This window comes from Butyribacter sp., from assembly GCF_056818865.1.
In genome coordinates, this window is record NZ_DBLYGC010000003.1 from 1 (window position 1) to 115,343 (window position 115,343).

General features: G+C 35.7%; 111 protein-coding genes, 1 tRNA gene and 2 pseudogenes (1 of these 114 running past the window's edge). 17 read left to right on the plus strand and 97 right to left on the minus strand.

Annotated elements, in window-relative coordinates; translation table 11 throughout:
• Positions 1-734: 734 nt before the first annotated feature.
• The 12 genes and pseudogenes from ACZLXV_RS01765 to ACZLXV_RS01820 form a co-directional block, all read right to left on the minus strand.
• On the minus strand, positions 735-1,085 hold the full coding sequence (locus tag ACZLXV_RS01765) for a hypothetical protein (RefSeq protein WP_022223879.1): 351 nt from the start codon (positions 1,083-1,085) through the stop codon (positions 735-737).
• Between the two features lie 297 nt (positions 1,086-1,382).
• Positions 1,383-2,021, minus strand: coding sequence for a putative bacteriocin export ABC transporter (locus ACZLXV_RS01770; protein ID WP_022223878.1), 639 nt, complete (start codon positions 2,019-2,021; stop codon positions 1,383-1,385).
• A 1-nt stretch (position 2,022) separates the two neighbouring features.
• Positions 2,023-4,038, minus strand: a complete 2,016-nt coding sequence (locus ACZLXV_RS01775; protein ID WP_482382307.1) for a hypothetical protein — start codon at positions 4,036-4,038, stop codon at positions 2,023-2,025.
• A 259-nt stretch (positions 4,039-4,297) separates the two neighbouring features.
• Entirely contained in the window at positions 4,298-5,269 is a 972-nt protein-coding gene (locus ACZLXV_RS01780; protein WP_482382308.1) for a sensor histidine kinase, read from the minus strand.
• A 311-nt stretch (positions 5,270-5,580) separates the two neighbouring features.
• Complete coding sequence (locus tag ACZLXV_RS01785; protein WP_482382309.1) at positions 5,581-6,300, minus strand: LytR/AlgR family response regulator transcription factor; 720 nt, start codon at positions 6,298-6,300, stop codon at positions 5,581-5,583.
• Positions 6,301-6,471: 171 nt separating this feature from the next.
• Positions 6,472-9,084, minus strand: a complete 2,613-nt coding sequence (locus tag ACZLXV_RS01790) for a CAP domain-containing protein (RefSeq protein ID WP_482382310.1) — start codon at positions 9,082-9,084, stop codon at positions 6,472-6,474.
• A 51-nt stretch (positions 9,085-9,135) separates the two neighbouring features.
• The gene (locus ACZLXV_RS01795; protein WP_482382311.1) at positions 9,136-9,726 is read right to left on the minus strand and encodes an HD domain-containing protein; all 591 of its coding nucleotides are present in this window, start codon (positions 9,724-9,726) and stop codon (positions 9,136-9,138) included.
• Positions 9,727-9,961: 235 nt separating this feature from the next.
• On the minus strand, positions 9,962-11,077 hold the full coding sequence (locus tag ACZLXV_RS01800) for a 5-methyltetrahydropteroyltriglutamate--homocysteine S-methyltransferase (protein ID WP_482382312.1): 1,116 nt from the start codon (positions 11,075-11,077) through the stop codon (positions 9,962-9,964).
• Between the two features lie 244 nt (positions 11,078-11,321).
• Entirely contained in the window at positions 11,322-12,497 is a 1,176-nt protein-coding gene (locus tag ACZLXV_RS01805) for an MFS transporter (RefSeq protein WP_482382313.1), read from the minus strand.
• 140 nt (positions 12,498-12,637) lie between these two features.
• Positions 12,638-12,805: pseudogene (locus ACZLXV_RS01810) on the minus strand (beta-galactosidase small subunit-related protein); the annotation flags it as partial.
• Positions 12,806-12,912: 107 nt separating this feature from the next.
• Positions 12,913-13,392 carry a CinA family protein gene (locus ACZLXV_RS01815; protein WP_482382314.1) on the minus strand — a complete coding sequence of 160 codons (480 nt, stop codon included), beginning with the start codon at positions 13,390-13,392 and terminating at the stop codon, positions 12,913-12,915.
• A 251-nt stretch (positions 13,393-13,643) separates the two neighbouring features.
• Positions 13,644-14,609 (minus strand): Gfo/Idh/MocA family protein, encoded by a 966-nt coding sequence (locus tag ACZLXV_RS01820; RefSeq protein WP_022223868.1) that lies wholly within the window; start codon positions 14,607-14,609, stop codon positions 13,644-13,646.
• A gap of 165 nt (positions 14,610-14,774) precedes the next feature.
• Here ACZLXV_RS01820 and ACZLXV_RS01825 point away from each other — a divergent pair, with 165 nt between their 5' ends.
• Positions 14,775-16,253 (plus strand): MATE family efflux transporter, encoded by a 1,479-nt coding sequence (locus tag ACZLXV_RS01825; protein WP_482382315.1) that lies wholly within the window; start codon positions 14,775-14,777, stop codon positions 16,251-16,253.
• A gap of 8 nt (positions 16,254-16,261) precedes the next feature.
• Here ACZLXV_RS01825 and ACZLXV_RS01830 read toward each other — a convergent pair whose 3' ends face one another.
• From ACZLXV_RS01830 to ACZLXV_RS01875, 10 genes are all read right to left on the minus strand, one after another.
• Positions 16,262-17,254 (minus strand): Fic family protein, encoded by a 993-nt coding sequence (locus ACZLXV_RS01830; protein ID WP_022223866.1) that lies wholly within the window; start codon positions 17,252-17,254, stop codon positions 16,262-16,264.
• Positions 17,255-17,439: 185 nt separating this feature from the next.
• Entirely contained in the window at positions 17,440-18,789 is a 1,350-nt protein-coding gene (locus tag ACZLXV_RS01835; protein ID WP_482382316.1) for an MATE family efflux transporter, read from the minus strand.
• Positions 18,779-19,231, minus strand: coding sequence for a MarR family winged helix-turn-helix transcriptional regulator (locus tag ACZLXV_RS01840; protein ID WP_482382317.1), 453 nt, complete (start codon positions 19,229-19,231; stop codon positions 18,779-18,781). Before ACZLXV_RS01840 ends, ACZLXV_RS01835 begins: the two co-directional genes overlap by 11 nt.
• A 94-nt stretch (positions 19,232-19,325) precedes the next feature.
• Positions 19,326-19,850 (minus strand): YcxB family protein, encoded by a 525-nt coding sequence (locus ACZLXV_RS01845; protein ID WP_482382318.1) that lies wholly within the window; start codon positions 19,848-19,850, stop codon positions 19,326-19,328.
• Positions 19,851-19,933: 83 nt separating this feature from the next.
• Entirely contained in the window at positions 19,934-21,238 is a 1,305-nt protein-coding gene (locus ACZLXV_RS01850) for a Na+/H+ antiporter NhaC family protein (RefSeq protein WP_482382319.1), read from the minus strand.
• Between the two features lie 273 nt (positions 21,239-21,511).
• On the minus strand, positions 21,512-22,192 hold the full coding sequence (locus ACZLXV_RS01855) for a TIGR00266 family protein (protein WP_482382320.1): 681 nt from the start codon (positions 22,190-22,192) through the stop codon (positions 21,512-21,514).
• A 172-nt stretch (positions 22,193-22,364) separates the two neighbouring features.
• Positions 22,365-23,243: a M23 family metallopeptidase gene (locus ACZLXV_RS01860; RefSeq protein WP_022223860.1), complete on the minus strand. Its 879-nt coding sequence runs from the start codon at positions 23,241-23,243 to the stop codon at positions 22,365-22,367.
• Between the two features lie 171 nt (positions 23,244-23,414).
• On the minus strand, positions 23,415-25,268 hold the full coding sequence (locus ACZLXV_RS01865) for an ABC transporter ATP-binding protein (protein ID WP_022223859.1): 1,854 nt from the start codon (positions 25,266-25,268) through the stop codon (positions 23,415-23,417).
• Positions 25,261-27,582: an ABC transporter ATP-binding protein gene (locus ACZLXV_RS01870; protein ID WP_482382321.1), complete on the minus strand. Its 2,322-nt coding sequence runs from the start codon at positions 27,580-27,582 to the stop codon at positions 25,261-25,263. The genes ACZLXV_RS01865 and ACZLXV_RS01870 overlap by 8 nt, the downstream gene beginning before the upstream one ends.
• Before the next feature lie 23 nt (positions 27,583-27,605).
• Entirely contained in the window at positions 27,606-28,061 is a 456-nt protein-coding gene (locus tag ACZLXV_RS01875) for a MarR family winged helix-turn-helix transcriptional regulator (protein WP_482382322.1), read from the minus strand.
• Positions 28,062-28,298: 237 nt separating this feature from the next.
• Here ACZLXV_RS01875 and ACZLXV_RS01880 point away from each other — a divergent pair, with 237 nt between their 5' ends.
• The gene (locus ACZLXV_RS01880; RefSeq protein WP_482382323.1) at positions 28,299-30,941 is read left to right on the plus strand and encodes a hybrid sensor histidine kinase/response regulator; all 2,643 of its coding nucleotides are present in this window, start codon (positions 28,299-28,301) and stop codon (positions 30,939-30,941) included.
• A gap of 132 nt (positions 30,942-31,073) precedes the next feature.
• Here the strand turns inward: ACZLXV_RS01880 and ACZLXV_RS01885 are convergent, their stop codons facing one another.
• From ACZLXV_RS01885 to ACZLXV_RS01895, 3 genes are all read right to left on the minus strand, one after another.
• On the minus strand, positions 31,074-31,820 hold the full coding sequence (locus ACZLXV_RS01885; RefSeq protein ID WP_482382324.1) for an RDD family protein: 747 nt from the start codon (positions 31,818-31,820) through the stop codon (positions 31,074-31,076).
• Positions 31,810-32,829 carry a signal peptide peptidase SppA gene (sppA, locus tag ACZLXV_RS01890; protein WP_022223854.1) on the minus strand — a complete coding sequence of 340 codons (1,020 nt, stop codon included), beginning with the start codon at positions 32,827-32,829 and terminating at the stop codon, positions 31,810-31,812. The genes ACZLXV_RS01885 and sppA overlap by 11 nt, the downstream gene beginning before the upstream one ends.
• Positions 32,830-32,963: 134 nt before the next feature.
• Complete coding sequence (locus ACZLXV_RS01895) at positions 32,964-35,426, minus strand: glycogen/starch/alpha-glucan phosphorylase (protein WP_022223853.1); 2,463 nt, start codon at positions 35,424-35,426, stop codon at positions 32,964-32,966.
• A gap of 247 nt (positions 35,427-35,673) precedes the next feature.
• Here ACZLXV_RS01895 and ACZLXV_RS01900 point away from each other — a divergent pair, with 247 nt between their 5' ends.
• Entirely contained in the window at positions 35,674-36,111 is a 438-nt protein-coding gene (locus ACZLXV_RS01900; RefSeq protein ID WP_482382325.1) for a protease complex subunit PrcB family protein, read from the plus strand.
• 96 nt (positions 36,112-36,207) lie between these two features.
• On the opposite strand, the gene ACZLXV_RS01905 is transcribed toward ACZLXV_RS01900, so the two are convergent.
• The 11 genes from ACZLXV_RS01905 to ACZLXV_RS01955 all read right to left on the minus strand — a co-directional run bounded on the left by ACZLXV_RS01905 (position 36,208) and on the right by ACZLXV_RS01955 (position 46,158).
• Positions 36,208-37,455 (minus strand): DUF6382 domain-containing protein, encoded by a 1,248-nt coding sequence (locus ACZLXV_RS01905; RefSeq protein ID WP_482382326.1) that lies wholly within the window; start codon positions 37,453-37,455, stop codon positions 36,208-36,210.
• Positions 37,456-37,489: 34 nt separating this feature from the next.
• Positions 37,490-38,032, minus strand: a complete 543-nt coding sequence (locus tag ACZLXV_RS01910) for a TadE family protein (RefSeq protein ID WP_482382327.1) — start codon at positions 38,030-38,032, stop codon at positions 37,490-37,492.
• Between the two features lie 38 nt (positions 38,033-38,070).
• Positions 38,071-38,496, minus strand: a complete 426-nt coding sequence (locus ACZLXV_RS01915) for a prepilin peptidase (RefSeq protein WP_482382328.1) — start codon at positions 38,494-38,496, stop codon at positions 38,071-38,073.
• A gap of 9 nt (positions 38,497-38,505) precedes the next feature.
• A complete protein-coding gene (locus tag ACZLXV_RS01920; protein ID WP_482382329.1) occupies positions 38,506-39,222 on the minus strand; it encodes a hypothetical protein in 717 nt (238 codons plus the stop codon).
• Positions 39,212-40,924: a DUF5702 domain-containing protein gene (locus ACZLXV_RS01925; protein WP_482382330.1), complete on the minus strand. Its 1,713-nt coding sequence runs from the start codon at positions 40,922-40,924 to the stop codon at positions 39,212-39,214. The genes ACZLXV_RS01920 and ACZLXV_RS01925 overlap by 11 nt, the downstream gene beginning before the upstream one ends.
• Entirely contained in the window at positions 40,911-41,117 is a 207-nt protein-coding gene (locus ACZLXV_RS01930) for a Flp1 family type IVb pilin (RefSeq protein WP_022223845.1), read from the minus strand. The genes ACZLXV_RS01925 and ACZLXV_RS01930 overlap by 14 nt, the downstream gene beginning before the upstream one ends.
• A 96-nt stretch (positions 41,118-41,213) precedes the next feature.
• A complete protein-coding gene (locus ACZLXV_RS01935) occupies positions 41,214-42,671 on the minus strand; it encodes an immunoglobulin-like domain-containing protein (protein WP_482382331.1) in 1,458 nt (485 codons plus the stop codon).
• Positions 42,672-42,705: 34 nt separating this feature from the next.
• A complete protein-coding gene (locus ACZLXV_RS01940) occupies positions 42,706-43,497 on the minus strand; it encodes a type II secretion system F family protein (protein ID WP_482382332.1) in 792 nt (263 codons plus the stop codon).
• Positions 43,434-44,660 (minus strand): TadA family conjugal transfer-associated ATPase, encoded by a 1,227-nt coding sequence (locus ACZLXV_RS01945; RefSeq protein WP_482382333.1) that lies wholly within the window; start codon positions 44,658-44,660, stop codon positions 43,434-43,436. Before ACZLXV_RS01945 ends, ACZLXV_RS01940 begins: the two co-directional genes overlap by 64 nt.
• A gap of 11 nt (positions 44,661-44,671) precedes the next feature.
• A complete protein-coding gene (locus ACZLXV_RS01950) occupies positions 44,672-45,640 on the minus strand; it encodes a hypothetical protein (RefSeq protein ID WP_482382334.1) in 969 nt (322 codons plus the stop codon).
• 11 nt (positions 45,641-45,651) lie between these two features.
• Complete coding sequence (locus tag ACZLXV_RS01955; RefSeq protein WP_022223840.1) at positions 45,652-46,158, minus strand: prepilin peptidase; 507 nt, start codon at positions 46,156-46,158, stop codon at positions 45,652-45,654.
• A 392-nt stretch (positions 46,159-46,550) separates the two neighbouring features.
• Between ACZLXV_RS01955 and ACZLXV_RS01960 the strand changes: the two genes are divergently transcribed.
• A complete protein-coding gene (locus tag ACZLXV_RS01960; RefSeq protein WP_022223989.1) occupies positions 46,551-46,772 on the plus strand; it encodes a DUF2508 family protein in 222 nt (73 codons plus the stop codon).
• Positions 46,773-46,791: 19 nt separating this feature from the next.
• On the opposite strand, the gene ACZLXV_RS01965 is transcribed toward ACZLXV_RS01960, so the two are convergent.
• The 5 genes from ACZLXV_RS01965 to ACZLXV_RS01985 form a co-directional block, all read right to left on the minus strand.
• Complete coding sequence (locus ACZLXV_RS01965) at positions 46,792-48,084, minus strand: S8 family peptidase (RefSeq protein WP_482382335.1); 1,293 nt, start codon at positions 48,082-48,084, stop codon at positions 46,792-46,794.
• 177 nt (positions 48,085-48,261) lie between these two features.
• A complete protein-coding gene (locus ACZLXV_RS01970; RefSeq protein WP_022223991.1) occupies positions 48,262-48,960 on the minus strand; it encodes an L-ribulose-5-phosphate 4-epimerase in 699 nt (232 codons plus the stop codon).
• A gap of 57 nt (positions 48,961-49,017) precedes the next feature.
• Positions 49,018-49,431, minus strand: a complete 414-nt coding sequence (locus ACZLXV_RS01975; protein ID WP_022223992.1) for a hypothetical protein — start codon at positions 49,429-49,431, stop codon at positions 49,018-49,020.
• 140 nt (positions 49,432-49,571) lie between these two features.
• Entirely contained in the window at positions 49,572-51,236 is a 1,665-nt protein-coding gene (locus ACZLXV_RS01980; protein ID WP_482382336.1) for a D-alanyl-D-alanine carboxypeptidase family protein, read from the minus strand.
• A 171-nt stretch (positions 51,237-51,407) separates the two neighbouring features.
• Positions 51,408-51,479: transfer RNA gene (locus ACZLXV_RS01985), tRNA-Arg, on the minus strand.
• Between the two features lie 56 nt (positions 51,480-51,535).
• On the opposite strand from ACZLXV_RS01985, the gene clpX reads away from it, so the two are divergent.
• Positions 51,536-53,008: an ATP-dependent Clp protease ATP-binding subunit ClpX gene (clpX, locus tag ACZLXV_RS01990; RefSeq protein ID WP_482382337.1), complete on the plus strand. Its 1,473-nt coding sequence runs from the start codon at positions 51,536-51,538 to the stop codon at positions 53,006-53,008.
• A 94-nt stretch (positions 53,009-53,102) separates the two neighbouring features.
• On the opposite strand, the gene ACZLXV_RS01995 is transcribed toward clpX, so the two are convergent.
• Complete coding sequence (locus ACZLXV_RS01995; protein WP_482382338.1) at positions 53,103-54,902, minus strand: DUF885 domain-containing protein; 1,800 nt, start codon at positions 54,900-54,902, stop codon at positions 53,103-53,105.
• A 337-nt stretch (positions 54,903-55,239) separates the two neighbouring features.
• On the opposite strand from ACZLXV_RS01995, the gene ACZLXV_RS02000 reads away from it, so the two are divergent.
• From ACZLXV_RS02000 to trmB, 7 genes are all read left to right on the plus strand, one after another.
• Complete coding sequence (locus ACZLXV_RS02000) at positions 55,240-55,476, plus strand: hypothetical protein (protein ID WP_482382339.1); 237 nt, start codon at positions 55,240-55,242, stop codon at positions 55,474-55,476.
• A gap of 245 nt (positions 55,477-55,721) precedes the next feature.
• Positions 55,722-56,228, plus strand: a complete 507-nt coding sequence (locus ACZLXV_RS02005; RefSeq protein WP_482382340.1) for a spore coat associated protein CotJA — start codon at positions 55,722-55,724, stop codon at positions 56,226-56,228.
• Positions 56,225-56,470 carry a spore coat protein CotJB gene (locus ACZLXV_RS02010; RefSeq protein ID WP_022223998.1) on the plus strand — a complete coding sequence of 82 codons (246 nt, stop codon included), beginning with the start codon at positions 56,225-56,227 and terminating at the stop codon, positions 56,468-56,470. Before ACZLXV_RS02005 ends, ACZLXV_RS02010 begins: the two co-directional genes overlap by 4 nt.
• Positions 56,471-56,547: 77 nt before the next feature.
• Entirely contained in the window at positions 56,548-57,159 is a 612-nt protein-coding gene (locus ACZLXV_RS02015; RefSeq protein ID WP_482382341.1) for a manganese catalase family protein, read from the plus strand.
• A 658-nt stretch (positions 57,160-57,817) separates the two neighbouring features.
• Entirely contained in the window at positions 57,818-58,069 is a 252-nt protein-coding gene (locus ACZLXV_RS02020; RefSeq protein ID WP_482382342.1) for a hypothetical protein, read from the plus strand.
• A 109-nt stretch (positions 58,070-58,178) separates the two neighbouring features.
• Positions 58,179-58,517 carry a hypothetical protein gene (locus tag ACZLXV_RS02025; RefSeq protein WP_418748483.1) on the plus strand — a complete coding sequence of 113 codons (339 nt, stop codon included), beginning with the start codon at positions 58,179-58,181 and terminating at the stop codon, positions 58,515-58,517.
• Positions 58,518-58,717: 200 nt separating this feature from the next.
• On the plus strand, positions 58,718-59,371 hold the full coding sequence (trmB, locus tag ACZLXV_RS02030) for a tRNA (guanosine(46)-N7)-methyltransferase TrmB (RefSeq protein WP_482382343.1): 654 nt from the start codon (positions 58,718-58,720) through the stop codon (positions 59,369-59,371).
• A 158-nt stretch (positions 59,372-59,529) separates the two neighbouring features.
• On the opposite strand, the gene ACZLXV_RS02035 is transcribed toward trmB, so the two are convergent.
• Positions 59,530-60,879, minus strand: coding sequence for an AI-2E family transporter (locus ACZLXV_RS02035; RefSeq protein ID WP_482382344.1), 1,350 nt, complete (start codon positions 60,877-60,879; stop codon positions 59,530-59,532).
• A gap of 180 nt (positions 60,880-61,059) precedes the next feature.
• Between ACZLXV_RS02035 and ACZLXV_RS02040 the strand changes: the two genes are divergently transcribed.
• Complete coding sequence (locus ACZLXV_RS02040) at positions 61,060-61,614, plus strand: DJ-1 family glyoxalase III (RefSeq protein WP_367334975.1); 555 nt, start codon at positions 61,060-61,062, stop codon at positions 61,612-61,614.
• Positions 61,615-61,716: 102 nt separating this feature from the next.
• On the opposite strand, the gene ACZLXV_RS02045 is transcribed toward ACZLXV_RS02040, so the two are convergent.
• Together ACZLXV_RS02045 and ACZLXV_RS02050 are read right to left on the minus strand one after the other, a co-directional pair.
• Positions 61,717-62,022 carry a DUF1292 domain-containing protein gene (locus ACZLXV_RS02045; RefSeq protein ID WP_022224518.1) on the minus strand — a complete coding sequence of 102 codons (306 nt, stop codon included), beginning with the start codon at positions 62,020-62,022 and terminating at the stop codon, positions 61,717-61,719.
• A 21-nt stretch (positions 62,023-62,043) separates the two neighbouring features.
• The gene (locus ACZLXV_RS02050; protein ID WP_482382345.1) at positions 62,044-64,407 is read right to left on the minus strand and encodes a X2-like carbohydrate binding domain-containing protein; all 2,364 of its coding nucleotides are present in this window, start codon (positions 64,405-64,407) and stop codon (positions 62,044-62,046) included.
• A gap of 284 nt (positions 64,408-64,691) precedes the next feature.
• Between ACZLXV_RS02050 and ACZLXV_RS02055 the strand changes: the two genes are divergently transcribed.
• Entirely contained in the window at positions 64,692-66,293 is a 1,602-nt protein-coding gene (locus ACZLXV_RS02055) for an aminotransferase class I/II-fold pyridoxal phosphate-dependent enzyme (RefSeq protein WP_482382346.1), read from the plus strand.
• A gap of 162 nt (positions 66,294-66,455) precedes the next feature.
• On the opposite strand, the gene ACZLXV_RS02060 is transcribed toward ACZLXV_RS02055, so the two are convergent.
• From ACZLXV_RS02060 to ACZLXV_RS02200, 29 genes and pseudogenes are all read right to left on the minus strand, one after another.
• A complete protein-coding gene (locus tag ACZLXV_RS02060; protein WP_482382347.1) occupies positions 66,456-68,201 on the minus strand; it encodes a methyl-accepting chemotaxis protein in 1,746 nt (581 codons plus the stop codon).
• Positions 68,202-68,283: 82 nt separating this feature from the next.
• Complete coding sequence (locus ACZLXV_RS02065) at positions 68,284-69,651, minus strand: methyl-accepting chemotaxis protein (protein WP_482382348.1); 1,368 nt, start codon at positions 69,649-69,651, stop codon at positions 68,284-68,286.
• Positions 69,652-69,892: 241 nt separating this feature from the next.
• Complete coding sequence (locus tag ACZLXV_RS02070; protein ID WP_482382349.1) at positions 69,893-70,570, minus strand: thiamine phosphate synthase; 678 nt, start codon at positions 70,568-70,570, stop codon at positions 69,893-69,895.
• Between the two features lie 7 nt (positions 70,571-70,577).
• Entirely contained in the window at positions 70,578-71,834 is a 1,257-nt protein-coding gene (gene thiH / locus ACZLXV_RS02075) for a 2-iminoacetate synthase ThiH (RefSeq protein WP_482382350.1), read from the minus strand.
• Positions 71,835-71,964: 130 nt separating this feature from the next.
• Positions 71,965-72,735 (minus strand): thiazole synthase, encoded by a 771-nt coding sequence (locus ACZLXV_RS02080; protein ID WP_482382406.1) that lies wholly within the window; start codon positions 72,733-72,735, stop codon positions 71,965-71,967.
• Between the two features lie 18 nt (positions 72,736-72,753).
• Positions 72,754-72,933 (minus strand): annotated as a pseudogene (gene thiS, locus ACZLXV_RS02085) (sulfur carrier protein ThiS); the annotation flags it as partial.
• Between the two features lie 136 nt (positions 72,934-73,069).
• Positions 73,070-75,856 (minus strand): response regulator, encoded by a 2,787-nt coding sequence (locus ACZLXV_RS02090; protein WP_482382351.1) that lies wholly within the window; start codon positions 75,854-75,856, stop codon positions 73,070-73,072.
• 111 nt (positions 75,857-75,967) lie between these two features.
• Positions 75,968-77,098 carry an SGNH/GDSL hydrolase family protein gene (locus ACZLXV_RS02095; RefSeq protein ID WP_482382352.1) on the minus strand — a complete coding sequence of 377 codons (1,131 nt, stop codon included), beginning with the start codon at positions 77,096-77,098 and terminating at the stop codon, positions 75,968-75,970.
• A gap of 21 nt (positions 77,099-77,119) precedes the next feature.
• Positions 77,120-78,427 (minus strand): DUF6273 domain-containing protein, encoded by a 1,308-nt coding sequence (locus tag ACZLXV_RS02100; RefSeq protein WP_482382353.1) that lies wholly within the window; start codon positions 78,425-78,427, stop codon positions 77,120-77,122.
• The gene (locus ACZLXV_RS02105) at positions 78,420-79,079 is read right to left on the minus strand and encodes a YczE/YyaS/YitT family protein (protein ID WP_022224507.1); all 660 of its coding nucleotides are present in this window, start codon (positions 79,077-79,079) and stop codon (positions 78,420-78,422) included. Before ACZLXV_RS02105 ends, ACZLXV_RS02100 begins: the two co-directional genes overlap by 8 nt.
• Positions 79,080-79,278: 199 nt before the next feature.
• Entirely contained in the window at positions 79,279-81,285 is a 2,007-nt protein-coding gene (locus ACZLXV_RS02110; protein WP_482382354.1) for an ATP-dependent helicase, read from the minus strand.
• A gap of 105 nt (positions 81,286-81,390) precedes the next feature.
• Complete coding sequence (locus tag ACZLXV_RS02115; RefSeq protein ID WP_482382355.1) at positions 81,391-82,128, minus strand: SIR2 family NAD-dependent protein deacylase; 738 nt, start codon at positions 82,126-82,128, stop codon at positions 81,391-81,393.
• A gap of 30 nt (positions 82,129-82,158) precedes the next feature.
• A complete protein-coding gene (locus ACZLXV_RS02120; RefSeq protein ID WP_022224504.1) occupies positions 82,159-82,767 on the minus strand; it encodes a cytidylate kinase-like family protein in 609 nt (202 codons plus the stop codon).
• A gap of 156 nt (positions 82,768-82,923) precedes the next feature.
• On the minus strand, positions 82,924-84,609 hold the full coding sequence (locus ACZLXV_RS02125) for a diguanylate cyclase domain-containing protein (protein ID WP_482382356.1): 1,686 nt from the start codon (positions 84,607-84,609) through the stop codon (positions 82,924-82,926).
• A 95-nt stretch (positions 84,610-84,704) separates the two neighbouring features.
• Positions 84,705-85,745, minus strand: a complete 1,041-nt coding sequence (locus tag ACZLXV_RS02130) for an HD-GYP domain-containing protein (protein WP_482382357.1) — start codon at positions 85,743-85,745, stop codon at positions 84,705-84,707.
• 86 nt (positions 85,746-85,831) lie between these two features.
• Positions 85,832-87,013, minus strand: a complete 1,182-nt coding sequence (gene fabV / locus ACZLXV_RS02135) for an enoyl-ACP reductase FabV (protein WP_482382358.1) — start codon at positions 87,011-87,013, stop codon at positions 85,832-85,834.
• A 292-nt stretch (positions 87,014-87,305) separates the two neighbouring features.
• On the minus strand, positions 87,306-88,115 hold the full coding sequence (locus ACZLXV_RS02140) for an energy-coupling factor transporter transmembrane component T family protein (protein WP_022224500.1): 810 nt from the start codon (positions 88,113-88,115) through the stop codon (positions 87,306-87,308).
• Positions 88,112-88,969 carry an energy-coupling factor transporter ATPase gene (locus ACZLXV_RS02145; protein ID WP_482382359.1) on the minus strand — a complete coding sequence of 286 codons (858 nt, stop codon included), beginning with the start codon at positions 88,967-88,969 and terminating at the stop codon, positions 88,112-88,114. Before ACZLXV_RS02145 ends, ACZLXV_RS02140 begins: the two co-directional genes overlap by 4 nt.
• 14 nt (positions 88,970-88,983) lie before the next feature.
• A complete protein-coding gene (locus ACZLXV_RS02150; protein WP_022224498.1) occupies positions 88,984-89,856 on the minus strand; it encodes an energy-coupling factor transporter ATPase in 873 nt (290 codons plus the stop codon).
• Between the two features lie 86 nt (positions 89,857-89,942).
• Entirely contained in the window at positions 89,943-90,479 is a 537-nt protein-coding gene (locus ACZLXV_RS02155; protein ID WP_022224497.1) for a bL17 family ribosomal protein, read from the minus strand.
• 17 nt (positions 90,480-90,496) lie between these two features.
• Positions 90,497-91,456, minus strand: coding sequence for a DNA-directed RNA polymerase subunit alpha (locus tag ACZLXV_RS02160; protein ID WP_022224496.1), 960 nt, complete (start codon positions 91,454-91,456; stop codon positions 90,497-90,499).
• A gap of 45 nt (positions 91,457-91,501) precedes the next feature.
• Positions 91,502-92,095 (minus strand): 30S ribosomal protein S4, encoded by a 594-nt coding sequence (rpsD, locus tag ACZLXV_RS02165; protein WP_022013713.1) that lies wholly within the window; start codon positions 92,093-92,095, stop codon positions 91,502-91,504.
• Positions 92,096-92,197: 102 nt separating this feature from the next.
• Positions 92,198-92,593, minus strand: a complete 396-nt coding sequence (gene rpsK, locus ACZLXV_RS02170; protein ID WP_022013715.1) for a 30S ribosomal protein S11 — start codon at positions 92,591-92,593, stop codon at positions 92,198-92,200.
• 38 nt (positions 92,594-92,631) lie between these two features.
• Positions 92,632-93,000: a 30S ribosomal protein S13 gene (gene rpsM, locus ACZLXV_RS02175; RefSeq protein WP_022013716.1), complete on the minus strand. Its 369-nt coding sequence runs from the start codon at positions 92,998-93,000 to the stop codon at positions 92,632-92,634.
• 395 nt (positions 93,001-93,395) lie between these two features.
• Positions 93,396-93,509, minus strand: coding sequence for a 50S ribosomal protein L36 (gene rpmJ, locus ACZLXV_RS02180; protein WP_082440772.1), 114 nt, complete (start codon positions 93,507-93,509; stop codon positions 93,396-93,398).
• A gap of 120 nt (positions 93,510-93,629) precedes the next feature.
• Positions 93,630-95,390 (minus strand): M14 family zinc carboxypeptidase, encoded by a 1,761-nt coding sequence (locus ACZLXV_RS02185; protein ID WP_482382360.1) that lies wholly within the window; start codon positions 95,388-95,390, stop codon positions 93,630-93,632.
• Between the two features lie 72 nt (positions 95,391-95,462).
• Positions 95,463-95,681 (minus strand): translation initiation factor IF-1, encoded by a 219-nt coding sequence (gene infA / locus ACZLXV_RS02190; protein ID WP_022013568.1) that lies wholly within the window; start codon positions 95,679-95,681, stop codon positions 95,463-95,465.
• A gap of 168 nt (positions 95,682-95,849) precedes the next feature.
• Positions 95,850-96,614: a type I methionyl aminopeptidase gene (gene map, locus ACZLXV_RS02195; protein WP_022224494.1), complete on the minus strand. Its 765-nt coding sequence runs from the start codon at positions 96,612-96,614 to the stop codon at positions 95,850-95,852.
• Positions 96,615-96,736: 122 nt separating this feature from the next.
• Positions 96,737-97,381 carry an adenylate kinase gene (locus tag ACZLXV_RS02200; RefSeq protein WP_022224493.1) on the minus strand — a complete coding sequence of 215 codons (645 nt, stop codon included), beginning with the start codon at positions 97,379-97,381 and terminating at the stop codon, positions 96,737-96,739.
• A gap of 390 nt (positions 97,382-97,771) precedes the next feature.
• On the opposite strand from ACZLXV_RS02200, the gene ACZLXV_RS02205 reads away from it, so the two are divergent.
• The 3 genes from ACZLXV_RS02205 to ACZLXV_RS02215 all read left to right on the plus strand — a co-directional run bounded on the left by ACZLXV_RS02205 (position 97,772) and on the right by ACZLXV_RS02215 (position 101,099).
• Complete coding sequence (locus ACZLXV_RS02205; protein ID WP_022224492.1) at positions 97,772-99,157, plus strand: condensation domain-containing protein; 1,386 nt, start codon at positions 97,772-97,774, stop codon at positions 99,155-99,157.
• Positions 99,158-99,224: 67 nt separating this feature from the next.
• Positions 99,225-99,455: an acyl carrier protein gene (locus ACZLXV_RS02210; RefSeq protein ID WP_022224491.1), complete on the plus strand. Its 231-nt coding sequence runs from the start codon at positions 99,225-99,227 to the stop codon at positions 99,453-99,455.
• 36 nt (positions 99,456-99,491) lie between these two features.
• Positions 99,492-101,099 carry an AMP-binding protein gene (locus ACZLXV_RS02215; protein WP_482382361.1) on the plus strand — a complete coding sequence of 536 codons (1,608 nt, stop codon included), beginning with the start codon at positions 99,492-99,494 and terminating at the stop codon, positions 101,097-101,099.
• 28 nt (positions 101,100-101,127) lie between these two features.
• Here ACZLXV_RS02215 and ACZLXV_RS02220 read toward each other — a convergent pair whose 3' ends face one another.
• From ACZLXV_RS02220 to rplD, 23 genes are all read right to left on the minus strand, one after another.
• Positions 101,128-101,703, minus strand: coding sequence for a TetR/AcrR family transcriptional regulator (locus ACZLXV_RS02220; RefSeq protein ID WP_022224489.1), 576 nt, complete (start codon positions 101,701-101,703; stop codon positions 101,128-101,130).
• Positions 101,704-101,755: 52 nt separating this feature from the next.
• Complete coding sequence (locus tag ACZLXV_RS02225) at positions 101,756-102,643, minus strand: TrmH family RNA methyltransferase (RefSeq protein WP_482382362.1); 888 nt, start codon at positions 102,641-102,643, stop codon at positions 101,756-101,758.
• Between the two features lie 214 nt (positions 102,644-102,857).
• Entirely contained in the window at positions 102,858-104,924 is a 2,067-nt protein-coding gene (locus ACZLXV_RS02230) for a leucine-rich repeat domain-containing protein (RefSeq protein ID WP_482382363.1), read from the minus strand.
• A 257-nt stretch (positions 104,925-105,181) separates the two neighbouring features.
• Positions 105,182-106,522 carry a preprotein translocase subunit SecY gene (gene secY, locus ACZLXV_RS02235; RefSeq protein ID WP_482382364.1) on the minus strand — a complete coding sequence of 447 codons (1,341 nt, stop codon included), beginning with the start codon at positions 106,520-106,522 and terminating at the stop codon, positions 105,182-105,184.
• 2 nt (positions 106,523-106,524) lie between these two features.
• Positions 106,525-106,965: a 50S ribosomal protein L15 gene (gene rplO, locus ACZLXV_RS02240; RefSeq protein ID WP_482382365.1), complete on the minus strand. Its 441-nt coding sequence runs from the start codon at positions 106,963-106,965 to the stop codon at positions 106,525-106,527.
• A gap of 307 nt (positions 106,966-107,272) precedes the next feature.
• On the minus strand, positions 107,273-107,455 hold the full coding sequence (rpmD, locus tag ACZLXV_RS02245) for a 50S ribosomal protein L30 (RefSeq protein WP_022224484.1): 183 nt from the start codon (positions 107,453-107,455) through the stop codon (positions 107,273-107,275).
• A 26-nt stretch (positions 107,456-107,481) separates the two neighbouring features.
• Complete coding sequence (rpsE, locus tag ACZLXV_RS02250) at positions 107,482-107,991, minus strand: 30S ribosomal protein S5 (protein WP_022014875.1); 510 nt, start codon at positions 107,989-107,991, stop codon at positions 107,482-107,484.
• Between the two features lie 40 nt (positions 107,992-108,031).
• The gene (gene rplR, locus ACZLXV_RS02255) at positions 108,032-108,400 is read right to left on the minus strand and encodes a 50S ribosomal protein L18 (RefSeq protein WP_022224483.1); all 369 of its coding nucleotides are present in this window, start codon (positions 108,398-108,400) and stop codon (positions 108,032-108,034) included.
• A gap of 19 nt (positions 108,401-108,419) precedes the next feature.
• The gene (gene rplF / locus ACZLXV_RS02260; protein WP_022224482.1) at positions 108,420-108,962 is read right to left on the minus strand and encodes a 50S ribosomal protein L6; all 543 of its coding nucleotides are present in this window, start codon (positions 108,960-108,962) and stop codon (positions 108,420-108,422) included.
• Positions 108,963-109,021: 59 nt separating this feature from the next.
• Entirely contained in the window at positions 109,022-109,423 is a 402-nt protein-coding gene (rpsH, locus tag ACZLXV_RS02265; protein ID WP_022224481.1) for a 30S ribosomal protein S8, read from the minus strand.
• A 14-nt stretch (positions 109,424-109,437) separates the two neighbouring features.
• The gene (locus ACZLXV_RS02270) at positions 109,438-109,623 is read right to left on the minus strand and encodes a type Z 30S ribosomal protein S14 (protein ID WP_022014871.1); all 186 of its coding nucleotides are present in this window, start codon (positions 109,621-109,623) and stop codon (positions 109,438-109,440) included.
• Positions 109,624-109,635: 12 nt separating this feature from the next.
• The gene (rplE, locus tag ACZLXV_RS02275) at positions 109,636-110,175 is read right to left on the minus strand and encodes a 50S ribosomal protein L5 (RefSeq protein WP_022224480.1); all 540 of its coding nucleotides are present in this window, start codon (positions 110,173-110,175) and stop codon (positions 109,636-109,638) included.
• A 23-nt stretch (positions 110,176-110,198) separates the two neighbouring features.
• Entirely contained in the window at positions 110,199-110,504 is a 306-nt protein-coding gene (rplX, locus tag ACZLXV_RS02280) for a 50S ribosomal protein L24 (RefSeq protein ID WP_022224479.1), read from the minus strand.
• A gap of 16 nt (positions 110,505-110,520) precedes the next feature.
• Complete coding sequence (rplN, locus tag ACZLXV_RS02285; protein ID WP_022014868.1) at positions 110,521-110,889, minus strand: 50S ribosomal protein L14; 369 nt, start codon at positions 110,887-110,889, stop codon at positions 110,521-110,523.
• A gap of 90 nt (positions 110,890-110,979) precedes the next feature.
• Positions 110,980-111,237: a 30S ribosomal protein S17 gene (rpsQ, locus tag ACZLXV_RS02290; protein WP_216564019.1), complete on the minus strand. Its 258-nt coding sequence runs from the start codon at positions 111,235-111,237 to the stop codon at positions 110,980-110,982.
• A 58-nt stretch (positions 111,238-111,295) separates the two neighbouring features.
• The gene (rpmC, locus tag ACZLXV_RS02295) at positions 111,296-111,493 is read right to left on the minus strand and encodes a 50S ribosomal protein L29 (protein WP_022224477.1); all 198 of its coding nucleotides are present in this window, start codon (positions 111,491-111,493) and stop codon (positions 111,296-111,298) included.
• Positions 111,483-111,920, minus strand: a complete 438-nt coding sequence (gene rplP / locus ACZLXV_RS02300) for a 50S ribosomal protein L16 (RefSeq protein WP_022014865.1) — start codon at positions 111,918-111,920, stop codon at positions 111,483-111,485. The genes rpmC and rplP overlap by 11 nt, the downstream gene beginning before the upstream one ends.
• Positions 111,920-112,588 carry a 30S ribosomal protein S3 gene (gene rpsC, locus ACZLXV_RS02305; RefSeq protein ID WP_022224476.1) on the minus strand — a complete coding sequence of 223 codons (669 nt, stop codon included), beginning with the start codon at positions 112,586-112,588 and terminating at the stop codon, positions 111,920-111,922. Before rpsC ends, rplP begins: the two co-directional genes overlap by 1 nt.
• A 32-nt stretch (positions 112,589-112,620) precedes the next feature.
• On the minus strand, positions 112,621-113,010 hold the full coding sequence (rplV, locus tag ACZLXV_RS02310; protein ID WP_022014863.1) for a 50S ribosomal protein L22: 390 nt from the start codon (positions 113,008-113,010) through the stop codon (positions 112,621-112,623).
• Positions 113,011-113,086: 76 nt separating this feature from the next.
• Entirely contained in the window at positions 113,087-113,359 is a 273-nt protein-coding gene (rpsS, locus tag ACZLXV_RS02315; protein ID WP_022224475.1) for a 30S ribosomal protein S19, read from the minus strand.
• Positions 113,360-113,480: 121 nt separating this feature from the next.
• On the minus strand, positions 113,481-114,326 hold the full coding sequence (rplB, locus tag ACZLXV_RS02320) for a 50S ribosomal protein L2 (protein WP_022014861.1): 846 nt from the start codon (positions 114,324-114,326) through the stop codon (positions 113,481-113,483).
• Positions 114,327-114,426: 100 nt separating this feature from the next.
• Positions 114,427-114,726, minus strand: coding sequence for a 50S ribosomal protein L23 (rplW, locus tag ACZLXV_RS02325; protein WP_022014860.1), 300 nt, complete (start codon positions 114,724-114,726; stop codon positions 114,427-114,429).
• On the minus strand, positions 114,726-115,343 hold the 3' portion of the coding sequence (rplD, locus tag ACZLXV_RS02330; protein WP_022224474.1) for a 50S ribosomal protein L4. 6 nt of this gene lie beyond the right edge of the window; the window shows 618 of its 624 coding nt (coding positions 7-624); its start codon lies beyond the right edge, outside the window — the gene reads right to left on this strand; the stop codon is at positions 114,726-114,728. Before rplD ends, rplW begins: the two co-directional genes overlap by 1 nt.

Consider the following 115,343-nt stretch of genomic DNA (forward strand, 5'->3'; position numbering starts at 1 on the left):
GTTGTCAACTTTTCAGCTTAGAATTTGTGCTTTTCACAAATTCATCCCTATTTTCAGTTAAGATTGCAAACAAGCTTAGCGAGTTTCGCAATTACCTATTTATTATACAGTATAACACATTAGTGACAAGCAAATCTATGTTCTGTTGAAATGAATTATTTTTGTTAAATCACATAAATTATTTTCACTAAATCGCCTAGCTTGACAATGCACTATCAATCTCTGCGTTAAAGTGGCCACAGCGAAAATAATTCAAATATAAATTATATTGACTTTTTTAACTTATAGTGTATAATAAAGCATGAAAAACATAAACTTTATATAGATGAAATCTGAGGACGGAACAGGCAGCCGTCACGCCCTTTGTGGTCTTAAAGAGATGTGGGATTGTCACCCCACCTATTTCATTTATTAGTTAAGGTAGATGCCAATATGACATCTACCTTTTTTCTTATTTTCTACAACCAATATAACTTAAAACTTAACTATTTATTTTTATGTTCTTGTACCAGCTTTTCAAGTACCCTGATGTATAATTTAATCAGATTTTGGATTCGATGGTCGATTGGGGAAATGCTTATAAACAAATGCAGTAAAAATATGATTTTATAAAAAATTCATACGAAAAACTCATACAAATTTATTAAAAAAGAATAAGTTATAAGTTTACATATTACTTTAACTTATAACTTATCCTTTTATCTTATCACTTTTATCTTTTCTTACTAATTATATTATAATAACGCACTCCACAATTCTTTCCATTCATTTCCGCTGCACGATACAAAATATCTCATCCAGTGTTTTGTGCTCTTATAATATGATTTATCGTCTATCTCATTTTTTAAAACAATGAGATTTTTATATGATATGTCCTTATCTGAAAATCTTTTAGTATAATATTTATATATCAATTCAAGCTGTTCTTTCCCACTCTCAAAGTCTATATTCTCATTGCAAAATTTATTCATATTAGTTATATGCTTTTTTATAATCTCTTCTTTATCTTTCTCCACAACTTCATTCCAAATTTCTATCATATCCTTAACATCATCCTGTGTGTATTCTCTGATTTCTATATTCATGATTTTACCCTCTTATTTTTATATAATTTTATCAACCAATTCAGTATAACACATTTTATTGTTTCATTATTTTTTTTATACTATCTAATATGAATTTTCTTTTTTAAGACATAACAAAACAACCCAAAAAAGACCTCCTATGATTTTAATATTTTATCATAGAAGACCTTGATATTGTTTATTTTACAGAATTTTTTTACAGCATCCAGAGGTGTCAATGAATCCTTCTTTATCTTATCTGAGTCTTTTATTTGAACGAACCCATCTGAACTGAGTTCTCCAATATTCTAAAAATTCTCATAACTGAATTGTTCGGTCACATTTTTCTGCAATATATGGATCATGTGTAACAATCAAAACAGCTTTACCTCGTTTTTTCATTTCTGCGAGCAAAGAAATGACCATGTCACGATTATCTCCATCTAATGAACCCGTGGGTTCATCTGCCAGAATAAGATCACTGCCTTGTAAAATAATTCTTGCCATTGCTACTCTCTGTTGCTCACCGCCACTTAATTTGTATACCGGATATTTTTCCGTATCACCAAGACCTATATATTGTAGAATTTCTGAAATTTGCTTCTTTTTTTGACTTTTTTTCATCTTTTTGTACTCCAGAGCAAGATTCAAATTCCAATAAACCGTTTCTTCCTCTACTAGACCGTAATTTTGAAATAAATAGCCAATTCTATTTCGTTTCAACAACATACCCTCATAAGAATTACGTTTCACATTTTTTTTATTAAAATGCCAAATATCTCCTTTGCTTTTATCCATAATAAGTCCTATTATATTTAGCAGGGTAGACTTCCCACGACCACTTTTTCCGGTAATCGCAACCATTTCGCCCAATTTTACTTCAAAATCAATATTTTCCAACACATTCTTTTCATGGAAATTCTTTCCAAGATTAGATACTTTTATCGCTGTTTCCATATCAACATCCCCCATTCAAAATTTTGTATAATTGTTGCAATATGTTTATTCGGTACAACACATATAATATGACCAAATCTATAATAACGAATGACAAATATCCATAAATATTTATATCTATCAATTTCAAAACTAAAGAAAAAACAAGCAAAACAAGTGTCACTGCTATATCAGATTTCAATATCCGAAAACTGTTATAACCCATTTGGCATTTCACACCATAATCCTTTGCATGAACATTCACATGAACATGATTCGATATATATATAATAAATAACAGTGTAAGAGTAAACAAAGCAATAAATAACTCGCTCTGCTGAAGTACAAACTGATAACCGCTAATTTCTTCCATAAATGGTGCCAGCATTGTTCTGGCAGAAAAAAGTCTTTCCAAACCATATTTTTCCAACATGGCAGAAAAATCACCTTTATTCGTTTCTTTATAGGCCAATTGACAATTTGATAACATATCCATATATATTACAGAAGAAAAGCCACCCGTATCAAGAACAATAATTGGATGTTTGATTTCAATGTTCATATTTGAATTATATTGGTAGTCACTTAGCAATTTTACTGAATAATCATTATCAACATAAACAATATTGATATCATTTTCTGATATACTTACTGATGACTGCTCTCCGTAATAACTATCCGCTAATATTTTATCTTCTAACACAAGTTTATAATACGTTTTTAATTCTTTCTCCTGATCCTGATACATCAAGGGAACAAGCAGGGTATAATCATTGCAATTTAAATCACCTGATATGATTTTACAGTCAATATATTCCTGTAGGTATTTTTCATTTGCAACAATATAATTATTTTTATATGATTCAAATAATTTTTCTTTACTCATTCCATAAAAGTCTTCTTCATCCATCCCTTCATCCAACGCAGTTAAAACACAATCTTGCATAACATATGCGTGATTCATATTTTCCTGATACATATGCTTAACTTGTTTTGCCTGCTGTAGATATAGAGCATTATTATTGCATAATTTATCGTATTCGTCTGAATTAAAACCATAAGAAGAATAAAAGTCATTTAATTCCTTGTAATTTTCCATATCTTTTTCTACTTCTGATATCTTAGCATGATAATGAACCGATTCAGACACAGCTACAGACACAAGCAGAAATAATACAATCTTTCCAATCTGTATAGAATAATCCAATCCATGGGAATATCGTTGATTTTTTATTGCAGTATCAATATGAATCCTTCTTAATCCAATGCAAGTCAAAAAGACCAAGCCGACATTCACACATGATATTAATAACATGAATCCAAGTAAAAATATCACATAAAATAAACTGAGTTTCCTAATTACACCATAGTGAATGATATTTCCTATAATAACCAGAAGTACAGAAACCAATTCGATTAAAAAAGTTTCTTTTATTCGACTCAATACAATTTTATGTTTAGAAAAACCTAACAGAGCTTTAACTGCATTTTCTTTATTTCTTGAAATAACATAAATCAGCATCACAATAAAAGATATGAACAGTAAAATCAATACATCCATTCCATTTGCATATAGAATTGTTTTAATGGATGTGTATGAATTTGATGCATAATCATCTATTTTTATTGAAAATACATCTGCCATTTTCTGAACTTCTTTCTCTCCCAAATTTGTATAAAACACACCAGTTCCATCTATAAAATCATCTTTTGATAACATAAAATAACTATACTGTGTATCCGAAAGTCCCTGAAAATGAAAAATGGACGAAACATTTGTGTGATAAATTTCATAGTTAATAACATCTGTCTCTTCCTGCGAAAGTGGCATTTTTATAATTTGTATATTTGCATCCTGTTTCATGAGGTAATCGTACACATTTCCCAACATTTCAGAAGATGCTTTATCTATTTTATACCCAGCAAGTTTTGTATCTCCAATATGGCTCAATCCATATACCTCATATAAAGACTGGCTAAATATTATTGAAAACAGGATAAGCTCCCCAAATAAAAAGAACGAATATAACTTTTTCATGTAACATTTTCCTCTTCTACTATTAATTTATATTGTAAAATTGCACAGAATATTGTAATAACCACTTCGACACTCCAAACAATTATAGTTTTTTCTATAGTGAATGCAGTTACGAAGATTATATTATCACATTTCAACACCTCATTTAGACTATATGTATAAATCTATATAAACTTTTGTCAAAATTTAAAGTTTTCCATCAAAAAAGGCAAGTTTCCTTGCCATAAATTCTTCATATATTACAATCGTTATTCCTTTCCTACAAATATAATAAAATATCTACAACAAACAAGTTTTCTTCCGTAGAAAATTCCATTAATCCATTATATTTCTGTACAATTGATTCTGTGCTTTGCAAACCAATTCCATGCATGGTTTTATCTTTTTTCCATGTCACAAATCTATTTTCTTGAACATATAGCTTGTTATCATAACTGTTCTTTATACAAATCCACAAACTACCCATTTCAAAGTCAATATCCATGTAAATATATTTTTTTACATCAGTTTCAATACGATTCACCGCTTCTATCGCATTATCCAAAAGATTCCCTAATATAACAATCATATCGTCTTCATCAAGAGATATGTCTTCTGGAATGACAACATTCGATTCAACCAAAATATTACTTTTTGCTGCCCTTGTTAATTTATAATTGATTACACTATCTAATGCTACATTCCCTGTATTACTGTATGCTAAAGTTTGACTTAATTTATCTGCAATCTCTCCGGTATACTCTAAAACTTTGTCATATTGGTTTTCTTTGATCATCTGTTGCATAACAACCATGCGGTTTTTCATATCATGACGATATTGACGTAGTTCCTCATATTTTTCTTTTAACAAGACAGACTGCTGATGGTAATACTCTTTTTCACTCAAAGTAACTGCTGCTTCTGTTCGTTCTCTAAACATTGCAGATAGCGAATCATATAAATAAATCAATATAAAAAGAGAAGCCGTCAAACAAACCAATGAAATTCTTGCCATCATATTGTTTAGAATTTTCTGCGAAAAAATAATGATTTCCAAACAAATTAGCGAAGATGGAATAACTACGATAGCTATTAGAAACGGTTTTGGAATTGGAAAATTCCCCCTTAAGTTTTTAAATTTATGAACAATCAAAGAAATCAACCAAAAAATAAACTCAATGATAAGATTCAAAAAAACAGAGCCCTGTTCAACCTTTCCAAAAGCATCAAAACTACTTAATCCAACTGCCATAGCTACAATTACCTCCGCAGTGAATGAAGACATATAAATTAAGACAGAAATAATAAGACGTTTTGGCAAGGAGCCTGAATAACATAATGAAATCAGAAAAATACTGCTTAAAGCTATTGCAGCACTAACTAATGAATATAGTTCTATATAACTGATATCAACTGAAAGAAAGAAACGTGCCGCATATGCGATATACATAAGCCTTGTGTCTATACATCGGTTTTCGAAAAAGATGGTCATATAGCGATAAATAATATATAATTCAAAAGCATTAATAAAAAAAGTTGTCAAATAATTCAAAAATAATTCCATTATCTTCTCTCTTTTCGTATTTTCATGCACATCTTTTTAATTGCTGAGCGTCTGGATTGGCTTATCGGAAGAGCTATTCCATCAACCATAATTATCTGTTCATAGGAAATTTTTTTGATTTGCCTATAATTTACAATAATTGATTTATGAATATATAAAAATTGGTGATTCTTAACAATTGAATATACATCTTCCATTGAACCATAAAATTCATCTTCCCCCTGAAGCATTGTAATGTGTATTTTTCTGTTCTTGCTTTCGAAGTACAAAATATCTGACATGGGTATTTTAAAAAAATCTGTTCTCTTTTTATATTCAAAAAATTGATTGTTCTGCATGGTAATTGTAAAAAACTTATCTATAACCTTAACCACTTTTGAATACTCTAACGGTTTTACCAAAAAATTAATTGGACGAAATTCAAAAAGATCCATAGCATATCCTGTTTTTGCAGATATGTATGCTATCTGAACACTTTCATCACCTAACTCATTCCGTATATAGTTGCTTACATCAAGCCCACTTTTCTTTTTTAATTCAATATCTAAAAAAATCAAATCAAAAATCTGTCGTTGTATTTCCACGCATAAATTCTCTCCTGAATAAAACGGTTCTATTTCGTAATACACACCTCTTGTTTCAAGAATATCAATCAGCATATTTTCTAACATTGCACAAATTTTAGGCTCATCATCACATATTGCTATTCGGATATCCATATTTCACCTCACTGATAAATGCACTATTCCATCAACCACCATATTGATTTTAAATATTTTAACATATAGTTACATACATTTCTATTATTTTTTGCATAGAATTATTTACTTATTGACAAATAAAAACACCAGAACCGGCATTTACCCGGAACTGGTGTTTCTTTAATCGACTTATTTCAAAACCCTTTTCTTTCTTATTTTTTTTACAATTACCCAGCACCATTTTGTTCTTTTTCCACTTTTTACAGTAATGCGTGCTCTGCCTGCTTTCTTCGCTTTAATAACACCATTTTTAGACACCGTTGCGACCTTTTTATCGGATGACGTAAACGTAATCTTGTCTACACTTCCGGCATTTACCGTTACTTTTAAGTGGTAAGTTTTGCCTTTCTTTAACGTCACTCTTATCTTGTTCAGCGTCATTTTTGTGGTGTGAACGGTTTCATCTTTGTTATCGTTTTGATTGTCACCGCTGTTAGAAAACTGACTATTTTCTTTAATTTTAAAGACTACTGTTCTTTGTCCGCTAAAATTGCCTTTTCCCTGAACCTTAACCACGCCATTTCCAGGCTCAATATTACTGCTGTATACAGCCACATAATCAACATTATCTGTTAATGTTTTTCCATTATAAGTCAGATTCAGTTTCGGTGTAAGTTCCTTCCCTGTATATTCCTGAGCATCAATTTTTTCAACACTGACCTCTTTGATCGGACGGGATACGATCCGAAATGTCTTACGGGCAGTTCCATCATAAGAACCAATTCCGGTAACAGTAACGGTTGCAGTTCCTACATTGATATTATTGGCATAAGAAACCTTGTAGTCCACATCCTTTGTTAACTTTTTCGTTCCCTCCTTCACGGAAACTTCCGGTGTAATCTCCACTCCCGTAAAGGTCTGGTTAGAAATCGCACTAACTTTAATCTTAGAAGTACCTTTTACAATTTTAAAACTTACCGCGGTTGTTCCCATAAAATTGCCGATTCCTGTAATAGTCGCTGTCGCAGTTCCTACATCGATATTGTTGTCATAGGAAACAGTATAATCCGTTCCTCTTTTCAAACTCTTATTCTTATAGGTAAGTTTGATATATGGTTCAATTTTCTTTCCACTGTATGTCTTATCTGCAATTTCTCTTATAGTAACCTGACTGATTGCACATGGAACAATCTTAAAAGTCGTTGTATAAGAGCCTTTATAATTTCCTCTTCCTGTTATTTTTGCAGTGGCAGTTCCTACATTTGTATTGTCTCTATAAGAAACATAATAATCCACACTTTTTTTAAGTACCTTTGTGCCGGCTTTTACAACAATCTCCGGCTTCAATGCAGAACCGGTGTACGTCTGGTCTGCGATTTCATCTACCGAAATATCTGACGGCTCTGTAATCTTAAATGTTATCTCTTTGTTTCCCTCAAAGTTTCCTTTTCCGGTAATGATAACGGTTGCCGTTCCGATATTGACATTATTCTTAAAAGATATTGTATAATCCGTTCCTTTTACCAATGTTTTATTTTTATAAGTAACTGTAAAGGATGGCTGAATTGCATTCCCGGTATAAGTCTGGTCTGCAATTCTGCTGCAGGCTGCCTGTCCTATCGCACACGAAACGATTTTAAAGTTCGTCGTATAAGAACCCTCATATGTTCCTTTTCCCGTAACTTTTACAGAAGCGATTCCAACATTTGTATTATTACTGTATAAAACAGTATAATCTACATCTTTTACGAGTACCTTTGAACCGGCTTTTACGACCACATCCGGCATCAACGCAGAACCGGTATATATCTGATCCGCTATCGGTTCCACAGAAATATCTGTTTTGCCCACATCCGGATTCGTTGTATTATCATCTTTTGATTCCGTTCCCTCTTCGACTGTGATCGTACGGTAAAAATCATCTCCGAATGGGTTGGATACCCAGATTTTAGTCGTACCACTCTTTAATCCGGTGATCACCCCGTCATCCGACAGACTTGCAATGGTTTCATCTTCAATTTTTGCAGTACAGGTATTTTCTATTACACAGTCCTTCTGATATCCCCATTGATTCTTCACATTTATTGCAAGTGAAAAATCTTCTGTCGTTACTTTCTCTCCGACTTTCAGGCTGACATCATCCAGATTTGTTTTTACTGCAGTGATATAAGACGATGAAACATCTACATCCTCAATCTGCGTACTGTCATTCGCTGCTGAAACCGTCCCATCCATGACCTTATCACCAAACTCCTGCACCCAGTAATGGCATCCCTGATATACGACATGCCCTATACCAACGGCCTTAAAATTAGAACTGAGCATATTTCTTCTGTGTCCCTGTCCGGCATAAGATTCATTTTCTTCCTTCCATCCGTTAAATACCTCTGCTGCACTCATATAACCGGCAGCAATATTTTCTCCCTCTGCCATATATCCGGACGGATATGCCGTAAAACATTTCGTGCCATTTGGTCTGGTATGATCATAGGAAAGCGCAATCTCTACTGCCCTTTTCATTGCAACACGCTCTAACGCATAATCATACTGTAACTCTGTGGTTCGATACGATTCCCTTACACTATCGGTCTTATCCCAGCACCACGCCTCTGTATCCGACGTTCGGAATTCATTGATATCGGCAAGCATCGTTCGTGCTTCTGTCTGCCCATATGTCACCTTGATCTTTACAGGCGGTGTCGCAGCTGAAACCTTCATCCCACCCCAATATAGTGAAGTAAAGATCATCGTCACAGCCATAAACATACTGCATATTTGTTTCCATTTGTTTCTTTTACTCATAACTGTACCTCCTTGCCTGATATTCATAACAACATTCATCCATCGTACTGCTTATTCAGCTTTTATATTTCCTTTATTGATGTTTTCCTGTATCAATTTATCCGTGACCTCATACAACCTCTCTGAGCCAAGCTTCGTCTTGCTCTGTCTGCCATAAACCTGCCTAGCTGTCACACCATGCTCTCTCCAGTCACCTCCGCCGTTACTGTTATTTAATATTAACGGTTGAAGATTATCCATTGCATGAGCAAATTTTGACTCCGCCGTTTCAAAAGCTTCAAACTCATCAAAAAGTTTTATGAGTTCTTCTTTTTGTTCCTCCGGCAATATAGAAAAAATTCTCTCTTTTGCAGCATCTTCCCTTGCCTTCTGTGTCTTAAGATTTTCTGCATCATATGCGTATGTATCACCTGCATCTATCTCTACTATATCATGTATCAGGCACATAAGCATAACCTTTCCTATATCTACAGGTTCATTTGAGTATTCCTTTAGCAGATATGCCATAATCGCCATATGCCATGCATGCTCCGCATCGTTTTCGTTTCTGCCATGACCAGACAAATGTGTTTGTCTGAATATATTTTTTTCCTTATCTATTTCCAGTGCAAAATCAAGCTGTTTTTTTAACCTTTCATCCATCTGTTTATCCCTCCTAAAACTCTCTTTATTATAACATTGCTTACGTGCATTTTCTACTCTGCATCTAAAGACAAAAAACAGAGGCTTAAAAGTTTCCGGTCACATCATAGTGTGAACTGTAGTCTTTTTAAGTCTCTGTCTTTTTATTATAAAAATATTAAATTATTTTTTATTAGCTTTCAACTTTAATATAAAAATATACCAAAATACAAATATGTGAATATTAAACTGTTTTTTATTTCCAAACTTCGTCAGCAATCTCTTTTACAAGTGCAAGTTTTGCCCACTGCTGTTCTTCTGTAATTTTATTACCAATCTCGCAAGAAGCAAATCCGCATTGTGGACTTAAACATAAACGATCGAGCGGAATATATTTTGCTGCCTGATTTATTCTTGCCTTTACTGTTTCCTTATCTTCAAGTTCAGGTTTCTTAGTTGTGATAAGTCCAAGTACAACTTTCTTATCAGGTGAAACTTTTGCAAGAGGTGCAAAGCCGCCTGACCTCTCATCATCATATTCCAAAAGAAGTGCATCCACATTTTCCTGTGCAAATACATAATCTGCCACTGAATCATATGGTCCGCTTGTAAAGAATGTTGAATGATAGTTTCCTCTGCAGATATGTGATGTAATTGTCATATCCTCCGGCTTTTTCTCAAGTGCAATATTATTTACTTTCAAAAGCTGTGCCTTTACATCCTCAATGTCAAGCCCGAGAGATTTATATCTCTGTTTTGCAGCATCCCCAACAATAGCACCCCATGTACAATCGTCAAACTGAAGATTGCGGCATCCCGCTTCATAAAACTGTCCGATAACTTCCTGATATGCTGTTCCTATATCCTGAATAAGTTCATCATCAGTCTCATAAAACTTTCTTGTTCTTTCTATATTCTGAGGAACTATCATCTGCTGATACATCTGTGCAGGTGCAGGAATGGTATATTTTGCTACAGTATTATCATCTTCAAACTGTTTGAGGAATTTAAAATACTCCACAAATGGATGTGCTTTTGCCTTAACCTTACCTACAAGATAAGTCGCTTCAAGGTCTGCCATTTCTCCATTAAACTGTACTCCGCCACCTTTTTTCTCATGTGCAACGCCATCAAATCCCCACATAAAATCAAGATGCCAGAATTTTCTACGGAATTCTCCATCTGTAATTGCATGAAATCCCGCTGCTTTCTGTTTTGCAACTATATCACGAACGCAATCATCGATTATTTTATCAAGTTCTTCCTGTGTTATCTTTCCTGCCGCAAAATCAGCTTTTGCATCCTTTAATTTCTGCGGTCTTAAAAAGCTTCCAACAAAATCATATCTAAATGGTGTTTTTAACGTACTCATTTGTATAACCTCCTGTTTATTTTTTCGTTTTCTCTGAGGTTATACTATCATCCAAATGCTTTATTTGTATAATATCTTTATATACAGGTTTGTCATAGTTTAAAACTATAGCCATGCATTCATATACTGTATATATGTAGGAGATGAAAGGCTGAACCGTTAAGTATATATCACTGATTTTTTCTTTTTTTAACTCATACCTAAAAAGTACATCAGTCTCCAAACCGATGTACTCTCTATATTTTCATCTTTTATTAGCCTTCAGCAAACATACTGATATTATAAGAACAATCGGAAATACACATCCCGCAAGCATACCTGCTCTAAGATTATTTCCTGCATTCTGTGTTACAAATCCGACTATTGCCGGCCCTATAGAACCACCCATGTCTCCTGCCATTGCAAGAAGTGCAAAAAGTGCTGTTCCTCCTGATGTTATCTTTGCTGACGTTATGCTTATTGTTCCGGGCCACATAATTCCTACTGAAAATCCACATACAACACATCCGACAAGTCCTAAAACCGGACTGCCGCTAAGTGCCGCAAGCAGATAACACACAAGACACAGTGCCCCTGAGCCTATCATAAATTTCATTAAATCTATTTTTTCTCCGTACTTTCCGTAAAAAAGCCTGCTTATTCCCATAGCAACAGCAAACAGACACGGTCCCATAATGTCTCCGACATTTTTTTGAAAACCAAGTGCTGACTCTACATAAGCAGATGCCCACTGCGCCATTGAAATTTCACTTGCACCTGCACAAATCATCAGAACTATTGCAATCCAGAATATTGGAAGCCTGCACAAATTTTTTATTCCAAGCCCCTCTCCTTCGTCTGTCAGTCTCTCTATCGGACAGCTTATAAAATTAAACACATTATAAAGAGGAACAAGTGCCCAGATACATGCAAGTATACGCCAATTTTCTATTCCGAATACTGCAAAAAATATTGTTGATAAAAGTATAACTCCAACTGACCCCCAGCAATAAAATGAATGAAGCAGACTCATAACACTGCTTTTATTTTCAAATGGACACGCTTCTACTATCGGACTTACAAGTACCTCTATAAGTCCGCTTCCCATCGCATAAACAACAACACTTATTATAATTCCTGCATACGCACTTGGCAGAATTTCCGGCAATACTGCAAGACCTATAAGCCCGGCTGCCGAAAATATCTCCGATGCAACAACACTTTTTCTATAACCGATTTTATCAACAAACTTTGCACAAAACAAATCTATCAAAAGCTGTGTAAAAAAGAATGTCGTTGATATAAATGCAATTTCACTTATAGGTATTCCATATGTTCTTTTAAAAGTCAAAAACAACAGTGGTGCAAAATTAGCTGCTATCGCCTGTGTAATAAATCCAAGATAACATGCAATTAGAGTTTTTCCATACTTGTCTTTCATCCCTGATACCTCCAATTTTCTCCTATGCTCATATTTCATTTTTTGTATTATATTACACTTTATCGGATAATAATTTAAATATGCAGTCGTTTTTTAACATTATTTTGTCATTTATATCATGTATTTGTTAACTCATTACATCAACCGATATAAATGGAATACTCAATATCTTTTCCCGCATCAATGCGGCAATCTTCCTGTACATCACTTCCCCAGCTGTCAATTCCTCCTACACCTCTTACAGCTCCGTATACACATAAAACAGTTCTTCTCGCCGGTGGAAGTTCTTCATGATGCGTTGCATTTTCAAAACAAATACGTATTCTCTTTCCAAGCATATCAAGCCATTTCATACTAATATCCATATTTTCCCCACTTTCTGTTTTTTAAACCAATAATAGTCTGCCACAAAATACTATATACTTTCTTCAAGTTTCTCAAATACTTTGTCCGCATACAACTGTTTAATATCATGTCTGCTCATGCCCTTAACATCAACATCAAATTCAAAAGAATTTATTTTCTGCCCCACAATAATACAAAAATAAACTTTCCCCTGAACACTGTCAGCATTATTAGGGTCAATGTTTCCTGTTGTCCCTGTAATCCCTATTGCTATATCAGTGTTCAACTTATTTTTAACTGTTTGTGCCATTGCTTTGGCACACTCGTTTGAATACACTCCGTATTTTTTTATTATATTCTCATCCACACCGACAAATATCTTTGTCTCATTAAGGTACGTCACATACCCTCCCGGAAATATTGCAGATGCACCTTCAGTGTCAGTTATCATTGATGCAATAAGTCCTGATGTGCAGCTTTCCATAGTTGAAATCGTAGTTCCGCTTTTTATCAATTTCTTTATTATACAGTCAGTCTGAACCCGCTTCATATTAACCCCCATTTCTGACACGATTATTTTTTAATTTGATTATATTGTTTTCTTGTTTTTTTTGTCAATAACTGATAACTTTTAATCTGTACAATATTAGAAGTTCAGCCTGCATATATTTGATATTGATATACAGTCTCGTTGACTCGGTTATCGTAGGACAACACTTCCATGACGCTAATAATATTAAAAATCACTCTCCAAACTCCTGCAATATCTTATGCAATACCGAAACAAAGTATTATGTTACTCTATTCTTCCTCCGGATATTTAAAATTCCTTGCATCTGTCATAGTCCCCATAACGTCCCATGTATAATCAAGATGCATACATTCCGGCTCACCGCCTATTGCCCTCTCCATATCTTCAAGTTCATATACAAGAGCATCTTCATTCTTTCCTGCAGTTATCTTCTCGGTCTTGTCAGACTCAACATAATATATATCAGCCTCCCATGCTCTCGGATATTCCATTATCTCAATGTAACCCTTCTCGCACGAAATCATTCCTCTTTTTGGCTGTTTTGAATGAAGTGACAACATTACAGATGCCATCTGCCCTTCGTCATTCTTAAGCAGCATTCCTACCTGCTCATCAACACCCGTCGGTGCATTTTTTGTCTGAGTCATCATTGTTTGAGGCATCGACTCCATAAACCAGCGTATAAATGAAAGTGCATACACACCAATATCAAGCAACGCTCCGCCTGCTAAATCTCTATTGAAAAAGCGATTGTTCATATCATACTCTTTATAACTTCCAAAGTTCATTGTGATAATGTTTACTTTTCCAAGTACTCCCGTATCCAGCATTTCTTTAAGCTTTTTATAGATAGGCATGTGATATATTGTCATGGCTTCTGCAACAACTACCCCTTTTTGCTCTGCCAAATCAATTATGCTTTCTAATTCGCTGCTATTTAATGTTATAGATTTTTCTGCAAGTACATGTTTTCCATTATTTACAGCCTTTTTCATAAATTCAAAATGCGTGTTGTGCGGAGTTGTAATATAAATTACATCCACATCAGGATCCGTAAAAACATCATCCATATTCTCATAAACCTTATCAATATTATATTTTTTTGCAAAATCAACCGCCTTTTGATAAGTTCTGTTCGCAACCGAATATATACGTCTGCCATTTTTCGCCAAGGTCTGTGCCATCTCATTTGCAATTACTCCTGTACCTAATACAGCCCATTTGATATTTTCCATAAATAATGACCTCCTTAATTGTATATTAAAGAAATTTTACGATGCAAGGTTCAAAATACTTTTGAACCCAACATCATTTTATTGTTACATTTAATTTAATTCATGCTATACTTAATTTCAATAAAAATATTAAATAATATTCTATTATGAAATCGAGGCCTAATTATGAAACGCATTAATTTTGAAAACGGAACTGTAACAGGAAATATTTTAAATGCAGCTCTCCCAATGCTTGTTGCACAAATTTTAAGTCTGCTCTACAACATTGTTGACCGTATCTATATTGGTCGTATTCCCAATATAGGAACTGCTGCACTTGGTGCTGTCGGTCTGTGTTTTCCTCTTATAATGATAATTACTGCATGCAGCAATCTTTTTGGAAGCGGCGGTGCCCCGCTTTTTTCCATCAATCGTGGGATGGATGATAACCATAAAGCCAATACTATTTTAAACACATCTTTTTCAATGGTTTGTGCAAGTTCAATACTCCTGATGTTAGTCGGTCTCATTTTTTCAAAACCGCTTCTTATTCTTTTTGGAGCATCAAAAAATGCACTTATTTATGCCAGACCTTATATGATGATATATCTGCTTGGCACTCTCCCTGCAATGATTTCAACGGGTATGAATCCATTTATCAATGCACAGGGTTATTCTACAACAGGTATGTTCTCCGTGGTCATCGGTGCAGTTGCAAATATTATACTTGACCCGCTCTTTATTTTTATGTTAGGGCTCGGAGTAAACGGTGCCGCTATTGCAACCGTAATATCTCAGATATTATCCGCAGCATTTGTTTTTTATTTTCTGAGACGAAAAGCAGAGCTGAAAGTCCGTCTGCTCAGAAAAAATGAGCTTCATTCCTGCCTCTCCATTGCCAAAAATATCATAACCCTTGGCACGTCAGGTTTTATCATGCAGCTTACAAACAGTCTCGTCTCAATTTGCTGCAATAATGTACTCTATGTCACCGGTGGCGACGTGTATGTCTCCGTTATGACTATCGTTTCAAGTGTCCGCCAAATGGTTGAAACTCCGATTTATGCCATAACCGAAGGTTCCTCACCTATTATCAGCTATAATTATGGTGCAAGACGCCCTGAACGTGTAAAAAAAGCCGGTATAGTCATGGCTGTTATGGCACTTATCTATACCGGAATTATGTGGAGTGTAATCATACTCGCCCCAAAATATTTAATTAAAATCTTTAGTTCAGATGCAACACTTATAAAAGATGTTGTACCTGCATTAAAACTTTATTTTACTGCATTTATCTTCATGGATTTGCAATATATCGGACAGACCGTTTTCAAATCACTTAACAAACGAACGCAGGCAATTTTCTTTTCACTTTTACGAAAAGTGTTTATTGTTGTACCGCTTACATACATCCTGCCGCACACTTTCAAAATGGGAACAAACGGTGTATTTATGGCAGAACCGGTGTCTAATGTAATTGGCGGAAGTATGTGTTTTATTACTATGCTGGTCACTGTGCTGCCTGAACTTAACAGGATGAAAGATACTCCCCTTTTTCCCAGTCAAGACACATTGCATATGCAATTCCCGTCAACGCCATCAACAACTGTTTCAAAAAAAGAGAAAGAATCATCTTTTTTTAATTACAATCAGGAAACAAAATAACACCCCTTTCAGACCTTTACATAACGCTGATTTCTGCTTCTAGGCTTATCAGGAATAGTCATTTGCACCAGATTTAACTCCATTGCTGGATGAAGATAATTCCTACGGAAACCATCTTTTGATTTTAGTCCAAGTTTTTCCATCAGTTTATTGCTTGTATATGGAATATCATAATCCATTATTTCAAGCAGTTTTTTTACATTTCCTGAAATCTGCACGCTATTATCATCAATCTGTATTGAAAGTTCATCTAATATCTTATCAATCTGAGATAACATAAATTCAATAAAAAAAGTAGACTCGCCATCGACATGGCACTTTGCAATCGCATTATAATAATCGTCCTGAAATTTTTCAATCTGACTTTCAATAGGAATATATTCAAATATTGCTTTCCATTTTGATAGTATAGCAGTATGCCACAATCTTGCCATTCTGCCATTGCCGTCTGAAAATGGATGAATAAATACAAACTCATAGTGGAATATACTGCTCAATATCAATGGATGGATTTCTCCCTGAACCCTTTTCATCCAATCAAAAAGCTGAATCATCAACTGTGGAACAAGTTGAGCCGGTGGAGCCATAAATATACACTTCTCACCGTTAAATACTCCTTCTTCCCCATGACGAAATCCACCTGATTCATCTACAATATATTTTGTCATAATTCCATGAAATCTTTTTAAATCTGCAATACTATATGGATTTATTTCTGAAATTCTTTCATATGCGTCATAAGCATTTTTTACTTCCTGTATCTCCTTTAATTCTCCAAGTACAAGTTTTCCGTTTATAACATCCCTGACCTGTTCAACAGAAAGAGAATTTGCCTCGATTTTCAAGGAGGAATGTATTGACCTAATCCTATTATTTTTTCTAAGATGTGGTTTTGTTTCCATGTCACTTATAATTGTAATGCGTCCAATCTTCTCAGAAATAGCCGCTACATAAGATAACATACTGTTTGTAATTGTAAATGGCGGATTATAATCACCCATACTGCACCTCCAGCTTGTGTACTAACTTACATATTAACTTGCACACTTTCTTGCACACTAACATACATATTAACTTGCGTACTTTCTTGCACACTAACATACATATTAACTTGCGTACTTTCTTTTTCAATTATACACAAATTCTGAAAATATTAAAACCCGCATCCCAGAACTCAAATTCAATCCTACGATTGAACACCCGTCTCTTTTTTATTCATATAAATAAAAAATATAACATTCAAAACAATTCCGACAACCGTTGATGTAGGTGCTGCAAGTCCGATATTTGTAAGGCTTGCGTTAGGCTGGATACTCATAATATACGCCATCGGCAGACGTACCAAAAGCGTCTGTGTAAGCCCTTGAATCATTACCCACAATGTCTTATTGTTTCCATTAAAATAACCTATCATACTGAACAATACGGCGGTCACTATCGTTTCCGGTGCAAATCCTTTCAAATAGTCAAATCCCTTCTGTATAACTGCGGCGTCATTTGAAAAGAATCCCGCAAGAACATCACCTTTAAACATTACAATCAAAAATACTACACAACCAAATGCCACACCGACACCAATTCCTGTAAACATGGCATGCTTTGCTCTCTTTTTGTTGCCAGCACCGACATTCTGTGATACAAAAGAAGCCATCGACTGCATAAGTGAGCTTGGAATAAGCATTGCAAAGTTTACAATCTTGCATGCAACACCATATCCCGAAGATGCTTCAAGACCAAGTCTGTTTACAAATGCACAGAGTGCCAGAAACGAGAGCTGTGTCAAGAACTCCTGCAATGCAAGCGGCAGACCGATTTCAAGAAATTTACGACACTGTTTGTTTAATCTAAAATCTGATTTTGATATTGAAAATGGAAGTTTTTTCTTGACTAGCATCACAATCGCACATACAACGCTTACAGCCTGAGCAAGAACGGTTGCGAGTGCCGCACCTGCCGCATCCATATGAAGTCCTGCTACCAGAACCATATCACCAACAATGTTTACAATACAGGCAACAAGTACAAATATCAACGGTGACCTGCTATCCCCAAGTCCTCTAAAAACAGCAGCAAGTACATTGTAGGCAACAATAAAGAATATTCCGCTGCCACAGATACGAACATAAACCGTTGTAAGACTGACTGCTTCCGTTGGTGCCTGCATCAGAACTGAAATAGGTTTTGCAAAACATACCATAAGAATAACCAAGCCTATTGATATTATCGTAAAGACAACAGCAGCCCCGCCAAGTACCTCGCCTATCTGCCCCGTTTTCTTCTCTCCAATATATCTTGCTATAAGAACCGTGATACCCATAGCAAACTGTGTGACAACAAAAGTCACAAGATTGAGTACCTGACTTCCTGTTGAAACTGCTGAAAGTCCTGCTGTCGAACCAAATTTTCCTACAACAAGCAAATCTACTGCACCGTAAGCCGCCTGCAAAACAAGTGCTCCTAAAATCGGAAGCATAAACCAGAACAGCTTCTTTAAAATACTTCCCTGCGTGAAATCTGTCTTATCATTACTGCTCAATCGTAACACTCCTCTCTGACATAACTTTGTAAAGTTTTTCGATAGTCCTTATTGTACATTCCGCATCCTCATCTGAAATATCGTTTAACAGCGGCGCCAGACTGTTAAAATACTTTTCACTATATATCTGTAACAAATGCTTTCCTGCATCTGTCGCAAATATATATGTAACACGTCCGTCACTCTCAGAAGTTTGTTTGTAAAGATAGCCTTTTGTCTCCATCTCCTTGACAGTGCGTGTCACACCCGGACGTGGAATGTCAAGTGCATCACTTATGTCCGATACTTTTACACTCACCCCCTGCTTTTCCAAAGACTCAATCACATCCAGATAATGGATATAAGACGGTGTAACACCATTTGGAAGCGGCGGAAGCAGATCCCTTGACCGCTTTGCAAGATAGCACGCATCAAACATTGCTTTTATCTTTTCGATAGTCATAATAAATTCCTCTTTCTAATACTGTTTTTGCAAACAAAAAAGTCTATATAGTTACCTTTGTTAATTACCTTGGATAACTATATAGACTTTTATTCTATTTGTCAACACCTGACTGTGACAATTTGTTTTTAATCTCCTTCAAGCCGCTATCACCTATACACCTTTCAGGCAATATAAACGCCTGCATCGAACCATAAAATATATAAAAATAATCTTTTTCAGCATAAATATTAACTATATCGCTGTACTTAACAATAGTCTCTCCCTGTTCACATGTCTCAACAATTCTGTCATCCAAAAACTCAACCGATGCTTTCTCATTATAAGGCAGCTTTCCGTCTTTTTTCATTTTTATAATGTTCTTTTTAATATTCCAACGCATCATAGCAGGCACGATAAACCACCACAAAACAGTTGATAAAACCGCCACTGCAGCAACAGTAAGAACAAGTCCTCTCTCTATGTCAATAATAAGCAATGCCAAAACAAATATGAACATGGCAAAAGGAAAAGAAATTCTTGTAACTAAAAGAGAATACTTTCCGATTTTTGAATGTTTCAGATATGAATAATTAAATTCAATGTAATCGTTGTCATTTAAATCAATATTGTACTTCATAAAAACCTCCCTGTATTGTCTTTATATTATAATGTAAAGTTCAATAACCGCTAACCATCCGCAGAGATAAAATCCCCACCAAATCACTGAGTTTTTACCCCAATCCAAATCAGAGAACTTATGAGCAAAAAAAGCGGATAGAACATATAAGGAATAATATCAAATGCCGAGATATTTTTTCCCAGTTCCGTAACGGCTGAGATTGCAACAAGCATCTGTGCTCCATAAGGCAAAATCCCCTGTGTTATACATGAAAATGTGTCCAGCAATGATGCTGTTTTCTTCGGTGTAATTCCGTATGTCTGCGCCATTTCTTTGGCAATTGGATTTGCCATAACGATAGCCACTGTGTTATTGGCGGTTGCTATATCCATAGCACCGACAAGTATTCCCATGCCAAGCTGTCCGCCTCGCTTTCCCTTAAACACATGATGTATTCCACCTAAGAGAGCATCAAACCCTCCATATGAACGAATCAAAGCACATAGAGCTGCGACAAGTACTGCCACGATACAAGTTTCAAACATGCCTGATACTCCGTTCCCCATATTGGCAACCAAATCCACAAATGATGTTTTTCCCGTCAACAACATGATTACCGCTCCCGATATGATGCCCGTCAACAATACAAGAAACACATTCCATCCGATAATTCCACCTATCAGCACAAGCACATACGGTATTATCTGTATCAGATTATAGTTGTGATGAACACTTCCTTCAATAACTGTATTCCATGATAAAAAGCTGACTACAATAACCGTCACTACCGCCGCTGGAAATGCAATCCAGAAATTCTGTCTAAATTTATCTTTCATTGCACAACCTTGTCCGTTACAAGCCGCAATAGTGGTGTCTGAGATAAAAGACAGATTATCTCCAAACATGGAACCTCCCATCACCGTAGCCACACAAAGCGGTACTGAAAAGCCTGAAGCCTCCGCTACTGCAACAGCAATCGGAGTAATCAATGTAATCGTCCCCACTGAAGTGCCCATTGCTACAGACACAAAACATGCTACAATAAACAGAACAATGACTGCAAATCTTGCCGGAATCAGCTGCAACATAAAATACGCTACACTCTCTGCACTGTCTCGTCCTACAACACCAACAAATACTCCGGCTGTCAAAAAAATCAACAGCATAGTTATTATATTCTTGTCCGCCATCCCCTGTGCCATAAGTTCCAATTTTTCATCAAAAGATACATTCCTGTTTTGCAGACACGCCGTCAAAATCGCCACCAAGAAAGCTACAATAATCGGAATATTATAAAATCCCATCGGAATTTTCATAATATATTCAAATACAATTCCAAGTCCCAAATATAATACCAAAAATACAAAAACAGGCAGCAACGCCACCGGATTTGCTTCTCTTTTCATGCTTTATCCTCATTTCCAAATGTATTGTGAAATACATACGAAGCCAAAACTTCGATACTTATTGTTCAAATATTTCCGTTTTTATATTTAACTATTTATAGATTGTAATGTCAAGGACGTAATGATTTTCCTTCTCACCACAAAACAGAGTGCTCAGCCAACTGCCGAACACTCTGTTTATTTTTACAGCTTTACAATCTTCAATTCAACCTTCACAGTGCTGTTGAAAAAACAAATACTGTTCTTTGTTTTTACAAACGCTTTTTCCAAAAACTACTTAGACGGGATTCTGCTTGCAATTCTTCCTGCAAAATCATTAAAGTTCTGCGTCTGAAGTATAACTTTTCCCGGTCCTACAAGTCTTGTAAGGAAAAGTCCCTCGCCACCGAGGAATATGTTCTTAAGACCTTTTACTGTCTCAATCTCATATGTTATCGTCTTTTCAAAGCCGACTACATTACCTGTGTCAACTTTTATTACTTCGCCCGGTGCAAGTTCCTTTATAACTTTGTCACCGTCAATTTCAAGAAATACCATACCTTTACCTGTTATATCCTGAAGAATGAAACCTTCCCCGCCAAAAAATCCGGATGAAAATCTCTTTGTAAAAGCAACCGACAGGTCTACTGTAGGTTCGGCACAAAGGAATGCTCCCTTCTGACAGATAAATCCACCTGTCTCACCAATATTTATCGGAAGAACCTCACCTGCAACAGTTGATGCAAATGCAATCCTGGCTCCGGCCTGTTCAGCAGTATAAGTTGCCATAAATAATGACTCACCTGCAAACATACGTCCAACACCTTTTAAAAGACCGCCCTTTGTATTGGTATCCATCTTAATTCCCTCTGTCATCCATGCCATACCACCTGACTGTGTATACATAGACTCTCCCGGTGCATCAAACATCACCTCAACCGCCGGCATTGTGTTTCCTACTAATTTGTATTGCATAACTCCCTCTCTTTCCACACTATAAGTGCAACATTTTTTGTAACCAACTTCTTTAATATATTAACAGAAATTGGTATTTATGAAAAGAACTTTACAAAAAAACTGTTGCCGCCGAAAATTCAGCGACAACAGCAGAAACTATAATAAGAATTTTTAATTTACAACTTTTTATCTACTTTAAAAGCAAAAGCGGGTCAACACTCTTTCCGTTTTCCGTAACTTCAAAATAAAGATTACTTCCCTCCAAAGTATAATATTTTGTCGGCTTTGCAATATGGCCGACTATCTCACCTTTAGCAATTTTTTGTCCGGTTTTAACATTTAAATTTTTAAGCTGTCCGTATTTAACTTCATAACCGCTTCCAATATCTACAGTGACGGTTGTTCCTGTTTCATCATCTGTCTTTACGCTTTTGACAACACCAGCTGCCGCAGCTTTCACTTTCTCATCCGTCTTAGCTGCTATGACAACTGCCGGATTTATTTTATATTGTGCCAATGTCTTAAAGTAAACCGTATTGCTGTCACTAAATTTAAGAATAATATCTTTTTCGCTGCTTCCTACAGGCCAAACCAGCCCCTTCTCCGCATCAAATTTAAGACTGTTATCATTTGACATTGTATTTACTGTTTTTCCCTGTTTTTTATTTTTATCTTTTTCTGCTTTGTTCGTCTTTTTGTTTTCGTTGTTTGAAGCAATATCCTTTTTGTTATTTTCCTCTTTTGCATCATTTATTTTTTCTCTCGCACTTTTAACAGAAGCTTTTTTTGAATTTTTCTTAATATTTTTTACATTTCCTGAACCTGCTGTCACCGTTTTATTTTCTGTATTTTTTTCTGTTTTCTTATCATTTGAACTGTCTGCCTTTTTATCTGCATCCGCTGACAATCTGCCTGCTGATGAATCAGAGAAAAGTTTTGTCCCATCATTCTGCGGTGCTTTGTTTGTCTTGTAGTACACTCCGCCTATCCCAAGTCCACAAACAAGTGCAGCACACAGCGAAATGCATAACCCCTTTTTCTTAAAGTTGTTCTCCTTATTATCATACATACGGCAATCCCTCCAATTACGCAATATATTATTTAGTTTCCTAATATAACAAAAAAATAAATCTGCTATTATTCTTAACAGATTTATTTTTTTTATTCAAAATTGTTATTTAAAAATAATTACCACTTTGATATTAGAAAATAATTGCCGTTTAACTAAATAACTTGTTTCCTACGCCACAACATCTTCAAACTGTGAATTATAAAGATTTGCATAAAAGCCGTTTGCTGCAAGAAGTTCATCATGATTTCCCTGCTCTATTATATCCCCGTCTTTCATAACAAGTATCAGGTCAGCATCACGGATTGTTGAAAGTCTGTGTGCTATTACAAAACTTGTGCGTCCTTTCATAAGATTATCCATTGCTTTCTGTATCTCTATCTCAGTTCTGGTGTCAACCGAAGATGTTGCTTCATCAAGAATAAGTATCTTATTGTCCGCAAGAATTGCCCTCGCTATCGTAATAAGCTGCTTTTGTCCCTGTGATACATTGCTTGCATCCTCATTAAGTTCCATCTGGTATCCACCCGGAAGTGTCTGTATAAAGTGGTGCGCCCGCGCCGCTTTTGCCGCTGCTATTACTTCCCCGTCTGTCGCATCAAGTCTTCCGTAACGTATATTTTCCATTATCGTGCCCTTAAAAAGCCATGTATCCTGAAGCACCATTCCAAATGCGTCGCGGAGTTCACGTCTGTTAAAATCTTTTATATTGCTGCCGTTTAATTTTATCGCACCGCTGTTTACATCATAGAAACGCATAAGCAGTTTTACCATAGTTGTTTTTCCGGCACCTGTAGGTCCCACTATCGCAATCTTTTGTCCCGGTTTTACCTTTGCACTGAAATCATTAATGATAATCTGCTCCGGATTGTAACCGAAATGAACATGTTCAAATGATACCTCGCCCGTTACCTTTGAAATATCTGCAGGATTTTCTACTATCTGTTCCTCCTCGTTTTCGTCAAGAAATTCAAAAACTCTCTCCGATGCCGCAGACATTGACTGAACCATGTTTATTACCTGTGCTATCTGCTGTATCGGCTGTGTAAAGTTCTTTACATACTGGATAAATGCCTGTATGTCACCTATCGTAATTACATTTTTTATTGCGAGCATACCGCCGGCAAGTGCTACCGATGCATAACCTAAGTTTCCGACAAACATAATTATAGGTTGCATCATTCCTGAAAGAAACTGCGATTTCCATGCTGAGTCATACAAAATTTTATTTGTTTTTTCAAATTCTTCAATAGTATCTTTCTCTCGATTAAACGCTTTTATTACAAGATGACCACCGTAAACTTCCTCGACCTGCCCGTTTATATGACCGAGATATTCCTGCTGTGCACGGAAAAATTTCTGTGACTTCTTTGTCACAAGGCTTATGAGCGCAAGTGATATAGGAAGTATTACAAGTGCAATAAGCGTCATAAGCGGTGAAATGCTAAGCATCATTATAAGCACACCTACAAGTGTTGCAACAGATGTAATTATTGTTGTGATACTCTGGTTAAGCCCCTGTCCAAGCGTATCCACATCGTTTGTAATGCGTGATAAAACCTCACCGTAAGTACGACTTTCAAAGTATTTCATCGGCATTCTGTTTATCTTCTCAGATATTTCCTGACGCAGTTTATAACACACCTTCTGCGTTATGCCTGTCATTATCCATCCCTGAATAAAACTAAACAATGCACTGCAAAGATAAAGTCCGAGTACAACAAGAAGTATTCTTCCTATTTTTCCAAAATCAATACTTCCTGTTCCGCTTATTTTTGCCATAAGACCTTCTGATAAAGCCGTTGTTGCTTTTCCCAAAATTTTAGGCCCTGCCACCGTAAATACAGTTGAACATGCCGCACAAAACATTACGACAAATATTCCCACCTTATATTTTGCGATATATTTTACAAGTGTTTTTAATGACTTTTTGAGGTTCTTAGGCTTTTCGCCCGGCTGCATACCTCTGCCCATAGGACCTCTCCTGCGTGGCTGTGGCTTTTTAAACTGTTCCTCATTACTCATTGTCTGACACCTCACTTTCATCCATGCCAAGCTCTTTGGCTGACAACTGGGATTTTGCGATTTCACGGTAAACTTCACAATCTTTGAGAAGCTGTTCATGCGTACCTTTTCCGACTACTTTTCCATCATCAAGAACAAGTATCTGCTCTGCGTGTAATATTGTGCTAATTCTCTGTGCAACGATAATAACCGTGCTGTCCTTTACATTTTCAGACAATGCTTTTCTAAGTGCCGCATCTGTCTTTAAATCAAGTGCTGAAAAGCTGTCATCAAATATAAATATCTTTGGTTTTTTGGCTATTGCCCTCGCTATCGCAAGACGCTGTTTCTGGCCTCCTGAGACATTGCTTCCGCCCTGCGATATTGAACTTTCGTATTTATCATCTTTTGCTTCGATAAACTCCGTTGCCTGTGCTATCTCTGCAGCCTTTTTTATTTCCTCATTGGTTGCATTATCATTTCCAAAACGGAGATTTGAAGCTATCGTTCCCGAGAAAAGAACTCCCTTCTGAGGTACAAAACCAATTTCCTCCCTGAGGTCTGACATTGAAATATTTCTTATATCTTTTCCGTCAAGCAATATCTTTCCATCCGTGACATCATATAATCTCGGAATAAGATTTACCAATGTTGATTTGCCGCATCCCGTACTGCCTATGATAGCTGTTGTCTCCCCCGGCTTTGCCACAAAATCAATATCGTGGAGTACATCTTCCTCTGCTCCCGGATATTTGAAATTTACATGTTCAAATGATATTACACCGTCATGGCTTGTAAGTTTCTCCGGTTTGTCAATATTTTTAATAGAAGATTCCGTGCGGACAACCTCATCGATACGCTCTGCTGCAACAGCCGCACGAGGAAGCATTATCGACATCATCGTAAGCATCAAAAATGACATGACAATCATCATTGCATATGTTATAAATGCAGTCATAGCACCGACCTGCATATTTCCGCCGTCAATCTTGTTAGCTCCAAACCACACAATACCGACCGTAAGAACATTCATTATCATCATCATACCCGGCATCATAAATGTCATAACCCTGTTTGTAAAAAGCATTGTCCTTGTGAGGTCTTTATTTGCTTCGTCAAATCTCTCTTCTTCCTTTTTCTCCCTGCCAAATGCACGGATAACCGAAAGCCCGGTAAGAATTTCTCTTGAAACAAGATTGATATTGTCGACCAGCTTCTGCATAAGTTTGAACTTAGGCATAGCAGCTGACATAAGTATCATGACATATCCGAGTATCACAACTACCGCAAGCACTATTATCCATCCCATGCCTGCTCCCGTCTGCATAACCTTTAATACACCGCCAATTCCAAGAATAGGAGCATAGGCAACCATTCTTAGAAGCATTACCGAAACCATCTGTATCTGCTGGATGTCATTTGTACTTCTCGTAATAAGTGATGCCGTTGAAAATTTATCCATCTCGGCATTTGAAAATCCGACAACATTTTTAAATACCTTTTCCCTGAGCGTCATACCTATTCCGGCTCCGACTCTCGATGCAAAGAAGCCGACAAGCACAGTCACAACACCCATAAGAAGTGCCATTCCAAGCATTTTTAATCCCGCAAACAAAAGATATGATTTCTGTACATAGTCTATGTCGATTCCTGCCGCCTTGTCACAGGAAACTGCATAAGCAGCACCCATCGATTTAACAAGTGAACTTCCCATCGCATCTATGGTATTACTCATTTTATCACGCATAGACAAAATGCTCTTTTTATCCATCTTTCCGCTTTCAAGCATTCCTGCAAAGAACGGTCTTGCGTCAACACATTCAACCTTAACTTTATTTCCGTCATTATCTTCCTTTTCCTGCTTGAAGCTCTTAAGTTTAACGCCAAGTGTCTCACCAAGCTGCTCTACGCTCATATTTTCAAGTTCAGACTCCTTCTTTCCCATCTGACTTGCAATAGTCTTTTTAAAACTGCTGACCTCCAATGTACTCATCTGATAATTCATGATAAGCGGCAGAGTAAGTTTTTCGTCAGCCTCATCAAGTTCCTTTTCAGACTTATCTTTTAGTTTATAAAACTCTCCGTCTGCCTCATACAGACATTTCCACACATCTGTTTCATCATCCGTCATAATAAACTGTGCCGTCTCAAACTCACTCTTTGTAAGCTTTTCGGGAACAATATGTTCAACACCGCTGTTCTGAATACCCACATCGATAATATCTGATGTATAAGAAGGAAGCGACAGGTCACACCATGCCTGTACAAACAGCAGAGCAATAATGATAATAACCGCTTTCCAGTAAGGAATCATATTTTTAAATATTTTACCCATTTTTTCTGTCCTTTCTTAACTTTCTATTTCTTAACCTTTCTGACTTCAATCTCTTTCTTTGCAATATCATATATATTATTAAGATACGATATAAGCATTGAAAGTTCTTCCTCATCAAATTTTGACAGGACAGCCTCTCCGTAGTCTCTCATTATCTCTCTGACTTCCTGTGCAACTTCTCTTCCTCTGTCCGTTATCTCAACATAAGTATTTCGCCTGTCATTTTTATTTACCGTTCTCTCAACATAACCTTTTTCTTCAAGCCGTTTAAGTGTTCTGGATATTGCTGACGGAAGTACCCTTGTTTTCTTAGCAAGTTCAGAAATCGTTATCTTTCCATCCTCGCCCTTATCCATAATATTCCGCATAGTCCAAAAATCCGCACCGCTTATGTCCGGCATAATATCTCCAAGTCTTAATTTGTGGAACTGATGCATAGCCTTAAACAATTCTTCAAACTTATCATTAATAATAATCACCTTCTTTGAACATTATAATGTTGGGTCAAAAGGTATTTTGACTCCTGTAACATATTCTATATTGCATAACACATCAAACATTTAACAATGTTATGTATTGCGTATGTGAAATAATAACACTATCAAATAAAAATGTCAACAAATTTGTTTCATTGACTTTGCTCTATTTAATGTTACAATTAAATTAATACTTTTTGACCGGCACTAAACTTAAAGGAGATGAAGGAGAATAACCATATGAGCACTTACCCAGAGAAAAAATATATTTCTGCCGATGACACTACTTTTCAGGATATTTATGATTCAATAATCAATGAACTGATTAACTTAGAAAATCTGACACCTGATAAGAGCAGATTAGCTATTTTAGAATCCATCCTCAAACAACTTTGTAAATGTATTGGCAGTGACACTGCTTTTATATTTGAATTGCTTAACCAAAACATTTATGAACTCAAACTAAGCTATTCAGTAAATAATAATGATTCACTTAAAGCGCATCCCATTATGTTTCCGGCGGAAGAAATACCTGATTGGCACAATAAACTTTCTAACCGTGAAATAATCATAGAAGACAATATTGGAGAAATTGATGTCACACAATTAACAAATGAAAATAAAAAACTTCTCAGTTTTGGTGTAAATTCCGTTATTGCATTTCCAATTTCATATGCCGGAAAACAGCTCGGATATATAAGACTTGATTCCCCTTCTTTTCCTGTTATTCCTGCTCATTTAAGGTTAATGAAAACAATAGGTATTCACCTTGGAAGTATATGGCAGAATATTGACAAAGATTTTCTCCTTATGCAGAATAAGAGCCTTATAAATAAAAATAAATTTGAGCTTGAAAAAGAACAGCAGTTCCTCGATGTGCTTTGCCGTGACTATACTTCAGTATATTATGTAGACCTCGAAAAAAACACACTTGAACCCTTTAAACTGGACAGGGTTGCCAATGCGGCTAACTTTATCTCTGCTGAAAATCCGGGACCATTCAATTATACGGAAATGATAGAAACTTATTCCAGAAAATATGTTGCTCCTGAAAGTGTTACATTTTTTCAAAATACAATGAGTATTGTTAATCTGAAAAACGAGTTAAAATACAAAGAACGCATCGTGTTCAGATATCGTAGTGTTCCTAATCTTTTAAGACAACAATACTTTGAAACCATTGTCGTAAGAATTTCAACAACATCCTTAAATTACCAATTATTATTAGGCTTCAGACACATTGACAACATAGTTGCACTTGAACAAAAAAGACAGTTTGAACTTGAACAGGCACTTACAGAAGCTACCTTGAAAAATGAAGTCATATCTGCTTTAAGCCAAATATACAATGCAATATTTCTGATTAACCTGGAAAAAGACAGCTTCAAAGAAATCTCCGGCAAAGGCAGTACACACCGTCTTGCCGGCAAAAGCGGATGTGCATCTTTAGAAATGAATAGATTATGTGATGAATTTATTGTTTCTGAATATAAAGATAAATTACGCCAGTTTTTTGACATTTCAACATTACAGAAGCGTTTAAAAAATGAAGAGACAATTGCTACTGAATATCTGACAAATGATAACAACTGGCATACGGCGAGATTTATAGTAAGACGCCGAAATGAGTCAAATACAATTACAGATGTCTTATATGTAACACAGATAATAAGTGCAAGCAAACGCCGTGAACAAAGCTGGATAGCAATTGCCGAGGAAGCTAACAAAGCAAATGTTGCCAAGACAGAATTTATATCGCAAATAGCACATGATATACGAACTCCTATGAACGCAATAATGGGATTTACCGATATAGTTTCACAGCATATAGATGAGCCTGACAAAATAAAATACGGACTCGAAAAAATAAAGCTGTCAGGCAACTTTTTGCTAGAGCTTGTCAATGAAGTTCTCGACATTTCAAAAATAGAAAATGGTCAGATGAAAATCAATCCTAAGGAAATAAATATATGTGAACTTTTTGACGAATTTCCGCCATCTCTCGAACAAATACAACTCGGCAAAAACTTAGATATCAACTGTATAAAACATGATATTATATATCCTGAAATATTTGCTGACCCACTGCGTATAAGACAAATATATACAAATATTTTATCCAATGCCATAAAATATACACCCGACGGCGGAAGTGTCACATTTGAAATGTACCAGCAGAAAATTCCTAGCAGCAAAAATATATTTCTTATTGCCAAAATCAGTGATACAGGCATAGGAATGTCCGAAGAATACATAGAAAATATGTACTCAAAATTTACAAGAGAAACTGATTCGAGGATAAATAAAGTTCCGGGTTACGGACTTGGTTTGTCCATTGTCAAATATCTTACCGATATAATGAATGGCCATATTGATGTTGACAGTAAACTTGGCAAAGGCACAACCTTTACCATCACTTTAGAAATTCCATACCTGAAAAAACGCTCAAGAACCTCTCCTGGGACATTGACACTTGACGATTATTCCAAAATATGCTCGGGAATGCATCTTCTTGTCGCTGAAGATAATGAATTAAATTATGAAGTAATATCAGAACTTTTAAAAATGCATAACATAACATGTGAACATGCCGCTGACGGTTCTATATGTGTTGAAATGTTAAAATCTTCCAAACAGCATAATTATGACGCAATACTTATGGACATGCAGATGCCTGTTATGAACGGACTTTACGCAACAACCGCTATCAGAAATCTTGAAATTCCTGAAGCACACAGCATTCCAATAATTGCAATGACCGCAAACGCTTTTAAGGAGGATATAGAAAAATGTCTCAATGCCGGCATGAATAAATATCTTTCAAAGCCCGTAGATATATTCAGCCTTTTAAAAGTTTTATCTGAATATAGAAATAATAACTAATTTATTATTTATTCGAGTATAGATATAATAACTATTTTATTATTTTATCTCAATATAAATATAATAATAAAAAACACTTTCCTATATCTTCATATCATATATCAATATAGGGAAGTGTTTATTATTTTTGTTTTAATAAAGGCTTTTATTTATCTCTGTATTTTCATTTTCACTGTCAGTTTTTTCAAAATATCCGTCAGGCATATGATTTAACTGTTCAGTTCCTGTTTGAGATTTTGTTGCATCATATGAACTCGGTTGCATATTTGATGCATTATATGAATTTGGCTGTGTTTTCTCTGCATTGTAAGGATTTGACTGTGCTTCTGCTGAATTATACGGATTTTGATGTTGTGTTGAAATATTCTGACTTTCACTGCCAACCATATTTTTATAGTGAACATCCGCATGTGTATAAACTTTTTTCTCATGATAATATACAACATTTGTATCACTTAATATATCGTGCAATCCTCTTTTTTGCTTGTCAACAGCTATCATTATATATCCTATTGAAAGAATAAGTGCAGATAAAAATCTTCCCACAGTCTCTCTAAATGCCACTTCAAAAAATGTCATTTTTCTTTCCTCTGTGCTCACCACTCTTATTTGAAAAATCTTCTTTCCGAGTGTTGAACCAGTGAAATATGTCAATAAAATAAAATACGCCGCCTGCATCAGATAAAATAATATATCTTTTATAGAATATTGAAAAATAAAATCTCTTACAAAAAAATTGTTCGGACTTGTAACTGTCGTAACCCAAACAGGTATCCTGATTACAAGCATTGCACACCAAACTATTATAATATCTGTTAAATATGCCGCAAGACGAACGAAGAATCCTGCATATATGCGGTTATCCGATCTATTTTGCATAATATTTAAGCACCCCATTTCCATTGTTTTGAACAATATCCTCTGCAAGATCTATGTCTGACTTGGGAACAATGTCTTTTACTGCACCAAACAAACTGCTGAATATTCCTGATAATGAATCATTTTCAGGGGTATAGTATGTTATATCACTTGAAAATCCTGCTTCTTTTGCAAAAGCTTTCTTCTCATCTTCCAAAGAACCTACTTCATCAATAAGATTTATTTCTTTTGCCTGTTTTGCTGAGTAAATACGTCCATCAGCAATCTTTTTAACTTCACTTGTGTCCATCTTTCTGCCTTCGGCTACAATGTCTACGAACTGGTCATATGCCTCATCCACAAGTGACTGTAAAATATCCTGCTGTTCTTTAGTAAGGTCAAGACCAGCTGAACCCATAGCCTTATTCTTACCACTTGTTATGTCTATTTCCTTTATACCAAGTTTGTCATAAAGTTTCTTGCAGTTTGTAAGTGAAACTATTACACCAATAGAACCCGTCCAGCAATTTCTGTTTGCATAAATCTTATCAGCAGCCATTGAAATATAATATCCTCCCGAACATGCCTGAGATGCAAAATATGCCCATATTGGTCTCTTTGTCTTTTCCTTATATTCCATTAGTTTAAGATATAACTCATCGCTCTCATAAACAGCCCCTCCCGGACTGTCAACAAAAAGAAGTATACCTTTATTCTTGTCAGACTCTTCCATTTTTTCAATATACTTTAAATATAAATCATGATTGTAGGTATTATCTGATGTAAGACTACTTGAAGAAGAGGCTCCGATTTGTCCCTCAATATTTATTACCCCAACAAAGTCCTTTTCAGGCAAATCAATATTTGAACCTGTTTCCGAAGAAAGTATTTCTTTTACTATACTACTTGTGTCCGCTTTATTTTTCTGTATAAGTTTTGAACTTATCACATTTGACGCAACACCTGTGATTCCAACTGCTATTATAACACCCCCTGTAACCACTATGCTGATAATCTGTTTTGTTTTCATAGAATTTTCCTTTCCCTACTATATTATTACTTGCAACATGGTTAATTTTACCACAATAAAACTTTTCGGTCAAAAAATCCCCCGTTTGCTGCTCTCGCAGCTAAAACGGGGGAATAAATGAGAAATAATTCTAATTAGTCTGCATCTGTAACTTCAACCTTAACTTTATTAAGATGCCAAATTTCCTTTGCATACTCCTCAATAGTTCTGTCAGATGAGAATTTACCGCTCTTTGCTGTATTTAACATAGCTGAGCGAGCCCATTTCTTTTCATCTTTATATGCAGCTTCAACCTTTTCCTGAGCTTCAGCATACATTCTGAAATCTTTGAGTATAAAATACATATCAGGTCTGCCGCCCTGTCCGTCAAGGAGAGAATTATAAATGTCTCTAAACTCCTCAAAATTGCCCTGAGAATATGTTCCGTCTACAAGCTGTGTAAGTACGGCACGTATATCTGCATCTGAATTATAAATATCTCTTGGGTTATACTGACCATTATGCTCATATGCAATTACTTCGTCTGATGAAAGGCCAAAGATAAATGCATTTTCTTTTCCAACTTCATCAACTATCTCAACATTTGCACCATCCATAGTCCCAAGTGTAAGTGCACCGTTCAACATAAACTTCATGTTTCCTGTTCCTGATGCCTCTTTACTTGCTGTTGAAATCTGCTCTGAAACATCTGCTGCCGCAAAAATTATCTCAGCATTTGAAACTCTGTAGTTCTCAATAAATACAACCTTAATCTTTCCATTGATAGATGCATCATTATTGATAACATCGCCAACACTGTTGATAAGTTTGATAATTGATTTTGCTCTCTGATATCCGGCAGATGCCTTTGCACCGAATATAAATGTTCTTGGATAAAAATCCATGCCCGGATTCTGCCTTAATTTATTGTAAAGATACATTACATGAAGAATATTTAAGAGCTGACGCTTATACTCATGTAATCGCTTTACCTGTACATCAAAGATAGAACGAGGGTCTACTTCAATTCCATTGTGCTCTTTGATATATTTGGCAAGACGCACCTTATTCTTATACTTAATGTTCATAAATTCTTTCTGACTGCGCTCATCATCAACATAAACAGAAAGTTCATCAAGATGTTTAAGGTTTGTAATCCAGTCATCACCTATTTTATCTGTAATCCACTGTGCAAGCAATGGATTTCCGTGAAGTAAAAATCTTCTCTGTGTGATACCGTTTGTCTTATTGTTAAACTTCTCAGGCATCATCTCATAAAAATCTTTAAGTTCCTGATGCTTCAAAATTTCTGTGTGAAGTTTTGCAACACCATTTACCGAAAAGCTTGCTGCTATGGCAAGATGTGCCATCTTAACCTGACCATCATAAATGATAGCCATCTTTTCTACCTTGCTGTTATCGTCAGGATATGCAGCCTGAATCTGAAGCACAAATCTTCTGTTAATTTCCTCAATAATCTGATAAATTCTAGGCAGAAGTCTTGAGAAAAGCTCTAAAGGCCATTTTTCAAGTGCCTCTGACATAATTGTATGATTTGTATAAGCACATGATTTTGTAGTAATATCCCATGCCTCATCCCATGAAAGATTGTACTCATCCATAAGAATACGCATAAGTTCTGCAACTGTAACTGTAGGATGTGTATCGTTTAACTGGAATACAACTTTCTCATGAATTTTATGAATATCATCATGTTTTTCCATGTATTTTTTAACTGCACGCTGAATACTTGCAGATACAAAGAAATACTGCTGTTTTAATCTGAGCTCTTTACCTGCCATATGATTATCATTTGGATAAAGCACCTCACAGATAGTTCTTGCAAGATTCTCCTGCTCTACTGCTTTCTGATAATCACCCTTGTCAAATGAATCAAGGTTAAATGTATCAATAGGTTCTGCATCCCAAATTCTGAGAGTATTTACCACGTTGTTGTTGTAACCTACAATCGGAAGGTCATAAGGTACTGCTCTTACCGACTGATAATTTTCCTGAACAAACTTATCTCGTCCACACTCATCTTTTCGTATAGTAACATAACCGCCAAACTTAACCTCAACGGCATATTCAGGTCTCTTGATTTCAAACGGATTTCCATATTTGAGCCAGTCATCAGGTCTCTCAATCTGATAACCGTTTTCAATAACCTGTTTAAACATTCCGTATTTATAACGAATACCGCATCCGTATGCCGGATATCCTAATGTTGACAATGAATCAAGGAAACATGCTGCAAGTCTTCCAAGTCCTCCATTTCCGAGTGCTGCATCCGGTTCCTGATCCTCTATAACATCAAGATTCATTCCTAATTCTTCAATAGCTTCTTTGATTGCCTGATTTCCTTTTAAGTTAATGATAATATTTCCAAGTGCTCTTCCCGTAAGGAACTCCATAGACAGATAGTAAACTGTCTTTACATCCTGTTCCTCGTAAGTTCTATGTGTAGCCATCCACTGATCCACAATAAAATCTTTAACGGCATATGCCACTGCCTGAAATTTCTGCTGCTCGTCAGCCTCACTGATAGACTTTCTGAATAAAACTTTTAAATAATCCTCAACTTCTTTTTTAAACTCTACCTTGTTCAATTCCTTCATACTTTTTATTATCCTCCTGATATTACAACCGACTCTGTCTTACATTTACCATTATAAACCACAAACCCTCAAAAATCAACGAAACTCCTTGCTACGCACCTTTTTTATTTACTCCATATTTTATTAAAATATTCATTTTTTTATCATGGCTTCTCTTCAAAAAAATTGCCGAAACACCTTAAAACTATGCATATATCCAATATTTTATTCATAATTATTTATTGATAAATAAAGGTGAGGTAATCTTATGTTTAATCGAAAAAAAACCTCATTTCACCAAATTCAAATATTAATCTGCACCCTTATAATAATGCTGTTTTCTTTATTTTGCTTAAATGGCTGTGCTGCAGATAACGATTACCCCAAAACCAAAGATATTGATTATACTGTGGTAACAGGAAATGAAATTCCAAAAGAACTGCGGAAAATGATAAAAGAACGCAAAGACTCTGCTTTTGAACTAAGTTTTTCCTGTGAAGGTGAATTATATATAGTTAAAGGCTATGGAAAACAGCTCTCTCCAGAGTTTAGCATAACAGTCAATGAACTTTATCTCTCTGACAACTATATAGTATTTGACACAGAATTATATGGTCCAAAAAATGAAACAAAATCAAAAACCAAAAGTTATCCATATATTGTTGTAAAAACAGAATACATCAATAAATCAATTGTTTTTAAATAACTTATCTATTTTAAATTTTTTCATTTTAAATACTCTTTTAGTTTTGAATAGCACTTCCGTTTTAAATTACTTTTCAGATTTAATGATTTTTCAATTTCAAACAACAACAAAACATATATCCGCAAATGTAATTTCATCCTGAACCCTGCATCTTGTTTTTACATTTGCGGCAATTCTTTCTCCATTAACTAAAGTCCCATTGCATGACCCTTTGTCCGTAACATATAAAAAATTCTCATCCGCTTCAAGTACGGCATGCTTTCTGCTTATATAATTTTGTGGAAACACAATATCATTATCACGACTGCGCCCAATATGAACTATACTTCCCATGTCTCCGCTAAAAGACAGATTCTTTTTTATATTTATTATTTCCGGCACAAACTCTTTAAAAAAATTATTTTTTCTATTTTCTCTCACAAGTAAAAAACATTCACTCTTGTCATAATCACCCGCATTATCCTTTTCTTTACTCTTAGAAAAGACATTAACACCGTCATTTTCATCCGCAAAAATATTAGATTTCTTTCTTTGTGATGTCTTATCCGAAAATTGTGATACTTCATCCGAATACCATAATGCCTCATCCGGATACCGTGACATTCCATCCAGATAGCATGATGTATCATCCGGATACCGTGACGTCTCATCCGGATACCGTGATGTATCATTCTGATACCGTGACATCTCATCTGAATACCGTGATGTATCATTCTGATACCATGACGTCTCATCTGAATACCGTGATGTATCATTCTGATACCATGACGTCTCATCTGAATATTGTGAAACATCATCCGGATATTGTCTTTCCTTCAAAAATTCCTCAATATCAACCATATTAAAGTTGTCTGTTGAGACAATATCATATATACCATACATAAATTCTACACACTTTTTATCACAATGGTCTGTTATTTTCATAAAGTCTTCGGTCAATTCCTTAATCTGTTTTCTAAACGAACAATTTAACCCGGGTAAAACGCAAAATTTAAGATTTTTATATTTACGATTTCCAAATATCAAATCCTTATTTAGCAAAACCGAATCCGCAGATATAAGATACTTCTGACAGCTTTTCAATATTTCCGCAATAGCTGTATATATTTCTTTCAAAATATCATATGTCATCTTCCCCTCTTTCATTATATCTGAAACTGCCATTTTATCAGTTGTATCATAATAAATATATGTTCTGTTGTCCTCATACCTGAAATCACACGCAAGCAATCCACAAATATTATTGTTTTGAAGCATCTTTGCTTCAACCGACTCCTCACTGGCACAATCAATTTCAAATACAATATAAACTCCCGAAATTCCATCTTTTTTCTTATATTCCATTTAGCCCCCCTTTTTTGCTTATATCTTTTGTGCATTATACATTTTTTCTATATCTCACCATTGTCTCAGGCTTAACCATCAAATATTTTGTTTTGATACAAATTTTCTTTGTCTTTCTCATAAAATAACCTATAACTGGAATATCCATTTTAGAAACTGCTTTAACTTCCGTTTTTATATATGTTTTTCCAACATTGCATTTTAATTTTGTCACCCTAAATATTCTTAAATTTCTTGAAACAGACTCTTTAGTCATGATTTTTTCACTTAAAAATTTTTTTGAATTATTTTTACTCAAATTTTTATCATTTGATATTTTTTTATCCGATGCTTTTTTATCCATTGCTTTTTCATGTGACGTTTTTTCATATGATGTTTTTTCGTTCGATATCTTTTTATAATTTCCATCGTTCTCATCTATACATATCACGTTGTACCTTATATTTTCATGTAATATAACCTTATCATGCAATACAAACAACATATATATCATTGAAAAAATCATTCCAAGTATTATCGGAACAACAAATGCTGCTTCAACTGTATAATTTGCAGAAATCTCGTATCTTTTATGCATTCCAAAACCCCTTTTTTATTTTCAAGTTTATTTTAAATTCAAGCCATATTTTCAAACAAACTAAATAAATACGCAGCCAGCACAAACGGAACAAGAGGCATCTCATAGTCCTTCTTTTTTCTCTTAACAATAACAAAAAATAAAGCCACAAAAAAAGCAAATGCAATGGATAAGAAAAGCACAAAAATCCCTTTTTGAACACCAATAAAACATATTATAATTGAATAAAGACATACATCTCCCATTCCTACAGCTCCCCTACTTAAAATCGAAATGCATGCCAGCAGAATGCCAATACCGATGCCTGCCACAAAACTTTCAATATTATAATTTTTTTCAAAATAGCAGCAAACTGCAAGAATTAACGAAAACGCCAATAGTACCCTTATATCAACTGTTTTTCTTAAAATATCAGTTATTGTACATATCCCGATGCATAAAAATAATATAATACTTACAAACATATAACCTTATCACCCCCTCCCTTTACATTTGCTGCATTCAGGCATACCGCCTATTTCCGATATTTTTACTTTTCTTACATATCTTTTTATTCCATGACATTTTTTAGTACAATGATACCTGTCTCCATAAGTTGTTATATAAACGTAAGTATTTAAACCATCCTCTGTTCTGTAACAAAATTCGCATTTTTTATACTTTCCTCCGGATGAATTTCTTTTTTTATCAATAATTTTTACTGAAACTCTCTGAATGCTTGGGTTCAAATATGTGCAGTCAGAATATTCATGATAAACACTTCCGCTTTCTGTAATATAAACGGTTCTCTCTGACTCTTCTGCATCAGAACACATACTTTTTCCCTTATAATCACTCAAAACAATTCTTTGATAAATCCTATGGTTAGTAAACCTGCCTGACAAAACAGGATTTTTCATCTTGTATCTCATGAAACATATTTTATATCCTTCATTTTCAGACCACATTATAATGTGACTGTCACCAAATATACTTTTCAATGTATCTGTTTTTGTCCCATATACAGAATAATCCGCTGCGGCATCTGCAAGTTGAATATGATTTTTATTCACTTCAAACAAGACATTAAATTCATAAAAAAACGAGAATACCATAATAAAAAATAACGGTACACTTAACGAAGCTTCAACTGTAACAGATGCTTTTAAATCCCACTTTTTCTGCTTGTTATATCCGGTCTTATCTCTCATATCCGTAACTTGTAATCACCAGCCTTTCAAACTTTGTGAATTTCAAATTTTTTCCGTAAATTTTCCACATATAAGGAAATATAAACTTCATTTCATATGCTATTTCAAAATCTGCTGCCACAATACAATCATAAATACGAAAACTTTTGTTATATCTTTTTCTCAAATCAAACTGAATAATATCAAACATTCTTGTTCTAATCTTTTGTGTTGACACCAATGCTGCAAAACAAAATAAGTATTCTTTGTAGTCAATATACTTTGATGCAAGCTTTCCATCGCTTTTTTCATATTGTTTTGCTTTACTTTGTAATAATTCTCCTGTAGCCAGACATATTTCCTCATATGTTATCTTTATATCAGTCATTTTTTTCAAAACGGGAATCTGCCTGCCGTCAAGGAGTGCCGCAACATCTATACATGACTCTTCAAATGCCATTATTGCAAGTATTACATACTGAACACCTTTTATAAGCGGTTCAATTCCTGTAACTCCGGCTATTGCAGTCGCTGTCGCCAGTGCCTTAGCACTGGCCGTCTTGTCATTCAATATTGCCGTAAGATTTGTTGCCATTCTCGTAGCAATTATTCTGCTCACAACCCATGCAAGATTATCTTTTTCCTTTTCGTTTCCGCATATGAGATACTCCATTCCGTATTCCACTGTCTTGTTTCTGTTATTTACATATGAAGAAAAAACCTTATCAGCATAAATAATATATTTCATTCTATCTTTATTCTCATTTTTTTCTTCTGTATATGTTTCGTTTTCACCGGCACTTAAAAACAAGTTCTTCAGATAATCCCCGGCACTCTCATACTTAGTTTTTGAATTATCTTTTTCACTCTCTGTTTTTCCTCCCTCTGCTGTTTCACTTCCGGCATCACTTCCATTGTTTTCCTCTTCTTCTGATAAAATAGCCTTTTCTATATTTTTTTCCGAAAGTTTATTTACATCACAAACCAACGAAAGATAGCCATCCTCAACAAGTTCTTTAAAAACTTCCAACGGATTTTCTACATCTTCATCTGTTGTTGTATTCCCACTCTCATTTGCATCTTCTTTTTTTACATCAGTCCTACCGATATTTTTATCCTGATTTTTGTCTCCAATTAAATTTTTATCGTTGTCTTCCTCAACGCCTCCTCCCTCATAATTTTCTTTATATTTTCCTGTCTCGTAGCTGCTGCCATCATCAAGTTTTTCATATAAATCGGCTTTACTCCCTTGAGAAACATTTGAATAATTACCTTTAAGTTTATCTGCAGTATCTTCTATTGCACAACTTGCAATATACTGTTTTATCTGTCTGCATAAATTTTCACCATCAGCCAATCCCTCATAGCTATTTTCAAAAACATTAAGCTTTTTTATCTTATAAATATCTGTATAAGAACTTTTTGAACTTTTAGGCTTAACTGCTAAATTATTTAGTAATATTTTTCTAAAATCATCCTGCATTTCAATTGATGATATTCCGTTATATCCGCCATACCCAAAAAGACCGTATTCTTTAAACAACTCCATGTTATAGTCTCCAAACAGTGTTTTTTCTGCCGCTGTTGACGCATTCTTTATATAACCTTTTGACGCTGTTATCCTTGTGCTTTCAAAAAAAATAAGAACCATCCCAAATATGAGTATGAATATAAATGTCATAAATACAGTTATACTCCCCTTGACTTCCTTATTCTCCATCATCAATTTCAATTTCCTCATTTATTGTGTCTGAATCCCCATTTATATTTTTAAATGCACTACTTACAATGTCCGTTATCTGCTTTCTAAATATAACTATCAGCATTATAAGCACAACTAAAATAAGTATAATTTCAACAATTCCAATTCCATCTTCTTCACATATTAAATCTCTCATGTCTTTTCTGTTTATCATATTTTTTATCCTATTACTGTCCGCACAACTCAAGCAAAAACAGACAGACAGTAACTTTCCCCTTTCTAATTTTTTAACAATACAACACTACTCACTTTACATCCCTGCAAAAGCTGCATACAATATAATGGCAAAAATAATTGTCATCATAAGCACCATTGGCACTAATAGTTTTGTACTCGCTTCTTCTCCAAGAATTTTTGCATTCTCTTTTCTTTCATTAAAAATATCAGCGGATTCATACTCGAGAATATTTATTAGATTAGCGGTTCCCTTTTTTAAATTTTGTACAAGAAGTGTTGAAAATTTCATATAGGTTAATATACCTATTCTTCTTCCAAACATTTCGTATGCCTTTTCTTCACTAATTCCATTATCCATCTGATTTTTAGTCAGAAGCATTTCCTCTGTAAGATAATCAACCTTATCATTTTTAGTTTTTCTTGTCTCAGCTACACGAATCCATGCATTTTTCACAGGTAGACCGGCATTTATAAGCAATACAAATTTTTCAACCATTTCAGGATATGCTAGTTTCAACTGTTTTTCCCGTTCAGTCACTTTATTCTTTGCAGCATATTCTGCCATAATCGGTACAACAACAAACATGAGCATTGCAATACCTGCCGTCTGACATAATCCTTTATATCTGTCAACACTGTAGCTTACATTTTTCCCTCTGACCTTATCAGGAAGTTTTATATACTTGAAACTCTTTGTATCTTCTACTGACTTTTCAAACAATTTTCTCCATTCGTCCCAGATATTCTCTTCCTCTGTCTTTTTGACCGGACAGACCGTAATATTAAACTTTAATTTTTCCTTATATTGCTCATACTTTAAAACAGCCGTAAGTTCCACATTTTCTGGTTCCGTAATCTTTCCGCACTCAACTTTTCCATCAGCCGCAACAACATTTTCATTACTTGAAGTCCATGAAATATTAAACATACTTCCATTTACATGTCTTACTAAAGAAAGATTTTTTGTCACCTTATCGGGCGATTTATTATTTCCAAGATAATGACTGTAAATATATTTTTTCACCTTTTCTGCATTATGTAAAATTTCTTTTTCATTATATTTTCTTTCGGGTACTATAATATCGGTATCCTTTTTTTTACCACCTATTTCTGTTTGTACGCTTATCTCTTTTTGTTCTCCACCTATGTCATTTTTTTCAATATAATATTCAGAAACTATATATTGATTGCTTTGGCATGATATAACTGAAAATAAAACAATTAGATTAAATAGCAGATATGTACATAAAAATAACGAAATATGTTTAATAAAAAACTCTTTTGTTATGTCATCTTCACTCTTTCCGACATATAATTTTTTATACCTGTCTAAAGTTTCCTCTTTCAGTTTAAATTTAACTTTTTTTCCTAAGATGCAGTATATTTTATATGCCGCAGGTACAACAAAACTTAATTTTAAATTTACTTCAACAACTTTTTTCCTTTTATTTTTTATCCACTCATACGTCAAAAATGATAAATACACAGACATTAAAACCATACAAACAGATAAAATCAAGATATCCTGCAAATTCCACATCACCTCCATTTTTAATGCCATTCCATTATATTTTTATATCTGATATTTTCTCACTTAACATACAGCCAAACATATAAATTCCAAATAAACCTGTCATAAAAATATGACCGCTTACAGTATAGAGACAATCCAGAAATCCCGGCGAGGTAAGCCAGAAATATACAATTATCAGCAATGGTATTATATTCATTATCCTGCTCTCCATTTTTTTAGCTGCTATCATTGTTTTTATTTCTCTTTTAACCTCTATTTTTTCACTTATTTTATCAGCGGTTGACTTTACTATCTCCACCATATTTCCACCTGTTCTTTTTGCAATTCCAAATATATCCGAAAAACAACTGATGTCCTCAATGTCACTGCTTATTGCAAATTTCCAAAGTGCCTTTTCTATCGGTATTCCATTTTCCAATTCCGTAATTATCTTTTCTGTCTCAATCAATATCGCTGATTTTTCACCAAATAACATATCTAAATCTTTTTCTGATTCCCGTATTGAATTTTCAATAGAATATCCTGCTGACAGTGCAGCCGATATACTTAACATCAATTCTTTAAATTCGAGATTCAATTTCCATTTGCGTAATTCCTCCTGTCTTTTTGTCTCCTTTTTCACATTTAATACTCCATAGACCATGGCTATAACAAAACAGATAATAAATGATTTATAAAATAACAATGAAATCAAAAACATCTTTCCATATCCACAAAAAAAGTATTTTATTAACGCACGCTTTTTTGAGTTGTTGCTATCTAATACTCTATTCCTGCTCTTTGAAGCTTTTCTGTGTGAATAATCTGTTTTTCTGTCCTGCATAGTTTTCCAATCACCCTCCCATCCGCATCTTCTCCTTCCTCAACAAACTCAAATAATGTCCCGAGTTTTATATTGTCCCCATCCATTCCAATAACCTCAGCTATTTCAAGAACTTTTCTTGTTTTATCCCTAAGCCTGCCAAGATGAATTATTATGTCAACAGCAGCCGCTATTTGGTTTCGTATTGCTAAAATGGGTATATCCATCCCCGACAAAACAAGTGTCTCAAGTCTTGAAAGCATATCCTTTGAACTGTTTGCATGTCCGGTACAAAAACTTCCATCATGCCCGGTATTCATGGCATTTAACAGTTCACATGCCGCCGCATCTCTTACTTCCCCTAATACTATTCGGTCAGGTCGCATGCGTAATGACGATTTTAACAAATCCCTTATCGTCACTGCATTTTTGCCTTCAATATTTGCATTTCTAACCTCCAGTCTTACAAGATTTGGTATATTTCTTATCTGAAGTTCTGCTGCATCCTCGATTGTAATTATCCTCTCGTCCTGCGGTATATAATCAGATAGTGCATTTAAAAACGTAGTCTTTCCACTTCCTGTTCCCCCACTTATAAAAATGTTGTATCCCGCTTTTACAATCTTCTCCAAAAATTGAGCAGCTTCCTCTGACAGCGAACCTATTTGTACAAGTTTTTTTATTGTCATAGGTTTTTCCGGAAATTTTCTAATTGTAACAACCGGCCCCTCAAGACTCACAGGCGGAAGAACAACATTAACTCTTGACCCGTCAGTAAGCCTGAAATCTACAATTGGACTTGTTTCATTTACAACTCTGTTGACTTTTGAAACAATCTGTTGTATAACATCCTCCAGCTTATGTACATCCATAAACCTTTCCGGATATTTTTCAATCTTTCCACTGTTCTCGACAAATATATTATCAGGACCATTTACCATAATCTCAGTAATATCAGGGTTGTCTATAAGTTCCTGAAGTACATCCATTCCACGCATGGAATTGTATACACTTTTTGTAATACTTTCCTTTTCAGACTGTGCTATATATACCTCATGGCTCTTTTTCAAAACTTTTTCCTCAATAAGTTCATATAGTTCCTCATCACTATACTCCCCGCCGTCTACTGTTCTCTCAACAATCTCACGATAAATGTCATCTTTTATTTTATTTATGTTTTTCATACCCCTCTGTATCAACACGCATTTCTATCTTCTCCAAAAAATACTACATTATCAAAACTCCCTGACAAACCGTCTCTTTTAAGCATTTTTTCAAATGCATTTTGTTTTTCAAACTCCATTCTGTTTTGTGCTGCCTTAAAATAAAGTTTGTCACACCTTTGCATAAGTTCCATAAAAGCTTCGCTCAGATAGCCTATTATAAAAATGACAGCTTCATACTCCATCTGTTCAGATACAACTTTTATAAATTCACCAATTCCCTCTTTGTCAAGAAACTGGAGGTCTCTGTAATCTTCAACCGGATAAATACAATCCACTTCGCCTTTTCTGCAAATAATAGATTGAAGTTTTAAAGCAAGTTTATTTCCACTTTTTTTCAGATAATATATAACCTCCGACATTCCCCTGACATACGGCATCTCATCATTTGACACACCACTCTTTTTCTTATTTTCATTCTCCGGCCATGATGCCCCATCAAGTCCGTTTAATTGTTCCAGACACACAAGCAGTGTTTTCCTCATTTTCCCCATTTGCAATGCAAGTTCAACACCATAATCAAGTACAATATTCCCGCCACTCGCAGAATAGACACCTATCAATTCGGTATTATTTTTTATAACAAATGTATTATTGATATTTACCTTGTCATCATCAGCTATATCAGAAAGAACTTCTTTTATTATTTCTTCAACGGATTGGTATTTAAATATAACAGAATATTTTTCGTTTTCCATTACATAATTACCCTCTGACAAAACAATAATTTTCCCCACATTTTTTTCGTTTTCCACATCATTCACAGATTTTCTGTCTGTCAATAAAACATCTATCTTTGTCTTTTTGACAAATTCTGAAATTTTATCACACATTGTAAATATCCTGAAATCTACACAGTTATTCTTATTATGACAAAAGTATTCAGCAAATCTCTCTGCATATGATGTTTTTTCATACAGACCAATAACAACTTTTTCCACACTTTCCCTCCTCACATTTTATATACAATCAACATACAAAAATAAGAAATTGCCGCAAACGGTGCAATATGGATGCTCTCTGTTCCTTTTGATTCATCTGCAATAAAATATTTTTCGCCACCGCCTGCGCCATATAACAGATAATTTTTCAATTCCAAAAATCTGCCGAGCAAAATCGGATTTTTCAAAACACGATAAAATGCTAATATACCTGCAAGAATAATAGTCAGAGCAGCTGACTTCAGACCAAAAACAACACCGTAAAAGCATGTAATCATACAAAACAGTTTTATATCCCCGGCTCCGATTCCACGCAGTTTAAAAACAGGCAAAAATATTAAACACACTATTAACATATCGTTTACTCCACGAAGCGCATATGTAAATCCGCCAAGATATACCCTATATGTAAGCGCTGCAAGTATTGCCGGAAACACAATATAATTACTTATCCTGCTTCTCCTCAAATCGTCAGCCGCAGCCATTAAAAGCATACTGCACACAAATATTTCTCTCATGTTCTTCACCTCCTTCTTTTGCGTGGTGCCACTTTATCACCATGCCATTTTGCTGTCAACACCACTGTTTTTTGTCTACTTTTGACAATAATCTGCAACTATTTTTATGAGTTATTAACCACTAGCTGATAAACTTATTTGTAACTTTTTCACAGCAGACAAATATTGAAAACACTCAAAATTTTGTGAATCTTTTTCTAATTTCTGTATATTACGGTACAGGTTTTCACCATAAACAGTACATTTTCTCGTTTTTAAAACTGCTTTCATTTTGTTTTTCCTTTATTTAAAGAATTTATCAAAAAAATTTTTTTAATTTTTTTCTGAAATTGCATATTTTTTCCAATACATGTCTATACTTATATGTAAATGAAACACGAAAGGAGTTTTTTATGATTTTTTCTGGCAAAAAAAGAAACCCTCCTAAAAGAGAAGAGTTTCTGAAAAATGCGCTAAAAGAAACACAAAAAAGTTTTGAAAACGCCTATAAAGGACTTGAAAATGTAGATGATCCCGATCTTATTGATTTGTTTATTTATGAGATAAATGCAGCCAATCTAAGATACAAGGTGCTTTTGCGTGATATCAAAAACTCTGAGACAGGTAAAACATAAACCGTCCGGTAATACTTAATCAGACTCTTCCACGCATGGCTTGAAATACCCCATATAAATCAATACCACCGAAACCACATATTCTGTTAGGAACATCAACACCCGTATTTATCGAACCACGGATAAGATATTTCTTAATTGATACTGTATCCATTGTTATATTATTTCCTCTTACTATTCCCCATTCCATCAAAAGTGCTGCTGCCCCGGCTGTTATTGCCGTAGCAGCACTTGAGCCACTCATATATCCGTATCTTGCCTGTGATATATCACTTTTTTCTTTCCTGTCTGATATTATACCTGCCATCGGTCCAAAAATATCTATCCCCGGACTGCAAATATCTGGTTTTACATATCCTGACCGTGTGTATCCACGGCTAGAATCGGCTACTGCACTTGTCGTATACGAATTATAATAGGCATTTGACAAAAGAGCTATGTTGTTAGCCGGATTACATATTGTAACATCCGGGTCACTTTCCAAAAAAAATGTGTCATTTGATATAAAGTTTCTTATTGGAAGCCACATATCAAAATAACCATCCCCTCTATTATCATTAAATACTCTTATTTTCCATGTTCCCGGTTCAACTGAACTAAATCTTAATCTTACACATTCGTCACCACTCTCATATGCCGTTATCAGATAGTCAATATCAATTATTGTTTTTTCCAAAATAAAACTTATTCTTTGCTGTTCTCCAATCTTTGCAATTGTTTTTCCGCTGTACTCACCACTCGGTGAAATAATTCCTATAGCATAAAGATTTGGTGAATCAGCCCACAATTCAATTGTAAATCCCGCATCATTTCCTGTTCTTAACTCAACTTCCACATCGTCTCCCGACCGTAAAAGTCCACTTCTGTAATGATGACCAACATTTGCCTCATTTCCACATGCCGTTACCGCACAGACTCCACTGTAATTTCCTATACTTTCAAGATATTCTCCCAGACATCCCCCTCTTTCATGCCCACCTATATTCGTTCCGATCCCAAAACATATAATAAGCGGTTTCCCAGCCTTTACAGCTTTCTGCCAAAGATACTTTATTCCAAGCATTATATCCTGTTCACCATAAGCGATTTTATCATTACCAATACGAAAGTATTCTTTCAGACTCTTTTTTGCTTCACGGCATTTTACGACACATATGTCGGCAAGCGGGGCAACACCTGAAAAGTTTCTCTCGTCTATCTTGTTCCCGCATGCAACCCCGGCAAGGAATGTTCCATGACCATTTAAATCTACACTCGGCACTATGTTTTTGGGATTGTCAGACATAAGAGCTTCATCAATATCACTTCTCAAATATTCTGCTCCGAACAAAAATCCATCCGGTATTTTTCCGCTTTTCATATTTTGAGGTGTAATGGTCTGATCCCAGATAGAATATATTCTGCTCGTTCCGTCAGCATCCAAAAAAACGGGGTGACCGTAGTCTATCCCCGCTGGTGTGTGATTTAATATACTTTTTATATTTAATCTTTATTTGCCCTGTCCATAGTATGCATTAGCACCATGTTTACGATAATAATGCTTATCCTGAAGCTCCTGTGGAGCAGGCTGTATTCTTGGATTTATTGTCTCAGCACGATATGCCATCTTTCCGACTTCCTCAAGAACTACTGCATTGTGGACTGCTTCGTGTGCATCTTTTCCCCATGCAAACGGTCCGTGATTTTTGCAAAGTACGGCAGGAACGGCAACAGGATCAAGATTTCTTGCGTTAAACTCGCTTACGATAAGCTTTCCTGTGTTTTCTTCATATGCATCCTCAATCTCCTCTTTTGTAAGGCAGCGTACACATGGAACCTCACCGTAAATATAATCTGCATGTGTTGTTCCGTAACATGGAATTCCTCTTCCTGCCTGTGCCCAGCTTGTAGCATATGATGAATGAGTATGTACAACTCCTCCGATGTCCTTAAATGCCTTGTAAAGTTCTACATGTGTTGCAGTATCTGATGAAGGGTTGTATTTTCCTTCTACCTTATTTCCGTTAAGGTCAACAAGTACCATATCATCAGGTGTAAGTTTGTCGTAATCAACACCGCTTGGCTTGATTGCAAAAATTCCGCTCTCTCTGTCAATTTCACTTACATTTCCCCATGTAAATGTTACAAGACCGTACTTTGGTAAAAGCATATTTGCCTCATAAACTCTTTTCTTTAATTCCTCTAACATGTTTTTTCCTCCTTCTCAAGTGAAAGTTATTTAAAAATATTATAGAAAAAGCTAAATTTATTTAGATTTTTCTATATTAAAGGTCTGTAACAAGTTTAACTCAAAACTCAGGCAATGTAAAGACTTTCCTTGAAACTTTCGCACCGCATCCCCCGTATCTATAAAACCTACCATTACGCCCTGACCATACATCGATAAATTAGGCTGATTTCTGACTTTTGTAATACCTGCCGATGCAAGGACAGGCTCCGATGACATAAGCCCATAACATGCCGGTATAAAAAAAGCTCCGTTATTCACATTACTGCTGACTTTATTTCCTCTGACGTATGCAATGGCAAACCTCTCTGAGATTATCTGGTAACACCCCTCGCCGTATTTATCTGTGAGAAAATTTTCATCTCCGTAATATTCCACAATATATTCCTGATATTCCTGTGAAACCGCCGCTTCCATACACAATTTATTCATTACAAATATCTCCTCCGCTTATTTATGCTTCTTATAATAAAATGATATGATGCAGGGTCAAAATATCTTTTGACCCTTGCATCATTATATTATTTTATGAAAAATAAAGACCGAAGTGACATCTCACTTCGGTCTGTTGTTTAAAAGTCAAAGAAGTTTTTACCAAAACTTTCTCTTGTATTTTTACGTTTTCTTGAATAGCTTGCACTTTTTCTTCCTGAATTTTTATTCTTATTCGATGTTGCAGATTTCTTTTCATAATGTTTACTGTGATTTCTTCTCACATTCTTTTTAGCTGAGTCTCTTTTGTTTTGTCTAACTTTTTTGGCATGATTTTTTCTGCCTCTCTTGCTCTGATACCCTCCATGTCTTTTTCTGCTTCTTGATGCAACTATTGACTTGCCTGTAAAAGCAAAAATTATAAACATAACCAGAACAATAATAACTAAAAGTATGACAACTGAAAGAACAGGATTATCAAATATGAAACTGATAAGATTGTAAATTCCTCCTGAAATCCCATCTCTGATACCGGTAAATATCTTCCTGAATATTGACGGATTTGCATTTGTCTTTTCGATAGCTTTAATCTCTTTATTTACAACCTTTCTTGATGCCTCATCAAGATGTGTTTTCTTTGTACTGTCATATATTATATTACTTGAACCCACAGTCTTTCCTGCATAAGTATAGGTCACTTTTCCGATAATATTTTTTCCGTTTTTGATTTTTACATTCTTATTGTATACAATCTTTTGTTTAGCCTTTGAAAGCTTAACATTGTTTGGCAGCACTACACTTGATTCGTCTTCAAATCTTACAGGCGAATTTGAGCTGTTAAAGAAGCTTCCGTAATTGTTAAACAAATCCTGATTTATCTTTGAATCAACCTCTCCTACATTATATTTCTTGTATTTTCCAAAACAATAATTGAGAAGTTTTATTGTATCTGTATATTGATTAGGCTCACCATATTTCTGGCTTGTCGATTTCATGACAACGCACACAAGCTGCATACCGTCTTTTTCCGCAAAAGTCACAAGCGTATTTCCGGCAGCATTTGTAAATCCTGTCTTTCCGCCTATACAGTATTTGTAACCATACTGTGGATACTCATCCGGATTTATGGCTTCATGATGATTAAGCCATATTCTCTTTGTCTTGTGCTTATTTGTTTTTGCACATGTATATCTCGGTGTATTACAAACTTTTCTGAATACGGAATTTTTAAGTGCAGCCCTTCCAATCATCGCCATATCATATGCCGTTGTATAATGATTTGGGTCAGGAAGTCCATTTGGGTTATTAAAATGTGTATCTTTAAGACCAAGCTTTTTTACACGCTTATTCATAAGATTGACAAAATTCTTTACACTCCCTGAGACATGCTCTGCTGCTGCAAGACAAACTTCATTTGCCGACTCAAGCATAATAGCATAAAGACACTGTTCCATCGACATTTTCTCTCCGGGCTCGGAATATACTGTCGAATCACCTGAACTTATTCCGTATGCAGCCTCTTTCGAGAACTTGACAGTATCACTCGGCAAACTGTTTTCCGCTGCAAGCAGTGCCGTAAGAATCTTAGTAATACTTGCCGGATAGCGTTTTTCATGTATATTCTTTCCATATAATACAGTGCCGGTAGACACTTCCACAACAATCGCCGAACCACTTACAAAACTGCTCTTTGAAGGTCCCTTAGGCCACTCATCTGTCTTAGCTTGTACATTTACTCCTGATACTAAACTGCAGCATAATATTACTATAGCCATAAATGATGATATGATTCTTTTTATTTTCATAAAGCCCCCCGCTTCCTATGTAAATCGCACATCTACCGTGCATAAAACTTCCGTATCTTCATTTTTAAATTATTAATATTCTTTTAAAATCTAAAAAAAGACTAATCTTTTAGTAAGTTTCATTGCATATTTAACAAATATAATATATCATTATACATACCGTCAAAAAAACACTCCCAGTAGGAATCGAACCTACAACTGCCCCTTAGGAGGGGGCTGTTATATCCATTTAACTATGGGAGCACACAAAACATATTTTAGCATACTGTGACTTAGTAGTCAAGAAAAGGAGATAATTTATGTCAGACAATAACAACAATAATAATAATGATGATAATATAGAAAATACAAACAATTCAAATAATAACAACGATAATTATGAAGAGGTCTGCTATATATGCCGCCGCCCTGAAAGCAAAGCGGGTAAAATGATACATATTCCAAATAATATATGTATCTGTAATGATTGTATGCAGAAAACTTTTGATTCCATGAACAACATGAATCTTAACGGTACTTTCCCTAATATGCCTTATATGGATATGTTCGGTTTTGGCATGCCGAATATGCCAAGTGGTGACGGAATACCAAATTCCCAGAAAATCAAGAAAAAAAAACCGGCTGAAAAGAAAAAAACTGAAAATGTACAGACAGAAGTGTTTGATATAAAGCATCTTCCTGCTCCACATATTATAAAATCAAAACTTGATGAATATGTTGTCGGTCAGGAATTTGCCAAAAAGGTAATGTCTGTTGCCGTTTACAACCATTATAAAAGAGTTTTATCAGACAATATTGAAGAAGATGACGGCATCGAAATTGAAAAATCAAATATGCTGATGGTTGGCCCTACAGGATGTGGTAAAACTTACCTTGTTAAGACTCTTGCCAAAATTCTTCAGGTTCCTCTTGCAATTACTGATGCAACTTCACTTACAGAAGCCGGATATATAGGTGATGACGTTGAAAGTGTTCTCTCAAAACTTCTCGCAGCTGCCGACAATGATGTTGAGAAAGCAGAACATGGAATTATTTTTATAGACGAAATTGACAAAATTGCAAAAAAAAGAAATACAAACAGCAGAGATGTAAGTGGCGAATCCGTACAGCAGGGAATGCTTAAACTTCTTGAGGGAAGTGATGTTGAAGTTCCTGTCGGTGCAACAAGCAAAAATGCAATGGTACCTCTCACAACAGTAAACACAAGAAATATCCTGTTTATCTGCGGCGGTGCCTTCCCTGAACTCGAAAAAGTTATCAAAAACAGACTCACAAAACAGTCATCTATCGGTTTTGAAGCTGAACTTAAAGACAAATATGATAAAGACGAGAACATACTCGCAAAAGTTACAACCGAAGACCTCAGAGAATTTGGTATGATTCCTGAATTTTTGGGACGTCTTCCTATAGTATTTGCTCTGCAGACAATGACTGAGGATATGCTTGTACAGATACTTACCCAGCCTAAAAATGCTATCTTAAAACAGTACAAAAAATTACTTGCACTTGATGAGGTTGACCTTAAATTTGATGACGATGCCGTTCATTGCATAGCTAAAAAAGCTCTCGAAAAAAATACCGGTGCACGAGCACTGCGTGCCATTATCGAAGATTTTATGCTTGACATAATGTATGAAATTCCAAAGGATGATATGATAGGAAGAGTTACTATTACCGAGGAGTATATAAACCATAAGGGTTCACCTCTTATAGAAATGCGTGAGAGCGGCGAAGCTAAAATCCTGACACAGAGAGAACTTCCGGAAGCATAATTTTAATCTGTTTATAAATAATATGCCCGATAATGACTATTTTCGACTTTTCAAATCGTTAATATTCGCTATCGGGCTGTTTTATTCACTATTTTTAAATTGTCTGTTGTTTTATCCATTTATCCAATTGTTCATTTAATAATTTAAACGGTGCTTCTCCCATTGCAAGTATAAATTCGTGAAACTTTTTTGGTGTAAACTTTTTTCCAAGTTTCTTTTCTGCTTTCTGATACATCTGCTCAATTTCCAAATACCCTATTGTATATTTGAGATAATTAGCCGGTTCTGACACTATGCTGTCATATACCGTTTTGCTCTGTTCCAGATTAAAACCATATGCAGAAAGATACTTTGTGAGCTTAGATAAATCCCAGCCATTATAATTTATTCCTATATCTGCTTTCGCATATATGCACAGAGTAGCTGCCGTATTTTCACTAAGTATCTCTGCTGTTTCTTTGTCAAGCCCGGCATATTTATAACTGTACAGTTCCGCATAAGTCCCCCAGCCCTCTACATAGCCGCCCACATTTACTATACTCCTGAATGGAGCAGGTGATTTTGAATAAAAATAGCAGTTCTGATAGAGATGTCCCGGATAACTCTCATGTGCTATTGTAGTAAATGCTTTACTTAAATCATATTTTTTATTTCCGTTAAGATACACAACATTATTATTATAATTATCTATTGCCGGCGTGAGATAAAATGCCGGACTAAGACTTTCCTCAAGTGAACTGTCAACATATTTAACCTGATAATTTATATCATCGGGCAATGCCGGAAAATCTTCTTTCATTGCCTTTTTTAAATGCTCTATAACTTCTTTGGGTTTTGTATACTTGTATTTAACATTTATGGCATTTTCATAAACTTTTGAATTTTTTGCAATTATTTCCGATATGTTTTTATGTGCATCTTTTAACTTTTTGTCAGTGAGAATTTCCATTTCACTTACACTTCTGTTAGAACCTGTTTTTACTTTTGCAAGATACTCATAATATTTCTTTCCGTTTTTAAATCCGCAAAGACCCCCATTATTTTTTCCCGTGCCTTTAAGAGCATTCAAGCCGTCAATAAGCGTTCTGTATGCCGGAATAACTTTATTTATAACCGCACTTTTATTCTGAGCAATAAATTTATTTTTTTTCTCTGTACTTAACCCTTGCAAAGCCGCAAGCCTGTTTTCAAATGTCGTGATAAGATAATTGTTCTCCGTATTTTTTATAAATGCACTGCACTGTTTTACCACAAGCTCTACATTGGAATCACTCATAAACAAACCCTTGCCGGCTTTGTATTTTTCATATTCCATAATATCCTTAAAATAGTCAGGAACAAGATTTAACAGTTTAATATAATCTTCTACATCCTTTATCGAATAAAAATTATATTCAACCAGAAGTACAGGAAGCTGTGCCTGAACCCCTGAAGTTTCACTCAAACATTCATCATACCCCTGATAATCTGAAGATTCCAGATTTATATCAATCATATACTCGGCAAGGTCATACATAAACTGCTGCGATTTCGTCAGCTTATCATAATTAAAACTTCTAAGTGTTGCTTTTGTATTCTCGTATACCGAATATGTACTATGCTGTTCATTCTCATCTGCACTTCCAAAACTGACCTCAATATTATCAAGTCCATAGATTTTTTTATTCTTTAATGTATAATTTAATGTCAACGTGTCATTTGATACGTTATCAATGAAAAGCTGATTTAAAAATGCATCAAAATCCTCCTGCATTTTTTTAACACTTCTCGAATTGTCATAGTTCACGTTTTCCTGCAAAACACTGATTACAGAAAAATAATTTCCTTTTATTGCTCCAAATGCAAACAATCCAAAAAGCACCGCTATTAAAATTTTAGTCAGCTTATTTTTCAATTTATTTCACCACCTTTTTTATATATTTACTTTAAATTGCCATATTTTATGTGTAGAATGAATGAATAATTAACAAATGTTACAAAAGTTTAGAAAAACGATTAGATATTTCGTATATTACCCAGCCGAAATAATCGACATTTTTTTACATATAAAGTTAAAATACTTTATTTTTTTGTATATACTTTTCTCTGCAAACATGTTAATATAAATATATCAAGGGATGCGTTCAGCAATAAAAGCATACTTTTGGTATTACTCGTAACATTAAACATAATTATGGTTAATGCACTTTAAACCTATAAATATCAGTGCAGAAATGAGGTTATCCAGCCATATGCTTGCAGAACAGAATACTTTATCCACGAAATCCGCTAATACATACGAAAATATACTTTTGGGATTTTTTAAGATTTTTAAGACAGATACAACACTAAATCCAATCAATTATATTGTTTCAAACTTTGACATCCATGACGAGACTATTCCGGACTATATCCCTTTTTTAATAAACTTTAACCATTCGGAATACCTTTTAAACATTTTGATATGGGATTATGAACAGCTCTGCTAATCAAAATCCCATTTTACTTTTTTAAATGTTTTTATCTAATTTTTTAATGTTTCTATCTGAATTTTTAATATTTTTACTCTGAAATATTTCTTGAATTTTAATCTGAATAACAGTCCTTATTAACTTTTGCACTTTAAACAGTCATGTAACATATTGTCTGATTTTTCATATAAATATATGGATTAGATATATAAGTATATTCTAATTTATAAAATATATGATTCTGATAACGAAAGGAATTTTATATGAATAATATGAATTTCAGACGACAAACAAATTGTCAGAGCTGTGGAAACTGCCGACAGCAGAATAATGTATCTGACTCTGACCGCTGCTGCAACAAACCTGTCATTGAACCAAGAAATGACAACAAGGGATGTGGCCGCCAGATGGGTTCGCAGTGCAGCAACAAACCTGTCATTGAACCAAGAAATGACAACAAGGGATGTGGCCGCCAGATGGGTTCGCAGTGCAGCAACGGCTGCAACAGGCAGAATGTAAACCCTATTCAAAATAATTGTAACTGTAATAATATGCAGTCTGTAACTAATGAAAATTGTGCAGAAGCAATTTCTCATATTGATATGCATAACATTCCTATAGGAATCGGATATGTTCCATGGCAAAAATGGAGAAAGATAAATGCACTCTGTGACGGTCTTTCACAGGGAACAATTTTCAAAGAATTATCTTTACCTTTCTATGGTTGTATTCCAAATGGTTTTTGCAATAATAAAGGAGGTACAAGATGAACAGAGAAAAGCATAATCTTTTAGCCTATATCACTCAGGTAAGCTTCGCAATGGATGACACGGTTTTATTTCTTGACACTCATCCCTGTGACAAAGAAGCCCTTTGTTATTACGAGCAGCTAAAAAAAGAAAGAAGAGATGCTGTAAGAGAATATACGCAAAAATACGGACCTCTCTCAAAATATGACGTTGAAGATTCCTGCTATTGGGAATGGGTAAAAGACCCATGGCCTTGGGAGTAAAGGAGCACCGTTCTGCTCCGGCAAAATCAAAATAATATATTAAAAATCTTTGCGATTGTCGCAGAAATGAGGAATTTATGTTTAATTATGAGAAGCGATTGCAATATCCCGTTAATATAACAAGGTGTGATCCAAAGGCAGCTATGGTAATTATAAGTCAATACGGTGGTCCTGATGGCGAGGCCGGTGCGGCATTACGTTATCTTTCCCAGCGCTACAGCATGGTTGACCGTCGTGTTATGGGAACCCTTACTGATATTGGCACTGAAGAACTTGGACACCTTGAAATCGTTGCAACTATCATCAGACAGCTTACAAAAAATCTTACACCAGAAGAAATCAAAGCCTCCGGATTTGATAAATATTATATTGACCACACACTTGCCATTTGGCCGCAGGCTGCAAGCGGTGAACCTTTTAGTGCAAGCCAGTTCCAGAGCACAGGTGATACAATCACCGACCTTTACGAAGATATGGCGGCGGAACAAAAAGCCCGTTTGACATATGACAATATTCTCCGCATTGTCAAAGACCCGGAAGTCGCTGACCCTATCCGTTTTCTTCGTGAAAGAGAAATCGTTCATTTCCAGAGATTCGGCGAATGTTTAAGACGCACTCAGGAAAATCTTGACTGCCGAAACTTCTATGCTTTTAATCATCAGATTGATAAGAAGAGCTGTGGAAAATAGCATAACAAAGACTCTATGTCTAAACATTATGCCCTAAGTTAACACCCCCATTTGAAATGGGGGTGTATTATTTTGCTATTATATCTATTTAATTCTTTTAAAAATCAAATCTAGGATATAAAGCAGCTTCAAACACTGCTCAAAGAAAAATACGACCATCTTTTATTTCACCCGAACGTCATGGAAATGGCTTACCACAGAGGGAATAACACCTGTTATAGACATAAGAAATATGTGGCAGTGAGATTAAACAAAGCAGTTTAAAGATACGAATATAGTTTATAACTACAAAGGAAAAGTATATTACATAACTGACAGTGGGAAAGAAATAGAATTACTATATAAGGGTTATGATAAAAGCAGGGATAGTCAGAGATATGGTTTTCATCCTAAATATGAGGATAAAAGGATATTCAGGATACCATTAAAAACAGACCCGCGTATATTTACAAAAGTGGCAAGAAACTCAAAAAAATGGACTGGCAAGGTATACTGCATTAAAGTAGCCACAGCGAAAATAATTCCTATAACTATTGACTTTTTTATCTACACTCCTATACTGTAAGTAAGTTGCCATTGCAACCAGTACAACGAAAATTAAATCTTTGATATATTGACCATATTCGTTGTACCAGTACTAATAAGGAGGCTGATTATTATGAAAAAGAAACTTTATTCAATTACTTTATCATTATGCCTTGTATCAAGTATTGCACTTGCACCTTTAAACACTACAAGTACAACTACCGCACTGGCTAAAGCAAAATCTGTTTATTATGTTCCGGGTTCCAGTTACGCATATCATTCAACCCGTAACTGTCGTACATTAAAACGAAGCAAAACTATTAAAAAAATATCTCTAAAAAAAGCTAAAGCTTTAAAACTTAGAGCCTGCAAGGTTTGTCATTAATCTTAAATATTATAACAAATTCTAAACAAGCCTTTGTTATTTACAACAGAGGCTTGCAATTATTTAAAATAAAAAAAATAATAAACGCAGTCAAAAAACGAGGATTAAAATGAACAAAATATTCAAAAATATAGATAAACTACTGGAAACTGATTTAGCAAAAAACTCAATTAAAGTAATAGATAATTCAGGATATACTATAGGAAAAATAGAACCTGTTGCCATAGAAAGCTGCATGACTCCCGGCACTTTCAGAATAACACCTGTCTCCATAAAAAATGAAAATGAAAGTATAATTTTTAATAATGGAAGAGATAAACTGAAAATTTTGGTGAAGGATTTTGAGGATGGAACAGTTATAGTACAAACAGACGAATTTATACCTCAAACCACAAAAGCAAAAAGTCAGTGTACCAGCTGTACCAATTGTGGAAGATGCAGTTGGTAACCAGCCTATGATATTAAGCCTTCCATGCCAAAATAAGTGGAAATTGTCTTAACAGATATTTAAATGGAAAGTAGGCCTCCGCTTGCAATATTCCGCTTTTTTATGTAATATTAGTTGTAATGTGTTTTTCTGCTAATCATATTATAAATAGGTTAGCAACGCTTTTTATCTGCATTAATTTTAAATATCGGAGGATTTTTATGCGACTTAGAAATGTAAAAGGTTCTCAGAAAAAAATTCTTGAAAACCCTTATACTATACAAACTGATGGAACAAACGGCGAAGATTATAAAGGTCTTTGGAACAAAAAAATTTTCAAAAATGACAACCCTATTCATATTGAAATAGGTATGGGTAAAGGGCAGTTTATTATGGGCCTTGCTTCAAACAATCCTGACATAAACTATATCGGTATTGAAAAATATTCAAGCGTTCTTGTCCGTGCTCTTGATAAAAGAGAAAATCTTGAAACAGATAACCTTATGTTTCTTAGAATGGACGCCGAGGATATTGCAGAATATTTTGCCCCTGAAGAAGTTTCAAGAATTTACCTAAACTTTTCAGACCCTTGGCCAAAAGACCGTCATGCCAAAAGACGTCTTACATCCTCACAGTTTCTTGCCAGATATGACAAAATTCTTGCTAAGGATGGACATATTCAGTTCAAGACAGATAATCGTCCCCTTTTTGATTTTTCTCTTGAAGAAATAAAAGAAGCCGGATGGATAATTGATATGTACGATTTTGATTTACACAAAAATGGTCCGGCTAAAGATAATATCATGACAGAATACGAGGAAAAATTCTTCAATCAGAGTAAGCCTATCTGTAAATTAATATGTCACAGAGAATAATACTATATACAATTACTATTCCCATATTTTATGGAAGACGATATATTTTGAAACTACTTTAAAATTAAGACTGCCGCTAAACAAGTAACGGCAGTCTTTTTATTAAAATTATTTTTAATCTTTTCACTATCTATTTTTTTACTCATCTTTTGAATTTTTCACTCATCCAATGCTTCTACTTTTTTCCCACGCAGCCTATATGATATTATCTTGTTTAACAAAAACGCTAATACTGCTACTACCGGAACTCCTATAAACATTCCTACCACTCCAAAGTAAGCACCTCCGACTGTTATTCCAAATATAACCCATATCGGACTGAGCCCCGTTGATTGTCCCAAAAGTCTCGGTCCCAAAATCAGACCATCAAACTGTTGAAGTACAAATATCATTATGACAAATATAAGTGCATCTTTCGGACTTGTACAAAGATATATCAATGTTCCCGGCACTGCCCCGATAAACGGACCAAAGTACGGAATCATATTTGTTATTCCGACTATTACGCTTATGAGTACCGTATAAGGCAAACGTAAGACATTCATTATCACAAAGCATAAGCAGCCTATTATAAGTGAATCAATTGCCTTACTTATAAGAAAGGCACTAAATATATCGTTGCATTCTCCAAATGTCTTACATATTGTATCTCCCTTTTTCTCACTGAATATTGAGTATACAAGTCTTTTTCCTTGATATTTAAACTTTTCTCTTTCTACAATCATGTACATTGATATAATCAATGCCAGTAAAATATTTATTACTACCTTTACAATCGAAACTGATACTGAAAATACCATAGGAATCACATTTCCAACTACATTTGTTCCATATTTTATAAGATTCGGAACCATCTCATTCAATCTTTCACTTATATAGTCTGTATCTATCTCAGGATATTTTTCATGCAAATCAGCTAAAAATTTAATAGTTTTATTGTACACGACAGGAATGTTTCCCGTAAGTTCAGCAACACTGTCTCCTATTTGCGGAATTACAAACACAAAAGCTATTGTAATAAAACCTATAAGCAATACATACGAGATAAACAATGACAACAACCTGACCGCCTTCTCATATTTTTTCCCTTCCACATGTTTTTCAAACAGTCCGTATATCTTTTCAAAAAGTGGTGAAACAAAATAAGCAATTATTACTGCTACAAAAAACGGTGACAACACTTTGCAAAAGTTCATTGCAAACGCTTTTGTCGCTCCCCAGTTTTGAAGCATTATAAAAATAATGGCTCCCCAGAATATAACAAATAACGCATATAAACATACTTTCAAATACTTCTTATCAAAATTAAACCATCCGACGGTTTCTCTTTCTGCTTTTCCATTTAACAGATAAAGCTTTTTTTCACTGTGAAAAACACTGTCTGAAGTATTCTCTTTTTCACATTTGTCCCTATCTTCTTTCTCTAAATCATTCTTTGAGATTTTGGAGATTTGTCCTTCATTGCTTTTGTCTAACTGATTTTTGTTTTCTTCTTCGCCGTCAACCATAAATATGCTCCTCCATTATTTTATATCCCTTTAATGTTTTTAATCTTTGTATTATAATAATAACAAATCACAGATTTTTTAAAAGTACTGTTTTGCAAAATTAAGCAAATTTTAATTTTATGCTTTAAATGCAGCAATACAGCATACAACATTTTATTTTAATTATGGAGGTAATATTTTATGACAGACGCACTTATTTTTTTAGCACCGGGATATGAAGAAGTTGAAATGCTCACGGTTGTTGATATGGTTCGCCGTGCCGGACTTACAATAGACATGGTTTCCATCACTGATTCCCTTGAAGTAACAAGCTCACACAATGTTACCATAAAAGCTGATAAACTATTTAAAGATGCTGATTTCGACAGTGCAAAAATGATAATTCTTCCGGGTGGTATTCCGGGAACACCAAATCTTTTAGCATTCAAACCACTTACTGATAAAATTTTAGAGTTTAAAGAAAACGGAAAACTTCTCTCTGCTGTTTGTGCCGCTCCTACGGTTTACGGTGAACTTGGAATTTTAAAAGAAAACAAAGCGACCTGCTATCCCGGAATGGAAGCAAAACTGAATTGTGCCAAACACCTTGAAGAACCTGTTGTTATTGACGGTCAATTCACAACCAGCCGTGGAATGGGTACATGCATTGAATTTGCAGGTGCTATTATCGAACGCCTTAAAGATAAGGAAACAGCCGAAGATGTAAAAGCTAAAATTGTATATAATATAAAATAGTATGATGCAAGAGTCAAAAGCTGATAAACATTTAATAATCTAAGACATCAATTAGGGGGCAAAATTTAATTTGCCCCCTACATTAATTTTTGCTTTCTTTTTTTACTGCTGTTCCATCATCCTGCTCCATGCTCTTGCATCAAGCTTTTCTTCATATGCATCCGCTGCTGCATCATATTCTTCCTCGTCATCTATGTCTTCCATCTCAAAGTCATCGTTGCCTAAATCTTTAAGTCTGAATACATAATATTCCGTAACATTTTCAACATCGCCCGGAATTGCAGCGCAATAAGTTTTTCCATTTACTTCATAGATTTCATCAATATAAAAATCTTTATCGACACCATCTTCATCCGTAAGTGTAACTACTGTTTCCTCGTATCCATAATCGTTATTTTTCTTTGCCATAATAGTAATAGCCTCCAATTATTATTTTACTGTTATATTTATTTTTTTTGCATATCCATTTCTAGCATATACATATATTTTACATTTGCCCTTTTTCTTAGCTTTAATCTTTCCTGTTTTTGATACAGTTGCAATTTTCTTATCATCAGATGCATATCTTAATCTTCTTGCATGCTTATTTGAAAGATGTTTCTTCTTTTTGTCAACCAGCACTGTTTCTGCCTTGATCCCGATAGTCTTTCCAACCTTTAATGCATAAAATTTTTTTGGAATTTTAACTTTCTTTACATTTGTCCACTTTGCATTTTTCCTTCCAACTACATGTGCTGTTATGGTTTTTCCTATATTATACTTTTGTCCGTTAACTATGGTATAGGCAGATACATAAATCTTATAATTCTTTTTAAGATTCAGTTTTTTTCCATTGACCTTTTTTATCTTAATTTTTCCTGCCTTTCCGGATTTAACAATATTTTGTGATTTCTTTGTATATTTTTTATCACACTCCTGAACATATATAACATATCCTGTTGAACTTTTCAGTTTGCCCCACGACACAACAAGCATATCCTTAACCTGAGATACCTTAAATCCTGCATTCAGTTTGATTTTATTTTTTTTAACATCAAATTGTAGAATTTGATTATCATCATCATTTCCGCTGTTACCATCTGTTTTTCCATTATTGTTGTCGTTTCCGTCATCACTATTGTTATCATTACCATTGTCAATAGCCGCATTTTCTACTTTGACTTTAAATGATGTGTCACTTAACAATTTTTCATCATCATGTTCATATTCATAATCACCCAGTCTATATGAAACTCCGAATTCATGTTCCCCTATTTCTAAATTCTCGAGATACCGGCTTTTCAATATAACTGTTCCATCCTCTGACATAGCATAATCAGTTCCATTAGTCAGTTCATCATTGCCGTTTTTTAACTTTTTGACAATATTTCCATTTAATTCAAGTTCAACTTTACAATCCTCACCGGATGATTTTACATATGTTGCACTGTCTGATTTTTGTACGGTATCTTTGTACAAAGTTATACCATTTGATGATATATAGTTACTGTTTCCCATAGAATCGCTAAGTTTTGCGTAAACCACATTTTTTCCTGTATCTTCTATATAAAATTCGTCCTCATATACTTTCCACAAATCCTTATTAAGTTTTATCAAATCATTTCTTGAGAGAACTTTATCAGATATATAATATTTAATCTGTGCTACATCACTGACAATATTTGTCGGCACTATGCTTACCTTAGCTTTATCTTTTAACAAAATTTTGAAGTTAAAATCTTTGCAAAAAATTTCCCATTTATTATCATCAACGCTAATCTGTCCGGAAAGTGCAGGTTCATAAGGCGTAGATGAATACTGTGGTGCCTCTGTTGGCACTGCTGTCACCTGCGGTGTCTCTGTTGGTATCGGTGTCTCTGTTGGTACTGTTGTCTTCGTTGGCACCGGTGTCTCCGTTGGTACTGTTGTCTTCGTTGGTACCGGTGTGTTTGTCGGTGCTGCCGTTTGCTCTGGCAGCTCTGTCGGACTTGGTGTCGATGTGGCACCTACCTCTTCAGGACCCTTTACAACCAGTGTGGCTTTAGGGTGACTGGAAACATATTCCTCTGTTTCCTGCGTTGTGGCCTGTATTACAAACCTTCCCGGCTTCGTAACAGTAAGCATACTTCCTGTTATATATCCTTCTCCTGTTGTCGGTTCATTATCATAATTCATGTCAACAATAGTGTAACTTTCAACCGGACCTGCATTTTTATCAAAACTAAACATTCCTAATGCTTCTATATCTATAGGATTTCCATCATATACAACTGTTGCTTTAGAAGTTCCATTGGAAATAGAACCTTTTCCTGTGGTAACACTTGCTGTAACTGTCAGACTGCCGTCACTGTTTCTTGCACAACTATTAGCTCTGCCATTTCCTATACTGTATGAAACCGAGTCCGCATAACGTATATTATGCTCTCCGGCACTTGGAGGAGCAATCTCTATCTTCGCTGTATAGTTCTTGTTATATCCTGCAATTGTTCCGGCATCAACTTTTTTACCGTCCAAATACCACTCTACACTTGTTACACTCCCTTTTCCTTCATTGCAGCTTGCCGCATTACGTATCGGCTGCTTCTTTTCAGGTTCAGCTACATATAAATTTATGCTCCCGATTATCAACGTATCAGTATCTTTATCATAGCTGTCACTATACTTGTAATATCCAAACTGATGCACCCATGCCGGAACTTCTTCATCTGCTTTTACGCATATTCCGGCTTCCATTATATATGACACTGAAATACTCAGCACCAGAAATAACGACATCATTTTTCTTTTAATTGTTTTTAACTTTTTTCTCTTCATAATTTTAATACCCCTTTTTTTATTCATACAGTTCTAATAATAACCTAATCTGCAATTACAGTGCAACATATTTTTCAAACTAAACCACTTATTTTTCAAACCTTGTGCATAACTTTGATTTTTGAATCTTATATATATTCTTCGCAATTTTGAACTTTTATAATTTGCTTTTTCTCTTTGAACTTTGTTCAATTCCCCTCAAAAAATATATTGAACTTTTTTTGAACTTACGTTATAATTCCAAATATAAAGTTCACCTAATATATTTACAAATGGAGGTCATTATGAACAAAACAGAAAGTGTAGCCGCCCGTCTGGGTTATATTATGAAACAGCGTGGTCTGAAACAGGTTGATGTGCTTAATCTCACAAAACCATACTGTGAAAAATATCATGTTAAACTGGCAAAAAATTATTTAAGCCAGTATTGCAACGGTAAAAATGAACCCGGAAAAGACATTTTAAATGTTCTTAGTCTTGCACTTGATGTAAATCCCTTGTGGCTTCAAGGTTTTGATGTACCGCAGACTTCAACTGATATGACCGGTTCAGATAATATAACTGCAGAGAATGTTGAAGCGAACAATACGAACACCGCTTTTAATATAAATGTAAATAACGGCTCTTTAGCTAATAACAACAATTTAACGCAAAACGGAGGATATACAAAAATGAAATCTTTTAAAAAATCTTCAAAACTTGACAATGTACTTTACGATGTAAGAGGCCCTGTTCTTGACGAGGCAAACCGCATGGAGGCTGAAGGCTCAAAAATCCTTAAACTTAACATCGGAAATCCTGCTCCTTTCGGTTTTGAGGCTCCTGAGGAAGTTCTTATCGATATGCGTCATGAACTCGAATATTCACAGGGTTATTCAGATTCAAAGGGAATATATACAGCAAGAAAAGCTATTATGCAGTATGCCCAGCTTAAAAACCTGCCTAATGTAACAATAAATGATATTTATACCGGAAACGGTGTAAGCGAACTTATCAACCTTTGTATGCAGGCCTTACTTGACAATGGAGACGAGATACTTATTCCTTCACCTGATTACCCTCTTTGGACTGCTACTGCAACACTTGCAGGCGGAAAAGCCGTACATTATATCTGTGATGAACAATCTGAGTGGTATCCTGATATTGAAGATATGAGAAAAAAAATTACAGATAAAACAAAAGCCATTGTTATTATCAATCCAAACAACCCTACAGGTGCATTGTATCCAAAGGAAATACTTGAACAAATAGTTGAACTTGCAAGAGAACATCAGCTTATGATTTTCTCTGATGAAATTTATGATAGGCTTGTCATGGATGGTCAGAAACATATTTCAATTGCGTCTCTTGCACCTGATTTATTCTGTATTACATTCAGCGGTCTCTCAAAATCACACATGATTGCCGGTTTCAGAATCGGATGGATGGTTTTAAGCGGACGAAAAGATATTGCAAAAGATTACATTGAAGGTCTTAATATGCTGTCAAATATGAGACTTTGTTCAAATGTTCCTGCACAGTCCATAGTACAGACTGCTCTAGGCGGCTACCAGAGTGTTGAAACTTATATACAGCCGGGCGGAAGAATTTATGAGCAAAGAGAATTTATTTATAAAGCATTAAATGACATTCCCGGAGTATCAGCCGTTAAGCCAAAAGCAGCTTTTTATATCTTCCCTAAACTGGATATGAAAAAGTTTAATATACTGAATGACGAAAAATTTGCAATAGATTTCCTTCGTGAAAAGAAAGTTTTAATAGTACCGGGAAGTGGCTTTAACTGGATCAGTCCCGACCACTTCCGTATTGTATATCTGCCACAGCTTTCAGTTCTTGAAAAATCTATGGACGGATTAAAAGATTTCCTTACACATTATCATCAATAAAATGTAATTGTTTTTAATGTCATAGAAATGGCTATTATACGACAAATTGACGGCTCTCGCCTCGAAGAAAACATGTGTCGTATAATAGCCAATTTCTATGACTGCACATATAAAAAAATCTATACACAGAGTAAATTATTGCCTGCTCAAAAAACTCAATTTCTACGAAACCTTGAATTTCTTAACATTCTCATTTAACTGCACAGCTATCTCATCCAGCATATTTGCGTTTTGCGAAACATCATCCATAATAGACCCAACCTCACTTGCTGACGCAGATGTTTCCTCTGCACTTGCTGCATTCTCTTCCGCTATCGCTGAAAGACTTTGCACTACATCAACAACATTTGATCTTGCATCATCAAGCTTCGTTGTTTTATCAATGATACTTTCTACACTCTCAATTGATTCTGCAATTCCTTTTTCTACACTCTTAAATGCTTTTTCTGTCTGTGAAACATTCTCACTCTGCCGGTTCATTACTTCCTTGACTTCTTCCATTGTTTGTACACTTTCCTGCGCATCATTTACGAGTTCATTAATGACTTCCGTAATCTGCGTAGTCGCATCACCTGACTGCTCAGCAAGTTTCTGTATCTGGTTTGCAACAACTGCAAATCCCCGTCCCTGCTCTCCTGCCCTTGCTGCCTCTATGCTCGCATTAAGCGACAAAAGCGTTGTTTCTTCTGCTATTTCCGAAATCATATCTGTTGCAACTTTAATTTTTACAGCAGACTCATTTGTCTTTTGTGTCTGCTCCCCTATTATCTGTATTGCATCCATTGTCTTTATATTGATTTCTTCAAGTTCCGCTAAAATGCTCATCGCATTTTCACCTGCTTTACGCATAACTGCCGCATTCTCACCAAGCATACTTACTTCTTTCGAAGTCTCTTCTATCATATTCCCCATGACAATAACGTTTTCTGTTGCCGACTGTGTCTCCTGTGCCTGAGACGTCGCACCATCCGCTATTCCCGTAATTGCTGTTTCTACCTGTTCAGCTGCTGTTGAAGATTCACTTGCACTCTTATTAAGCGTCTTAGCCGCCTCCTGAAGCTTATCACTATATGCAGAAATCTTAGACATAACATCCACTATAATATTTCTAAAGTCGGCAAATGAACGTATCATAACACCTACTTCATCTTTTCTCCTCAACATTTTTTTATCCGCAGAATTGTCTTCACTAAAATCAAGTTCTCCCAATCTCTTAACGGTATCTGTAGCATGTATAATTGGAGCCACTATATGTCTTGTGACAAATACAGAAATAATAAGACATACAATAAGTGCAAATATACTTCCCTTTACAATTGCAGACACTATTGATGTTAATCCCGACATAATCTCTGTTTTTTCTGCATTTACAACCATCACAAATTCTTTATTTTTTCCTACATAAATGCCTGCATATTTTTTTTGACCATTAAATGTATATTCTATCACTTCCGGCTTTGGTCTGTCGCCTGACTTTAGTTTTGCAACCACTTCTTTTACAACTGCATTTTCTACACTCTTACCTATCTTTTCAGCAGTAGGATGGTAAAGCATAGTTCCGTCTGCATCTACTATATACGAATAACTTCCGTCAACATTTTTTATCGCTACATTGCCTATAAGTCTTTTTAAATTTCCTGTTGTCATAATCGAATCATATGATGACATTCTGATTTCATTGTCAATTCCTTCACCTGCAACAGTCGCTATATCAACTATATAATTTGATGTAATATCTGATATATCTGATGACACCCTCGGAATGACCGTCCAAAGATTAAGAAGCACAGTCAATAATACAGCTCCAAATACAAGCAGTAATATCTTTGCTTTTACCGAATTCCAAAAATTAATTTTAAAATCATCTTTTTTATTCGCACCTTTTTTTTCCTTATTTTGATTGCTCATACACTATCCTCCGTTCAACACTTTTTCAAATTTATTTTAACTCTTTTATAGTATTTTGGCAATTTCAATATAAACCTTTTTTTTAAATAAGTTTGACATTTTCAGCTATATCATCTGACATCTTTTGCAAACTCTGGCTTTGTGCCGCTATTTCTTCTGTAGTTGCAGCTATTGTGGCAACTTTCTCATTAATACTTTCCATTTCAGTAACAAGACTTTTTATTACATCTATACAAAGTTGAAGCTTAGGGAGCGTCTCATCTGCCTGTGCATTGTTTTTTGTTATGAGTTTTTTTGTTTCATCCGCCAACATTCCTATCTGCCCTGCAACTACAGCAAAACCTTTTCCCGATTCTCCGGCTCTCGCTGCCTCTATCGCTGCATTGAGTGACAACATATTTGTCTGCCCTGCTATTCCTGTAATATCCTCCGATGTTGATTTATATACATCTATAAATTCTAATATAACTTTAAGCGATTCATTTAATTTTACACATCTTTCTGAGACTTCGGATACACTCTTTGACATATCAGTAGCTTCTCCGGCTGATGTCTCGTTTGCCTGTGAAAGTTCTGTAATTCCTACACTTAAACTGTCAAACTGTTCCACTATATCCGCAATCATATTGTCTTTTTTTACTTGTTTTTCCTGTTCCTCATGACGAAGTAAGTCTATCTGGTCTCTCTCATTCTCAACAACGCTTTTTATATAATGAATACAATTTTCTTTTCGATTTATTCCGTTGTAAATAGCCTTAACCATGTCCTTACAATTCTCAAAACCACAACATCCGCAGTCAATATTTCTCTGCTCTGCCGTATTTTTATTCATATCTTTGAATATTTCATTCTGCTCTCTTTCTGACGGTGATTTCATTTCAACCTTTTTTGCAGTATATTTCCTTACAAAATCATTTGGGTCAAGCTTTTCAAACTGTTTACACAATGCTTTATACCTGTCCTCAGGTCTTGCATTTTTAGTCCATGATGAAACCTTTACACTCTTAAATCTTGATTTTTTTTCTTCCTGCTTTGCTTTTCTTCTCCGGTTTGACATTTCAGCATATACTTTCTGCTCATCAATGTTGTCTTCTGTTCCAGTTCCAAAAAGGCATCCGCTTCCACAGTTAAGAATATCAATCATAACAGGTCCATTTGGCTCCGGCTTATATTGGGTCAGAAATCTATATGCCTCATGCTCACCTTCAACCTGTCTGACGGAGACATCCTCACCTAAGAACCATTTTACATTTTCCTTTAAACCTCCCGGCATCGGATATAAGCTTCCAAGACCGTACTCAAGTTCATCGTTGTACTCACTTGCCGTCTTATAAGCATCACCAATGTGCTTAATAAAATTATTGAAGGTAACGTTGTATGAAATAAGGTTTTCACAATTTATATCATTTATTTCAGATTTCTTTGCAATACATGGTGATAAGCTTCTCATAAGTTTTGCTTTCCAAAATCCCTATACTCTTTACGACAAAATCGTTTGTAATTTACTCACAAACGATTTTGGCTTTATGATTTATTCTATTTTATCGTATTTGTACATTTCTAGCAACATTATACAAAAAATTTGTTATTTTTTCACAAAAAAATGTGCACTTATGTATTATTGCTGATATTCCAAGAAGAAAACTCCGTTCATAAACCTGAAAGTTTATATCAATTGCTGCATTAACATATTATCTCATAAACCCTGACATCATACAGACACCTTTTGCGCCCCTGCCTATGCATTGTTTCATATTATTTTCCGATATTCCGCCTATGGCATAAACATCAATGTCAACACTGTCACATACATCAGCTAGAAACTGCAATCCTCTCGGTGCAAGTCCCTTTTTACAATCTGTGGCAAATACATGACCTGCCGTTATATAAGAAGCTCCGAGTTCCTTTGCTCTCCTCGCATCCTCGACGGAATGTGTCGATACACCTATGACATCAAAACACTTTTTTTCATCTTCTGTCATATCTTCAAGAATATGCAGAGGAAGATGTATCTTTTTTGCCCCAAGTTCAATTGCTTCTCTATAAAAATAATGGAGCACACAGCTCAATTTTTCACCGTCACAAATTTCAAATACTTTTTTTGCAAGTTCCTTATAATCGTCAGGCTGCAAATCCTTTTCACGAAGTATTATAAAAGCAGGTTTCTTTTTCGCAGCCGCTTTTATTTTTTCCAAAAAAGGCAAAAAAGAACCATTCTCCTCATATGCTTTTACAAGCTTTCGATTTGTAACACAAACTATATTTGCGTTGCAGACCACATTTTCATTGCGAACTACGTCTGCACTATTAGCCAAATTGCCTGTATTGCCAGCTACATCTGCATTATTGCAATTCATTTTATTTATCATATTATTTTTATCCGACATACACATAATCATTTAATACAGGCTGCAATCCCTCGCCTTCCATATCTCCGTACATTTGGTCAAAACTTCTTGCATCTGAGATTTCAAACTGTTCATCTCCTGCTTCTGCATCATCCTCACCGGCATATTTGCTTTCATGGTCACCTATTCCCGTAGAAACTCCGGCAGAAACTTTTGTTGCTGCAATCTTTACTATTCCGTCCCTGAAATGTTTCTGTTCTCTTGATGAAACTGTTATTCCGATATACGGCAGGAAAATTCTGTATGCACAAAGCACCTGACAAAGTTCTTTTTCATGAACATCAAGCGGATTTATCTTATCATTGTTTATTATAGGTCTGAGTCTCGGACATGAAAGCGAATACTCAACATGTGGATATTTCCGCTGAAGATAATAAACATGAAGTGCACTTGCAAGAGCATCTTTTCTAAAATCAGACAATCCTAAAAGTGCCGAGAAACCAACGCCTCTCATTCCTCCCATTATTGCACGTTCCTGAGCTTCAAATCTATATGGGAATACTCTCTTATGTCCCATAAGATGAAGGGTTTCATATTTGTCAGAATTGTATGTCTCCTGAAAAACCGTGATGTAATCAGCTCCACATTCATGAAGATATTTGTATTCATCACTGTTTACCGGATAAATTTCAAGACCAACATTCCTAAAATACTTTGAAGCAAGCTTGCAAGCCTCACCTATGTACTTAACATCACTTGCACTTCTGCTCTCACCTGTAAGCATAAGAATTTCTTCAATACCCGAATCGGCAATGACTTTCATTTCATGCTCTATTTCATCGGCATTGAGTTTCTTTCTGTTAATATCATTGTAACAGTTAAATCCGCAATAAACGCAGTAATTTTCACAATAATTAGCAATATAAAGCGGTGTAAAAAGATATACTGTGTTGCCAAAATGTTTACTTGTCTCTATCTTAGCCTTCTGTGCCATCTCCTCGAGAAAAGGAGCTGCTGCCGGTGACAAAAGTGCCTTAAAATCCTCTACACTGCAAGTTTCACTGTTTAATGCCCTGCGCACATCAACAGCAGTATATGAATCATAATCATATGAATCCATCTGCGAAAGAACCTTATCCATAATGTCAGAATTAATCTGCTCCATTCCCTCCATATATTCCATATGATTTGTACGGCATGCCGGATCAGTCTCCAGCTTATGTTTATGTTCCAACGCTTTCTCTGATAATTTGTCAGAGTCTACAAAAAATTGATTTTCAGCCATGTTCTACCTCTTTCCTACTGTAACTGTATATAAAACTCATCCAAAATGACCTTATGTTTAACTTATATTAAGATGTTAGAAGCAAAAGGTATTTTGACCCTTGCATCATATCAGGATTATTGTGTCAAAATTAATCTCTCAAAAATCCTGTAAGCGGGTCAGATGCCTGTGCCCCTCTTTCAAGCACTCTTCCAAGTCCTGCAAGATAAGCACTTCTTCCTGCTTCAATCGCTGACTTGAAAGCTCCTGCCATTGCCGGAATATCTCCTGCTGTTGCGATGGCTGTATTTGCCATGATTGCTGCTGCTCCCATCTCCATAGCCTCACATGCCTGTGACGGTTTGCCGATACCTGCATCAACTATAACCGGCAAATCTAACTCATCAATTATTATCTGGATAAATTCTTTTGTAGCAAGACCTTTATTTGAGCCAATAGGTGAAGCAAGCGGCATGATTGCTGCTGCACCTGCATTTGCAAGGTCTCTTGCAGTGTAAAGGTCAGGATACATATAAGGAAGTACCGTAAATCCTTCTTTTGCAAGAATTTCTGTAGCTTTTACCGTCTCCGCATTATCAGGAAGAAGATATTTGCTGTCTTTCATAATCTCAATCTTTACAAAATCTCCGCATCCGAGTTCTCTTGACATTCTTGCGATTCTTACCGCTTCTTTTGCATCTCTTGCTCCTGATGTATTAGGAAGAAGTGTAACTCCCTCCGGAATATAGTCGAGAATATTTTCACTCTTCTTTGTATTTGTTCTGCGCACTGCAAGCGTAATTATCTGGGCACCCGCATTCTCTACAGCCGCTTTGATAAGCTCCATTGAATATTTTCCTGAACCTAAAATAAATCTTGATGAAAATTCCTTTCCACCTAATGTAAATGTATCTTTAGACATACCACTGCCACCTCCGACAAAACTTACTATTTCAACAACATCATTATCTTTTAAAACATAACTTGAATAATCGCTCTTATCCACAATCTTTTCATTACATTCAACTGCAATGTGGGTAACTATATAATCATTCTCATCAAGGTATTTCTGAATTGTCATACCTGCTGCATTCTCATCTTTTCCGTTAATATGTACCATTAATCGCTCTCCTTTCAAACTAAAAAAGGCCACACAAAGAAATACACCCGCGGTGGTGTACCCCTTCGTGTGACCGAAATCTCACTCTGCCGTATATATTAACGCATTTTTAACCTAAATGTCAAGGGGAGATTTTTCACTTGTCAAGAAGTGATATAAGCGTTGATATAAGAACTTTTATATCAATCGGTTTTGTCAGATGTTCATTCATTCCCGCCTGCATTGTTCTCTTTATATCTTCGTCAAATGCATCTGCTGTCATGGCTACTATAGGAATGTCCTTTGCTTCTTCGTGCGAAGAGTTTCTTATAATCTTTGTTGCCTGCATTCCGTCAAGTTTTGGCATTCTTACATCCATGAGTATTATGTCGTATTCACCTTTTACAGAACGCAGATATTTGTCAACTACTTCCTGTCCGTCCTTTGCCCACTCTACATTCATGCCGTGTGCTTTTAATATCTCCATTGCTACCGCTGCATTTATATCATTATCCTCTGCAAGCAGTACATTTTTGCCTTCCAGTATGCTCTCATCAGTTTTTTGTTCCAAATTATCTTTTTCTTCATCAATATTTTGAATGTCTCTTTCAAAGTCAATTATAAAGGTTGTTCCTTTCATTGGCTCACTTTGACACTCAATAGTTCCGTCCATCATATCAACGAGATTTTTTACTATGGTAAGTCCCAGTCCTGTTCCCTGGACTTTATTTGTAAATTCATTGTACTCCTGTTCAAACGGTACAAACATTTTTTTCTGAAATTCCTTGCTCATTCCGCATCCATAATCTTTTATCTCACAATGAATATGAACACGGTTTTCACCTATATCTTCCGCCCCCATGTTCCATTCGACAAATGAGCCTTTATCTGAAAATTTCAACGCATTATTTATGATATTCACATAAATCTGCTTTGTTCTTACCGGGTCAATCTTGATAAGAAATGATCTGTATCTGCTAAAATCAGTTCTCAGTTCAACATCATAATTCTTTGCATTTGCCTTTAGCATTTCCTCTATTGAGCCTACGAATTTCATGCTGTCAACATATTCTTCATTCAGTTCAATTTTATTCTGCTCTATCTTATTCATATCTAGAATATCATTTATTATCTGCAGCAAAAAGTTTCCTGACTCTACTATCTGGTCTATACATTCATCCTTTTTATTTATATCCGTACTTGACTGTCCTATTTCCGCCATACCAAGTATTGCATTCATAGGTGTTCGTATCTCATGACTCATTCTCGACAGAAAGTCTGTTTTTGCCCGGCTTGCTTTTATGGCTTCATCACTCTTTTGCTGTATCTGAGCTATCATTTTCTTTTTGTTGTTTATATACATAGACACAGCAACCCATGTAAAAATAACTATCAACAATATAAATGCAATAATATCACTATATGAATAGAACTTATCATACAATGAAAGGTCAGACCAGTTATACACCGTATCCTTATTTATGATGCTTCGCCGCTCCTCCTCCGTAACAAGCTGGATTCCTTTATTCAAGGCAGACTCTAAGATAGAATCATTATGAATTGCAAGTCCACACGGCAATGCCACTTCATCAAACTCCTTTATGTCCAATTGTTTATATCTTGGACTCTGCAATATTGCTTTTGCAACATATGTGCCAGTTGCAAAAGCGTCAACCGCCCCATCATTTACCGCATCACACGCATCATCAACAGAATTATACTCTATAATATCATACTCTGTTTTTTTCATTATACAGTCATATACATATTTGTATTTTTTTACTACCGCTATGCGTGCCGAACTGCCAAGTTCACTATGATTGCTTCTTATTATATAATTTATATTTGAATTTAACAGGCTTTTTGTCATAAAATACTTTCTGTAAAACATCACATTGTCTACATAGACTGGCATCACTATATCCGTTTTTGTATTCTCAAGCATATCATATGGATTTTCTGTATCTATTGAAAAATAGTTAAATTTAATACCGAGATTTTCTGCAACCTCATCCATAAGATCAATAGCTATTCCCTTATATTTATGACTCTTTTTATCATAATAACTTATCGGTCTATAGTCCGCATATGTAGCAACATTTAATGTTTTATTGTGTTTAAGATAATTTATTTCATACTTTCCCAAAGGAGTGTAAACTCTCTCCGGAAAATACTTTTTAGTTAAATCAGTTTGAAATGTAGGTTCTGCAAGTTTTAACTCCGTAAGTGCTTTATTCAAATCCTTATAATATGGATTTATTTCTTTCATAACAATATAGTTATGTGTGACACTGAATTTTGATAAAATTTTCATATCGGAAGTTAGATCCATTACATTGCTTATAAGACCATCTACCTTATTCGCATCGAGTGCTTCTTTACATTCATTATAATTATCAAAATAAATAAGGTTGTCATAAACTTTTATTGATTTCAAATATGACTTCATTCCTGTATACTCAAAAGTTCCTTTTGTTATGGCAATCTTCATTTTTCCAATGCTGTCATAATCCTCATAAAAAAGGTCACCCCTTTTTTTCTTCGTCATAATTGAATGGTATGTAGTCATTATGTCTTCCGTAGTATAACTGAAATGACTGCCTGTACTGGATGTTTTCAACGGCTCTGACACCGGCATTATAATGTCTAATTTCCCACTCTCAAGAAATTTTGATAAGTCTTCCCATGACCTTACTCTTATATAGCTGTATTCAAAATGAATACTTGAAAATTTGGATATTTCATTCAGATAATCTACTCCATAGCCACATTCATTGCCCGATGAATCATAGTCGAAAAAATTGTCAAGCTGATAAAAGCCAACCTTTAATTTAACTATAGAAGATTCATTTGCTGACGCAGTATCACTGTAAAACAGACTTATCCCCAAAAACATCATTAAAACTATAATTGAATACATAAACTTTCTCAGTTCATTTTTCATTTTCTCATAACCTTTCATCTCGTGTGCTTTTCTTAAAAAAAAGCTGTGCCATAATCTATTCCGTCAATGGATTTATTATAACACAGCCTGTATCATTTCTCTATTCAATTATCAGATTTCATCAGATTTTCCGCTTCCCGATAATATATCTTTTATTCTGTTCTCAACAATCGATGCTGCTTTGCGGTGTGTAGCCTCTGTCGGATGCCAGTTTATTCCAATCCCGTCGGCATCTTCCTGTGGCGGCAGGTCAAGATAATAAACATTTTGTTCTGAATGTTTTTCATTAACAATCTTAACCGCATCTGCTACACTTTTACATAATCTTTTGTCCATCGTTCCAAGCATACATAAAATAGGAATGTCAGGATTTTTAGATTTTATTGTGTCAATGAATTTTACATATCCGTCAATAAATTCCTGATTTCTTGCATTATCATTGTCAGTATAGCTTGCATCATTTGTTCCGAGGTAAACAGTTATTAAATCCGGCACAAATAAACTATTGTCCCATTTTTCCCATTCGTTCACGGGTGTATGGAGATAATCTCTCTCACATCCCGCATCGACATATTCATAAAGCATCGGAACAAGCCATCCCGCATCCTTTACTTTGGGTACATCATCACCTATGTATGCAGTAATAACGCCTTTTCCGTTCCATGCAACGACATTTACATCTGCGTCAAGATGCGTTGCCGTAAGCAGCGAATATGCTTTCATCGGATTTTCCTCTGATGTGTCATGTTCCGCTTCATCAACATTTCCCTCATTGCCGTATCCGCATGTAATCGAATCCCCTATCATCTCTATCTTGAGTTTTTTAGGCAATGGTGGCTCCAAAACCGAATCACTGTCTGTCTCAATCCATTCAATGCCACATGCCGCATATTCTGCTTCTGAATATTTTATAAGCGTTATTGTGACTGTTTTTTCCTCTGCTTCATCATAAAGCACATATTCTGCCTCATCCTTATCAAGACAAAATCTTTTATATGGCTTATCATCACACAAAGCGCCGTATGACACATCACCATCTTTTTCTTCTTTTACATATACCGCCACCCATGCATAATCTTTTTTGCTATGTGTGGATGCATCTGACAAAAGTTTTGCCTTTGCTGTCTTTCCGCTAAATCTAAATGAAATACTTGTACCCGTATATCCGAGATACCTTATACCATCTCTGAATATAGTTCGTCCCGTCACCTTCACCCTTTGCTCTTCTGCTGCAAATCTCATAAATTTCCCTCATTTTATTTATTATTTCTTAGCGTCTGCCGAAATTTCAGTACTTTTGTTTAAATCAATCCAGCATGCCTGTCTTAACTGTATTTCTCCATTTGACACATCTTCACCTTTTAAAGTTCCATCCGGCTGTACACACAATATCTCATTTGAATTTTGTGCGGGTTCCTTAAGCCAATATGCATTTTCTCCCGCCGGAATTAAATCTTTGTATTTTTCATATTCAGCTTTTGACAACTCAAAGAAATATTCCGGAAAGCTGCTGTCCTGTGCTGATTGTACATAATTTTGGACTACGATAAGTGCCATCTCATTGTCTGAATATTTTTTGAGCTGTTTGGTATTTAACCAGCGGCGTGCCTTTGACTCATACCAGTCATTGCTTTCTGACTCTTCCATCGAAAATCTTTTCTTTTTTCCGACTTTTTCTTTCATCATAAGCACTTTTTCATCTGATTTCCTGTCAAGTATGACCCAGTTGGCTGTACCGAATATAACCACGTCACCTGGCTTTGCTTCAGTTATAAAAGTTTTTTCAATCTTCGCTGCTCTCGCTTGTGCATCGTATTTTGTCTCAGCTTTTTTATAATTTATAAGTGCTGATTTTAATTTGCCTTTTTCCTCTTTTTTAAGTCCGATATGATAATAGCACTTTTTCATATTTCCGCTTGCCACCAAAAAACCGTTTGACTCTTTGTAGTTGGCAATTGCAAGCTTATATTTGCCCTGTGACTGATGATACATTCCTTTAACCATAGGAAATGCAGGAGTTTTCAAAAATACTATAAATAAAAGTACGAAAACTGCCACTACTATTCCTCTTCTTTTATATGCCGCCTTTGTCTCAAGTTTTGCAATTCCCTGATTACATTCAGCAATATACTTATCGCACTTTTCCATATTGTATTTGAACTTTTTACACCGCTTAAAGTTTTCAATGGCATCGGCATAGTCACTTTTTGTTTTTGCTTCTTTCAATGTCAGAACAGCATTGTTAAACACTTTCACCGTTCCGTCTTTTACGGCAATATCAGCTATTTCAAGACATTCCTGTCTTTTCTCGTCAGCATCACGATACCCCTGTATCTTACTAAACTTCTTTGCCGCACTGTTCATTGTATAATAAATTCTCTCAAATCGTTCGATACAGTCAACAGCACCCATAAGTGCAGCCGCATTTCTGTATATTTTTTCTTCTGCTGAAATAACTTTTACTTCTTTTCCTGCTGCCGCTTTTGCTTTATCTCTTGCAGCCTTTATAGCTGCCCTTTTTTCTGCTTTAAAAGCTGATTTGTCTTTTTTATTTTCCAAAGTTTCAGCCATTTGCTTCCTCCACCTTATTTCTATGCTTCTCAAAGACCCTGCCGACATAGTCAACGGTCGGTCCCATCATTATGACCATACAAACCGTCATAATACCAACTTCCCCACCTGCTGCATATCCTATACATGTGGCTACAAGGTCATATATTATTCTCACTACTCTGAACGTATCTTTTCCCGTATATTTCTTTATCTTGTCACTTATAAGAAACGAAACCGCATCATACGGTGCTGTACCATGTCCGCTCTGCATATAAACGGCTGCCATAATCACAAAAATTATAAGTCCCGGTACCAAAAAAGTAATCCTTGCACCCATGCCAAGATGTGCCGGTACATGGAATACATTTTTAAATACCCATGTAAAGAAATCGGCAGAATAACCCACAAGTATCATATTTCCAAGTGTACCCGTTCCTATAAGATTTCTCTCAAAAATCACAACTATTACAAGAAGTACAAGATTTGAAATAAGCTGATAATTTCCAAATGTCATACCAAGTTTTGCTGAAATTCCATAGTTCATTGCCGAATACGGGTCAGTTCCCATATCACTGAGTACGAGCATTGATACGCACATACCCATAAGTATGACGGCAATAATCATCATAAAAAAGCTTTTTGTCCATTCTTTTGTAATCTTAAAATTCATAAATTTTCCCTATTCCATTCTTTTTTATATCCATCCCGGATATATATTTTAAGCCGCCATATAAAAATATATACATTATTCTGCTTAACTGTCTGTGACTGTATCATAGACGAAAACAGTAATGCTTAACGACTTTAACACAACTCATAATAGCACAGCAATGCTCTATTGTCACGATTTTTCTTAAATATTACAGCCTTTATCTCTTCTTGTATCGTAAATTTGTCTGTCCATAAACATATGGATTTGAATTAACCTGTTTTTTTGCTCCGCTGTTTTTCAAACTTCTTTTTTCATTCTCAGAAGCTATTGTCCTTATATGATTTTGTTCCACTTTTTCTTTTTGCGCCCTCTCAAAATCTTTCCCCTGAATTTCATAGACAAATCTTGATACACCGGCCTCTTTGTTAAATCTCTCTTTCACATAATATATATGAAGATGTTTTTTTGCCCTTGTGACAGCCACATAAAACATTCTTCTCTCTTCTTCCATATCGGCATCCAGAACAGCCTTTGAATGCGGTGTAACCCCCTCATTAGCGTCAGGTATAAAAACACACTCATATTCAAGTCCTTTTACTCCATGCATTGTCATAAACAGAACAGCATCCGACTGTTCCTGTCCGTTGTTTAACATTCTGCTCTTTGCCGCCTGCTCCTTTAATTCATCACTGTATGCCTTTATATATTCAAACCAGTCCTCAAAATTGTCATAACTTTTTGCCTCGTCCTGAAGTTCATCCAGAAAATCCATCATTTCATCAGGTCGCACTCCCTTATAATCGGCATAATCTTTTATATAGTCATCATAACCTATTCCATTTCTGATAAAATTTATTGCCGCAAACGGTTTGAGATTAGCAAGCATTCCCATATCGTACTCAAACTGTTCAAGTCTGTCTAACATCCATTCCTTATCTTCATAAAAGCTTTTAAGTTCCTCCATATCAACAATATTTTCGGTAAATGCTGCTCTGTGCACATACCTTTTGGGTCTGTTAATTATGCGAAGGAAATCTGCTCTCTCCCTGCTGCCACGCGCTATTTTGATGTATGTTATAATATCTTTTGCAATCCAATGGTCATAAATATTTGGAATACGTTCTTTCATAACAAAAGGAATATTAAATTCCATAAGTTTTGAACTGAGCGTTCTCGCCTGTGTATTTGTTCTGAAAAGAACCGCCATCTCACTGTATGGAATACCTTTGTCTTTGTATTGAAGAATTTTTGCCCTTATGTTCTCACATTCCTCCGATACCCTGTTAAATTCCTTTATTTCGACTTCCTCACCGTATTCATTGTATGCCTCAAGCCTTTTTTCAAGCCTGTTTTCATTTTTGGCAATAAGTTTTGATGCTGATTCAACTATACTTTTGCTGCATCTGTAATTTATGCCAAGTACATATTTTTTCGCATCCGGATAATCCTTTAAAAACTGTTTCATAATATCAGGTTTTGCACCCCTGAATCCGTAAATAGACTGGTCATCATCCCCGACTATAAACAGATTGTTTTTAGGCGATGCAAGCATTTTTACTATATCATACTGAACCTTATTTATATCCTGAAACTCATCTATAAGAATATAAGGATACTGCCTCTGCCACATCTGCCTTATATCCTCTCTTGCTTTTAAAAGCTCATAACAGTACACCAGCATATCATCAAAATCAATAAGCTTTCTGCTCTCCAATATACTCTGATAACCTGAATATATTCTTCTAAACGACTCCCCGGGACAGTTTGGCGAATAATAATGCCTTAAGTCTAACATTTCTCCTTTGACTTTGCTTATCTCGCTTACAAGCTCATTCAGAAAATCATTTTCGTCCTGCATTTCTATTTCTTCCTTGTTGGCAAGTTCCCTCAAAAGCTGGCGTTTGACATCATCACGTATAATATTATCCGCAGTATAGTGATATGCATATTTTAATATTGTGAAAAATATGGCATGAAATGTACCAAAGTATACTCTTTTGGCATCCCCCGATACCATAGCTTCATATCTTTTTTTCATCTGTACGGCTGCTGCTTTTGTGAAAGTGATAACAAGAATATTTGTATTTTTTACACCTTTTTCTTCGACAAGATATTTTACACGCTCGGTTATAACTCTTGTCTTTCCTGAACCCGGTGTTCCTACAACAAGACAGGGCCCGTTAAAATGTTCTATTGACTTTTTCTGTTGTTCATTTAAATTCAAAACTGTTGCTCCTAACCGATTTTGGCAGGATTTCAAAATACAACATATGAAATCCTGCCAAAAATAATTTCTTATAATTTGCAATTTATATTTTTCCTAAAACTTTTAAAAATCCATAACCTTAGCAAACATCTCCCTGATATTGCCATATGCCCTGTAATTCGCACGTTCATCACCGACTTTTTCCTTATCATTTAAAAGAAGAAGTTTGTCCCCATTATAATATTTAACCATATAACGGCATAAAGTCGAGTTTATACTGGCTCCCAACACCAGAAGTATGTTTGCATTCTCAACAGCGTTGCTTGCCTGACTTATCTTTCCATTGTCAAGCATCTCTCCCAACAATGAAAACCCGGGACGAAGCGGTATTCCGCACTGTTCGCAGACAGGAATTCCTTCTGAGTGTTTTATATATGCTGAGTCATACAGTTTCTTGCACTTTGGACATATATTCTTATCTACCGAACCATGAAGCTGAATCACATTATTGCAGCCAACCTTTTCATACAGAGAATACACTGAACGTGTAACTACAGCACTCAGCTTACTGCACTGCTGTAACTTATATATCCCATAATGAATAGATGACGGCTGTGGATTTTCAATATTCAGTATAACTTCCTTATAATATTTAAAGAATAGTTCTGCACGCCGTGTATAAAAAAGCGAGGACGCTATCTCATCATTTGAATAGCCATACTTTTGTTCAATGTCATACGCAATATGTTCAGCCGTAACGCCGTTAAGACCAATATCATATGTAATATTCATACCGGCTAATACAACTATGTTTCCTCCACTGCGTATAATGTCTCTCATTTTTTCCAGAACCTGCTCCATATATACTCCTTTCAAGCCGACCTACATGTGTCACTCTCCAAGATATGTACAAATACTCTTCACGGCATTATCAATTCCAAAAAGGTCACTTCTGATAACAAGGTCATAATTATTTAAATCTGTCCATTTTTCACCGACATGATAATTATAATAATTGCCTCTGCGCTTATCATTTTTCATGATAACATCCGCTGCCTTGCTTTCTTCAATGCCGTATTCGCTTATGGCTCTTTCTATTCTGAATGTCATAGCTGCTTTAATAAAGAGGTTGCATACATCATCTCTTTCCTTCAAAACATAATCAGCACATCTTCCTACAATAATGCAAGGTCCCTCCTCTGCAACTTTTCTGATAACATCAGACTGCGCAAGAAAAATCCTGTCATCAAGTGAAAGTCCGCTAAATCCAAAATCCTGATTTCCATAGACATTTATGCCCATGGCAAGAGAATATAAAAGACTGTTTGTTGCTTTGTCCTCAGCTCTCGCAAATGTTTCCTCGGCAAAACCGCTTTCCTTTGCCGCTCTTGTAATGATTTCATTATCATAAAATGGTATGTTGTAATGTTCAGCCAGCTTTTGACCAATTTCACGTCCACCACTTCCATACTGTCTGCTTATCGTAATAATCTTCTTCATAGGTCATACCCCCTGTTCCAAACGGCTATTATAATTAGCTATTTTTCATAAATTGTTATAGTTATATTATACACTTTTTTTGCTATTTGCACAACGAATTTCTACTATAACACCGAAAAAACTCAATCCTATTCATGTCTGAGGTTTCAAATCCTGCTATCGCTTCATCCATGCATTTTCGTGATTGCTCTTTATCTCCTGTTTATTCTCATACATAATTTCGTCTGCTCTCTTGAAAATATCATCAAAGCAACTGTATTTTTTCCTGTCGTATTCTACAATTCCAACAGCCACAGATGCAATATATTCATCCGTATACATTTCGTTTATCTGTTCAAACTGTTCTTTAAGTATATCTTTACAATGAGCAATACTGTTTAAGTCTTCTCCCTCAACTACAACAACAAATTCATCTCCTCCGATTCTGAATACCGGACTTCTTTTAAATGCACGGCATATACATCGGCAGGAATCTATAATAAGCATATTTCCTTTTTCATGGCCAAAATTGTCATTTACATATTTAAGACCGTTTACATCAAATAATGCCAATGCAAACTTTTCATTTCCACTCCTGATATTTTTATCTAATTCTTTTGTATATTCCTTATATGCAGTGACATTTTTTACACCCGTCAAACCGTCCACATATGCCTTTTTATTTGCATAATTTAAGGCGTCCTGAAGTTCAACTATCTCCTGTTTTTCATCGGAAATATCCTGTACTGCAAACAGAACATACATTAAATTACCGTTTTCGTCTCTGTCAACTTCTATAAATCTTGCACGACACCATCCCTTTCGCTTTCCCCTATACTCTGTAGATATATATTTATTCTTTCCCATTCTTTCATCAAGTGTTGATAAATCAGTAAACTCAAGCATCATATTTATATGATTTGATATCGGCAGATTTGAAAAAAGCCTGTTTAAAGCTTCTGATGCGCTTCTGGTGTCCCCTGCCATTTCACTGACAAGTGGAATTTTTTTAATTTCATCATACTCATCTATACGCATATGAATGTAATACATGAACACATAAATATTTGCCAGTGAACCTACTATATTATGTTGTCTTTTCTCATCCTCAAGTGCCGCACGCAGTTCTGCCTGCGAATATTCAAGTTCAATATTTTTTCTTATAACTTCCTGTGCAACTTCATCCACACTTAGACTCATATATGCTATCAAAACACCTATGCAGACTCCCAGCGTAAGCATATTGCTTTCGGGCAGCATATTTTGTATTATGCAGCCAAAAAATACCGGAATCATAAATGCTGCCAATATACCATATCTTTTTCTTCTCTGCGCATTCTTTTTATCAAGTGCATCTCTAAGCAAAGCAAAACCTGCAAATAACATATATGCTGCCGGAATCACAAATAACAATTCAAAATACGGACCTTTTTTGAATACTCCGTTTGCCGAAACATAATAGAAACCGTCTATATAACAAGATAATATGACAATAAAAAAATACACAAATAACGGTATCGCACAATACAGATAACTTGTCTTATTTGATATAAGTGCCGACTCCCGAAATATCCCTGAGTAAATAAACCATAAAAATATAGTTAATCCGAATGCCACAAATGAAATTATTGCAAAAAAGTATCTTATACTCTCGTTCATTCTAAGCACACCATAATCCGCAAGATGACCGATTGCAAATGCAGTCACCATAAACTGGCTGCTCACAACTATTGAAAAGTACAGTTTCATGAAAATATCTTTTTTTCGCCATCCATATATTTTTATTATAACCAAAAACAGCATTATGACACATATCATATCTGTTTTTGTATATAAAAAAGCATTTCTAATTAATTCATACATCTTACACCTCCCTACAAACATCTATGTATCATAAGTATGTCCAAAACCAGGCGGTATCATAATCTTAGTTTATGCCATGTAATCAATGATATTCATTATTTTTCATGCATATCGTAATTTTTGTCTTCGTCTATCATTTCAAGCATAATCTCAGCAAATACCGGGTCAAATTGTGTTCCTTTTCCCTTTTCAATCTCCAAACGAACAATTTCCTGGCTCAATACATCTCTATAACTTCTTTTTGATGTCATTGCATCATACGCATCTGCAACCCCTATTATTCTCGCCAATTCCGGAATATCTTTTCCCTTAAGACCATCCGGATATCCCTTACCGTCATATCTCTCATGATGCCATCTTGCACCGATTGCGATATTAGGTATCTCTGAAATATTTGATAAAATATCACCTCCAATAGACGGATGTGTTTTTATGATTTCGTACTCCTCATCAGTAAGCTTTCCTGTTTTATTTATGATTTCGTTCGATATACCTATTTTCCCTATATCGTGCAGCATTCCTGCAAAATAAACATCCTCCTGCTTCTCTTCATCATACCCATACCGTCCGGCTATCTCTCTTGAATACATTGCAACTCTCTGTGAATGTCCCTTTGTATACCTGTCCTTTGCATCAATAGCTCCTGCAAGCGACTGCATAACCTGTATGGATAACCTCTGAAACTGTTTTTTCTTTTCTTCCGCTTTTCTCGTCTGTTTATCTACCTCATCCTGAAGATTTTTTTGCAATTTATCAAGCTGTATAACTCTTCTTACTCTCTGAATCATAATTTCAGGCACAAAAGGTTTTGCAATGAAATCCTGAGCACCTTCTTTAAAGCTTCTCACTTCCATTGCCTTATCATCATCGGCCGTAAGGAAAATCACCGGAAGGTCTACAGGTATATTTTCATTATGTCTGATTTCTGACATTACTTCAAATCCGTTCATATCCGGCATATGTAAATCAAGCAAAACAAGATCAACAATATTTTTCTCAAGAAAAGCAATAGCCTCTGTACCCGACTGCGCCATACTTACATTAAATTCTTCCTGCAGTATCTTTTCTGCCAGCATAAGATTTGTTTTTTTATCATCAACAACAAGTATCTGCCAGTCTTTTTCATACTTACACATAAACTTATCCGCCTTTCTTATGTGTCTTATATAATCTTTATCAAAATGTATTTATATTTTATAATCTTATAATCCTAAACATAAAATTAACTAAGGCTTGGTATCTGCACCTGTATATCACAATCCGCATCATAGTCAACACCAGCTATTTTAAATCCAAATATCTCGTAAAATTCTTTCCAATACTCATCAATATCTGCGACTTCTGCCAAATTGTCCTGTGAAATCTCATTCCACACTTTCTCAACTGCCTGCTGGACTTCAGGCTTCATCTCATAATCGTCCATTCTTATAAGTCTCATGTCATCTACAGGAACCCCTGAAGGATTGCACAATCTGTCATGCACAAGTCTGTACATCTGCTGTATACAGTCCTCATGCAGATTTTTCTCTTTCATGACTTTCAAGAGAATTGAAAGATAAAGCGGCACAATAGGAATTGCTGCACTTGACTGTGTCACAACAGCCTTGTTTACTGAAACGTATGCCTTTACTCCGTCTACCTGCTCATCTATCTCGTCTGCTGTTTTATATAAATCCTGTTTTGCTTTTCCAATCGAACCGTCAAAATATATAGGATGTGTAAGTACAGGTCCGATATATGAGTATGCAACTGTCACTGCATTGTCTGCAAGTACATCTGCATCTTTCATGGCGTCAATCCATAAACGCCAGTCCTCTCCACCCATAACCTTAACTGTGGCATCTATTTCTTCCTGTGTAGCAGGCTCTAATGTCACCTCTGATATTTCATTTGTGGAAAGGTCGATAGTTTTGTTGGTATACTCTGCATCTGTCGTTTTCAAAACAGAACGGTATGTCACTCCGTCCGGAGCTTTTCTTCTGGGTGCGGCAACACTGTAGATTACCATGTCAACTTTGCCTAAATCCTTTTTAATAAGTTCAATTGTTTCTTTTTTTATCTCATCTGAAAATGCATCACCGTTTATTGTCTTCGCATAATGACCGTCTTTTGCTGCAAATTCTTCAAAAGCAACCGTATTGTACCATCCGGCTGTTCCTGTTCTCTTTTCTTTTCCCGGTTTATCAAAAATCACACCTACAGTATCGGCGTCACATGAATATGTAACTGCTATTCTGCTCGCAAGACCATAGCCCATAGAAGCTCCTATCACAAGCACTTTCTTTGGTCCTTCTGTCTTTGGCATCTCTTTAACATAATCTATCTGAGCTTTTACAGCCTGTTTACATCCCTCCGGATGAGCTGTAGTACACATAAATCCTCTTACTTTAGGTTGAACTATCATATTCTTTTTTCCTCCATTAAACGAATATACGGGCAATTTCAGGGAATATGTTACTGTCCTCACTTCTTTGTGTGCAGCCAGCAACAGAAATATTTCTTAATGACAAAATGGTGCCGCATATGCGACACCATTTCGTACTTACCGAAATTGGTTATATACAACTTCGGCGCCCCTGCCAAGGATTTTTTTAATTATATTTTAAATCCTTATGCCTTTTTACTTTACTATATTTATGACTTTATGTCAATTATCGGAAACTTTTCACCGTTTCAGTTAAATAACTTGTATAAAATTAAAACATAACAAATTTCAATGTCACTATCAAAACAATAATATAAAGAACGACGCTGAGATACGCCATAGCATCATTCCTGCCATACTGTAACGGTTTCATTTTTGTTCTGCCGTCTCCGCCGTGATAACATCTCGCATCCATAGCAAGTGCAAGGTCATTCGCCCTTCTTGCCGCCGATATAAACAACGGTATAAGTATCGGAAGCATTGCTTTTATTCTCTGTATAAAATTGCCCGACTCAAAATCCGCACCTCTTGCCATCTGCGCTTTCATTATCTTATCAGTCTCATCTACGAGTATCGGTATAAATCTAAGTGCTATAGACATCATCATTGCAATCTCATGCACAGGTACTTTTATTTTATTTAACGGTTTCAACAGCTTTTCGAGTGCATCCGTAAGCTGATTCGGTGTTGTCGTAAGTGTCATAAGCGATGAGCCTATAATGAGAAATGTAAGTCTCAATGCCATGAAAATTGAACGCTTTACACCCTCAAGCGTAATCGTAAACACCCATGCCTTGACAAGCACCACTTCTCCGGGAGTCCAAAACAAATTTAATGCCGCCGTAAATATAAGCATAAACATAATGGGTTTAAGTCCTTTTACCATAAACTTAAACGGCACATGTGATATTTTTACAAGTATCGCAAAAAACAAAGCCGCTATTATATATCCGCCGAATTTGTTAAAACAAAATAATGATATTAGATATGCTAATGTTCCAACTACTTTTACTCTCGGGTCAAGTCTGTGTATCACTGAATCTGTCGCATAATATTGTCCGATGGTAATATCTCTAATCATTTGTTCCCTTTCATGTATCTGTTATAAATAGCATCTGCCGCTTCTTTCGGTGTTATACATTCTTCCTCTATACCTGCTCCGATAGCATTCAGTTTGTGTATAACATTTGTTGCCTGCGGCACACCAAGCCCTATATCTTCAAGTTCCCTCTGATATTTAAACACTTTCCTTGGTTCTCCGTCAAGAACAATCTTTCCGTCATTCATTACAAGCATTCTGTCAACATATTTTGCAACATCATCCATGCTGTGTGACACAAGGAGTATCGTCATATCGTTTTCTCTGTGAAGCTTTGCGAGAAGTTCAAGTATCTCATCACGTCCTGCCGGGTCAAGTCCCGCCATCGGTTCATCAAGTATGAGTATCTTTGGTTTCATTGCAAGCACACCCGCTATGGCTACACGCCTCTTCTGTCCTCCCGACAATGCAAACGGTGATGCGTCAAGCAAGTCATCACCTATTCCTACCATTTTAATGGCTTCAAATGACCTCATTTCTATTTCAAGGTTATCAAGTCCGAGATTTTTAGGCCCGTATTTAACATCTTCTATTACGGAAACCTCAAACAACTGATGTTCCGGATACTGGAACACCAATCCCACATTTCCCCTTAACTCTTTCATTTTAAAGTCTTTATCGTATATATTTCTTTCATTATAGAAAACACTGCCTGATGTCGCTTTCTCAAGTCCGTTTAAAATCTGTGTGAGTGTTGATTTTCCGGAACCTGTATGTCCTACAAGACCTATAAATTCCCCATCATTTATCGTAAGATTTATATTGTCTAATGCCTTTTTTTCCTCAGCAGTCCCGGCAGCATATACATAATTTACATTTTCAAGTCTGATTCCCATGCTCAACCTCCAAATCAACCCATACTACCAAGAAATTCTACAAGTTCCTCTGCACTCAAAATGTCTTTCGGTATATTCATACCTTTTTTATTCAATTCCAATGCAATTTTTGTAATTTCAGGTATTGTCAATCTATATTGTTCAAGTTCTTCTGCTTTTGCAAATATCTGTCTTGGTTTTCCCTGCATCTGTACTTTTCCGTCAGACATCACATATACATAATCTGCACCCACAACTTCCTCCATATAATGAGTTATGAGTATAATCGTTATCCCCTCTTTTTTGTTAAGTTCAGTTACCGTGTCGATTACCATTTTACGGCCTACCGGGTCTAACATTGCTGTCGGCTCATCAAGTATTATGCACTTTGGCTTCATCGCCATTATGCCCGCTATTGCAACCCTCTGTTTCTGACCACCCGACAAATGGTTTGGTGAAGATTTTCTATATGCCGTCATTCCGACAGCTTTAAGGCTCTTTTCTACTCTTTTCCATATTTCCTCAGTTGGCACTCCTATATTTTCGGGACCGAATCCGACATCCTCCTCAACTACATTTGATATTATCTGATTGTCAGGATTTTGAAATACCATACCCGCTGTTTGTCTTATTTTCAAATCATTATCACTGTCAGAAGTGTCCATACCGTTTACAAACAGTGTTCCCTCTGTAGGTACAAGAAGTGCATTCAAATGTTTTGCAAATGTCGATTTACCTGAACCATTTGCTCCCAAAACAGCTATAAAATCTCCCTGCTTCACTTTAATATCAATACCGTCAAGTGCTCTCTTTATCTCAGTGACATTGCCATTTTCATCACGTCTTGAATACTCATGCACCAGTCCTTTTGCGTCTATCATGTTCTCCATGCTGTCACCAACTTTCATTTTGCAGACAAAATTTCCTATTATACAAAATAGGCTACCACATATGTGATAGCCCTATTTATATTTATATTATTCTTGTTACTGAATTATACTAACTCAATAAGTACTTCCATAGCTGCGTCACCTTTACGCTGACCAATCTTTACGATACGTGTATATCCACCGTTGCGGTCTGTGTATTTTGGTGCGATTTCGTCAAGAACCTTAGATACAACATCAACTTTCTTTGTATCTTTTCTGCGGCTCTGCTTATCAGCAGGAACTTCTGTAACTGTGAAAAGAGTTTTCTGCATCTGTCTTCTTGCATGAAGTCTTGAAGGCTGATCTTTCTTGATTTCCTTCTCTACTTCGTCATAAACTGTAACTTTCTTACCGTCTACAACTTCTTTAACTCTCTTACCATCTTTATCTTTACGAGCTACCTTAGCAGTAACTTTCACTGTATCAAAATTATTGCACTCTTTTACGCCTAAAGCAATGATACCTTCTGCAATCTTACGGATTTCTTTTGCCTTAGCTTCCGTTGTAACGATTTTTCCATAGTATAACAAATCTGTTACCTGATTACGAAGCAATGCTTTTCTCTGACTGGAAGTTCTTCCAAGTTTTCTATAGCCTGCCATGTGTGCTTACCTCCTAATTAATCTTCGCTTAAGTTAAATGAAAGGTTTAACTCTTTCAATTTAGCTATAACTTCTTCTAATGACTTACGTCCAAGGTTTCTAACCTTCATCATATCCTCAGATGTACGATTGCAAAGTTCACCGACAGTATTTATACCGGCTCTCTTTAAACAATTGTATGAACGTACTGAGAGCTCAAGCTCATCAATGTTCATCTCTTTCACCTTGTCTTCAGTATTGTCCGGTTTCTCGGCAATCACCTGAATGCTTGATGTCTTGTCTGAAAGATTGATGAATGATTTCAAATGGTCACTCTGAACTTTTGCTGCCAAACTGATAGCATCAATCGGCTCAATAGTTCCATTTGTATATACTTCTATTGTTAACTTATCGTAATCAGTTATCTGACCAACACGAGTATTCTCAATCTTGATGTTTACTCTCTCTACCGGTGTAAAGATAGAATCAATTGCAATTACATTGATTGGTAAATCCTCTCTCTTATTCTTATCAGAGCTGATATAACCACGACCATTTACAATTGTCATCTCGATATATAATTTGCAATCAGGTCCGCCACTGAGTGTAGCTATAACCTGATCCGGATTCATAATCTCGATATCCTGATCCACCTGAATATCTGCTGCTGTTACGACACACTCACCAGAAGCTTCAATATAAGCTGTCTTTGTCTCATTTGTCTCGCTGTTGTTTTTAATAGCAAGACTCTTGATATTCATAATGATTTCCGTAACATCTTCCTTTACTCCAGGAATTGCAGCAAACTCATGAACCACGCCGTCAATTTTAATATGACTAACGGCTGTACCCGGCAATGATGAAAGCATAATTCTTCTAAGAGAATTACCCAAAGTTGTACCATATCCTCTTTCCAGAGGTTCAACTACAAACCGTCCATATCTTTTATCTTCTGAAATCTCAGCTATCTCAATATTTGGTTCTTTAAAATCAAGCACTCTAAGTACCTCCTTTTGGGTGTTATGCTTTGCTGCCAGTTAATATTACTTAGAATATAACTCGACGATAAGCACTTCATTTACAGGAACATCTATCTGCTCTCTTGTTGGGATTTCCTTAACTACTCCGGAAAGTTTCTCATGGTCAGCTTCAAGCCACTCTGGTACGATTCTTCCGTCTGTTACTTCAAGAATATCCTTATATCTCTGAGCACCTTTGTGCTTCTCTTTGATTTCGATAACATCACCAGGTTTTACTTCATATGAAGGGATGTTTACGCATTTACCGTTTACAAGTACATGCTTGTGATCGATAATCTGTCTTGACTCTTTTCTTGTACGACCATAACCCATTCTGAAAAGTACATTGTCGAGACGAAGCTCAAGGATAATCATAAGGTTTTCACCTGTTGTACCATACTTTAATTTCTGAGCTCTTGCAAAGTTGTTTCTGAAAGGCTTCTCTAAAACACCATAGATGAATTTTGCCTTCTGCTTCTCTTTGAGCTGAAGACCATATTCGCTCTGTTTTCTACCAGCTCTAGCATTTCTATTAGACTTCTTATCAAGACCAAGGAATGTAGGGTCAATTCCAAGACTTCTACATCTCTTGAGTACTGGAGTCATATCTCTTGCCATGTTTATTTCCTCCTATATAATAATACACAAATAATTATTCATCTTTATATCTGCTTCAGAAAGCAGACTGTTCTTAATGTTTTGTGGCAAAAGCCACAAAAATCATACACGACGACGCTTTGGTGGGCGGCATCCGTTATGTGGTACAGGTGTTACGTCTCTGATGCTTGTTACATCGATTCCACATGCCTGTAATGCACGAATTGCTGCTTCACGACCAGAACCTGGTCCTTTTACCATAACATCTACTGAAGTCAATCCATGAGGTACTGCTGCTTTTGCTGCAGTCTCAGCAGCCATCTGTGCTGCATAAGGTGTAGACTTCTTTGAACCTCTGAATCCTAATCCGCCTGCACTTGCCCAAGAAATTGCATTTCCTTCAGCGTCTGTGAGCGTAACGATTGTATTATTAAAGGAAGACTGAATGTGTGCCTGTCCATGTCCGACATTCTTCTTGACACGCTTCTTACTTGCCTTTTTTGCTACCTGTTTAGCCATTGTCAAACCCTCCTACTAGAATTTGTACATATTATCTATTATTTCTTCTTATTTGCGACAGTACGCTTTGGACCTTTACGTGTTCTAGCGTTTGTCTTTGTCTTCTGTCCACGAACTGGAAGACCTTTTCTGTGACGAATGCCTCTATAGCATCCAATTTCCTGAAGTCTCTTGATGTTCATAGCGATTTCTCTACGAAGATCACCTTCAACTGTCTGTGACTCATCAATCACACTGCTAATGCGCTTTACTTCGTCATCAGTAAGATCCTTAACACGTGTGTCAGGATTGACATTAGCTTCTGCTAAAATACGGTTTGAGCTTACTCTACCAATACCATAAATATAGGTAAGTCCGATCTCAACACGCTTCTCTCTTGGTAAATCTACACCACTAATACGAGCCATGTGTACTTTACACCTCCGTTAATTTTCTAGATTGTTAGTTAAAACAATATTTTTCACACTTTGTGAAATAATATTGTCATGAATGATTTACAGTGTCATGCACTGTCAGCCGCTTTAAATTGTAATCCTATTGCATAGACTATTCCTTTTCGGACACCACTATGGTGAACAAATGTCGAGCTGCCTGCGAAATGGCAACCGGTACTACGCCGCAGTCATCAATCTGCCGTTGATAAGACCAGCTCCAATTGAAATGACACAACCTTCCGCTGAAACAGGTAATCAGCCTGTCTACAATATCATAGTACATATCGTACCATAACGAACAGAAAGCAAGTTCTATATTATAACAACAGAAAAACCAAAGTAATACTGCTTTGGCTTCTGTCAACTAATTAGCCCTGTCTCTGTTTGTGTCTAGGGTTTTCGCAGATAATTCTGACTTTACCCTTTCTTTTGATGACCTTACATTTTTCGCAAATTGGTTTTACTGAAGATCTAACTTTCACAGCAATAACCTCCTTTCATAAAGTCCATTTGCTATTTTAGCATATTTTTTTTTTGTATGCAAGCACTTTTTTGAATAAATTACTTTCACTTATAGCTGCTTTGACACAGTAATTGCAATATTACATAAGCAATCTTGCTTCTCTTATCACAAGACTGTAGTTTCTTCTCCACACTGAACCAAACTGCGAACTTGGAAGAGGGCATCCGCCAACACCTATCTCAAGTGTTATGCTCGGTATTCTCATGTTGTACATTGTATACTCTCTCAATGCTCCGACACTTTTTCCGCTTCCTTCATAACTTGCACTGCTTACATAACCTGTAATGCTTCTTGCAAGATTGTACATTTTTATTGTAGTTCTCTTTACACTTCTTGTCGTTTTATATCTGACACTTCCAAATGCGATTGAGCCCATTGCATGATAATTCACCGTGCATGTCAGTTTTGTGTTTTTCTTCAATGTTCTTATCAGTTTTGATACTGCCCTTGTCTCAGGTTCACTCTCAGCATATGGTCCTGAATATCCTGAACCTCCACGGCTTCCTCCGTATCTTGCATGGTAATTATATTTGAAGTTTCTGTTGAGGTCTACACCTCTTGCATTTGCTTTCCATATCGAAGTGCTGCCTGCTCTCGGCATTCTGTAAAGTGCTTTGCGAAGCTTTTTATCTCTTATCTTTGATATTCCAAACTGTGATATTGTTATACCGTCAGGATTTGTCATCGGTATATAATGTATTGCTATCTTACTTAATGTTTTCTTTACACTAACACCTTTTACTCTGCCGTTATAGTTTTTAAGATAATGTTCTACCTGAGCCATGCTAAGCTGAGCTGTCATATATTCCCTTGCGTGTATTGAACTTACAACAAGCATTGTTTTCTTAGCTTTCGGATTTCCTATCACTACATCATAAATATTTCTCTTGTCATTTGATTTTCCGATAACATTTACTTTGACATAATCTGAATATGTATTTGCAAGCTGCTTAATATCACCACTCATCTCATTATAACTGTACTTCTGATGACCTGTACTTACAAAATTTGCAATAACAAAACCTTTTACATTAGAATTTGTCTTGAATGTTTCTTTATTATAGATGCCAACCGCAGTTATATAATATCTATACTTTTTACCGGCTCTTACCTTGCCATCGTTATATTTTAATTTCTTTGTCTCAGCAAGTTTTTTGTATTTATTATTGTTTATCTTCTTATATATAATGTATTTGTCAGCACCTGCCGATTTGTTCCAACTCAATTTTACTTTTCTTGAGTTAAGTCTTGTAAATCTGACACTGTTCTTTTTAGGAATACAACTCGTAAGTTTGTCCGTCCTGGCAATAGCAACATCTTCACCTGAATATGCAACAACACAGAAAGAATAGTTCTGACCCCTGCTTACTTCAAGTGTAAACTCTGTTTCGTTGTATACAAAATTCTGATTAATATAATTTATTTTTCCTTCATCTTCAGATGGCTGCTCGAAACTGCCTTTTACATAAAAAACACAATAATAATCTGCACCTTCATATGAATTCCAATTTAATTTTATATTTTTTGAATCACCCTGCTTTATGGAAACATCCATTCTCGGCAATTCGTCATCATCAATAGCAGAACCCGTTACAGGTACCGCAGGTGCCATAATATCCTCGCCCTTTAACTTACCTTTAGTTCTAGTATTTTTCTTAATTGCATTTTTACTTTTTACACTATTGCTCTTAACATCGGCTGCTGCCTGAGACTTTGCTGTAACATTTGTCTTTGCTGCTGCCTGTGCTTTCACTCCCGGCATGGTAAACTGCTGCAATCCGCCAAGCAGAACCGCCAAAGCCAAAAGCATAGCTGTCAGTTTTCTTTTTCTCTTTAACATTTGTATTCTCCTCTTATGTTTTGTTAAGGAAACAAAAAGACAAATCATCAAGATTTGCCTTTCACCACTATCCTATTTATCTCTCCATGTAATACGTCCTTTTGTAAGATCATAAGGTGACATTTCCATAGTAACCTTATCTCCCGGCAATATACGTATAAAATTCTTTCTAAGTTTTCCACTGATATGTGCAAGAACCTGGTGTCCATTTTCAAGCTCAACCTTAAACATAGCATTTGGAAGCTTCTCAACTACAATTCCTTCAATTTCAATAACATCTTCTTTAGACATAAATAACCTCCGTCTTTTTTAATCATTTATTTTTACTTATTTTAAGTCAGACAATGATGCCATATTAACACAACTCTTACCAAATCTGCTGTCCACACCTACGGTGCGTCAAACAACGATTTCAGTCTGTAAATGCATCACTGCCTGACTCTGTTATCGCTTTTAAACCTATACCAAATCTTTATTGTATGATAAAAGCTCCGGCTCTCCTTCTGTTATAAGAAGTGTATTTTCATAATGTGCTGAGTTCATACCATCTCTTGTAACACATGTCCAGCCATCTTCAAGTATCCAGATTTCTTTCTTTCCTCTGTTTATCATAGGCTCTACGGCAAATGTCATACCGGCACGAAGTTTCATTCCTCTTCCTATTGGCTTGAAATTCGGTATCTGTGGCTCTTCATGCATTTCTTTTCCTATTCCATGTCCAACCATCTCTCTTACTACTGAAAAACCATTTGATTCTGCATAGTCCTGAATTGCCTTTGATATATCATAAAGATGATTTCCGGCTTTTGCCATTTTCATTCCCTCAAAGAAACTTTGTTTAGTAACATCAATCAGTTTCTGATCCTCAGGTGAAATCTCTCCTACCGCATGTGTACGAGCCGCATCAGACTGATAACCTTTATAGATTACTCCCGTATCAAGACTGATAATATCACCCTCTTTAAGAATATTCTTTTTATTCGGTATTCCATGTACTACCTGCTCATTTATTGATGTACATACTGATGCAGGAAATCCCTGATAATTGAGGAATGATGGTATACAATCATAACTTCTGATAATCTCTTCACATTTTCTGTCAATGTCAAGTGTACTTATACCGGGTTTTACAATTTTTGCAAGTTCATCATGAACTATAGCTAAAATTCTTCCTGCCTCACGCATCAATTCAATTTCATGTTCTGATTTAATTGTTACTGCCATAATGTTAATGTGCCTTCTTTCTTTATTTTTTTGATATCGAGACAATTTATATCATGCACATATAGTGTCCGAATTTAAAGATTTATACAAGTTATTTGACGAAATGTCAATGATACATTACACTAACCTTCAAGTATATCACAAATTTCTTTGAAGCATGTATCAAGTCCTTTTGAACCGTCGATAACTCTTAAAATTCCCTGTTCCTTATAGTAATCAATAAGTGGAGCTGTCTGCTCATGATATACATTAAGTCTCTTCTTTACAGTCTCAGGAACATCATCATCTCTTGTGATAAGTTCACCTTCACACTCGTCACATATTCCTTCTTTCTTTGGAGGAATATTTACAACATGAAATGTTGCTCCGCAAGACTTACAGACTCTTCTTCCACTCATTCTGTCAATAATAGCCTGATCCTCTAAGAATATCTCAAGTGCATAATCTATGGCATCATTGTCTTTTGCAAGCGCAGCAGTAAGTGCTTCTGCCTGTGGTATTGTTCTTGGAAATCCATCAAGGATATATCCTTCTTTGCAATCATCCTGTTTAAGACGGTCTACTACAAGATCACATACCAATTCATCTGGTACAAGATTTCCTGCATCCATATATTCCTTAGCTTTTTTTCCAAGCTCTGTACCGTTTTTAATATTTTCTCTAAAAATATCTCCTGTAGAGATAGCCGGAATACCGTACTTTTCTGTAATCTTCTTTGCATGAGTTCCTTTACCTGCTCCAGGTGCGCCTAACATAATAATCTTCATATTCTGTTCTCCTCTCAAAAAATCAGGTTTGCGTTCACGTTATGTTCTTTGCATGAACGATATAATTTATCACTAACCACTGTTATCATCTCTGAACTATTCTATTGTATTCAAAGAACGCTCAATATATATATTATCCTAAATTAGCAGTTATTTCAATAAAAATTTATTTGCCTTGACCTGAATGTCACGGATTAACCACTTTTTGCATAAATTCTTTTTATTGTTTTTCGCACATTTTATCATATTTTTTATTTTTGGGCAAAGTTTTAAGACAGGTCTTGGTCAATTTTATGTAAAATGTCCGTTAAGTCTCTAAAGGGGTGGTAATCCCCAAAAAAATATGCTACCTTTGCAAAAGAAAAAAAGCAAAAATTGAGGAGGTTTTACATGAAAAATTACTATCCATTGACGGCGGCACAAAAAATGCATTATAACTGGATCAAAAAATACAAAACCCAGCAGGTATCAGGAGTAAGCGTTGTTGCATCCTTAAAGGCTGCTCTTGATTTTGGTCTTTTAAAAAAATGCATTCAACTTGAATTTGAGCGTTATGGCTGTATGCGTCTTCGTTTTACAAAACCTGATGAAAACTGTGATGTCATGCAGTATATTGCATCAAACGATTCAAGAGACATTCCTATTAAGGATCTCTCAAATATGCGTATGGCGGATGCCGATAAGCTTATGCAACAATGGGCATATGAAACAATGGATGGAAATGATATTCCTATGTGCGATGTAACAATGTTAAAACTTCCTGATGGATACAACGGATTTTTTATACATATGGATCACCGTCTCATTGATTCCTGTGGTCTGATAGTAATGATAAATGATCTGATGCAGCTTTATACACATTACAGATTCGGTTCTGATTTTCCAAAAGATCTCGCTGATTTTGAAACCGTTCTTTCTAAAGATCTTGAAAAAGCTGCTAATAAAAAAAGATTTTTAAAAGATAAAAAATTTTGGGATGATCAATTAGACATTCTAGGCGAACCTCTTTATTCTGATATACAAGGCCCCGCAATTTTGGAGGAATCAAGAAAACTTCACAATGACAAAAATTTAAGAGCTGCAGACATTGAACTGAAAAATTTATTTGTAGCAGTTAAAGACTATTATCTTGAACCTGAACCTACAAAAAATCTGCTGGATTTTTGCACAAACCATCAGCTTTCCATGACAAATCTCCTACTCTTGGGAATCAGAACCTATCTTTCTAAAGTTAATGACGGACAGGAAGATATAACAATTCAAAATTTTATATCAAGACGTTCTACTCATGATGAATGGACATCCGGCGGAAGCCGTACGATTATGTTTCCATGCAGAACTGTTATTTCTGCTGATACTGATTTTTTAACGGCAGCACATGAAATACAGGATATACAAAACAGAATCTATATGCACAGCAATTATGATCCTGCTCTGATTGAGGAAGAAATGAGACGGCGTTATAAAACACCCGAAAATACATCATACGAAAGCTGCTATCTTACATATCAGCCGATGACTGTAAAAATGGATAATCCGCACCTTGAAAACATACCACAGCACTCAAAATGGTTTGCAAACGGTGCCGCAACAAAAAAGATGTATCTGACTGTATCACATACCGATAACGGTGGAACAAATTTTTCATACCATTATCAGACTGCCAATCTTAAAGAACATGACATGGAACTTTTATATTATTACATGATGCGTATACTCTTTAAAGGAATTGCAGAACCTGATATGACTATTGGAGAAATAATAGAACAGGTATAACACATTAAATTTTATGAAACTAAATTCTTATGTACTCTCAAAATTTTATTATATGGAGGAAAAAAACATGACAAAGGAAATGCAGTTTAAAAATATCGTTGCACAGTATTGCGAAGTAAAGCCTGAGGATATGAATGGTGATATGAGATTTAGAGAAGATCTTGGCTTTAGTTCTCTTGACTTTATGTCATTTCTCGGTGAACTTGAAGATACTTTTGATGTAGAACTTGAAGATGAAGAAGCATTAAAAATTCGCAATGTTTCAGAAGCTCTTGAACTTTTAAATACATTAGTCTAATAATTTTGTATCTTTAGAATTTTTATGGAGGTAATTATGGAAAAACTTATTCGTGACATTATAGAAGAAAGTGCCTGCAGGTTTGCGGAACTTACTGCTGTCAAATGGCTTAAAAAGAAAGAAATTTTTGAGATAAATTATGCATCCCTACACGAAAACATTACTGCCATCAGAAAAGCTCTTTTAAAAGAAGGCTTCTTAAAAAAACATATAGCTCTGATTGGTACAAGTTCAGTAGAATGGATTGAAAGTTATCTCGGTATAATCACAGGTGGATGTGTTGCCGTTCCTCTTGATGCCGGGCTTCCTGACAAAGATCTGACAGACCTTATCAACCGTTCAGATTCAAAAGCACTTTTTTTAAGTCCTAAAAATCTTTCCCTGCTTTCCTCAATCCTTGCTGACTGCCCAAAATTAAAAAATATATGGATACTTAACAGTGATAACAACGACACGGAAAAGAACAGTATATTAAATAAAATATCTGCTTTTGCCAATAATTCCATTAACAACAGCAACACCGTTTCTTTCGTCTCAGACTTAAAAAATATTGTCAGAACCTCGGATAATGATGCTGACAGACCTGCTCCGGATGATACAGCAACTATAATTTTTACATCCGGAACAACAGGCAAAAGCAAAGGGGTCATGCTGACTCATAATAATCTTGCTTCAAATGTTCAATCAGTAAATTATTATACTGAATCCGGAACTGTCATGCTCAGTGTACTTCCTGTTCACCATGTATATTGTCTTGTAATGGACTGGCTAAAAGGCTTCTCTCTCGGTGCAACTGTATGTATAAATGATTCTCTCATGCATATGATGAGAAATATGGGTGTTTTTAAGCCGGAAGTGATTCTTATGGTTCCTATGATGGTTGAAACAATCTACAAAAGACTTGCTGCTGCTGACCCTTCAATTCCTAAAAATATTCTGGCGAACAAAATATTTGGCGGAAATCTGCGCATTATATTTATGGGAGGCGCCCACCTTGATCCTTTTTATATTGATAAATTTGCTGAATATGGCATAGATATATATGAAGGTTATGGTATGTCAGAATGCTCACCTGTAATTAGTTCAAATCTTCCAGGCTGCCATAAAACCGGATCTATCGGTCGCCCCCTCTCAAACGCTGAAATCTCATTTGATAATGGTGAAATTCTTGTAAGAGGAACAAGCGTTATGAAAGGCTATTATAATATGCCAAAGGAAACGGCTGAAACTTTAAGAGACGGATGGCTGCATACCGGTGATAAAGGCTATATCGATGAAGATGGTTTTCTTTTTATCAATGGACGGGTTAAAAACTTAATAATTCTTTCAAACGGCGAAAATATTTCACCTGAAGAAATCGAAAATAAGTTTGCCCTTGATGACCTTGTAGGTGAAGTTATCGTTACCGGAGAGAAAAACGGACTCACAGCAAGAATTTATCCCGAACAGGAGCTTGTTATTGCAGCTAATATGACAGAAGATGAAGTCCGGAAAAATTTACAGGCATTTATTGACCAATATAACAGTGGACAGCCGACATACCGTCGCATAACAGGTCTTGTGATACGTAAAAATCCATTTATAAGAAGTTCAACAAAAAAGATAAAAAGACAGGAAGCTCTTATCGATGAACCAATGATATAGTACCGCAAATAATTAATTATTCGTTGTACTAACGCATAAAAGGTAACATTCCTGTCATAAATGTCTGCGTCATAAACTCTGCAACAGCTTCGGCAGGTACTTCAAAATTTTCCCTGCTCCATTTGTGTAGTACACCTAATGTACTGCCAATGGAGCCCGCTACCATATATGAAAACTCCTGTTTACTATGTTTCGACGGCATTACGCTATTAGTTATATGCCTCACATAATCATGAAACATTGTCATGGTTTTTTCAAAAAAATTATTTCCTCTGGGACTTTTTAAAATATCTGCCAGATATCTGTTTTTCATCGTATAATTGCATAACGCAAGAAAATATGATTTGCATATATCATGGTCATTTTCTGCATGAAATGATTCCATCAAATTGAAAATTTCATTTATGGTCTTATCTTCTATTGCATTTATCAAAGCCGGGATATTTTCAAAATGATTATAAAATGTACTTCTCACAATTCCGGCTTTTTTTATTATATCAGTCACAGTTATTTTATCTAATTCTTTCTCTTTTAAAATCAAAAAAAATGCGTCATATATAGCTTCATCAGCAATACTATATCTTTCATCTGAAATTTCTTCCATACACTTAATTTCCTTTTTATATATATTTTAATATTTTTTAATCTGCGCAGATTTAGTCTGCGGCACACGGTCTGACAGCCCAGAATACAACAGCACTTGCCGCTGCAACATTAAGTGAATCGACCCCATGTGACATAGGTATTTTTATCGTATAATCACTTTCGTCTATCGTGTTTTTCAAAAGTCCGTCACCTTCTGTTCCGAGTATTATCGCAAGTTTTTCCTCTGATACAACATTCGCATCGTCAATGCTTACCGAATCATCTTCCAGTGCCATCGCCGCCGTCTTAAATCCGAGTTTGTGAAGTCTATCAATATAAGTTCCCTCACTATCCGATATATCAATAAATGTCCAAGGTATCTGAAACACTGTTCCCATGCTGACTCTTGCTGACCTTCGGTATAATGGATTGCTGCTTCCGTTTGTCAGGACAACCGCATCTATATTAAGTGCAGCGGCAGAGCGAAAAATCGCACCAACATTTGTCGGGTTCATAACATTTTCAAGTATTGCAATACGTTTTGCACCATCACAAATTTTTTCAAGTGTCTGCAATGGTTTACGCCGCATCGCACATAACATTCCTCTTGTAAGTTTGAAACCCGTAAGCTTAGTTAAAATATCAAATTCCGCCGTATATACCGGAAATCCCTGCATATCTGTTTCATCATTTGATTTATTTTCCATAATGTTTTCATATATTTCATTGCATTTTTCCAATATGTTTTTTCCTTCGCCGTCAATATGCTTTTTTTCTATAAGACAGGATATTGGTTCATATCCCGCATGAAGCGCTCTTTCTATAACTTTAGGACTTTCTGCTATAAAAATCCCTTTCCCCGGCTCAGCCCTGTTCAACAATTGTCCCTCGGATAATCTCGCATATACATCAAGTTCCTCTGCATCAAAATCTTTAATTTCTATTATGTTTATACTCATCTTCAATCTCCGTCAAAATATCTCCCCAATTATTTTTAATAAAAACTCATTTAATTCATCACACATTTTTATATATAATAACACAATTCACACTATACCGTCACTCCACATAGATAATAATTATTCCCGTTTTCGCATCTTTATGTATGTCATAAAATGATAAAAGCCCCATGCATCACAGATGCACGAGGCTTAAACTTAATTATTTGCTACACTAACATTTGAGTACCAAACTCCTATAAACTTTAACGCCACTGCCTTCTCTCTTTGTCATTTTTATAACCTTGCATTTTACCGGTACTGTAATTTCTTTCAAGCTTTTTGAATCTTTTGGACTAATTATAATACTCTTAACGCTGTCAGGTACTGTAAGTGATGTCAAATATTTTGTATAAATAAATGCAGCATTGTTAACATACTTTGTTCCTTCTATTATTTTATAACTTCCCTTTTTTGCCGGTGGGTAATACTCCAATTGTTTAGTATTTTTCAGATATAAAACTCCATCTACAGCCTTATAAACTTTGTTGCCTTTTGCAACTTTCACACATTCCATATTTTCGTCTGCCCTTGTTATCCAAGCCTCTCCTTCTATATCTAAATAATCCTCCGTATACCTGTAAGTCATTGACGGAAATTCTTTTAATGTTGCCGGTAATGTGTAAGTCGTTTTATATGAAGGAAAGATTATTATTTCTGTAATATCCTTATTATATAAAACATTTGAATTGACTGAAAAATATTTATTGCCGTCTTCAACTTTAATATTTTTAAATTTATTTTTTGCTATCCCACCACATATATATTCAGTTTCTTTTGGAATAACTATACTGTCGCTGCCATACGGTAACAAAATCAAATTCTTTTTTCCTTTTTCAAAAAGTTCGTTGTTATATGACTCATATTCAGTATTACCCTCATCGACTATTATGTTTTTTAAGTTTGTTAAATCATTATCAAAACTGTAAGCAGTCATATCTCTGTCAAAGCTTTTCAGCTTTGAAGATAATTTTAATGTCTCAAGATTGCTGCAGTTGATTAATGAGTACCAGCTAAGTTCTTCTATTTCACCGCCTATGTCAATTTCTTTTATATTGTCTCTTCCACGAAATGCACACATGTCTGCTTCCGTTACATTTTCCGGTGTAGCATACTTAAAATCGGTTGTATTTGCAGCATACATCAACTTCAAATTATCTTTTTCACTGTCAACTATCTTATACAAACAACCATCTATACTCTTATAACTTTCACTCCCGTCTTCCACTGAAAACTCTTTACATGCACCATTTGAAAACGCTTCACCATTTATATCTTCTATTTTATTTGATAAACAGATTTTTCTTAAACTACGGCATCCTTTAAATGCATTGTCTATCTTTTTAAGTCCCATTCCTATATCCATGTTTTTCAAATTAACACACGAATCAAAAGCATACCAGCCTACCTCAGATACTCTGTAGCCACCTGTAATATCCTCCAAATGATTGCAGTCTGAAAATGCATCCATTGCTATTGTAAGACTCGTATCAGCATCTGCTCTTCCACCTGACAACTCAATCTTTTCTATTTTTGTTCCCCTGAATGCACATTCATTGATTTTACTGACATTCTCATCAACCGTTACATTCTTTAAACTGACATTACCCATAAATGCATACCAGCCTATATATTTTGTTGAATTCGGAAGTTCGTATGTACTTCCCTTCTTTTTTGGAGGATATATCAGTAACTTTGTTTTCTTTTTGTTAAACAAAACTCCATTCACCATCTTAAGGTATTTGTTTTCTTTAGAGACAGTTATCTTTTCCAGTTGTGTACATCCCCCACCAATTAACCTGTTTCTGCTAATCGCATTCGCATCAAACTTTTTAACATTTTTGCCAACTACTATTTTTTTAAGTTTTTTGTTTCCCGCAAATGCATAGCTTGCAACACTCTTTACCGTACTTGGAATTTTATATGTAGTTCCCGCTTTTTTCATAGGATATGAAACCAATTCAGTGCCTTTTTTGTTAAATAAAACTCCATCTACGGCTTTATAACTTTTATTCTTTTTTGATACAACTATCTTTTTTAATGAATCATAATCATCATTCCAATGATCATTAATACCACCTATTGCAATTACTTTTTCAGGTATGTACAATACCTCACCATTTTTACTTACCGTTCCATAGTCTGTTAATTTTCCTGCCGCATGACATACATCCTTATCCGCATATTGAAATGTAAACATCATGAGCATAATTATCATTACTAAGATACTTTTTCTTTTCATAATAATCCCCCTTTTTAATTCATGTCTTAATTTCTTAAATTTTATCCACTTCACTCTATAAGACAGATATTATGTTCAGATGTTGCAAATAATAAGAATTTTTTATCTTAAATTTTAAATACATGTTATAATCGCTAAAACATTCAGCAGACTATAAATTATCAGATATTAAAAAACGCCATACATTAAATGTATGACGTTTTTATTTTATGATGTTGAAGTAAAAATGTATTTTGTCCTCCAACTAATGCCTCGGATTATTCATTGATGAATCCTCTGTAATGACGAACTAACATCTGTGATTCTACCTGCTTCAATGTTTCAAGTACAACACCTACGATAATGATAAGTGATGTTCCTCCGAATGATACATTCGCACCAAATGCACCTGAGAAGAAGATAGGTACTATTGCTACAAATGATAAGCCAACTGCACCGATGAAAATGATGCTGTTAAGAATTTTTGTAAGATAATCAGTTGTTGGTTTTCCAGGTCTGATTCCAGGGATGAAACCACCCTGTTTTTTCATGTTCATTGCAATCTCCTGTGGATTGAATGTGATTGAAGTATAGAAGTATGCAAAGAATATAAGTAATACAATATATACTACTAATCCAAGTGTATACTTAAACTCACCTAAACTGTCAAAGTTGCACCATGAGTTCTGGTTTAATACTTTCAATATCTTCTGACCAAATGAAGCACCATCTCCTGATGCCGGCTGAATACCTGCAAATCCTGCAATAACAATTGGCATTGAGAAAAGTGAACCTGCAAAGATTACAGGGATAACACCTGCTGTGTTTACTTTAAGCGGAATATGAGATGACTGTCCACCGACAAGTTTTCTTCCCTGTGTCTTTTTTGAATACTGTACACTTATTCTTCTCTCACCGTCAGAAAGAACGATAATAAATACTACCATTCCAAGCAATACTGCAATAATTATTACAGCACCCAATAAACCGTTTGTTACTGTAGTTGCACCTTTTATAAATTTCTCGTAAAGATTTGCCATGTCGTTTGGTAATCTTGAAACAATATTATATAAAAGGATAATAGATATACCGTTTCCTACACCCTTTTCAGTAATCTGCTCACCTAACCACATTAAGAAAGCAGAACCTGCTGTCAATGATACAATGATGACTGCAACTGATGTGAACGTAATCTTATCGTCAGTAAGGTATCCGCTGTTACCAAAGCCGATAGCCATGGCAGCACTTTCCATTACTGAAAGTCCTATTGTCACATACCTTGTATATTCTGTGAGTTTCTTTCTTCCTTCCTCACCATCTTTGTGTAATTCCTCTAAACGTGGAATTGCGATTGTGAGAAGCTGGATAATGATCGAAGCTGTAATGTATGGTGTAATGTTCAACGCAAAGATTGACATAGACTCAAATGAACCACCTGTCAACTGATTGAAGAAATCGAGTGATTTCTGTGAGTTGAACATTTCCCTGATTGCTTCATACTTAACTCCCGGAACTGGAAGCTGTGAACCAATACGGACAACTATCAAAGCAAAGAAAGTATAAAAAAGTTTCTTTCTTAAATCTTTGATTTTAAATGCATTACGGACTGTTTCAAACATCCTTAGATCACCTCAGCTTTTCCACCAAGAGCCTCAATCTTTTCAACAGCACTCTTACTGAATGCGTTTACCTGTACTGTAAGCTTCTTAGTTAATTCTCCATTTCCAAGTATCTTAACGCCATCCTTAGGATTGCTGATAATACCTTTTTCAAGTAATGCTTCAACTGTAACTACATCACCGTCTGCAAATTTCTCTAATTTGTCAACATTGATAGCAACGATTTCCTTAGAGTTAATGTTTGTGAAACCTCTCTTTGGAATACGTCTGTAAAGTGGCATCTGTCCACCTTCAAAACCAGGACGTGGAGCACCAGAACGAGCTTTCTGACCTTTATGACCCTTACCTGCTGTCTTTCCGTTTCCTGAACCATGACCACGACCACGTCTAAAGTTGTCGCTCTGTTTTGAACCTGCTGCTGGACTTAATTCTGATAAATTCATTGTTTAACCTCCTAAAACTACGGGCTGTACCTCTCACAGCCACACAAATCACTAACGGGCAAAAGCAAATATATATTGCTTTCTCTAACGGCAAGCTCAGCTTGCCATTGCCCTCGCTACAATTCAATATTTTACCATAAACATCATCTGTTTGTACAGTAAATTTTTTTAATTGGTAATAGTTCATTATAATATAATAACACAAGAACTGTTACCTTATATTATAATGAATAAAAAGAACGCCGCAGGGGGAACTTGATGAGCTATTTAAAATAACTCTTCCCCTTACCGCGTTCATCAATCTATATTAGATTTCCTCTACCTTCACAAGGTGTCTTACGTGCCAGATCATTCCTCTAACTGCATCGTTGTCAGGCAACTCAACTGTCTTGTTTACTTTCTTTAAGCCTAATGCTTCAACAGTTGCACGCTGTTTTGGAATGGCACCAATTGTAGATTTTACTAATGTAACCTTTAACTTTCCTGCCATAATTAGCCTCCATTCAGTTTAAACAATTAGCCTAAAAGTTCCTCCAATGAGATACCACGAGCCTTTGCTACATCTTCTGGTCTCTTAAGATTGCTAAGACCATTTACTGCTGCAAGTACTACGTTCTGCTTGTTGTTAGAACCAAGAGACTTTGTACGGATGTTTTTATAACCTGCAAGCTCAAGTACGGCACGAGCTGGACCACCTGCGATGATACCAGTACCTTCTGGAGCTCTCTTAATAAGTACGGATGCGCTTCCAAACTTACCTGTTAAGTCATGTGGTACGCTGCCGTTCTCGTCGATAGGAACTTCAACAAGTTTCTTGATGGCATCTTCTTTTCCTTTACGGATAGCTTCAGGAATTTCTGTTGCTTTTCCAAGACCAACACCAACATGTCCGTTCTTATCGCCAACTACTACTAATGCAGTAAATTTCATGTTACGTCCACCTTTAACTACTTTGGTAACACGCTTGATTGTTACTACATTATCTTCCAGCTCTAACTGGCTGGCATCAATAATTGTACGTTTCATGAGTTTTCCTCCTAAATCAATTCACGAATCCCAACCAATATTAGAATTCTAATCCTGCTTCTCTTGCTGCTTCAGCTAAAGCCTTAACCTTGCCCTGATATATGAAACCGCCTCTATCAAAGACAACAGTTGTAATACCTTTATCTAATGCTTTCTTTGCGATTACTTCGCCAAGTTTTGCAGCTGCTTCAACATTGTTAGTTTTCTCTAAACCTTCTTTAACATCTTTCTGTAAAGTTGAAGCTGATACCAAAGTATTACCAACAGTATCATCGATAATCTGAGCGTACATATGATTGTTGCTTCTAAATACAGCTAAACGTGGTCTCTCGGCTGTGCCTGAGAAACGATTACGAACCTTCATGTGTTTCTTCACACGAACTTCACTTCTTGACTGCTTTTTAATCATCGTATATTCACTCCTTTACTTATTTCTTACCTGTCTTACCAACTTTACGTCTGATAACTTCATCAGAGTACTTAATACCCTTACCCTTATAAGGTTCCGGAGCTCTCTTTTCTCTGATCTCAGCTGCATACTGGCCGACTTTTTCTTTATCGATACCTTTAACGATAATCTTATTCTGTCCTTCAACAATTACTTCAAGACCTTCTGGATCTTCCATCTCAACAGGATGAGAATATCCAAGAGAAAGTGTAAGTTTCTTTCCCTGTTTCTGAGCTCTGTAACCAACACCGTTTACTTCAAGCTCTTTCTGATATCCCTCTGTAACACCTACAACCATGTTGTAGATAAGAGTTCTTGTAAGACCATGTAAAGATTTCATTTTCTTAAGATCGTTTGGACGATTTACGATAACTTCCTCGCCCTCTTTCTTAATTTCCATCTCAGCAGGTAATACTCTCTCAAGAGTTCCCTTTGGTCCTTTTACAGTCACTTTATTATTTTCTGCAATATCAACAGTTACGCCTGATGGTATCGCGATAGGCATTCTTCCGATACGTGACATATGCCGCACCTCCATATTTTCTTTCGGTTTATATTAAGCCAGGGGCTGCATTGTTTGGATTACCAAACAAATGCAAGAACCTCGCCGCCAACATTTTCTTTTCTAGCTTCCTTGTCTGTCATAACGCCCTTGTTTGTAGAAATGATTGCAATACCAAGTCCACCAAGTACCTTAGGAAGTTCATCTTTTCCGGCATAAACACGAAGACCAGGTTTAGAAATTCTCTTGATTCCTGTAATAATCTTCTCGTTCTTGTTTGCGCCGTATTTTAATGTGATGTGAATCATTTTGACTCCATCAACATCTATCATTTCAAAATCCTTAATGTAACCTTCTTTTTTGAGGATTTCAGCGATAGAAACCTTCATTTTTGAGCCAGGTACATCTACTGTATCATGCTTTGCAGTGTTTGCATTACGGATTCTTGTAAGCATATCTGCAATAGGATCGCTCGTCATCATCTTAGTTTACCTCCTTACCAGCTTGCTTTCTTCACGCCTGGAATCTGTCCTTTATAAGCTAACTCACGGAAGCAGATTCTGCAAATTCCGTATTTTCTTAAATAAGCATGTGGACGACCACAAATTCTACAACGGCTATACTCTCTTGTAGAGAATTTAGCTTTGCGCTGCTGCTTAACTTTCATAGAAGTCTTAGCCATGAAATTACCTCCTTATTTCTTGAAAGGCATACCGAACTGTGTTAATAATTCACGAGCCTCTTCATCAGTTTCAGCGGTAGTAACAAATATAATGTCCATACCTCTTACTTTGTCTACTTTGTCATACTCAATTTCAGGGAAGATTAACTGTTCCTTGATTCCAAGTGCATAGTTACCTCTACCATCAAATGCATTAGGGTTAACACCTCTAAAGTCACGTACACGAGGTAATGCTAAATTTACAAGACGATCTAAGAACTCATACATCTTGTCGCCGCGGAGTGTAACTTTACATCCGATAGGCATGCCTTCTCTGATCTTGAAGTTAGCAACTGAGTTTTTAGCCTTTGTTGTAACAACCTTCTGACCAGCGATGATTTCAAGTTCAGCTACTGCTGCATCTAAAACTTTTGAATTTTCTTTTGCTTCACCAATACCCATATTTATAACGATCTTTGCGAGCTTTGGTACCTGCATAACGTTTTTATAACCGAATTTGTCGGTCATTCCTTTAACGATTTCTTTCTGATAAGTCTCTTTTAAACGAGTCAAAGCTAACTGCCTCCTTTCTGAAATTAGTCAATTACTTCACCAGTTGCTTTTGCGTAACGAACCTTCTTGCCATCTTCAATCTTGAATCCGACACGTGAAGCTTTTCCATTGCTAACATACATAACATTTGATACATCAATTGCTGCATCCTGCTGTACGATACCACCCTGTGGATTTGCCTGGCTTGGTTTAGTATGTTTTGTAACCTGGTTGATGCCCTCAACAACGACCTTACCACCTTTTACAGAACTTACTTTGCCTTCTCTGCCTTTATCTTTACCAGCGATAACCCTTACTGTATCGCCCTTTTTAATCTTGCTAGTTGCCATTTTGTGTGACACCTCCTTATAACACTTCTGGTGCTAATGAAACGATTTTCATGAACTGTTTGTCTCTTAATTCTCTAGCGACTGGTCCAAAGATACGAGTTCCTCTTGGTGTCTTATCATCTTTGATGATTACTGCTGCGTTCTCATCAAATCTGATGTAAGAACCATCAGGACGGCGAGTACTATTTACTGTACGAACAACAACAGCCTTAACAACGTCACCTTTTTTTACAACACCGCCTGGTGTTGCATCTTTGACAGAAGCAACGATGACATCACCGATGTTGGCATATCTTCTGGTTGAACCACCCATAACTCTGATACAAAGAAGTTCTTTAGCACCTGTATTATCAGCTACTTTAAGTCTTGATTCCTGCTGTACCATGTTTACCTCCATTTTCTGCCGCTTAACGCGGTTATCAATCACGAATATATATTAACTTGTCTTACATACTCTATATATAATATTGATGAATTATTTAGCTCTCTCGATAACTTCAACAAGTCTCCATCTCTTATCCTTTGATAAAGGTCTTGTTTCCATTACTCTAACTCTATCACCAATCTTGCATGTATTTTCTTCATCATGAGCCTTTAATTTGTAAGTTCTCTTGATGATCTTGTTGTAAAGTGGATGTTTTACGTTATCTACGATTGCAACAACGATTGTCTTATCCATCTTATCGCTTACTACTTTACCTACACGAGTCTTTCTAAGATTTCTCTCCACGATCGTGTCCTCCTTTCAAAGTTGATTGCGTTCAACATGTTAATTGAGATAACAATGCAAATTAATTCTGTGCTGCGAGCACTGTCTTAATTCTGGCAATATTTCTCTTAACCTCTTTGATTCTGCTTGTATTGTCTAACTGATTTGTTGCATTCTGGAATCTTAAGTTGAAAAGTTCCTTCTTTGCAGCGTCTAAATCAGCGTTTAATTCTTCAACAGATTTATTCTTTAATTCCTCTAAAAACTGCTTACTCTTCACTGCCCGCACCTCCTTCTAAGTCTGCACGAGATACGATCTTACACTTAACAGGCAATTTGTGTGTTGCAAGACGTAAAGCTTCTCTGGCTACTTCTTCAGATACACCTGAAATTTCAAACATTACACGACCAGGTTTAACTACTGCTACCCAATATTCAAGAGCACCTTTACCTTTACCCATTCGAGTTTCGGCTGGAGTCTTTGTTACAGGTTTGTCTGGGAAAATCTTAATCCAAACTTTACCACCACGCTTGATGTAACGTGTCATAGCAATACGGGCTGCTTCGATCTGGTTTGACTTAATCCAAGCTGGCTCCATTGCCACAATACCGAAATCACCATTTGTGATTTTATTTCCTCTGAGCGCTTTTCCTGTCATTCTACCACGGAACTGCTTACGATGTTTAACTCTCTTAGGCATTAACATTATTTATCGCTCCCTTCCTTTTTGGCATTGTTCTTTGTTGGAAGTACTTCACCGTTGTAGATCCATACTTTAACACCAACTTTACCATAAGTTGTGTCAGCCTCTGCGAAACCATAATCAATATCTGCACGCAAAGTCTGAAGTGGAATAGTACCTTCGCTGTAGAACTCTGTACGAGCCATATCAGCTCCACCAAGACGACCTGAAACAGATGCCTTGATACCCTTTGCACCAGTCTTTAATGTTCTACCCATTGCAGACTTCATTGCACGACGGAAAGAAACACGGTTCTCTAACTGTGCTGCAATGTTCTCAGCTACTAACTGAGCATGCTTATCAGGGTTCTTAACATCCATAATCTTGATGTCAAGTGCTGTTTTTCTAGCAATAACTTTTGCAAGTTCTTTCTTTAATTTCTCTATTTCCTCGCCGCCCTTACCGATTACGAAACCAGGCTTAGCTGTATGAATAATAACTCTAACTTTGTCAGTAGGTCTTTCAATCTCAATTTTTGAGATACCAGCGCTGTATAACTTTTTCTTTACGAACTCTCTAATCTTGTAATCTTCTACAAGGTAATCTGCAAAATTCTCCTCTGCAAACCAATTAGAATCCCAGTCACTGATAACGCCGACTCTTAAACCATGAGGATTAACTTTCTGTCCCATTATATTCTCCTTTCATAGACCAGATGCAATTATTAACGCTCGTTAAGAATAATTGTGATATGGCTCATTCTCTTTTCGATGCGGTAAGCTCTACCCTGAGCTCTTGGTCTGATTCTCTTCATTGTCGGTCCTTTATTTGCGAAACACTCTTCAATGTATAAATCAGCTGGATTCATACCATTGTTGTTTTCAGCATTTGCAACTGCAGACTGTAATAATTTTAAAATGATGCTTGAAGCATATCTTGGGTTGTATGTTAAAATACCGATTGCTGTCTCTACATCTTTGCCTCTGATGGCATCTAACACATAACATGCCTTCTGTACTGATACTCTAGCGTATGATAATTTTGCTGAAGGTCTAGTGTCTTTCTGGTTTTCATTTCTCTCTCTCTTAATTTGAGATCTATGTCCCTTTGCCATTTGATGAAGCCTCCTTTCAAGTTCTGTGAAATTGCTACGGTGGCCTTTGCCACACATAGCATCATCAATTTATATATTATCTCTTCTTTTCGTCTTTACCATGACCTCTGTAAGTTCTTGTAGAAACGAACTCGCCGAGTTTGTGTCCAACCATATCCTCTGTAACATAAACAGGTACATGCTTTCTTCCATCATGTACTGCGAATGTCAAACCTACGAATGATGGGTAAATAGTGGAACGACGAGACCATGTCTTAATAACCTGCGTGTCACCTGATGCTACCTGAGCATCTACCTTCTTAAGAAGGCTGGCATCAGCAAAAGGTCCTTTTTTTAATGAACGTGCCATTGTATCCTCCATTCTGCCGGTATAATGATCACCGGCTAATCCAATTCAACTCATGTGGCTGCCTGTTAAATAAATTATTTAGCTAAGGCTGAAGCCTTACTTCAACATTTCTCAGCTTATATTATTTAGCTAAGGCTTTACCATCTCTTCTTCTAACAATCATCTTATTTGACTTGTTGTTCTTCTTACGTGTCTTAAGACCAAGAGCAGGTTTACCCCAAGGAGTACATGGACCCGGACGTCCGACACTAGTCTTACCTTCACCACCACCGTGTGGATGATCGTTAGGGTTCATAACAGAACCACGAACTGTAGGTCTGATACCCATGTTACGTTTACGTCCTGCTTTACCGATATTTACAAGTGCATGCTCACCGTTTCCGATAACACCGATTGTTGCACGGGCACCGATTGGTACCATTCTCATTTCGCCTGAAGGAAGTCTGAGTGTTGCATACTTTCCTTCTTTAGCCATAAGCTGTGCACTGTTTCCAGCTGCACGTACAAGCTGTCCACCCTTACCAGGCATAAGCTCAATGTTGTGAATCTGTGTACCTACTGGAATATTCTCAAGTGGGAGACAGTTTCCAACTGCGATCTCAGCATCAGCACCATTCATAACTTTCTGTCCAACCTTAAGTCCTTCTGGAGCAAGGATGTAAGCTTTCTGACCATCAGCATATGCGATAAGTGCAATGTTTGCTGTTCTGTTTGGATCATACTCAATACTCTTTACTGTTGCTGGAACACCATCTTTATTTCTCTTAAAATCAATGATTCTGTATTTTCTCTTTGAACCGCCACCGCGATGTCTTACAGTAATCTTACCCTGAGCATTACGACCAGCGTTCTTCTTCAATGACACTGTGAGTGACTTCTCAGGTGCAGCTGTTGAAAGCTCTGTTCTGTCAACAACTGTCATGTGTCTTCTAGAAGGTGTATATGGGTTAAATGATTTAATTCCCATGACATTTTCTCCTTTCAATACTCATTATAAAATGATTCGCGCGATAGGTTTTCCACGCGATATTTCCGACCTTTGGATTCTTTATCTCAAAAGCTGTATTTTACAGACCTTCAAAGATTTCGATATCCTTGCTATCCTCTGTCAACTTAACAATAGCTTTCTTAGACTTAGCAGTCTTTCCAACTGTTCTGCCACGACGACGTGTCTTTCCGTCTAAGTTCATTGTATTGACCTTAGCAACCTTTGTTCCCTCAAAAAGCTTTTCAACAGCTTCTTTAATCTGAGCCTTTGTTGCTTCTGTGTGTACAGCGAAAGTGTACTTTTTCTCTTCCATAGCTGTCATAGATTTCTCTGTGATGATAGGCTTCTGGATGATATCATAATACTTTAAATCTGCCATTATGCGTACACCTCCTCAATTTTAGCTACAGCACTCTTTGTAAGAATAACTGTCTCATATTTCATAATGTCGTATACATTGATTGCATTTACAGGAATTGTTCTAACTCCTTCAATGTTTCTTGCTGAAACTGCAACATTTGCATTGTCCTCACCATCAAGGATTACAAGTGCTTTGTTTACTTTTAATGCATCAAGTACAGCAACCATTTTCTTTGTCTTAATCTCATCAAATTTAAGAGAATCTAATACGAAGAATTTTTCCTCGTTTACTCTTGTTGTCAAAGCAGACTTAATTGCTCCTGCTTTCTCTTTCTTGTTCATCTTGAAAGAGTAATCTCTAGGAGTTGGAGCGAAAACGATTCCGCCGCCTGTCCACTGTGGAGCTCTTGTAGAACCCTGTCTTGCATGACCTGTTCCCTTCTGTCTCCAAGGCTTTCTTCCACCGCCTCTGACCTCTGAACGAGTCTTAGCTTTCTGTGTGCCCTGACGTTTATTTGCAAGCTGTAAAACAACAGCCATATGCATTAAATGTTCATTAACTTTTGCAGCGAATACGTTGTCATTTAAATCCATCTTGCCAACTTCGCTACCTTCCATATTATAAACAGATACGTT

Coding starts and splice junctions, on each gene's coding strand:
- map (WP_022224494.1), bottom strand. CDS start 96,614: ATGGCAGTAACAATTAAATCAGAACATGAAATTGAATTGATGCGTGAG.
- ACZLXV_RS01980 (WP_482382336.1), bottom strand. CDS start 51,236: ATGAAAATAAAAAGAATCATATCATCATTTATGGCTATAGTAATATTA.
- ACZLXV_RS02220 (WP_022224489.1), bottom strand. CDS start 101,703: ATGGAAGAAATTTCAGATGAAAGATATAGTATTGCTGATGAAGCTATA.
- ACZLXV_RS01920 (WP_482382329.1), bottom strand. CDS start 39,222: ATGAGAGATAAGACCGGATATAACAAGCAGAAAAAGTGGGATTTAAAA.
- ACZLXV_RS01960 (WP_022223989.1), top strand. CDS start 46,551: ATGATTTTTTCTGGCAAAAAAAGAAACCCTCCTAAAAGAGAAGAGTTT.
- fabV (WP_482382358.1), bottom strand. CDS start 87,013: ATGATAGTTCAACCTAAAGTAAGAGGATTTATGTGTACTACAGCTCAT.
- secY (WP_482382364.1), bottom strand. CDS start 106,522: ATGTTTGAAACAGTCCGTAATGCATTTAAAATCAAAGATTTAAGAAAG.
- rplB (WP_022014861.1), bottom strand. CDS start 114,326: ATGGGAATTAAATCATTTAACCCATATACACCTTCTAGAAGACACATG.
- rplN (WP_022014868.1), bottom strand. CDS start 110,889: ATGGTACAGCAGGAATCAAGACTTAAAGTAGCTGATAATACAGGTGCT.
- ACZLXV_RS02215 (WP_482382361.1), top strand. CDS start 99,492: ATGGAAAAACTTATTCGTGACATTATAGAAGAAAGTGCCTGCAGGTTT.
- ACZLXV_RS02125 (WP_482382356.1), bottom strand. CDS start 84,609: ATGTATGAATTAATTAGAAATGCTTTTTTATATACAAAAACAGATATG.
- ACZLXV_RS02055 (WP_482382346.1), top strand. CDS start 64,692: ATGAACAAAACAGAAAGTGTAGCCGCCCGTCTGGGTTATATTATGAAA.
- ACZLXV_RS01910 (WP_482382327.1), bottom strand. CDS start 38,032: ATGCATAAAAGATACGAGATTTCTGCAAATTATACAGTTGAAGCAGCA.
- ACZLXV_RS01855 (WP_482382320.1), bottom strand. CDS start 22,192: ATGCAATACAAATTAGTAGGAAACACAATGCCGGCGGTTGAGGTGATG.
- ACZLXV_RS01795 (WP_482382311.1), bottom strand. CDS start 9,726: ATGGATGAAAGGTTAAAAAAACAGCTTGATTTTGCACTGGAAATAGAT.
- ACZLXV_RS02270 (WP_022014871.1), bottom strand. CDS start 109,623: ATGGCTAAGACTTCTATGAAAGTTAAGCAGCAGCGCAAAGCTAAATTC.
- rpsS (WP_022224475.1), bottom strand. CDS start 113,359: ATGGCACGTTCATTAAAAAAAGGACCTTTTGCTGATGCCAGCCTTCTT.
- ACZLXV_RS01790 (WP_482382310.1), bottom strand. CDS start 9,084: ATGAGTAAAAGAAACAAATGGAAACAAATATGCAGTATGTTTATGGCT.
- rpsD (WP_022013713.1), bottom strand. CDS start 92,095: ATGGCAAGAGATATGACTCCAGTACTCAAGAGATGTAGAAGTCTTGGA.
- rplW (WP_022014860.1), bottom strand. CDS start 114,726: ATGGCAGATTTAAAGTATTATGATATCATCCAGAAGCCTATCATCACA.
- clpX (WP_482382337.1), top strand. CDS start 51,536: ATGTCAGACAATAACAACAATAATAATAATGATGATAATATAGAAAAT.
- ACZLXV_RS01850 (WP_482382319.1), bottom strand. CDS start 21,238: ATGAAAAGAGAAGCAAATCCGGTGGCGTTGCTGCCTGTTTTTGTATTT.
- rpsC (WP_022224476.1), bottom strand. CDS start 112,588: ATGGGACAGAAAGTTAATCCTCATGGTTTAAGAGTCGGCGTTATCAGT.
- rpsH (WP_022224481.1), bottom strand. CDS start 109,423: ATGATGACGAGCGATCCTATTGCAGATATGCTTACAAGAATCCGTAAT.
- rpmD (WP_022224484.1), bottom strand. CDS start 107,455: ATGGCAGGAAAGTTAAAGGTTACATTAGTAAAATCTACAATTGGTGCC.
- ACZLXV_RS02120 (WP_022224504.1), bottom strand. CDS start 82,767: ATGAAGAAGATTATTACGATAAGCAGACAGTATGGAAGTGGTGGACGT.
- ACZLXV_RS01975 (WP_022223992.1), bottom strand. CDS start 49,431: ATGAATAAATTGTGTATGGAAGCGGCGGTTTCACAGGAATATCAGGAA.
- ACZLXV_RS02070 (WP_482382349.1), bottom strand. CDS start 70,570: ATGATAAATAAAATGAATTGCAATAATGCAGATGTAGCTGGCAATACA.
- ACZLXV_RS02000 (WP_482382339.1), top strand. CDS start 55,240: ATGCTTGCAGAACAGAATACTTTATCCACGAAATCCGCTAATACATAC.
- thiH (WP_482382350.1), bottom strand. CDS start 71,834: ATGGCTGAAAATCAATTTTTTGTAGACTCTGACAAATTATCAGAGAAA.
- ACZLXV_RS02210 (WP_022224491.1), top strand. CDS start 99,225: ATGACAAAGGAAATGCAGTTTAAAAATATCGTTGCACAGTATTGCGAA.
- rplR (WP_022224483.1), bottom strand. CDS start 108,400: ATGATTAAAAAGCAGTCAAGAAGTGAAGTTCGTGTGAAGAAACACATG.
- ACZLXV_RS01770 (WP_022223878.1), bottom strand. CDS start 2,021: ATGGAAACAGCGATAAAAGTATCTAATCTTGGAAAGAATTTCCATGAA.
- ACZLXV_RS01895 (WP_022223853.1), bottom strand. CDS start 35,426: ATGAAGGAATTGAACAAGGTAGAGTTTAAAAAAGAAGTTGAGGATTAT.
- ACZLXV_RS01780 (WP_482382308.1), bottom strand. CDS start 5,269: ATGGCAGTTGGATTAAGTAGTTTTGATGCTTTTGGAAAGGTTGAACAG.
- ACZLXV_RS02020 (WP_482382342.1), top strand. CDS start 57,818: ATGAAAAAGAAACTTTATTCAATTACTTTATCATTATGCCTTGTATCA.
- ACZLXV_RS01800 (WP_482382312.1), bottom strand. CDS start 11,077: ATGAGTACGTTAAAAACACCATTTAGATATGATTTTGTTGGAAGCTTT.
- ACZLXV_RS02010 (WP_022223998.1), top strand. CDS start 56,225: ATGAACAGAGAAAAGCATAATCTTTTAGCCTATATCACTCAGGTAAGC.
- rpsK (WP_022013715.1), bottom strand. CDS start 92,593: ATGGCTAAACAGGTAGCAAAAAAGGCAAGTAAGAAGCGTGTCAAGAAG.
- ACZLXV_RS01880 (WP_482382323.1), top strand. CDS start 28,299: ATGAGCACTTACCCAGAGAAAAAATATATTTCTGCCGATGACACTACT.
- ACZLXV_RS02015 (WP_482382341.1), top strand. CDS start 56,548: ATGTTTAATTATGAGAAGCGATTGCAATATCCCGTTAATATAACAAGG.
- trmB (WP_482382343.1), top strand. CDS start 58,718: ATGCGACTTAGAAATGTAAAAGGTTCTCAGAAAAAAATTCTTGAAAAC.
- ACZLXV_RS01940 (WP_482382332.1), bottom strand. CDS start 43,497: ATGCAGGACAGAAAAACAGATTATTCACACAGAAAAGCTTCAAAGAGC.
- ACZLXV_RS01765 (WP_022223879.1), bottom strand. CDS start 1,085: ATGAATATAGAAATCAGAGAATACACACAGGATGATGTTAAGGATATG.
- ACZLXV_RS02150 (WP_022224498.1), bottom strand. CDS start 89,856: ATGAAAGTTGGTGACAGCATGGAGAACATGATAGACGCAAAAGGACTG.
- ACZLXV_RS01885 (WP_482382324.1), bottom strand. CDS start 31,820: ATGCAAAATAGATCGGATAACCGCATATATGCAGGATTCTTCGTTCGT.
- infA (WP_022013568.1), bottom strand. CDS start 95,681: ATGTCTAAAGAAGATGTTATTGAAATTGAAGGAATTGTAGTTGAGAAG.
- rpsE (WP_022014875.1), bottom strand. CDS start 107,991: ATGAAACGTACAATTATTGATGCCAGCCAGTTAGAGCTGGAAGATAAT.
- rplF (WP_022224482.1), bottom strand. CDS start 108,962: ATGTCACGTATCGGAAGAATGCCTATCGCGATACCATCAGGCGTAACT.
- ACZLXV_RS02060 (WP_482382347.1), bottom strand. CDS start 68,201: ATGAGCAATCAAAATAAGGAAAAAAAAGGTGCGAATAAAAAAGATGAT.
- ACZLXV_RS01815 (WP_482382314.1), bottom strand. CDS start 13,392: ATGAAGCGGGTTCAGACTGACTGTATAATAAAGAAATTGATAAAAAGC.
- ACZLXV_RS01840 (WP_482382317.1), bottom strand. CDS start 19,231: ATGACTATCGAAAAGATAAAAGCAATGTTTGATGCGTGCTATCTTGCA.
- ACZLXV_RS02155 (WP_022224497.1), bottom strand. CDS start 90,479: ATGGCAGGCTATAGAAAACTTGGAAGAACTTCCAGTCAGAGAAAAGCA.
- ACZLXV_RS01900 (WP_482382325.1), top strand. CDS start 35,674: ATGTTTAATCGAAAAAAAACCTCATTTCACCAAATTCAAATATTAATC.
- ACZLXV_RS02005 (WP_482382340.1), top strand. CDS start 55,722: ATGAATAATATGAATTTCAGACGACAAACAAATTGTCAGAGCTGTGGA.
- rplV (WP_022014863.1), bottom strand. CDS start 113,010: ATGGCAAAGGGACATAGATCTCAAATTAAGAGAGAGAGAAATGAAAAC.
- ACZLXV_RS01955 (WP_022223840.1), bottom strand. CDS start 46,158: ATGAGAGAAATATTTGTGTGCAGTATGCTTTTAATGGCTGCGGCTGAC.
- ACZLXV_RS01865 (WP_022223859.1), bottom strand. CDS start 25,268: ATGAGTAATGAGGAACAGTTTAAAAAGCCACAGCCACGCAGGAGAGGT.
- ACZLXV_RS02080 (WP_482382406.1), bottom strand. CDS start 72,735: ATGTCTAAAGATACATTTACATTAGGTGGAAAGGAATTTTCATCAAGA.
- ACZLXV_RS01830 (WP_022223866.1), bottom strand. CDS start 17,254: ATGGGTGATTATAATCCGCCATTTACAATTACAAACAGTATGTTATCT.
- ACZLXV_RS01820 (WP_022223868.1), bottom strand. CDS start 14,609: ATGGAAAATATCAAATGGGCTGTATTAGGTACAGGAGTAATTGCAAAT.
- rplO (WP_482382365.1), bottom strand. CDS start 106,965: ATGAATTTATCAGAATTAAGTCCAGCAGCAGGTTCAAAACAGAGCGAC.
- ACZLXV_RS01825 (WP_482382315.1), top strand. CDS start 14,775: ATGAAACGCATTAATTTTGAAAACGGAACTGTAACAGGAAATATTTTA.
- ACZLXV_RS01870 (WP_482382321.1), bottom strand. CDS start 27,582: ATGGGTAAAATATTTAAAAATATGATTCCTTACTGGAAAGCGGTTATT.
- ACZLXV_RS01805 (WP_482382313.1), bottom strand. CDS start 12,497: ATGAAAGACAAGTATGGAAAAACTCTAATTGCATGTTATCTTGGATTT.
- ACZLXV_RS02090 (WP_482382351.1), bottom strand. CDS start 75,856: ATGAAAAATGAACTGAGAAAGTTTATGTATTCAATTATAGTTTTAATG.
- ACZLXV_RS01925 (WP_482382330.1), bottom strand. CDS start 40,924: ATGATGGAGAATAAGGAAGTCAAGGGGAGTATAACTGTATTTATGACA.
- ACZLXV_RS02040 (WP_367334975.1), top strand. CDS start 61,060: ATGACAGACGCACTTATTTTTTTAGCACCGGGATATGAAGAAGTTGAA.
- ACZLXV_RS02050 (WP_482382345.1), bottom strand. CDS start 64,407: ATGAAGAGAAAAAAGTTAAAAACAATTAAAAGAAAAATGATGTCGTTA.
- ACZLXV_RS02205 (WP_022224492.1), top strand. CDS start 97,772: ATGAAAAATTACTATCCATTGACGGCGGCACAAAAAATGCATTATAAC.
- ACZLXV_RS01930 (WP_022223845.1), bottom strand. CDS start 41,117: ATGATAAACAGAAAAGACATGAGAGATTTAATATGTGAAGAAGATGGA.
- ACZLXV_RS02045 (WP_022224518.1), bottom strand. CDS start 62,022: ATGGCAAAGAAAAATAACGATTATGGATACGAGGAAACAGTAGTTACA.
- ACZLXV_RS02105 (WP_022224507.1), bottom strand. CDS start 79,079: ATGAATTTTAAGATTACAAAAGAATGGACAAAAAGCTTTTTTATGATG.
- ACZLXV_RS01860 (WP_022223860.1), bottom strand. CDS start 23,243: ATGTATGATAATAAGGAGAACAACTTTAAGAAAAAGGGGTTATGCATT.
- ACZLXV_RS02145 (WP_482382359.1), bottom strand. CDS start 88,969: ATGGGAATCAGACTTGAAAATGTAAATTATGTATATGCTGCCGGGACT.
- ACZLXV_RS02065 (WP_482382348.1), bottom strand. CDS start 69,651: ATGAGAAGCTTATCACCATGTATTGCAAAGAAATCTGAAATAAATGAT.
- ACZLXV_RS01905 (WP_482382326.1), bottom strand. CDS start 37,455: ATGGAATATAAGAAAAAAGATGGAATTTCGGGAGTTTATATTGTATTT.
- ACZLXV_RS01970 (WP_022223991.1), bottom strand. CDS start 48,960: ATGTTAGAGGAATTAAAGAAAAGAGTTTATGAGGCAAATATGCTTTTA.
- sppA (WP_022223854.1), bottom strand. CDS start 32,829: ATGAAAACAAAACAGATTATCAGCATAGTGGTTACAGGGGGTGTTATA.
- ACZLXV_RS02100 (WP_482382353.1), bottom strand. CDS start 78,427: ATGGCTGAAACTTTGGAAAATAAAAAAGACAAATCAGCTTTTAAAGCA.
- ACZLXV_RS02130 (WP_482382357.1), bottom strand. CDS start 85,745: ATGTGTAAGTATGAAAAAGACTGGCAGATACTTGTTGTTGATGATAAA.
- ACZLXV_RS01845 (WP_482382318.1), bottom strand. CDS start 19,850: ATGAAGTACAATATTGATTTAAATGACAACGATTACATTGAATTTAAT.
- ACZLXV_RS02095 (WP_482382352.1), bottom strand. CDS start 77,098: ATGAGATTTGCAGCAGAAGAGCAAAGGGTGAAGGTGACGGGACGAACT.
- ACZLXV_RS02230 (WP_482382363.1), bottom strand. CDS start 104,924: ATGAAAAGAAAAAGTATCTTAGTAATGATAATTATGCTCATGATGTTT.
- ACZLXV_RS01915 (WP_482382328.1), bottom strand. CDS start 38,496: ATGTTTGTAAGTATTATATTATTTTTATGCATCGGGATATGTACAATA.
- rpsM (WP_022013716.1), bottom strand. CDS start 93,000: ATGGCTCGTATTAGTGGTGTAGATTTACCAAGAGAGAAGCGTGTTGAG.
- ACZLXV_RS01945 (WP_482382333.1), bottom strand. CDS start 44,660: ATGAAAAACATAAATAAAATAAAAGATGACATTTATCGTGAGATTGTT.
- ACZLXV_RS01775 (WP_482382307.1), bottom strand. CDS start 4,038: ATGAAAAAGTTATATTCGTTCTTTTTATTTGGGGAGCTTATCCTGTTT.
- rplX (WP_022224479.1), bottom strand. CDS start 110,504: ATGGCAACTAGCAAGATTAAAAAGGGCGATACAGTAAGGGTTATCGCT.
- ACZLXV_RS02035 (WP_482382344.1), bottom strand. CDS start 60,879: ATGGTTGACGGCGAAGAAGAAAACAAAAATCAGTTAGACAAAAGCAAT.
- ACZLXV_RS02200 (WP_022224493.1), bottom strand. CDS start 97,381: ATGAAGATTATTATGTTAGGCGCACCTGGAGCAGGTAAAGGAACTCAT.
- ACZLXV_RS02025 (WP_418748483.1), top strand. CDS start 58,179: ATGAACAAAATATTCAAAAATATAGATAAACTACTGGAAACTGATTTA.
- ACZLXV_RS02225 (WP_482382362.1), bottom strand. CDS start 102,643: ATGAGTATAAACATAATAGAAATTAAAGATTTTGATGCAGAGGAACTT.
- ACZLXV_RS02185 (WP_482382360.1), bottom strand. CDS start 95,390: ATGTTAAAGAGAAAAAGAAAACTGACAGCTATGCTTTTGGCTTTGGCG.
- rplP (WP_022014865.1), bottom strand. CDS start 111,920: ATGTTAATGCCTAAGAGAGTTAAACATCGTAAGCAGTTCCGTGGTAGA.
- ACZLXV_RS02140 (WP_022224500.1), bottom strand. CDS start 88,115: ATGATTAGAGATATTACCATCGGACAATATTATGCGACAGATTCAGTG.
- ACZLXV_RS01785 (WP_482382309.1), bottom strand. CDS start 6,300: ATGGATATCCGAATAGCAATATGTGATGATGAGCCTAAAATTTGTGCA.
- ACZLXV_RS02115 (WP_482382355.1), bottom strand. CDS start 82,128: ATGGAGCAGGTTCTGGAAAAAATGAGAGACATTATACGCAGTGGAGGA.